Annotated in this window: 105 protein-coding genes, 1 tRNA gene, 1 pseudogene and 2 riboswitches (1 of these 109 running past the window's edge); of the genes and pseudogenes, 56 read left to right on the forward strand and 51 right to left on the reverse strand. The window is 67.2% G+C overall.

From position 1 onward, the window contains the following. From AC3ANP_RS14795 to AC3ANP_RS14820, 6 genes are all read right to left on the reverse strand, one after another. A protein-coding gene (locus tag AC3ANP_RS14795) for a hypothetical protein (RefSeq protein ID WP_488330900.1) crosses the window boundary here: on the reverse strand, positions 1–105 show its start. It extends 129 nt beyond the left edge of the window; only the first 105 of its 234 coding nucleotides appear in the window; it begins with the start codon at positions 103–105; its stop codon lies beyond the left edge, outside the window. After that, positions 102–1010 carry a methylenetetrahydrofolate reductase gene (locus tag AC3ANP_RS14800; RefSeq protein WP_488330901.1) on the reverse strand — a complete coding sequence of 303 codons (909 nt, stop codon included), beginning with the start codon at positions 1008–1010 and terminating at the stop codon, positions 102–104. Before AC3ANP_RS14800 ends, AC3ANP_RS14795 begins: the two co-directional genes overlap by 4 nt. A 141-nt stretch (positions 1011–1151) precedes the next feature. Beyond that, positions 1152–2075, reverse strand: coding sequence for a formyltetrahydrofolate deformylase (gene purU, locus AC3ANP_RS14805; RefSeq protein WP_488330902.1), 924 nt, complete (start codon positions 2073–2075; stop codon positions 1152–1154). Next, positions 2072–3541, reverse strand: a complete 1470-nt coding sequence (cycA, locus tag AC3ANP_RS14810) for a D-serine/D-alanine/glycine transporter (protein WP_488330903.1) — start codon at positions 3539–3541, stop codon at positions 2072–2074. The genes purU and cycA overlap by 4 nt, the downstream gene beginning before the upstream one ends. Positions 3542–3705: 164 nt before the next feature. Further along, positions 3706–3803, reverse strand: a riboswitch (glycine riboswitch). Positions 3804–4110: 307 nt separating this feature from the next. Next, positions 4111–5349 (reverse strand): IS110 family RNA-guided transposase, encoded by a 1239-nt coding sequence (locus AC3ANP_RS14815; protein ID WP_488330904.1) that lies wholly within the window; start codon positions 5347–5349, stop codon positions 4111–4113. Between the two features lie 289 nt (positions 5350–5638). Further along, entirely contained in the window at positions 5639–6388 is a 750-nt protein-coding gene (locus tag AC3ANP_RS14820; RefSeq protein WP_488333078.1) for a lipoate--protein ligase family protein, read from the reverse strand. A 16-nt stretch (positions 6389–6404) separates the two neighbouring features. On the opposite strand from AC3ANP_RS14820, the gene AC3ANP_RS14825 reads away from it, so the two are divergent. Then, positions 6405–6788 carry a DUF2177 family protein gene (locus AC3ANP_RS14825; RefSeq protein ID WP_488330905.1) on the forward strand — a complete coding sequence of 128 codons (384 nt, stop codon included), beginning with the start codon at positions 6405–6407 and terminating at the stop codon, positions 6786–6788. Between the two features lie 30 nt (positions 6789–6818). Here AC3ANP_RS14825 and AC3ANP_RS14830 read toward each other — a convergent pair whose 3' ends face one another. Then, positions 6819–7622 carry a thioesterase family protein gene (locus AC3ANP_RS14830; protein ID WP_488330906.1) on the reverse strand — a complete coding sequence of 268 codons (804 nt, stop codon included), beginning with the start codon at positions 7620–7622 and terminating at the stop codon, positions 6819–6821. A gap of 167 nt (positions 7623–7789) precedes the next feature. Between AC3ANP_RS14830 and AC3ANP_RS14835 the strand changes: the two genes are divergently transcribed. Next, positions 7790–8479, forward strand: coding sequence for an endonuclease/exonuclease/phosphatase family protein (locus AC3ANP_RS14835; protein WP_488333079.1), 690 nt, complete (start codon positions 7790–7792; stop codon positions 8477–8479). Here the strand turns inward: AC3ANP_RS14835 and AC3ANP_RS14840 are convergent. Beyond that, positions 8469–9143 carry a DUF1345 domain-containing protein gene (locus AC3ANP_RS14840; protein ID WP_488330907.1) on the reverse strand — a complete coding sequence of 225 codons (675 nt, stop codon included), beginning with the start codon at positions 9141–9143 and terminating at the stop codon, positions 8469–8471. The two genes, AC3ANP_RS14835 and AC3ANP_RS14840, sit on opposite strands and share 11 nt — an antisense overlap. A gap of 43 nt (positions 9144–9186) precedes the next feature. Beyond that, a complete protein-coding gene (locus AC3ANP_RS14845; RefSeq protein ID WP_488330908.1) occupies positions 9187–9534 on the reverse strand; it encodes a UBP-type zinc finger domain-containing protein in 348 nt (115 codons plus the stop codon). Positions 9535–9931: 397 nt separating this feature from the next. Between AC3ANP_RS14845 and AC3ANP_RS14850 the strand changes: the two genes are divergently transcribed. From AC3ANP_RS14850 to AC3ANP_RS14875, 6 genes are all read left to right on the forward strand, one after another. Continuing rightward, the gene (locus tag AC3ANP_RS14850; protein WP_488330909.1) at positions 9932–10342 is read left to right on the forward strand and encodes a hypothetical protein; all 411 of its coding nucleotides are present in this window, start codon (positions 9932–9934) and stop codon (positions 10340–10342) included. 169 nt (positions 10343–10511) lie between these two features. Then, positions 10512–11309 carry a phosphatase PAP2 family protein gene (locus AC3ANP_RS14855; RefSeq protein WP_488330910.1) on the forward strand — a complete coding sequence of 266 codons (798 nt, stop codon included), beginning with the start codon at positions 10512–10514 and terminating at the stop codon, positions 11307–11309. A 2-nt stretch (positions 11310–11311) separates the two neighbouring features. Then, positions 11312–12058: a VTT domain-containing protein gene (locus AC3ANP_RS14860; protein ID WP_488330911.1), complete on the forward strand. Its 747-nt coding sequence runs from the start codon at positions 11312–11314 to the stop codon at positions 12056–12058. A 5-nt stretch (positions 12059–12063) separates the two neighbouring features. Continuing rightward, a complete protein-coding gene (locus AC3ANP_RS14865) occupies positions 12064–12738 on the forward strand; it encodes a response regulator transcription factor (protein WP_488330912.1) in 675 nt (224 codons plus the stop codon). Between the two features lie 22 nt (positions 12739–12760). Continuing rightward, a complete protein-coding gene (locus tag AC3ANP_RS14870) occupies positions 12761–13759 on the forward strand; it encodes a sensor histidine kinase (RefSeq protein WP_488330913.1) in 999 nt (332 codons plus the stop codon). Between the two features lie 42 nt (positions 13760–13801). Beyond that, on the forward strand, positions 13802–14959 hold the full coding sequence (locus tag AC3ANP_RS14875) for a cation:proton antiporter (RefSeq protein ID WP_488333080.1): 1158 nt from the start codon (positions 13802–13804) through the stop codon (positions 14957–14959). 16 nt (positions 14960–14975) lie between these two features. Here the strand turns inward: AC3ANP_RS14875 and AC3ANP_RS14880 are convergent, their stop codons facing one another. Then, a complete protein-coding gene (locus AC3ANP_RS14880) occupies positions 14976–15332 on the reverse strand; it encodes a VOC family protein (RefSeq protein ID WP_488330914.1) in 357 nt (118 codons plus the stop codon). Positions 15333–15474: 142 nt separating this feature from the next. Between AC3ANP_RS14880 and map the strand changes: the two genes are divergently transcribed. From map to AC3ANP_RS14895, 3 genes are all read left to right on the forward strand, one after another. Beyond that, positions 15475–16251: a type I methionyl aminopeptidase gene (gene map / locus AC3ANP_RS14885; RefSeq protein ID WP_488330915.1), complete on the forward strand. Its 777-nt coding sequence runs from the start codon at positions 15475–15477 to the stop codon at positions 16249–16251. Positions 16252–16359: 108 nt separating this feature from the next. Further along, positions 16360–17838: a DUF5129 domain-containing protein gene (locus tag AC3ANP_RS14890; RefSeq protein ID WP_488330916.1), complete on the forward strand. Its 1479-nt coding sequence runs from the start codon at positions 16360–16362 to the stop codon at positions 17836–17838. A gap of 110 nt (positions 17839–17948) precedes the next feature. Further along, a complete protein-coding gene (locus tag AC3ANP_RS14895; RefSeq protein WP_488330917.1) occupies positions 17949–18545 on the forward strand; it encodes a dihydrofolate reductase family protein in 597 nt (198 codons plus the stop codon). A 55-nt stretch (positions 18546–18600) separates the two neighbouring features. Here the strand turns inward: AC3ANP_RS14895 and AC3ANP_RS14900 are convergent, their stop codons facing one another. Next, complete coding sequence (locus AC3ANP_RS14900) at positions 18601–19350, reverse strand: NlpC/P60 family protein (RefSeq protein WP_488330918.1); 750 nt, start codon at positions 19348–19350, stop codon at positions 18601–18603. Positions 19351–19354: 4 nt separating this feature from the next. Next, positions 19355–19553, reverse strand: a riboswitch (cyclic di-AMP (ydaO/yuaA leader). Positions 19554–19721: 168 nt separating this feature from the next. Here AC3ANP_RS14900 and AC3ANP_RS14905 point away from each other — a divergent pair. Next, on the forward strand, positions 19722–19976 hold the full coding sequence (locus AC3ANP_RS14905) for a hypothetical protein (protein ID WP_488330919.1): 255 nt from the start codon (positions 19722–19724) through the stop codon (positions 19974–19976). A 55-nt stretch (positions 19977–20031) separates the two neighbouring features. Here AC3ANP_RS14905 and AC3ANP_RS14910 read toward each other — a convergent pair whose 3' ends face one another. The 4 genes from AC3ANP_RS14910 to AC3ANP_RS14925 all read right to left on the reverse strand — a co-directional run bounded on the left by AC3ANP_RS14910 (position 20032) and on the right by AC3ANP_RS14925 (position 22864). Further along, the gene (locus tag AC3ANP_RS14910; RefSeq protein WP_488330920.1) at positions 20032–20502 is read right to left on the reverse strand and encodes a DNA alkylation repair protein; all 471 of its coding nucleotides are present in this window, start codon (positions 20500–20502) and stop codon (positions 20032–20034) included. 77 nt (positions 20503–20579) lie between these two features. Beyond that, positions 20580–21449, reverse strand: coding sequence for an anti-sigma factor (locus AC3ANP_RS14915; protein WP_488330921.1), 870 nt, complete (start codon positions 21447–21449; stop codon positions 20580–20582). Continuing rightward, positions 21436–22005, reverse strand: coding sequence for an RNA polymerase sigma factor (locus AC3ANP_RS14920; protein ID WP_488330922.1), 570 nt, complete (start codon positions 22003–22005; stop codon positions 21436–21438). Before AC3ANP_RS14920 ends, AC3ANP_RS14915 begins: the two co-directional genes overlap by 14 nt. Positions 22006–22165: 160 nt before the next feature. Continuing rightward, entirely contained in the window at positions 22166–22864 is a 699-nt protein-coding gene (locus AC3ANP_RS14925) for a DUF4397 domain-containing protein (RefSeq protein WP_488330923.1), read from the reverse strand. Positions 22865–23243: 379 nt separating this feature from the next. Between AC3ANP_RS14925 and AC3ANP_RS14930 the strand changes: the two genes are divergently transcribed. The 4 genes from AC3ANP_RS14930 to AC3ANP_RS14945 all read left to right on the forward strand — a co-directional run bounded on the left by AC3ANP_RS14930 (position 23244) and on the right by AC3ANP_RS14945 (position 28555). Next, complete coding sequence (locus AC3ANP_RS14930; RefSeq protein ID WP_488330924.1) at positions 23244–24266, forward strand: glycoside hydrolase family 16 protein; 1023 nt, start codon at positions 23244–23246, stop codon at positions 24264–24266. A 143-nt stretch (positions 24267–24409) separates the two neighbouring features. Next, the gene (locus tag AC3ANP_RS14935; protein WP_488330925.1) at positions 24410–25825 is read left to right on the forward strand and encodes a dihydrolipoyl dehydrogenase family protein; all 1416 of its coding nucleotides are present in this window, start codon (positions 24410–24412) and stop codon (positions 25823–25825) included. A 100-nt stretch (positions 25826–25925) separates the two neighbouring features. Next, a complete protein-coding gene (locus tag AC3ANP_RS14940) occupies positions 25926–27398 on the forward strand; it encodes a hypothetical protein (protein WP_488330926.1) in 1473 nt (490 codons plus the stop codon). Between the two features lie 128 nt (positions 27399–27526). After that, positions 27527–28555, forward strand: a complete 1029-nt coding sequence (locus AC3ANP_RS14945; protein ID WP_488330927.1) for a Gfo/Idh/MocA family protein — start codon at positions 27527–27529, stop codon at positions 28553–28555. Between the two features lie 21 nt (positions 28556–28576). Here the strand turns inward: AC3ANP_RS14945 and mscL are convergent, their stop codons facing one another. Further along, positions 28577–28981, reverse strand: coding sequence for a large conductance mechanosensitive channel protein MscL (mscL, locus tag AC3ANP_RS14950; RefSeq protein WP_488330928.1), 405 nt, complete (start codon positions 28979–28981; stop codon positions 28577–28579). A 153-nt stretch (positions 28982–29134) separates the two neighbouring features. Here mscL and AC3ANP_RS14955 point away from each other — a divergent pair, with 153 nt between their 5' ends. Next, positions 29135–30373 carry an amidohydrolase gene (locus AC3ANP_RS14955; protein ID WP_488330929.1) on the forward strand — a complete coding sequence of 413 codons (1239 nt, stop codon included), beginning with the start codon at positions 29135–29137 and terminating at the stop codon, positions 30371–30373. Beyond that, positions 30370–31878 (forward strand): MFS transporter, encoded by a 1509-nt coding sequence (locus AC3ANP_RS14960; protein WP_488330930.1) that lies wholly within the window; start codon positions 30370–30372, stop codon positions 31876–31878. The genes AC3ANP_RS14955 and AC3ANP_RS14960 overlap by 4 nt, the downstream gene beginning before the upstream one ends. A 64-nt stretch (positions 31879–31942) precedes the next feature. Here AC3ANP_RS14960 and AC3ANP_RS14965 read toward each other — a convergent pair whose 3' ends face one another. The 12 genes from AC3ANP_RS14965 to AC3ANP_RS15020 all read right to left on the reverse strand — a co-directional run bounded on the left by AC3ANP_RS14965 (position 31943) and on the right by AC3ANP_RS15020 (position 43679). Beyond that, positions 31943–32398, reverse strand: coding sequence for a MaoC family dehydratase (locus tag AC3ANP_RS14965; protein ID WP_488330931.1), 456 nt, complete (start codon positions 32396–32398; stop codon positions 31943–31945). A 12-nt stretch (positions 32399–32410) separates the two neighbouring features. Then, the gene (locus AC3ANP_RS14970) at positions 32411–33190 is read right to left on the reverse strand and encodes an SDR family NAD(P)-dependent oxidoreductase (RefSeq protein WP_488330932.1); all 780 of its coding nucleotides are present in this window, start codon (positions 33188–33190) and stop codon (positions 32411–32413) included. A gap of 35 nt (positions 33191–33225) precedes the next feature. Beyond that, on the reverse strand, positions 33226–34455 hold the full coding sequence (locus AC3ANP_RS14975; RefSeq protein ID WP_488330933.1) for an acyl-CoA dehydrogenase family protein: 1230 nt from the start codon (positions 34453–34455) through the stop codon (positions 33226–33228). Beyond that, the gene (locus AC3ANP_RS14980; protein ID WP_488330934.1) at positions 34442–35308 is read right to left on the reverse strand and encodes a 3-hydroxyacyl-CoA dehydrogenase family protein; all 867 of its coding nucleotides are present in this window, start codon (positions 35306–35308) and stop codon (positions 34442–34444) included. The genes AC3ANP_RS14975 and AC3ANP_RS14980 overlap by 14 nt, the downstream gene beginning before the upstream one ends. A gap of 11 nt (positions 35309–35319) precedes the next feature. Next, the gene (locus tag AC3ANP_RS14985) at positions 35320–36096 is read right to left on the reverse strand and encodes an enoyl-CoA hydratase/isomerase family protein (protein WP_488330935.1); all 777 of its coding nucleotides are present in this window, start codon (positions 36094–36096) and stop codon (positions 35320–35322) included. A 9-nt stretch (positions 36097–36105) separates the two neighbouring features. Continuing rightward, the gene (locus AC3ANP_RS14990; RefSeq protein WP_488330936.1) at positions 36106–37275 is read right to left on the reverse strand and encodes an acyl-CoA dehydrogenase family protein; all 1170 of its coding nucleotides are present in this window, start codon (positions 37273–37275) and stop codon (positions 36106–36108) included. Continuing rightward, the gene (locus AC3ANP_RS14995; protein ID WP_488330937.1) at positions 37272–38930 is read right to left on the reverse strand and encodes an AMP-binding protein; all 1659 of its coding nucleotides are present in this window, start codon (positions 38928–38930) and stop codon (positions 37272–37274) included. The genes AC3ANP_RS14990 and AC3ANP_RS14995 overlap by 4 nt, the downstream gene beginning before the upstream one ends. A gap of 96 nt (positions 38931–39026) precedes the next feature. Beyond that, on the reverse strand, positions 39027–39773 hold the full coding sequence (locus AC3ANP_RS15000) for an SDR family NAD(P)-dependent oxidoreductase (RefSeq protein ID WP_488330938.1): 747 nt from the start codon (positions 39771–39773) through the stop codon (positions 39027–39029). Positions 39774–39840: 67 nt separating this feature from the next. Continuing rightward, the gene (locus tag AC3ANP_RS15005; RefSeq protein WP_488330939.1) at positions 39841–40986 is read right to left on the reverse strand and encodes an acyl-CoA dehydrogenase family protein; all 1146 of its coding nucleotides are present in this window, start codon (positions 40984–40986) and stop codon (positions 39841–39843) included. Positions 40987–41022: 36 nt separating this feature from the next. Further along, positions 41023–41820 (reverse strand): enoyl-CoA hydratase-related protein, encoded by a 798-nt coding sequence (locus AC3ANP_RS15010; protein WP_488330940.1) that lies wholly within the window; start codon positions 41818–41820, stop codon positions 41023–41025. A 72-nt stretch (positions 41821–41892) separates the two neighbouring features. Beyond that, positions 41893–42567, reverse strand: a complete 675-nt coding sequence (locus AC3ANP_RS15015; protein ID WP_488330941.1) for a TetR/AcrR family transcriptional regulator — start codon at positions 42565–42567, stop codon at positions 41893–41895. A gap of 173 nt (positions 42568–42740) precedes the next feature. After that, positions 42741–43679 (reverse strand): 5'-3' exonuclease, encoded by a 939-nt coding sequence (locus tag AC3ANP_RS15020; RefSeq protein WP_488330942.1) that lies wholly within the window; start codon positions 43677–43679, stop codon positions 42741–42743. 57 nt (positions 43680–43736) lie between these two features. On the opposite strand from AC3ANP_RS15020, the gene AC3ANP_RS15025 reads away from it, so the two are divergent. The 7 genes from AC3ANP_RS15025 to AC3ANP_RS15055 all read left to right on the forward strand — a co-directional run bounded on the left by AC3ANP_RS15025 (position 43737) and on the right by AC3ANP_RS15055 (position 53435). Beyond that, positions 43737–44459: an AAA family ATPase gene (locus tag AC3ANP_RS15025; RefSeq protein WP_488330943.1), complete on the forward strand. Its 723-nt coding sequence runs from the start codon at positions 43737–43739 to the stop codon at positions 44457–44459. A gap of 114 nt (positions 44460–44573) precedes the next feature. Further along, positions 44574–46157, forward strand: a complete 1584-nt coding sequence (locus AC3ANP_RS15030; RefSeq protein WP_488330944.1) for an HNH endonuclease signature motif containing protein — start codon at positions 44574–44576, stop codon at positions 46155–46157. Positions 46158–46346: 189 nt separating this feature from the next. Further along, positions 46347–46991 (forward strand): DNA alkylation repair protein, encoded by a 645-nt coding sequence (locus AC3ANP_RS15035; protein ID WP_488333081.1) that lies wholly within the window; start codon positions 46347–46349, stop codon positions 46989–46991. A 304-nt stretch (positions 46992–47295) separates the two neighbouring features. Next, positions 47296–48075 (forward strand): SDR family NAD(P)-dependent oxidoreductase, encoded by a 780-nt coding sequence (locus tag AC3ANP_RS15040; protein WP_488330945.1) that lies wholly within the window; start codon positions 47296–47298, stop codon positions 48073–48075. A gap of 39 nt (positions 48076–48114) precedes the next feature. Then, positions 48115–50571, forward strand: a complete 2457-nt coding sequence (locus tag AC3ANP_RS15045; RefSeq protein ID WP_488330946.1) for an alpha/beta fold hydrolase — start codon at positions 48115–48117, stop codon at positions 50569–50571. 90 nt (positions 50572–50661) lie between these two features. Further along, a complete protein-coding gene (locus tag AC3ANP_RS15050) occupies positions 50662–52809 on the forward strand; it encodes a transglycosylase domain-containing protein (protein WP_488330947.1) in 2148 nt (715 codons plus the stop codon). Further along, positions 52806–53435 (forward strand): TMEM175 family protein, encoded by a 630-nt coding sequence (locus AC3ANP_RS15055; RefSeq protein ID WP_488330948.1) that lies wholly within the window; start codon positions 52806–52808, stop codon positions 53433–53435. Before AC3ANP_RS15050 ends, AC3ANP_RS15055 begins: the two co-directional genes overlap by 4 nt. Here the strand turns inward: AC3ANP_RS15055 and AC3ANP_RS15060 are convergent. The 3 genes from AC3ANP_RS15060 to AC3ANP_RS15070 form a co-directional block, all read right to left on the reverse strand. Then, on the reverse strand, positions 53409–54206 hold the full coding sequence (locus AC3ANP_RS15060) for a dioxygenase family protein (RefSeq protein ID WP_488330949.1): 798 nt from the start codon (positions 54204–54206) through the stop codon (positions 53409–53411). The genes AC3ANP_RS15055 and AC3ANP_RS15060 overlap by 27 nt on opposite strands. Positions 54207–54371: 165 nt before the next feature. Further along, positions 54372–55091 carry an SDR family NAD(P)-dependent oxidoreductase gene (locus AC3ANP_RS15065; RefSeq protein ID WP_488330950.1) on the reverse strand — a complete coding sequence of 240 codons (720 nt, stop codon included), beginning with the start codon at positions 55089–55091 and terminating at the stop codon, positions 54372–54374. Positions 55092–55230: 139 nt separating this feature from the next. Further along, the gene (locus AC3ANP_RS15070; RefSeq protein WP_488330951.1) at positions 55231–56442 is read right to left on the reverse strand and encodes an MFS transporter; all 1212 of its coding nucleotides are present in this window, start codon (positions 56440–56442) and stop codon (positions 55231–55233) included. Between the two features lie 145 nt (positions 56443–56587). Between AC3ANP_RS15070 and AC3ANP_RS15075 the strand changes: the two genes are divergently transcribed. Further along, positions 56588–57661: a DNA polymerase IV gene (locus AC3ANP_RS15075; protein ID WP_488330952.1), complete on the forward strand. Its 1074-nt coding sequence runs from the start codon at positions 56588–56590 to the stop codon at positions 57659–57661. A gap of 76 nt (positions 57662–57737) precedes the next feature. Further along, complete coding sequence (locus AC3ANP_RS15080; protein WP_488330953.1) at positions 57738–58142, forward strand: YybH family protein; 405 nt, start codon at positions 57738–57740, stop codon at positions 58140–58142. Between the two features lie 24 nt (positions 58143–58166). Here AC3ANP_RS15080 and AC3ANP_RS15085 read toward each other — a convergent pair whose 3' ends face one another. Next, positions 58167–58667, reverse strand: coding sequence for a MarR family winged helix-turn-helix transcriptional regulator (locus AC3ANP_RS15085; protein WP_488330954.1), 501 nt, complete (start codon positions 58665–58667; stop codon positions 58167–58169). An 83-nt stretch (positions 58668–58750) separates the two neighbouring features. On the opposite strand from AC3ANP_RS15085, the gene AC3ANP_RS15090 reads away from it, so the two are divergent. Together AC3ANP_RS15090 and AC3ANP_RS15095 are read left to right on the forward strand one after the other, a co-directional pair. Next, the gene (locus tag AC3ANP_RS15090) at positions 58751–59461 is read left to right on the forward strand and encodes a hypothetical protein (protein ID WP_488330955.1); all 711 of its coding nucleotides are present in this window, start codon (positions 58751–58753) and stop codon (positions 59459–59461) included. A gap of 329 nt (positions 59462–59790) precedes the next feature. Further along, positions 59791–60093, forward strand: coding sequence for a DUF4193 domain-containing protein (locus AC3ANP_RS15095; RefSeq protein ID WP_488330956.1), 303 nt, complete (start codon positions 59791–59793; stop codon positions 60091–60093). Positions 60094–60121: 28 nt separating this feature from the next. Here the strand turns inward: AC3ANP_RS15095 and AC3ANP_RS15100 are convergent, their stop codons facing one another. Continuing rightward, positions 60122–60589, reverse strand: coding sequence for a hypothetical protein (locus AC3ANP_RS15100; protein WP_488330957.1), 468 nt, complete (start codon positions 60587–60589; stop codon positions 60122–60124). Between the two features lie 196 nt (positions 60590–60785). Between AC3ANP_RS15100 and AC3ANP_RS15105 the strand changes: the two genes are divergently transcribed. Together AC3ANP_RS15105 and AC3ANP_RS15110 are read left to right on the forward strand one after the other, a co-directional pair. Next, on the forward strand, positions 60786–60917 hold the full coding sequence (locus tag AC3ANP_RS15105) for a hypothetical protein (RefSeq protein WP_488330958.1): 132 nt from the start codon (positions 60786–60788) through the stop codon (positions 60915–60917). Then, a complete protein-coding gene (locus AC3ANP_RS15110) occupies positions 60914–61153 on the forward strand; it encodes a hypothetical protein (RefSeq protein ID WP_488330959.1) in 240 nt (79 codons plus the stop codon). The genes AC3ANP_RS15105 and AC3ANP_RS15110 overlap by 4 nt, the downstream gene beginning before the upstream one ends. 42 nt (positions 61154–61195) lie before the next feature. Here AC3ANP_RS15110 and AC3ANP_RS15115 read toward each other — a convergent pair whose 3' ends face one another. Beyond that, positions 61196–62254: a sodium:calcium antiporter gene (locus tag AC3ANP_RS15115; RefSeq protein ID WP_488330960.1), complete on the reverse strand. Its 1059-nt coding sequence runs from the start codon at positions 62252–62254 to the stop codon at positions 61196–61198. 319 nt (positions 62255–62573) lie between these two features. Between AC3ANP_RS15115 and AC3ANP_RS15120 the strand changes: the two genes are divergently transcribed. Beyond that, positions 62574–63254: a DUF4386 domain-containing protein gene (locus AC3ANP_RS15120; protein ID WP_488330961.1), complete on the forward strand. Its 681-nt coding sequence runs from the start codon at positions 62574–62576 to the stop codon at positions 63252–63254. A gap of 2 nt (positions 63255–63256) precedes the next feature. On the opposite strand, the gene AC3ANP_RS15125 is transcribed toward AC3ANP_RS15120, so the two are convergent. Continuing rightward, positions 63257–64210 carry a GlxA family transcriptional regulator gene (locus AC3ANP_RS15125; protein ID WP_488330962.1) on the reverse strand — a complete coding sequence of 318 codons (954 nt, stop codon included), beginning with the start codon at positions 64208–64210 and terminating at the stop codon, positions 63257–63259. Positions 64211–64311: 101 nt separating this feature from the next. On the opposite strand from AC3ANP_RS15125, the gene AC3ANP_RS15130 reads away from it, so the two are divergent. The 4 genes from AC3ANP_RS15130 (at position 64312) to nrfD (ending at position 71192) form a co-directional block, all read left to right on the forward strand. After that, positions 64312–65643: an alpha/beta fold hydrolase gene (locus tag AC3ANP_RS15130; RefSeq protein WP_488330963.1), complete on the forward strand. Its 1332-nt coding sequence runs from the start codon at positions 64312–64314 to the stop codon at positions 65641–65643. 105 nt (positions 65644–65748) lie between these two features. Continuing rightward, entirely contained in the window at positions 65749–69093 is a 3345-nt protein-coding gene (gene fdh / locus AC3ANP_RS15135) for a formate dehydrogenase (protein ID WP_488330964.1), read from the forward strand. Next, a complete protein-coding gene (locus AC3ANP_RS15140) occupies positions 69094–70104 on the forward strand; it encodes a 4Fe-4S dicluster domain-containing protein (protein ID WP_488330965.1) in 1011 nt (336 codons plus the stop codon). Further along, complete coding sequence (gene nrfD, locus AC3ANP_RS15145; RefSeq protein ID WP_488330966.1) at positions 70101–71192, forward strand: NrfD/PsrC family molybdoenzyme membrane anchor subunit; 1092 nt, start codon at positions 70101–70103, stop codon at positions 71190–71192. Before AC3ANP_RS15140 ends, nrfD begins: the two co-directional genes overlap by 4 nt. Before the next feature lie 75 nt (positions 71193–71267). Here the strand turns inward: nrfD and selD are convergent, their stop codons facing one another. Then, positions 71268–72293, reverse strand: a complete 1026-nt coding sequence (gene selD / locus AC3ANP_RS15150; RefSeq protein ID WP_488330967.1) for a selenide, water dikinase SelD — start codon at positions 72291–72293, stop codon at positions 71268–71270. 44 nt (positions 72294–72337) lie between these two features. Between selD and AC3ANP_RS15155 the strand changes: the two genes are divergently transcribed. The 3 genes from AC3ANP_RS15155 (at position 72338) to selB (ending at position 75601) form a co-directional block, all read left to right on the forward strand. Continuing rightward, positions 72338–72432, forward strand: a tRNA-Sec gene (locus tag AC3ANP_RS15155). Between the two features lie 37 nt (positions 72433–72469). Beyond that, the gene (gene selA, locus AC3ANP_RS15160; RefSeq protein WP_488330968.1) at positions 72470–73801 is read left to right on the forward strand and encodes an L-seryl-tRNA(Sec) selenium transferase; all 1332 of its coding nucleotides are present in this window, start codon (positions 72470–72472) and stop codon (positions 73799–73801) included. 3 nt (positions 73802–73804) lie between these two features. Continuing rightward, complete coding sequence (selB, locus tag AC3ANP_RS15165) at positions 73805–75601, forward strand: selenocysteine-specific translation elongation factor (RefSeq protein ID WP_488330969.1); 1797 nt, start codon at positions 73805–73807, stop codon at positions 75599–75601. 2 nt (positions 75602–75603) lie between these two features. Here the strand turns inward: selB and AC3ANP_RS15170 are convergent, their stop codons facing one another. Beyond that, entirely contained in the window at positions 75604–76239 is a 636-nt protein-coding gene (locus tag AC3ANP_RS15170; RefSeq protein WP_488330970.1) for a hypothetical protein, read from the reverse strand. Positions 76240–76384: 145 nt separating this feature from the next. Here AC3ANP_RS15170 and AC3ANP_RS15175 point away from each other — a divergent pair, with 145 nt between their 5' ends. Both AC3ANP_RS15175 and dsdA read left to right on the forward strand, forming a co-directional pair. Continuing rightward, complete coding sequence (locus AC3ANP_RS15175; protein WP_488330971.1) at positions 76385–76960, forward strand: dihydrofolate reductase family protein; 576 nt, start codon at positions 76385–76387, stop codon at positions 76958–76960. Between the two features lie 81 nt (positions 76961–77041). After that, positions 77042–78397, forward strand: a complete 1356-nt coding sequence (gene dsdA, locus AC3ANP_RS15180; protein WP_488330972.1) for a D-serine ammonia-lyase — start codon at positions 77042–77044, stop codon at positions 78395–78397. Positions 78398–78431: 34 nt separating this feature from the next. Here the strand turns inward: dsdA and AC3ANP_RS15185 are convergent, their stop codons facing one another. Beyond that, a complete protein-coding gene (locus AC3ANP_RS15185; protein ID WP_488330973.1) occupies positions 78432–78848 on the reverse strand; it encodes a DUF302 domain-containing protein in 417 nt (138 codons plus the stop codon). 60 nt (positions 78849–78908) lie between these two features. Further along, positions 78909–79166 carry a metal-sensitive transcriptional regulator gene (locus AC3ANP_RS15190; RefSeq protein ID WP_488330974.1) on the reverse strand — a complete coding sequence of 86 codons (258 nt, stop codon included), beginning with the start codon at positions 79164–79166 and terminating at the stop codon, positions 78909–78911. Positions 79167–79292: 126 nt separating this feature from the next. Between AC3ANP_RS15190 and AC3ANP_RS15195 the strand changes: the two genes are divergently transcribed. The 6 genes from AC3ANP_RS15195 (at position 79293) to AC3ANP_RS15220 (ending at position 84114) form a co-directional block, all read left to right on the forward strand. Then, positions 79293–79910, forward strand: a complete 618-nt coding sequence (locus tag AC3ANP_RS15195; RefSeq protein ID WP_488330975.1) for a rhodanese-like domain-containing protein — start codon at positions 79293–79295, stop codon at positions 79908–79910. Further along, a complete protein-coding gene (locus AC3ANP_RS15200) occupies positions 79907–80665 on the forward strand; it encodes a sulfite exporter TauE/SafE family protein (RefSeq protein WP_488330976.1) in 759 nt (252 codons plus the stop codon). Before AC3ANP_RS15195 ends, AC3ANP_RS15200 begins: the two co-directional genes overlap by 4 nt. Positions 80666–80687: 22 nt before the next feature. Then, the gene (locus tag AC3ANP_RS15205) at positions 80688–81029 is read left to right on the forward strand and encodes a rhodanese-like domain-containing protein (RefSeq protein ID WP_488330977.1); all 342 of its coding nucleotides are present in this window, start codon (positions 80688–80690) and stop codon (positions 81027–81029) included. Positions 81030–81085: 56 nt separating this feature from the next. Beyond that, positions 81086–82486: an MBL fold metallo-hydrolase gene (locus tag AC3ANP_RS15210; protein WP_488330978.1), complete on the forward strand. Its 1401-nt coding sequence runs from the start codon at positions 81086–81088 to the stop codon at positions 82484–82486. Between the two features lie 198 nt (positions 82487–82684). After that, positions 82685–83554, forward strand: a complete 870-nt coding sequence (locus AC3ANP_RS15215; RefSeq protein ID WP_488330979.1) for a universal stress protein — start codon at positions 82685–82687, stop codon at positions 83552–83554. A gap of 113 nt (positions 83555–83667) precedes the next feature. Continuing rightward, entirely contained in the window at positions 83668–84114 is a 447-nt protein-coding gene (locus AC3ANP_RS15220; protein WP_488330980.1) for a universal stress protein, read from the forward strand. A 14-nt stretch (positions 84115–84128) separates the two neighbouring features. Here AC3ANP_RS15220 and ppsA read toward each other — a convergent pair whose 3' ends face one another. After that, entirely contained in the window at positions 84129–86510 is a 2382-nt protein-coding gene (gene ppsA, locus AC3ANP_RS15225; protein WP_488330981.1) for a phosphoenolpyruvate synthase, read from the reverse strand. A 173-nt stretch (positions 86511–86683) separates the two neighbouring features. Here ppsA and AC3ANP_RS15230 point away from each other — a divergent pair, with 173 nt between their 5' ends. From AC3ANP_RS15230 to AC3ANP_RS15240, 3 genes are all read left to right on the forward strand, one after another. Continuing rightward, on the forward strand, positions 86684–87154 hold the full coding sequence (locus AC3ANP_RS15230) for a pyridoxamine 5'-phosphate oxidase family protein (protein WP_488330982.1): 471 nt from the start codon (positions 86684–86686) through the stop codon (positions 87152–87154). Positions 87155–87247: 93 nt separating this feature from the next. Next, complete coding sequence (gene mgtA, locus AC3ANP_RS15235; RefSeq protein ID WP_488330983.1) at positions 87248–89881, forward strand: magnesium-translocating P-type ATPase; 2634 nt, start codon at positions 87248–87250, stop codon at positions 89879–89881. Between the two features lie 2 nt (positions 89882–89883). Next, positions 89884–92289, forward strand: coding sequence for an HAD-IC family P-type ATPase (locus AC3ANP_RS15240; protein WP_488330984.1), 2406 nt, complete (start codon positions 89884–89886; stop codon positions 92287–92289). On the opposite strand, the gene AC3ANP_RS15245 is transcribed toward AC3ANP_RS15240, so the two are convergent. The 4 genes from AC3ANP_RS15245 to AC3ANP_RS15260 form a co-directional block, all read right to left on the reverse strand. Then, positions 92286–92738 carry a universal stress protein gene (locus tag AC3ANP_RS15245; protein ID WP_488330985.1) on the reverse strand — a complete coding sequence of 151 codons (453 nt, stop codon included), beginning with the start codon at positions 92736–92738 and terminating at the stop codon, positions 92286–92288. The genes AC3ANP_RS15240 and AC3ANP_RS15245 overlap by 4 nt on opposite strands. 135 nt (positions 92739–92873) lie before the next feature. Beyond that, positions 92874–95453, reverse strand: coding sequence for a cation-translocating P-type ATPase (locus AC3ANP_RS15250; protein WP_488330986.1), 2580 nt, complete (start codon positions 95451–95453; stop codon positions 92874–92876). Next, a complete protein-coding gene (locus AC3ANP_RS15255; RefSeq protein ID WP_488330987.1) occupies positions 95450–97339 on the reverse strand; it encodes a heavy metal translocating P-type ATPase in 1890 nt (629 codons plus the stop codon). Before AC3ANP_RS15255 ends, AC3ANP_RS15250 begins: the two co-directional genes overlap by 4 nt. A gap of 81 nt (positions 97340–97420) precedes the next feature. After that, the gene (locus AC3ANP_RS15260; RefSeq protein ID WP_488330988.1) at positions 97421–100597 is read right to left on the reverse strand and encodes an HAD-IA family hydrolase; all 3177 of its coding nucleotides are present in this window, start codon (positions 100595–100597) and stop codon (positions 97421–97423) included. Between the two features lie 249 nt (positions 100598–100846). Between AC3ANP_RS15260 and AC3ANP_RS15265 the strand changes: the two genes are divergently transcribed. Next, positions 100847–101143 (forward strand): hypothetical protein, encoded by a 297-nt coding sequence (locus AC3ANP_RS15265; protein WP_488330989.1) that lies wholly within the window; start codon positions 100847–100849, stop codon positions 101141–101143. A gap of 132 nt (positions 101144–101275) precedes the next feature. Here AC3ANP_RS15265 and AC3ANP_RS15270 read toward each other — a convergent pair whose 3' ends face one another. The 3 genes from AC3ANP_RS15270 to AC3ANP_RS15280 form a co-directional block, all read right to left on the reverse strand. Next, the gene (locus AC3ANP_RS15270) at positions 101276–101857 is read right to left on the reverse strand and encodes a hypothetical protein (protein WP_488330990.1); all 582 of its coding nucleotides are present in this window, start codon (positions 101855–101857) and stop codon (positions 101276–101278) included. Between the two features lie 325 nt (positions 101858–102182). Next, positions 102183–103487 (reverse strand): hypothetical protein, encoded by a 1305-nt coding sequence (locus AC3ANP_RS15275; RefSeq protein WP_488330991.1) that lies wholly within the window; start codon positions 103485–103487, stop codon positions 102183–102185. Positions 103488–104069: 582 nt separating this feature from the next. Next, a complete protein-coding gene (locus AC3ANP_RS15280; RefSeq protein ID WP_488330992.1) occupies positions 104070–105266 on the reverse strand; it encodes a phosphotransferase in 1197 nt (398 codons plus the stop codon). A 223-nt stretch (positions 105267–105489) separates the two neighbouring features. On the opposite strand from AC3ANP_RS15280, the gene AC3ANP_RS15285 reads away from it, so the two are divergent. From AC3ANP_RS15285 to AC3ANP_RS15295, 3 genes are all read left to right on the forward strand, one after another. After that, on the forward strand, positions 105490–105825 hold the full coding sequence (locus AC3ANP_RS15285; protein ID WP_488330993.1) for a MarR family winged helix-turn-helix transcriptional regulator: 336 nt from the start codon (positions 105490–105492) through the stop codon (positions 105823–105825). A 68-nt stretch (positions 105826–105893) separates the two neighbouring features. Beyond that, a complete protein-coding gene (locus AC3ANP_RS15290; RefSeq protein ID WP_488330994.1) occupies positions 105894–106928 on the forward strand; it encodes an AAA family ATPase in 1035 nt (344 codons plus the stop codon). A gap of 558 nt (positions 106929–107486) precedes the next feature. Then, entirely contained in the window at positions 107487–108059 is a 573-nt protein-coding gene (locus AC3ANP_RS15295; RefSeq protein WP_488330995.1) for a hypothetical protein, read from the forward strand. 32 nt (positions 108060–108091) lie between these two features. Here AC3ANP_RS15295 and AC3ANP_RS15300 read toward each other — a convergent pair whose 3' ends face one another. From AC3ANP_RS15300 to AC3ANP_RS15315, 4 genes and pseudogenes are all read right to left on the reverse strand, one after another. Then, complete coding sequence (locus AC3ANP_RS15300; RefSeq protein WP_488330996.1) at positions 108092–108214, reverse strand: hypothetical protein; 123 nt, start codon at positions 108212–108214, stop codon at positions 108092–108094. A 53-nt stretch (positions 108215–108267) separates the two neighbouring features. Beyond that, a pseudogene (locus AC3ANP_RS15305) lies at positions 108268–108447 on the reverse strand (DUF898 family protein); the annotation flags it as partial. 136 nt (positions 108448–108583) lie between these two features. Continuing rightward, the gene (locus AC3ANP_RS15310) at positions 108584–109231 is read right to left on the reverse strand and encodes a DUF4352 domain-containing protein (RefSeq protein ID WP_488330997.1); all 648 of its coding nucleotides are present in this window, start codon (positions 109229–109231) and stop codon (positions 108584–108586) included. A 44-nt stretch (positions 109232–109275) separates the two neighbouring features. Then, on the reverse strand, positions 109276–109908 hold the full coding sequence (locus AC3ANP_RS15315) for an Rv1352/Rv1906c domain-containing protein (RefSeq protein ID WP_488330998.1): 633 nt from the start codon (positions 109906–109908) through the stop codon (positions 109276–109278). Between the two features lie 237 nt (positions 109909–110145). Between AC3ANP_RS15315 and AC3ANP_RS15320 the strand changes: the two genes are divergently transcribed. Together AC3ANP_RS15320 and AC3ANP_RS15325 are read left to right on the forward strand one after the other, a co-directional pair. Beyond that, positions 110146–112188: a hypothetical protein gene (locus tag AC3ANP_RS15320; protein WP_488330999.1), complete on the forward strand. Its 2043-nt coding sequence runs from the start codon at positions 110146–110148 to the stop codon at positions 112186–112188. After that, complete coding sequence (locus AC3ANP_RS15325; protein WP_488331000.1) at positions 112188–113831, forward strand: class I SAM-dependent DNA methyltransferase; 1644 nt, start codon at positions 112188–112190, stop codon at positions 113829–113831. The genes AC3ANP_RS15320 and AC3ANP_RS15325 overlap by 1 nt, the downstream gene beginning before the upstream one ends. The last annotated feature ends 292 nt before the right edge of the window (positions 113832–114123 follow it).

The raw sequence follows: 114123 nt of genomic DNA on the forward strand, positions 1-114123 counted from the left end.
GCCGCCCGCAGTAATCCGTACCGGCAGGCCGCGTGGAAACCGGGCCCAGGACGGCCGTCGCCCTGCGTGTTGGAACCCGGGGGCAAGGAGCTCGGTGGCCGTCATCGGCGCCCCGTCGCTGCTGCGGCGGGCGCCGCGGTACCGCCAGCGTAGTCGCCGGGGACGCGGGCCACCGAGTACGGCTCCAGGTTATTGAACGTGTACAGGTGAACCCCGGCCAGCCCCGGCTGGACGGCAGTCAACTCGGCCACCAGGCGCCGGGGCGAGTAGTTCCCTCCGTCGAGAAACCGCCGCGCGAGCGGTCCCCTGCGACTGACCAAGCGCAACGAGGGCCCGACGCCGATGCTGGTGGCCAGGGAGATGAGTTTGGCCCGTGGCACAGATCCGGCGACTCCGGCCCACACCGGCAAGGTGACGCCTTCACGGCGCAACAACTCGACGTACCAGCTGATCCGGGCGGACGAAAAGCACATTTGCGTGACGACGCTGGTGGCAAGGTGCTGTTTTTCCAGCAGCGCATCAAGCATCTGGAGCTGGCTCTGCTGCGGATGTTCTTCCGGATAGCCGGCGATGCCGACGACGGTCCGGCCCGCCGAGATCTGGGCGATGTCTTCGAGCATCGGGGCACTGGTCGTGTACGGGCCGTCGGTGCGCGCCATCTCACCCCCGACGGCGACAATTTCGGTGATCCCGGCGCTTTCGAAATCCTTGAGGATACCGGCGAGCTCCGCGCGGCTCTCAAGGCTTCGCGCGGCGAGGTGTGGAACCACGTCATATCCCAGCCCGCGAAGCTGGAGGGCCGTCCGCACCGTGGGACGGACGCCGTGGTGGGGCAGGCAGGTGACCGTCAGGGTCGAGCCCGGAGGAAGGCTGGCCTGGATCCGGGCGACGATGCCGTCGGCGGGTATGATTTCCAGCCGTGCTGGAAGCTCAGTCCCATGCCCGGCGTCGTGGGCTGAAGAAAGCGTGGGTGAGAGCCCGAAAATGGGCGCAGGAGATTGAACCGTCATAAGAAACTCCAAGAAGTGGGCGGCGCGAGGCGCCGGGCAGTCATACCTGGGCAGCGGCTTCGGGAAGCCGCCGCCGCCAGGTTCAGCATGCGAGGCCACCCGGCTGACCGGATGGCCTCGCGTGATCGAGCGGAAACCGTCTTAGCGAAGGATGACGGTCCTGTTGCCCGAAAGAATGATGCGTCCTTCGGCATGCCACCGGACGGCGTTCGTCAGCGCCTTGCATTCGGCGTCGCGGCCCACGGCTACCAGATCCGCCGGCGTGTAGGTGTGATCCACCTCGATCACCTGCTGGGCGATGATCGGCCCCTCGTCCAGTTCCGAGTTGACGTAGTGTGCGGTTGCTCCCACGGTCTTGACGCCCCGTTCATACGCCTGGTGGTACGGCTTGGCGCCCTTAAAGCTCGGCAGGAAGGAGTGGTGGATGTTGATGGCCTTGCCCGTGAGCCGGGCCGTGAGGTTGTCGCTGAGCACCTGCATGTAACGGGCCAGGACGACGAGCTCCACGTCGTACGAGTCGACCAGGTCCAGCAGCGTGGCCTCGGCCTCCGGCTTGGTTTCCCGGGTCACGGGAACATGGTGGAACGGTATCCCGTGCCAGGCGACGAGATCCTCGTGGTCCTGGTGGTTGGACACGACGGCGACGATCTCGACCGGCAGGTCACCGATACGTGCCCGGAAGAGCAGGTCGTTCAGGCAATGGCCGTACTTGGAGACCATGACAAGGATCCGCTGTTTCCTGCCGTGGCGTTCCAGGCGCCAGTTCATCTTCCACTCCGCCGCCACCGCAGCGAAGCCTCCCCTGAGGTCCTCGACGTCTGCCGGGCCTGAGGAGACGAAGTGTGCCCGCAGGAAGAAGTGTTCCACCTGCCGGTCACCGAACTGCTTGATATCAACGATGTTGCAGCCGTGCTCCAGCAGGAACTTTGAGACCGAGTTGATGATCCCGGGCGATTCGGCGCAGTCGAGCGTGAGGACGAACTCAGTGCCCGGCGCCTCCGGTCCTTCCGCGGCGGCGCCTGCCGCGGCGGAGCCAGCCGGCAGTGCGGCGGATCCGGCGGTCATTTGTTGGCCTCCGCCTGGAGGTCCGCAGCGATGTCCTGCTCGGACTGCAGGTCCGCCTGGAATGCCTGGTAGCGGGCCAGGTGGCTCGGCCGACGGCGCAGGACAGCCCACGCCACGCCGAGCACTACGAACCAAACCGGCGTCACCAGCAGCGCCTCCAGCGTGTCCGGCTGGGTAGTGAGCGCCCACAGCACGAAGGCGAAGAAAGCGAAGACCACCCAAACCATGGGCACGCCGCCGGGCATCTTGAACTTGGATGCCGCGTGCAGGTGGGGGCGGCGCCGGCGGAAGGCCAGGTAGCTGGCGAGAATGATCGACCAGACGAAGACGAAGCAGACCGCGGACACGGTGGTGACCATCTCGAAGGCCTTACCGATGTTGTCCCCGGCGTACATCAGGACGACGCCGGCGAGCAACAGTACGCAGGACAGGAACAGGGCGTTCTGGGGTACTTTGCGGCGGGACAGCGCGCCGAAACGGGCCGGTGCATCGCCTTCCTGGGCGAGTCCGTAAACCATGCGTGAGGTGGAGTAGATGCCGGAATTGGCGGATGACATCGCCGAGGTCAGGACCACCAGGTTGACCACCGTGGCTGCGGCGCCGAGGCCGGCCAGGGAGAACATGGCAATGAAGGGACTGTGGCCCGCGGCGAACTGGGTCCACGGGATGACGGACATCAGGATGATCAGTGCGCCGACGTAGAAAAGCAGAACCCGGATCGGGATGGAGTTAATGGCCTTGGGCAGGTTCTTTTCCGGGTCCTTGGCCTCGGCCGCCGTGGTGCCGACGAGTTCGATGCCGACGAATGCGAAGACGGCGATCTGGAAACCGGCTACGAAGCCCATGAATTCGTTCGGGAAGAAGCCGCCATGGCTCCAGAGGTTCGTGAAGGTGGCCGGTCCGGCGTCGGAGCTGAAACCGCTGAAGATCATGAACAGGCCCACCACGATCAGCGCCGCAATGGCGATGATCTTGATGAGGGCGAACCAGAACTCGGTCTCACCGAAGGCCTTCACGGTGGTCAGGTTCAGCAGCAGCAGGATGGCGATCGTCACCAGGCCCGGGATCCACAGCGGCACTCCCGGCCAGAGTTCCTTGGAGTACCCGGCAATGGCGATAACGTCAGCGATTCCGGTGATGACCCAGCAGAACCAATAGGTCCAGCCGGTGAAGAAGCCGGCCCACGGGCCGAGCAAATCGGCCGCGAAATCGCTGAAGGACTTGTAGTGCAGGTTGGACAGCAGCAGCTCGCCCATGGCCCGCATGACGAAGAAGAGCATGAAACCGATGATCATGTAGACGAAGATGACCGAGGGTCCCGCCGCCGAGATGGTCTTGCCGGAGCCCATAAACAGGCCGGTGCCAATGGCGCCGCCGATCGCAATCAGCTGGATGTGCCGGTTGCTGAGCTGGCGCTCAAGGTGGGGAGTTTCAACCTTGGCTGAAACTGGTGAATGAATCGTCATGAGGAACTCCATCGTTCAAGTGGCACCTCCGCGCCACGATGATCCGGGTTCCTCCCCGCTCTGTCTGGGACCTGAGAGTTTCCGCTGGTCCTGTCGCCAGGACCGGCTTGCACCTTCGGTGAGCCAGCGCGCCAGATGGCGCACTTGCTGCTTTCCAGAGTTGCCTATCCGCGGCGGTACGGGGGCCTGAGAGATTCCTGGGGAGGATTTGCTCCTACGGCGCCTGCTGAATGTACCGGCAGGACTCTCCCGCCGCAGATCATAAGCACTTTCATTTTGTTGTGATGCGGACGACGCAGTGGCTTGGAGGTCAACTCCGCTTAACCACGTACCAGGGCCCGCACGGCCGCCGGCGTCGACCCCGAAGGATCATCCGGCCGCTTCAGTGTGGGATAGCTCACGTAAAAAAGTCAAGCGCGGAGCTTTGTGTCGTCACGCACCGGCAGCCGCCTTGCCGAGCGTCGGAAGTGTGTGTAATCTGTGGCCCGCATCACTCCGATGGTGGTCTTTCTTGCGAGCTGGGCGGGAGTGTTGGGCCTGCGCCGGAGCTAATACGAAAGTAAGGGTTGTCAGGCTGCGGCGGCCGGGGTGATGGTGACGTCGAAGCCGAGGCTGTTGAGTTTCTTGATGGCGTTGTTTTTAGCTTTGATCGGGTCGAGGCGTGTGAAGTGGTCGGCGCCGGGGTCGGCGTAGCATTCGCCGTCGGCGAGTAGGTGCCACGCCGCTGTGAGAATGCAATGTTCCAGCGCAACGATGGCTTTCATCGGGCCTCGGCGGGCTGCGATGCGCCGGAATTTGGCGGCCAGGTAGGTGTCCTTGCTGCGGGAAGCGGACAGGGCCGCGGTGCCGAGGGCAGCTTTGAGGTATTTGTTGCCGGGCAGGATGTGTGCGGATTTGATCCGGCCGGCGGATTCGTTGGAGCCGGGACAGACGCCGGTCCAGGATGCGAGCCGGCCGGGGGTTTCGAAGCGGGACATGTCCGCGCCGGTTTCGGCGATGATCACGTCGGCGACTTTGAGGGAGACTCCGGGGATGGTGGCCAGGAATTCCCTGGCGGCACGAAAGGGTGTCATCGCCTCTTCGATCCGGCCGGTGAGTGCGTCGACGATGCGGGACTGGGCATCGATCTGGTCCAGATGCAGCCGGGCCATGAACGCGTGGTGGGCCTTGAACCGGCCGGTGAGTGCGTCGACGAGCTCGGGGATTCTTGAGCGCAGGGTGCCTTTAGCGAGGCCGGCGAGGACCTCCGGGTTGCGTTCGCCGTCGATGAGGGCTTCGAGCATCGCCCGGGACGACACGCCGGTGAGGTCCGAGACGACGGAGGAGAGCTTGATCCCGGAGCTCTCCAGGAACTTCTCCAGCCGCTGGATCTCACGGGTCCGGTCACGGATGGCAATGGCCCGGGCCCTGGTCAGGTCCCGCAGTTCACGGATCGGTTCGGGTGGGACGAACGAGGCCCGGAGCAGGCCATGGGCGCCGAGCTGGGCGAGCCAACCTGCGTCAGAGACATCGGTTTTTCGGCCCGGGATGTTCCTTGCGGCCTTGGCGTTGACCAGCATTACCGGCAGCGTTTCTTCGAGGAGATAGAAGAAGGGTTTCCAGTAATCGCTTGTGGCTTCCATGACGACCGTGGTGACGTGTTCGCGTTCCAGGAAGTCCCGCAGGGCAAGGATCTGGCCTGTGGTTGCGCCCCAGGTCGTGACCGTGGAGGTGTAGGTTCCGGCCCGTTGCCCGGGAAGCCGGAGACAGACCTTTGCGTCGCGTTTGGAAATGTCCATTCCCGCGGCCCGCTCGTGGACGATATCCATGACTGTTCCTCCTGACACCTTTGATCTCGTCATGTCGGCGTCTGCCGAGGGGAGGACAGGGAAAACAGAGGAATCTAACACTCGTGCTCCAAAGGCAACAATCCACGGTTCCCGTGGGAGCCCTCCGCGCCACGCTAGCCGACAGGCTCAACCACAGCACCACAGACCAACCGGCGTCCACCGCGGCAGACACCTCCATGATCTGCCCGAAACCTCATCCGCGGCCAGAGCCCGAGGCGAGGCAACCGCATACTTTCTCCCACCACGGCGCGACAGCGGCTCTGGACCGCTAGCCGGGCAGGGCGCCGAAGTCGCGGTAGTCCAGGGGTGCGTAACGTCCGTAGGCGGCCAGTACGGCTGCCTCGACGGCGGCGACGTCCAGGTGCGGGACAAGGTCGTTGACCGCCCCGGCCGTGCACGGGTCCCACTCCAGGCCCAGTGCCGCATAGCTGGCCTCGAGCACCTCCCTGATCGGGGTGGAGTTCTCCACGACGATCACCGAGCTGAAGAGCCAGCCGCCCGATACGACGCGTTGTGCGGTGCCGATAAGTTTGATTCGGCGCGACGGGTCCAGTGCGTCCCGGCCATGGACGCTGAACTCGCCCGGGCAGTATTCGCCCGGGATCTCCCCGACGGCGGCGTCCACCCCCGCGTCGCGGAGCGCCTGGGCCAGGAGCTCACCGAAAAAGGAAAACCGCCCCTTGGCGCCGGCGATCGCATCGGCGTCGGGCTCAAGGTGATCTATCACCAGCGTCCCCTCGTGGTACGCCGCAGCCCGGCCGCCGGCCTTGCGGACCAGGGGCTCGAATCCCAGCCTGCCGCACGCCGCGGCCGCCGTCTCGAAGCCGGGCAGGTGCGTGTCCCGCTGGCCGAAGGCCACCGTGGGCGCGGGGCGGTACAACCGGAGCAGCGGCCCCGAGGTTCCGGCCCGCACCCGTTGCAGCAGTTCGAGGGCCAGATCCAGGTCCTGCGCTGCGCCCAGGGAGCGCTCCTGCCGGTATACGGTCAGCGCCCTGGGTCCGGCAGCGGCCTGCTGCATGTTGTTATGCTCCCTTATGCTCATTCTGCAATTCCTGGTGGTCGCCGCCACGTTCGCGGCAGTCGACGCCGTCTGGCTCAAATCGATGAGCAGGTTCTACCGCCGGCATCTCGGCCATCTGCTGGCCGACAAGCCCCATCTAGGCTACGCCGTGGTGTTCTACGTGCTGTACATCGCCGGGATCGTGTTTTTTGCGCTCCGGCCCGCGCTCGACGGCGGCAGCTGGCTGGGCGCCCTCGGCTACGGTGCCGCGCTGGGCGCGTTCGCGTATGCCACCTACGACCTCACCAACGCGGCGACGCTGAAGAACTGGCCGCTGCCGATCGTCGTGGCGGACATCCTGTGGGGCGCCTTCCTGACCGGTGTCGCCACCCTGGTCGGCTGGTTCGTCTTCCACTGACCGGACCGGCCGGGGCGGCCAGCTTCCCGGTCAGCTTTTCCGCAGCGTCAGGATCTGTTCGGCGCGGCCGAACGGCCCCTGCAGGTCGTGCAGCACCGTGGAGGTCAGGCCGATGCCGTCGGTGCCGAAGGATACCTCGTTGTCCAGGCCCAGCCACTCGCCTTCGGGGCGGCGGTACATGTGGATCTGCAGGTCCAGGTTGGGGAAGGCGTAGCTGTCCTGGCCCGGCGGGACCCGGGCGGCGATCCCGTTGGCCGTATCCACCAGACCCACCAGCCGGGCCAGGTCGCCGCTGTCGGCCCGGTCCGTCAGCGGGTAGTCCGTGTGCAGCCAGACCGTCCCGGACCCGGCCCGGTGCCCCTCGGCAATCCGCATCGTCAACGAGGCGATGTACCCGCCCGGCCAGACCGTGGCCGCGTCGTACGGCTCGCAGTCCTCCGGTGCCGGGATCCGGGGGTCCTCAAAAGCGGCGATGGCGCTGGTGTCGGCGGTGATCATCCGCCAGGCCGTGGCGCGGATGGCCACCCGGCCGCCGGCGACGAGTTCGGCCTGCAGCAGTTCAATGGTCCGGCCGGGGCGCAGCGTGGTGGTGGTGACTTCGAAGTCGCCGCCCGGGATGAGGCCAAGGATCTCGTAACTGATCCGGGCCATCCGCATGTCATCGCGCGGCTCGTGCCGGGCGAGGCAGTCGGCCATGATCCCGGAGGCCGGGGCCATGTGCTGTTCGTGCGCATTCCAGGCTCCCTGGGCGTGCAGTGTGGAGCGGAAACGCCCCTCCCCCAGCGCCTGGTAGTAAAAATTGCCTTCGGCCAGCACCGGTAATTCAACAGTCAATGTCGACCCTTTCGCAGCACTCATCAGAGAATCCCCACCAGCCTATCCTTCCAGGCAGGCACTGACTGCGGCCGCGGCCGCGGCGCCGGGTTCCCATCAGTTCGGCAGGTCTGGGTAGACTCGGAAACAGGTTTACCCCGACTATGCAGCGAAGAGGTGCCCCCCTGATCCGAGTTATCAGCTACAACCTCCGCAAACACAAGGCCAGTGGTGAACTGGCCGCCCTGGCCAGTGACTACGGGATTGATGCCCTGTGCCTGCAGGAGTGCGACACGGAAGACCTGCCGGACAACATTGGCGAGCTTCAGCTTGCCGACGCTACGAAGGGCAACCGCCTGGGACTGGCCATCTATTACCGCGAGGACCGTTTCACCGCCGGCGAGACCAAGACGTTCGCGCTGAAGAAATCCCTGCACGACAGGGTCCTGGCACCAGCGCACGAGCGGCTGATCGGCACCCGGGTGGTGGACAAGGAGACTGATCTTGACCTGGTCATCGCCTCCTTTCACGCGGCGCCGCTGACCGCGTCGAACTCGCTGCGGCGGAACCAGATCCACGCGGCGCATGCGGAACTGCTCGGCATGGGCGGCGGTCCCACGACGCTCATGGTCGGCGACTTCAACTATCCGTTTTTCACGAAGTACCTGACCGAGCAGATGAAGGACGCCGGCTATGAGCTCTCGCTCAGCGACCGGCGTACGTACACCCGCTACAAGGTCTTCAAGGGCCACTTCGACTTTGCGACCTCGCAGGGGCTCATGATCGACAACGTCGAAACCCTGCCGCGGGGCGCCTCGGACCACCTGCCCATCCTGATTTCGGCGGAGTACGGACCTAGCTCTGCTGTCAGTGAATGAGGCCTGACACCAGGTTGATGGTGGTGGCCAGCACGATCGCTCCCAGCAGGTAGGACAGCAGCGCCTGGCGGAGCACGGTGGACCTGATGGCGTCGGTCTTCAGGTCGGTGTCTGAGACCTGGAACGTCATCCCCACCGTGAACGCCAGGTAGGCAAAGTCAACATAGCGCGGTTGCGTGTCCTCGTTGAAGTCGACCCCCGCCTGGTCCCGGTAGTAGATCGAGGCGTACCGCAGGGTGTACAGCGTGTGCACCAGGAACCAGGACAGCGCCACGCTGCCGAGGGCCATCCCGATGATCGCCGCCTTCGCGCCGCCCGCGGCGTTTGAGGCGTCCAGGAGAATCAAGGCGACGCCGGCGAAGCTGGCGACCGTTGCGGTCAGGACCAGGACGTCGGAGACGCCCCGGCCGGGATCTTCGCGCCGGGCGTGCGCCGACGTCGCCTCGGCCGACAAGCGTCCGATCACGGCCCAAACCCAGATCAGGTACGTCAATGACGCGGCCGCCCAGCCTACCGCCGGGGCATACGCCCAGGATTTCAGCGACCCTACCGCCACCGCCACCGCGACCCCGACGACGACCATCACCACCACGCGCAGCCGCGAATGATGGGCCCGGGAGTCGAAAGTTCGTACCTGGCGCGGGCCGGTGTCTGTTGTCCTCATGCACCGATCATTGCACTTCTGCCGCGCCCGTACGCGGTTCCGCTCAGCGCAGTTCCTGTTCCCAGTTCTCGGGAAGCCGGGACACCGGACCCGGGACGCCCTGGCCGAGGGGATGGTGGACCGGCGGTTCAAGGGCGGGTCCCTCGAAAAAAGCCGAGCTGCGGTAGTCGTAGAACCAGTCCTCGCCCGGTTCGAAGCTGCGGATCACCGGGTGGCCGGCGGACTGGGCGTGGGCCGTGGCGTGCTGGCCGGGTGAGTTGTCGCAGCAGCCGATGTGTCCGCACTGGGCACAGCGGCGAAGGTGTAGCCACCAGCCCCCGCCGGTTTGGCATTCCACGCAGCCCGCTCCGCTCGGCGGCACCGAAGGGTCGATTCCGGCTATCGCGTCCATGCTGGTCTCCTCGCTGCTGCCGGGAGGGACACCGGGGTTCCCTCCCCTGCCGGCCCACCCGTTACGCGGTCGTTCCCGTCCGTTCCAGCGTACTCGCACGCTCCCCCTGCCGCCCCGGCCGGCATAAAAGCGAGCCCCCGCTTGGGACTTTAGTCCCTATTCGGGACGCGTCCGGGGGCGTGGACTTTAATGGTCCTCCGGGCACCCCCATCCGGAGCATGCAGGTCCTGTAGACGCGGACCACGACGGCCGGCCAAGATCCCGGCGACGCCATTTCGGCAATCAAGAACATATCCCCGGCACCCAGCCATGTGGCAAGGCGGAAGACTCCGCGCAGCGTCATTGCCGCAGTCCGCGCGGGCAACGGTGGTATGACGCTTTTCAAAGGATCAGGTACATGAACAAGACCATTCACATCATCGCAACCGCAGCTGCTACGGCCGCCCTGGGACTCGGCGCCGCGGCCATGCCTGCGAGCGCTGCCACGGCCAGCTCCACGACGAGTTCGTGGGACCAGGCCACCTACCAGCACAAGCACCAGATGCGGGACACCAACCGGCACGACAGGAGCCATGGCTGGTTTGACAACGAAAGCCGCTGGCACGACAACTCCGATGGCTGGGGCTGGCGCGACGACAATGGCAATTGGCGCGACGACAACGACCACAATGGGTGGTGGACCGGCGACGACGGCTGCCGTCACGACCGGAACGGATTCTGGGACCATAACGGACACCGGCACGACAACAACAACCGGCACGACAACAGGAACGACAACCGGCACGACAACAGGGCGATCAGGTGGTAACGGGCCCTGACTGAGGACCTGAACCACTGCTCGAAAGGACGGCGGAAGGCGGCGCCTCCCGCCGTCCATCTGCCGTGGGCCGGGCGGCATCCGGGCCGCCGGCACCACGGCCGGAGCAGTTCTTAAGTGATTCTTAAGCCCGGCGCGGGAGACTGGACGAGACGCGCACATGCGCGCCGCTGCCACCAAGCCGGAGGAATCGATGACTGGACCCGCCCCTGCCGACCGCGCTGCGCCGTATTCCCTCGGCCGGCCACGCACCTGGGCAGCACCGCGCTTCTGGGCACTCCCCCAGGTGCGGCACTGGCTGCTGGTGGGCGTTCTGCTGTCCGTGGCCGTGATCGCGCTGGGCCTGGCCGTGCAGCTGGTCCCGGCCGAGACGACCGCGGAGCTGGGCGTGGACCAGGACCTCAGCCAACACCATGTCGCGGCCCTGAGCGCCGTTGCGATGGCGATCAACCTGGTTTTCGGCCCGGTCGCCGGACTGGCGCTGATCGGGGCCGCCGCCCTGTACATCTGGCTGGTGCGTCGCGATCTGGTCAAGGCCGTCGGCTTCGGCCTGGTGGCCTGCTCCGGCTGGGCCGCCAGCGAGGTCTTCAAACTCGTCATCGCCCGGCAACGGCCAAACCCCGCCATGCTTTTCGACCCGCTGGCGCCGGAGACAGGCTCCAACAGTTTTCCCAGCGGCCACGTGTGCTTCGCCGTAGCGCTGGCGTTCGCGCTCTATTTCCTGGCCCGCGGCACCCGTTGGGCCAAGCCCGTCGCTGTTGCAGGACCGCTGATGGCCCTCATCGTGGCCTGGTCGCGGATCTACATCGGGGTGCACTACCCCACCGACGTCGTGGCCTCCTTCCTGGCCGCGAGCGCGGCGGTCGTGCTGCTGGCCGGGCTGTGGAACCGCTTCGGCCCCCGCGTCGCGGCCCGCCTGACAGGGTCCCCGCTGCCCCATCCCGAACAAAGGACGTAAGCGTGTACAGCTTCGATCTCGCCGCACTGACTCCTACCCTGGCTGCCGCATCCGGAACTCCCTCGCTGTTGGACCCTGCCAGCCTGCTGGCAGGGCTGGGACCGGCCGCCCTCGGGATCATCGCGGTGATGGTGTTCATCGAATCCGGCGTGCTGTTCCCGTTCCTGCCCGGCGACTCGCTGCTCTTCACGGCGGGCCTGTTGCACCAGCAGCTGCAGCTGACTCTGCCCGTGCTGATCGGGGTCGTGACCGCAGCCGCAATCGCCGGCGACCAGGTTGGTTACCTGCTGGGCCGGACGTTTGGCCGGCGCTGGTTCAAAGACGATGCCCGGATTCTCAAGACTTCGCACCTGGCCGCCACGGAAGAGTTCTTCCGCCGCCATGGCGGTGCCGCCGTCGTGCTGGCCCGCTTCGTCCCCATCGTCAGGACCTACGCGCCGCTGACCGCCGGCATTGGCCGCTACTCCTATAGGGCATTTACCGTGTGGAACATCGTTGGTGCCCTGGCCTGGGCCACGTCCGTAACCCTGCTGGGCACCTGGCTGGGGCACTACGAGATCATCGCCAAGAACATTGACGTGATCGCTGCCATCATGGTCCTGGTGTCGGTCCTTCCGTGGGGCGTCCAGCTCCTGCGGCAACGACGCCGGAACGGCCGAAACGCGGGCATGTCCCCCGACGCTGCAGCGGAATCCGGCCGCGACACGGCCGACGACGGACTGTCCCGGGAAACGGCCGCGAAAGAATAGGCGGCATGACCGCCGCCGCGCTGCCGACCCTGCTCCTCGTTGAGGACGACCCCGTGCTGGGTCCGCTGATCGCCGAACTGCTCGAACCTGACTACCGGGTCCGGCTCGCCGTCAACGGCCAGGACGGCCTGCACCAGGGTCTGGCCGCTCCGTGGGACGTGATGGTCATCGACCGCGGACTGCCCGTCATGGACGGGATCACGCTGATTCGGGCCTTACGTTCCAAGGGCGTCTCCACCCCGATTCTGATCCTGACGGCACTGGGCGATCCCAGCGACAAAGTCAAGGGCCTGGACGCCGGCGCCAACGACTACGTGACCAAGCCGTTCGACGCCGGTGAACTGGCCGCGCGGCTTCGCGCCCTGACCCGCACATTCGAGCCGGCCCCAGCCATCCTGGCCGTCGGGGACTGGGATCTCGATCCCCTGTCCCGGTCGGTCCGGAACGCCTACGGCGGGCTCGTCTCGCTCACCGCCAAAGAGTGCGAGCTGCTCACCGCGCTCGCAGCCTCTCCGGACCGGGTCTTCACCCGTGACGAGCTGCTCGCCGGGCATTTCCACCCCACGGACCAACCGGGCGTGATTGACACCTATGTCCACCACCTGCGCCGGAAGATTTCCAGGTCGGTGATCCGCACCGTCCACGGTGTGGGCTATCAAATCGGCGAGCCGAGGGACTGATGTCCGGACGAAGGGAAGGCGAATGAGTAGGCAGGTGACGCCCGGCGGGGCCCCGGACCAGAGCATCCTGCGCAAAACCTCGCTCCAGGTGGCCCTGCGTATCAGCGCCGCCTGCGCCGTCATGGTGATCTGCCTCCTGACCGTCGGTGCCCTCTACCTCCTGAACAAGCTCGCCCACCCGGAGCTGCCGCCGACGGGCTCCGGAACCACCTATGCCTATCTGGATTCCCGGGACCTGCTGGAGGCCATGATCCTTGCCGGACTCGCAGGGATTGTCCTGGCCGGGCTGGTCGGGTGGCTCAGCGCCCGCAGCGCCATCCGTCCGCTGGGAGAGGCGCTGGAGCGGCAACGCCGCTTCGTCCAGGATGCCAGCCATGAGCTCCGGACGCCCCTGGCCATTTTGGACGCGCGGATCCAGCTCGCCCAGCGCGACGCGGAACCGGGAACGCCGCCGGCCCTGGCGCTGGCCCGGATCCGCGAGGATGCCTCGACGCTGACCGGCATCGTCAACGAGCTGCTGCTTGCGGCCACCGCGGTGGCTCCCGACCCCGCTGCGGCTCCGACGGAGCTGGCCGACGTCGCCGCTTCCGTCGCTGAAAGCCTGCAACAACTGGCGGCAACCAAGGACATCCGGCTCGTCTTCGATGCCCGGGCCAGGCCGCGGGCCCGGATCGAACCGGAAGCGTTGCGGCGCGCCATACTGGCGCTGGCGGACAATGCCCTGTCCCACACCCCGGCCGGCGGCACCGTCACCATCGCCGCCGCCGTGCAACAGGACCGGGCCATCATCAGCGTGGCGGACACCGGACCAGGGATCACCGGCGTGGACCTGGACCGGATCTTCGACCGCTTCGTCCGCACGGCCAGCCCGGACGGGGGGCGCGGGCAGCGGAGCTTCGGCATCGGCCTGTCACTGGTCCGGGAGATCGCCATGGCCGCCGGCGGCACGGTGGAAGTGGCCCGCACCGGCCCGACAGGCACCGTCATGAGAATTGCGCTCCCACAGGCCCACGGCGCGTGAGCTGGCGCTCCCGGGCGCGGCCGGGACTAGTCTCATTCCATGGTGAGCTTCTGGTCGCTGGCGCTGATCGCCGTCGTCGCCCTGGCCGGCCCGCTGCTCGCCCTGCCGGTCCGCTGGCGCCTCCCGGTGGTTCTGGGCGAATTGCTGGCCGGCATCGCGATCGGGCGGACCGGGTTGTCGCTGGTCGATGCAACGGACCCCACCTTCAGCATGCTGGCGAACGTCGGCTTCGCGCTGATGATGTTCGTGGCCGGCACGCACGTACCGGTCAGGGACCCGCGGACCCGGGCCGCCCTCGGCCCAGGGTCGGCCCGGGCGCTGATCGCGGTGGCCGCGGCAGGGATCATCGGGACGGGCCTGGGGCTGGCCTTCGGCACCGGGCACGCCCCGCTGTACGCGGTGCTGCTGGCCTCCTCCTCCGCCGCGCTGGTCCTCCCGATCATCGACTCGCTGCGCCTGCGCGGCCCGCAGGTAGTGGCCATGACAGCACAGGTAGCCGTCGCCGACGTCGCCTGCATCGTCGCCCTGCCGTTGGCGGTGGACCCGCCCAACGCCGGCCGGGCCGCCCTCGGGGCGCTCGCGGTGGGCGCCTGCGCCGTCGTGCTCTTCTTCGCCCTGCGCTCGCTGGAGCGCCGCGGCATCCGGCAGCGCATGCACCGGCTCTCAGAAGACCGCAAGTTTGCCTTGGAGCTGCGCATTCAACTGGCGCTGCTCTTCACCCTCGCCGGCGTCGCCGCGGCTGGCCACGTTTCGGTGATGCTGGCTGGGTTCTCCCTCGGGCTGGTGGTCGCCGCCGTCGGTGAACCAAGGCGGCTGGCACGCCAGCTTTTCGGCGTCAGCGACGGATTCCTCGGCCCGCTCTTCTTCGTGTGGCTGGGTGCTTCCCTGGACCTGCGCGAGCTCGCCGGCCAGCCGGGCATGATCGGCCTGGGCTTGTCGCTGGGCTTCGGGACCCTGCTGCTCCACGCTGCACTCAGGCTCTCCGGGCTGCCCGTGCCGCTCGGCGTACTCTCGGCGGCCCAGCTGGGGGTGCCGGTGGCGGCGGCCAGCATCGGCACCCAGCTTCAGGTGCTGCGGCCAGGCGAGGGTGCGGCCCTGCTGCTGGGCGCGCTGATCACCATTGCGGCGAGCGCACTGGCCGGCCGGCGGGCAGCGAAATCCTTTGGGCCGCCGCCGGAGGCCCGCGACGCCATACCGTGACTCGGCTGCAGTGAAGTCAGCTGAGGCAGAGACAGAACGGGTGGCCGGCGGGATCCAGGAAGACCCGGAACGTCGTTCCCGGCTGGTGTTCGTGCTTCGTGGCACCGAGCTCCAGCACCGCTGCCTCGGCAACGTCAAGATCGTCGACGACGACGTCGAGGTGCATCTGCTGGGGTTGGTCCTGGCCGGGCCATTGCGGGGGGACGAAGGATGCGACCCGCTGGAAAGCCAGTGAATCACCGTGTTCGGCGCGGACGGAACACCAGTCGTCGTCGAGCTCCACCTTCCACTCCAGCATTGCACCGTAGAACTCGGCAAGGGCCTTTGGATCAGGACAGTCAAGTACAACGACCGGGAAGCGCGCAATAGCCATGGCCAACACTCTAGGACCGTTTTCGGCGGACCGCACCCCCGTATCCCGGCATTCTCCCGGCCGTATGCCGGCCGGAGCAGCATCACCGCGCACCGGGATAATGGGACCGGGACGGATAGTTCATACCGAAGGAAGGCACCGCATGATCGAAATTCTGAACCCCGCCGAGCTGGACCGGGCCAGAGTGACAGGCGCCGTCGTCGCCAACATCCTCCAGATCCTGAAGAGCCGCACCCGCGTGGGGACCAACCTCCTGGACATCGACCGCTGGGCGAAGGCCCTCATTGTCGAGGCCGGCGCCGTCTCCTGTTACGTCGACTACGCGCCGCCCTTTGGCCGCGGCCCCTTCGGCCACTACATCTGCACCGGCGTCAACGATGCCGTGTTGCACGGCCTGCCCCGGGACTACGCGTTGGCCGACGGCGATCTGCTGACCCTCGACCTCGCCGTGCTCAAGGATGGACTCGCCTCTGACGCTGCCATCAGCTTCATCGTGGGCGACTCCATCCCGGCGGAGAGCGCCGCAATGATCAACGCAACCGAACGCGCCCTGGCCGCAGGGATTGCCGCCGCCGTGCCGGGCGGACGCCTCGGCGACATTTCCCACGCCATCGGTTCGGTCCTCAGCGAGGCCGGCTACCCGATCAACACCGATTTCGGAGGCCACGGCATCGGGTCGGCGATGCACCAGGACCCGCACGTGCCCAACACCGGACGGCCCGGCCGCGGATACACGCTCCGCCCCGGGCTGCTCCTTGCCCTCGAACCGTGGGTCATGGCCGACACCGCCGAACTCGTCACGGACGCGGACGGGTGGACACTGCGGAGCGCGACAGGCTGCCGCACCGCGCACAGTGAGCACACCATCGCCATCACCGACGAAGGCGCCGAGGTCCTGACGCTGCCTCGACAGCCCTAGTCGAGGCGAAGCCGGCGCGGCGGCAGCGGGACCGGCCCCGCCCTCCGTCGCCCGCGTGAAACCGCATCGCGCCGCCCGGTGGCCCCGGTCCTCGGCTACCCTCAGACCATGGGGAACTTCCGCACACGCATGGGCCGGCAAATCGCGGCCGCACTGTTGCTGCTGCCAGGGCTCATGGGCCTGTTGCCGGCCGCGGGCACGGCGGCGCTCGCCGTCCCGCCGGCCGACGTCGTGGTGGAGGACCGCGCGGGGGTACTGGACATCAACACGTTGCTGCCCGCGGTGCGGAAAATCGACTTTTACCAGTCCACGAAGGTGGCCGTCTATACCTACAACGGCAAAGCCGCCGACAACCTTAACGAGGAGGTCCTGCGCTTCGCCCGGGCGTCGCACCCGGACTGGATCAGCCCCGACGGGCAGAAATGGGCGGACGGCTTGTTCATCTTCGCGCTTGATCCAGTGGGTCGGCACGTCGGCACGTATATGGGCGAGGACCGGAAGGTGTCGCTCGAACAACGCGACGAGATCCAAAATGCCGCCAAGGACCTGCTGCGGGATGCCCAATGGACGGAGGGAACCATCGCCGGGATCCGGCGGGGAGCCGAACTGATCAACCAGCCCTGGTACCGCTCCACGGCCTTCCTCGTGACCGCTTGGAGCGCCGCCGGCGCGGTCGTGGCAGGCGCCGGCACCTGGCTGCTGGTGCGCTGGCGGACCCGCGCGGGCAGCCGCCGCGAAATCGCCCGCGGGGACGCCCACTATGCGAGCGTCAGCATGGACCTGGAGGTGACGGAACTGAACGCCAGCACCATTCCGGAGTCCTCCCGGTACGGGAGCACCGTGCTGGAGAAGTACCGCACCTTCCTCAGCCGCTACAGCGTCGCTACCGGGCTGTCGCACCGGGTGCACGCCCTGACGCCCGGCCAGCTGGGGCGCAGGGCGAACATGCTGCTGGCCCGCCAATATGCCGACGCGGCGGCCGAACTCGATGCGTTGGACGATGTGATCGCGGACACCAACGTCCTGCTTAGCCGGGGCTCCGCCTGGGCGACGGCGTGGGACCGGCAACTGGCCCCCTTTCGCGGCGACCTGGCCGGCATTGAAGGCATGCTCGCCAAGGGGCACGGCGAAGGCGATACGGCGACCGCCGCTGCCCTGCGCTCGTTCCGGGATGGAAGCCAGCGGGAGTTGGAACGCTGGACCGCCGAACTGGCCGATGGCAGCATCAGTGCCGATACGGCGCTGGACCGGTTGCGGGACGCCCGCACCGCACTGTCGGAACTACTTCAAAGTCACGCGGACACCGTGATCGCCGGCTATGCCAGGAACGACCACGAGGCCGAACTCATGCGCGCGGACATGACCGAGGCCCAAGCCGGAAACGGCCGGAAGCGCCGGCCCAGCTACGAGCCGAGCATCCTCGGCACCGTCTACCCGCCCTCCTATTTCTTCTCCGTGGCGACCTTCAACACCGGATTCAGCACCGGGCTCAGCAGTGTCAGCAGCGCCCGGGGCGGCGGCAGCAGCACGGGCTACGGCGGGAGCGGCGGCAGTTTTTCCGGGTCCGGAAGCTCGTCCAGCTTCTGATCCACGATCCGTCGACAACCGGCTCCCACGCACCTGACAGCAACCCGGCCACGGTGACGCCGCACCCTGTTGCCTCACGCACCCACCTGGCCGGAGCGTAGGCTCTGGCCATGCGCAAGATTATTGTCGCCCTCTCGGTCTCCCTCGACGGATTTGTCGAAGGACCGGACCGGGACATCGGCTGGCACATGGTCGATGAAGAACTCCATCGCCACTTCAACGAGCGCCTGAAGGGCATGGGCGCTTTCCTGGACGGCCGCGTCACCCATGAACTAATGGCCGGTTTCTGGCCGACGGCGGATCAGGATCCCGAGACCCCGCCCGTCATGGCCGAGTTCGCCAGGATCTGGCGGGAGATGCCCAAGATCGTCTACTCCAAAACCCTGCAGCGGGCGGACTGGAACACCACGGTCGTGCGCGACGTCGTCGCCCAGGAGGTACTGGACCTGAAGGCGCAACCGGGCGGCGACCTGGCCCTCGGCGGCGCCGGTCTGGCCGATAGCTTCCGCCGCCTCGGGCTCATCGACGAGTACTGGGTCTACGTTCACCCGGTGCTGATAGGCCGTGGCTCACCGCTGTTCAAACCGGCCGAGCACGGGAGCGCCCTCACGCTCCTCGAAACCCGGCGGTTCGGCAACGGCGTGGTGCTGTTGCGGTACGGCACCGGGGCCGCGGGCAGCGAAATGGCCGGTGGCCGGCCTCCCTGATGGGAAAACCGGCCACCGGCCACGACGCCGCCCGTTGGGGCTTCGGCGCCGTCGACTAGGACGCGCGCACGAAGGTGACGCCGCCGGTGGCGGTCAGCCAGGACAGCGGGTGCACCATCGTCTGGTTCGTACCGTTCATGCCACCGCTGATCACCTGTCCGTTGCCGGCATAGATGCCAACGTGGCCGCTCTGGACGACCATGTCGCCGGGCTGCGGATCACCCACGACCGTGCCGTGGTTCAGGAACTGCTGGGGGCCGAGGTCGCCCACCGGACGGCCGGCGGCGCCAAGCGCCTTCTCCACCATGGCGGTGCAGTCCTGGATGATGCCGATCTGGCTGTATGCCGCGGCGAGCATCGCCGCGTTGAGGCCGCCGGCGGCGGCCGGAGCCGGCGCCGGAGCGGCAGCTGCCTGCACGGTGATCTGGGGCGCCGCAGGTGCTGCGGCAACCGGCGCGGGCGCAACTGGCGCGGCAGCCGCCGCCGGGGCGGCAGCGGGCTCCTCGACCACAGGCGCGGCGGTGGTGGCTACGGCCGGTCGGTCAAAGCTGATCCGCACAGCGGAATCGGCCGTGACGGGCGCCGCTACCTTGCCCGCGACGTCGACGCTTGACGCCGGGGCGGCGTCGCGTTCGGCCGGTGCGGCAGCGGCGTTAGCCGCCATGCCGCTGGAAAGAACGAGTCCGGAGGCTGCAAAAATCACCGCGGCCTGCCGGCCGATGGTGCCTGACGTGATCGAAAATGCTGAAGACCGCGCGGCAGTGTCGTCGGAACGATGGCGCGCGGCAGTAGTGCTTGAGAACATGTTTGTAGCCTCTCCCAATGCCTACGAGGTGAGCTGTCGGATTCGGATGGGAGGCACCCGGCCGCGGGCCCGGCAAAAGCGGGCGCTGTGCGGCTTCACCCCAAGACCTGCCAGTAGTGCAGGTCACAAAGTGGTTTCCCCGTCTCTGCCAGAAAGGTTGCATTCGGATCCCGGGCCGCGGCAGAGTTAGGCAATCGGCGAGGGAGCGCCCGTATCGGATACAAACAGGCACCCGCTAACCGTAACGGACTCGAGACGCAATGTCACATTCAGGTAACGAAGGCGTGTCTGTGCGGACGGGACGGCTGGTCGGCCGTTAGCCCGGCGGCATAGGATCGGGCTGTTGAGAGCACGTCGAGCGAAGGCACGTTATGAACAGCCCCTGTGTCGCGATCTGCCAGCTGAGCGAGCAGCCGGAGGAAGACTTTGACGTCAACACCGAACTGCTGGTCCTGGAGGGCGACGAAATCCATGTCGCAACGTGGGATGCCGAGCCGCGGGACGGCGGTTTCGACCTCCATGTCTTAAATGACCGCGTGGATGCGCTCGGTTTTATGGTGCTGACGGACTGGCAATTCCTCGATGGCAAGGCTTACGCCGTGGTTGAGCGGCGGCCGCGAAACTAACGCGTTCCGGCGCGTTTTTTGGGCCTTGGAACCCCGGCGGCCCCGATCGCCTCGGTCACCAGGGCGGCCGAGTTCCGCAGCCGCGGGTCCGGATCGTGCAGCCACCGCGCCAGGACCGCCTCGGCACGGCTCCTGCGGGCGCCGTCCAGCCCCGCGATGAGCGGCCCGACGACGTCGACCGCCAGGGGATCCGCAAGTTCGCGGATCCGCGCCTCGCGGGGTAGCCCTCGATCCGGGTCAGGTCCGTGTTGTCCAACAGGAGCAGCCGGGACTGCAGGAGAACGACGGCGGCGAGCCGCCGTTCGAAGACGGGAACCGCCCAGAGTTCCGAGCTCAGCGCTGTCAGCTCGTCGTGGCCCAGGTTCCGGTAGCGGCGGAGCGCGTCCCGGACCGTGCCGCGGACGGCGCCAACGGAGGCGCCGTAGCACGTCAGGTCCGGACCGAAACGGGCCTGCGCTTCTTCGGCCCGCCGCCACGAGCTCTCCCGCTGCAGTCCCCCGTCAATGAAGTCGCCAGCATCGCTCATGGGTCCATCTTGTCGTGTCCGGGTCCGGGTCCGCGTCGTGGCGCCCTTCGCGCCCGGCGCCGTTACCCCCGGCGCCGTTACCCCCGGACGGTGAATTTGCCCCGCGCGATGCTGTCCGCCGAGTGGGCCGGATTCCCGTCATAGGGCTCGTTGGAGACGTCGAGCACCGGATAATCGGCGAGGTTGAGACCGCCGGGGATGACAAAGGCTGCCGTGCCCTGGCCGAGGACCCCCAGGCTGACCATCTTGGACAGGTCTGCGGACCCGACCCAGACCTCGCGGAAGCCCGTGAGCTTCTCCTGGGGAAGGTTGATGACCACCTGCCGGGTTCCGTCCGGGAGCTTTTCCACGAGGGCGGTCCCGCTGGCGGAGTGACCCGCCAGCGGGGCCAGTTCTGCCTCGCCGAGGACCGCCGCCGTGGGCGGCGGCGTCGTCGGTGCCGCCACCGGGGGCTCGGCGGGGCCGAGGAGGGTCAAGGCAGCCCAGGCCCCGGCGGCGCCCACGGCGATCCCCGCGGCCATGCCGAGGACCCACGGCCGCCGGCGCTGGCTGCGGCGGAGCCCGTGCCCGCCAGCCTGTCGGCTGTTGGGCTGCCTTGTGTTGGCCTTCCGGTTGGTGGCCTGGCGCGGCTGCCGGTCAGCGAGCCTCCCTGCGCCGGCCGTGCCGTCATCGGGGCGCCCCGGGATCACCGGTGGACCGCTGAGCGGATCGTCGGCCAGATCCGGGGAGAGCCCCAGGGCCTGGTGGATGGCGGCCCAGTTGTGGCTGCCGGGGGCTTCCAGCCGCACGTGCTCGGCGTTGATCGTCGCTGCGAACACGGTATCCCGCAGCGCGTCCAGCATCGCCCGGCACTCATCGCAGCTGTCCAGGTGGGCCAGCTCTTCGTCGCTGGCAGTCCGTTCGCCCAGCGCCAACAGACCGAAGAGATCATCGTCAAGATGATCCATGTTCCACCTCCAACCGGGACCGCAGCCGGGCGAGGCTACGACGGATGTGACTTTTGACCGTACCGAGCGGAAGGTTGAGCCGGGACGAAATCTGGTCATGCGTCAAGTCTTCGTAAAATGCCAGCCGCATGATGGCCGTCTGGGGGTTCCCCAGGCGCTCGAGCTCATCGTCCAGGGTCAGACGGTCCGCCAGCGAGTCGGCGGTCGGCTCTCCCGTTCCGCCTGCCGGGTCGTTGACCAAACGCAGGGCGGCCCGGTCAACGTCCCGCCGACGGGAATTGGCGGCCAAGGCATCCGTGATGGCATTCCGGGTGATCCCGATCAGCCAGGCGGGCAGCCGTGCGGCGTCCGGGCGGTAACTGGCTCGCGACTTCCAAGCGCGGATGAAAACCTCCTGGGTAACGTCGTCCGCAGCACTGTGCTCCCGCAACGCCCTCAGCGCCAGCGTATGGACAAGGGGCGCGAGTACCCGGTAGGCCTCGGCGAGCGCCCGCTCCTCGCCCGCGGCGAACGCCTGGTCAATGGCAACGTTCCATTCACGATCGGCAGCCTCCATCGGTGCTCCTTAGAGCGGTAACTGAGACCTGTGGGCGCCATTATTCCCCGGCACCGGCAGCCCTGCAATGGTGGCGAGGCCGGGGAACCGGCTGGCGGGGCCTTAATATCGCGGCCCCGCCAGCCGTTACGCTGCCACTTGGCGGCCGTCCCCGGGCCGCTCAATCGCCATGCCGTGCGAGCTTCACCACCTGCACCGCGACGCCGAGGTTGTGGTCGGCCAGGCTGCCCCAGGCGTAGACGATCGTGTTCTTTCCCGCGCTGACGGGCACATCCGCCGGACCGATCAGAGCGTCGGTGCTGCCCTCCGCCGCCACCGAGGCGGAGACGGTACCCGCCTTGAGGGTCAGCTGCTCCTCCCCGGGGTTCTCAAGTCCCGTGATGACGGCCTTTCCGCCGGCGAGGACGTCGACGGCGGGTGCCGCGGCAACGTGCCGCACCGTCAGCCGGCCCTCGCCGTCAGGGACAGCGGACGTGTCGTTCTTGAAGAGCGTGGCCGTGGGCTCACCGTCAGCACTCAGGTGCGCTACAGCTGTGTAGTCCCTGCCTGCTTTCAGGTCCACTTCCACGGGTCCGATCACGGCGTCGTCGGCGTTCTTGGCGTCAGCCCCGGTGATCGCGATCTCGTGCTCTCCGGCCTGGACGTCCAGGGGGCCGGCCAGGCTTCCAGGGGTGAAGTTGTCCAGCGTGAGTTTTCCGTCGACCCAGACGTCCACGGTGAGACCGGGGACGCCATGGAGGACGGAAAGCGTCGCGGTGTCGTGGCTGTGGCGATGCTCGCTTGCCTGCGCCGGGGCTGCAAAGGCAAGCCCGGCCAGCAGGGTTACCGCTCCGGCGGCTGCGGAAATTGATTTGTGCATCTCGAACTCCTCGTTGAGGCCCGGTTACGGGCGTTTTTGGCTTACATCCCTTATTACCGGCCGGGGGTGCTCTCCGGATGCAGCTACGGGGAAATGTTTCCCGTAACTGCCGTGGCCGGACCTGCCGGGCCTGCCGGGCCGGCCGTGATCGGACCGCCCGCCCGCGGTTTTGGTTTTTGCGAAGCAAGGTCACGATCGCGTAACGTAGGCGGCTGGCGCCGGCGGCCGGTCCGCGGTCGGGGCGGGATGCCCGCTTGGGCGCCGCGAGGCCCCACGTTGGCCGCCCCCGCCCGGCAGGCCCGAACGGAACATCACGGGTCCCGCTCCAGGGTCGATCGCGCGTCCGCTCGCACCAAGTCCATATCCCCGAAGGGGTCACTTGTTCAAGAAAATTGTCCTCACCTTCTGCCTCGGTGCCCTCTCGCTGACCGGATGCAGCGCCGCCTCCAGGGCGGGCACTCCCGGAGCCGCGGACGCAGGCGGCCCGACGTCGTCCTCCGCCAGCCCGGTACCGTCGCCCGCAACGTCCGCCCCCGCGGCCGCCGCCGCGGCCGCCGCCGCGGCCGCCGCCGCGGACAATCCGGGCACCGCAGCGGGCGGGACGGCACCGGCGACCGAACCAACCGCCGGAACGGTGGGCCCGCACCCCCCGGCCCCGGCACCACCGGCGGCAGGGACGCCCACGGCGTCGGCGCCAGCGGTGCCGCGTGTGGCCCCGTCCGCCCCCGCCGCCGCGGTCCCGGCCGGCGACGGTGTACAGGCCGCGGCCGCCCTGAGCTGGGGTGCGGTGCTGTCCGGTGACGAATTCACCTACTCCGGAGCGCCGGACGCCACCAAATGGAGCCTCTTCGACGGACCGGGCCGGGCCGGCAGAGGGTTTCGCAGCCCCCAGGCGTGGTCCGTAGCGAACGGTGTGGCCACGGTGATCGGGGATACGGCCGGCACCACCGGCGGCATGTCCGCCACCTTCGGCCAGCAGAAATACGGTCGCTGGGAGACCCGGATGAAAACGAACGCACGCGACTCCGAATACCGCCCGGTGATGATGCTCTGGCCGAGCAACAACACCTCACCGAACTGCGCCGAGGTCGATTTTGCCGAGGGCACCGCCGACACTGCCGCCTCGAAGTTTTCCCTGCGTTACGACTGTGGCGCAGCCGGAAATGTGACAACCACCGCGACTACCCCGATCGACACGACGCAGTGGCACAACTACGCGGTGGAGTGGACCCCGGCCGGGGTCAAGGGCTACATCGACGGGGTGGAAACCTTCAGCGACGCCGATCCGGCCCATCAGCCGGCCGTCAGCATGCACCAAACCCTGCAGCTCGACTGGTTCCCCGGCGCAAGGGACGCCGGCCCGTCCCGGATGGACATCGACTGGGTGCGCGTTTACCAATAGGGCGCCTGCGCAGCAACCGGGCAGTGGCCTTCGGCGTGCCGCTCGGTGCCCCTGCGGAGGCACCTGTCCGGGCACCCGTGACGAGGGCTAGACTCTGGGCGCAGGGGGTACCACCACCGCAAACAGAGGCAGGGGAACGTCCAATGGTCACCGAGAGCACGGAAATCGAGGACGTGGACCTGCTGGTGGTCGGCGGCGGGAAGGCCGGCAAAACCCTCGCCATGGACCTGGCGAAAGCCGGGAAAAGCGTCGCCATGATCGAGCGCGCCATGATCGGCGGCACCTGTATCAACGTGGCCTGCATCCCCACCAAGACGCTGATCAACAGCGGACGGGTGCTGAAGACCAGCCGGCGCGCCGCGGGCTTCGGTATTTCCGGCGTCGAACACCCGCAGATGGACCTCGGGCTGCTGCGCCACCGGAAGGAGGACGTGGTCCAGACCATGGTCCAGGGCCAACTCGCCTCCTTCACCGGCTCCGGCATGGACTTCATTCTCGGCGAGGCCGCCTTCATCGGTCCGCGCACCGTGACGGTGCGGCTCAACGCCGGCGGCAGCCGGGTCCTGCGCGGGGCCGACGTCGTCCTCAACCTCGGCACGGAACCGCTCCTGCCGCCGATCGACGGCCTCGCGGAATCCCGGGTGCAGACCAGCAACTCATTGCTGGAGCTGGACTCCTTGCCGGAGAGCATGATCATCCTCGGCGGCGGCTATGTGGGGTGCGAATTCGCGGACCTGCTGAACACCGTGGGGGTCCGGGTCACGATCGTCCAGGGCGGAAGCCAGCTGCTCGCGCGGGAAGACCGGGACATCGCGGACGCCGTAGCGCAGCGCTTTGTGGACGACGGAATCACCGTCCGTCTGGGGTCGCGGGCGGAGACCATCTTCCGCGGCGACGACGGGCTGGTCACGGTCACCCTCGCGTCCGGCGACGCCGTGACGGCCGCCGACCTTCTGGTGGCGGTCGGCCGCCGCCCGGTCACCGACGGCGTCAATCTCGAAGGCGCCGGCGTGCAGCTGGACGCGCGCGGCTTCATCCGGGTGGATGACCAGCTCCGAACCACCGCCGAGCGGGTCTGGGCCGCCGGCGACGTGGCCGGGACACCGCAGTTCACCCACGCCTCCTACGATGACTACCGGGTGCTGAAGACCAATCTGGCCGCCGCGGGCGGTGAGGGTGAACCGCGAAGCACTGCGGGGCGCCTCATCCCCTACTGTGTCTTCACCACTCCGGAACTGGGCCGGGTGGGCCTTACCGAACAGCAGGCCAGGGAAGCGGGCCACCACGTGCGGATTGCCCGGATGCCCGTCAGCGCCATCCCCCGCGCCCGCACTGTCGGGCATCTTGAGGGGTTCTGGAAAGCCGTGATTGACCGGGACACGGACAAGATCCTCGGCGCTGCGCTGCTGGGCACCGAGGCCAGCGAAGCGATCGCCGTGGTCCAAATGGCCATGCTGGCGGGATTGGACTACACGGCCGTCCGCGACGCCATCATTACCCACCCCACCATCGCCGAGGGCCTGACCCTGCTGTTCACCCCGGCGTTCCTCGCGGACTAAACCCTGGCGGCCCTGCCCCCGGGGCCAATTGCTCTGGTGCCGGCGGACCACGGCCCGAAGAATGGGCCCAGCACATCCATTGACGGCAGGGAGCCCAGTCGTGAGCGCAGGTGCTGCAGCAGCCTTAACCCCCAGCGGTCCGCGCCCGCGACGGAAGAGCTGGCGGGCTGCCTGCGCTGCCTTCCTGCTGGCCCTGTCCGCGTGCACCTCCGGAGCCCCCGCACCGTCGGCGGGCACCAGTGCACCCGGCAACGCCGGTGCCAGCTCCGGCGTTGCCGCCCAGACAGGCGAAATCGTGCTCTCCGACGAGCAGCTGATGGGCGTGATGAACCGCGCGATCAGCAACGCCGGACAGGCCAGCGGCAGGGTCGCGGACACCAGGGACCTCCGGACCCGCTTGGCGGCGCGCCCGGAAACCAGCGCGCCGGCAGCCGTGGAGCCGGCAGAATGCGGGGCGTTCCGGGCGCACACCGCGCCGATCGCCCCTGCCGACCTCCGCCTGCACTTTGCCGCGGGCGTGCTGTCACTGACCGGTGCCTGGTCCAGCGAGGCGGTGGCCTTCGTGCTGGCCAGAAGCGCTCCCCGGACTGAGATGATCGCTGCGGATTTCGCCTATTCGGAGGAGCAAACCGGCAGGTGCGCGACGTTCCTGCAGGCCGGCGTGCCCGACGCCGAACCCTCCACCGTCCGGGTCCTTCCGGTGTCCGAGGTGGGCGAGAAGGCGTACGCCACCCTGGTGGTTCCGCCGGGCACTGCAGGCACAGCCGCAGGCCAGGCCACCCTCTCGCTCCAGGTCCTGGTCCGCAACATCTCGTTTGGACTGGCCCGGCAAGCCGCGGGCACCGCGTCCGAGGACGAACTGCGGGCCGCCCTGCAGCCGCTTCTCCGGCTGGCGAAAGAGCTGGCCGCCGCCGCAGCAACCGTACTCCCGGCGGAGTCGACCCCGGGAGCCACGACGGCGGCCGCGTCCGCGGCGCCGACGGCAGGCACGCCGGGAACCGCCCCACTGCGGACTCCGCAACAACTGGCCGGGCTGTTGCAGGGCATTACCGGCCCCCGCGGCGAGGCGGCCCGGGTGCTGACGGCAGACTACCTTCCCACCGGGCTAGCACCGGAGCCATCGGCGGAGGCCTGCACGCTCGACGACTCGGCATACCTGGCCACGCTCGGCGGCGCCCCCAGAGTCGCCGCCGAGTTCTCCCGCACGTCGAATGATCCGGCGCGGATCGGGCTGCGGTTGATCGGCGTCGCGGGTTCGGCAGCCGGGTCCTTCGACGACCGTGCCGCGTCATTGGGCTCCTGCGGTCTGTTGCAGGAGAAGGTGCCAGGGGCCGGCGGCCGACTCCGGACCCCGGTCGTGCACCTTCAGGTCAACACCGGCGGGCAAGCCGGCTATGCTCTCGCGTACCTGCTGCCGGACGGGACCGAGGCCCGTCATGTCCTGGTCGGCGCCCGCAAGAACGGGCTCTGCGTGGAAGCCGAGACGACTGCGCCCTCGGAAAGCGGCGTCCAGCAGGCCGCTGATGGCCTGGCCGCCACGGTAAACAAGGTCCTGGCCAGGGTCGGCGGCTAAAGCAGCCCTGGGGCGTGGCCGCCCGCATGGATCCGGTGGGCGCCCGGGTGGGCTAGCATGCTCAGACGGTGGCTGCGCCCGACGCGGTGGCCGCACGCCCCTGCTTGCCGGACGCCCGAGGAGACCCTATGACCCAGATCCCCAGTCCCAGCGCGGCTCCCCGTCACGGCGGCCCCACCGGCGTCCGCTGGGGCATCCTGGGCACGGGGTTTATCGCCGGGCTGCAGACCTCCGACCTGCTGGAGCACGGCTTCACGGTTCAGGCCGTCGGGTCCCGCAACCCGGCCACCGCGCAGGCGTTCGCCGGCAAGTACCGCCTTCCGGCCGCCTACGGCAGCTACGAGGCCCTGGTGCACGACCCCGCGGTGGACGTCGTCTACATCTCCTCGCCCCACCCGTTCCATTACGAGCACGCGATGCTGGCCCTCAATGCCGGCAAGCACGCGCTGGTGGAAAAGCCGTTCGCCATGAACGCGCAGCAGGCCCGGGAAATGACGGACCTCGCCGCGTCGAAAGGGCTGGTAGTGCTTGAGGCGATGTGGACGCGATACCTGCCGCACATGGTGCGGATCCGCGAACTCCTCCAGGCCGGCGCCCTCGGTGAGGTCCGCACGGTGATCGCGGACCACAACCAGAACCTGCCCAAAGACCCGGCCCACCGGCTCAACGACCCGGCGCTGGGCGGCGGGGCCCTCCTGGGGATCTACCCGGTGTCCTTCGCCTTCGACGTGTTCGGGGCGCCCGCGAGGATCCAGGCGGCCGCCAGCAAGACGGCCAGTGGCGTCGACCGCCAAACAGCGGTGATCTTCGAATACACCGAAGGGCAGCAGGCCGTGCTGCACTGCGCACTCGATACCGCCGGGCCCAACCGGGCCGCGGTCATCGGGACGGGAGGCAGCATCGAAATTGATCCGGTCTGGTACACCCCCACGGCGTTCACCCGGTACGACGACGGCGGGAACGTCGTCGAGCGCTTCGACGAGCCGGTCACCGGGCGGGGCATGCAGTATCAGGCGTGGGAAGTCGAACGACTGATCTCGGCGGGCGCTACCGGCAACGATGTGCTGCCGCCGCAGGACAGCGTAGCGGTCATGGAAGCCGTCGACACGGTCCGCGCCCTGATTGGGCTCAATTACCCCAGCGACGTCCGGCGGTAGCGGACGGGGTTGCCGGTCCGGCTAGACCCGGTCCTGCCGCAGCGCATCCCGGATTTCGGTGAGCAGCGCGATCTGCGGGTCCTCGGCCGCTTCTTCCTTGACCTCCGGGTGGATGCCCAGACGGCGGTTGCGTCGTTCAATCATGTGGTTCATCGGCAGCACGACGACGAAGTAGATGGCGGCCGCTATGAGCAGGAAGTTCACGATCGCCGTCAGCAGCACACCGAACTTGATGTCATTTCCATTCAGGGTTACGACGGCGAAACGGTCGAAGTTGGGCGAACCAACCAGGGCCGCGATGAACGGCATGAGCACGTTCTGGACGAGAGCCGTGACGACAGCGCCGAACGCCGCGCCGATCACGACGGCGACGGCAAGGTCGACGACGTTGCCCTTCATGACGAAATTCTTGAATCCGGTCAACATAAAACTCAAGCTATCCCACAACCCCGCGCGCCGGGCGCAGCGCAACCGGAAATTCGTCTGCTGGTTTTCGGACCCGCACTCCGTTACCGGGTCTAGGCTGGGTTTTGCGGCCGCCTCCGGAGCGCGGGCACTACCGAGAGAGAGTGGGAGCAGATGAGCAATTCAGACACTGTCCTGTCGGGGCTGGACGCCGAACTTGACTGGGTCCGTGAGACGTATACCCGGCTGCACCGGCATCCCGAAGTGAGCATGCAGGAACACGAGACTTCGCAGTTCGTGGCGGATCAACTCACCTCCTTCGGCTACACCGTGACCCCGGTGGGGGGCACCGGCGTCGTGGGTGTGCTGGCGAACGGGACCGGCCGGACCGTCCTGGCCCGCGCCGACATGGATGCGCTGCCGGTGACCGAGGCCACGGGCCTGGACTACGCCTCCGAGGTGGACGGCGTCATGCACGCCTGCGGGCACGACGTCCACGTCAGCACGCTCCTGGGCGCCGCGAAGCTGATGGCTGCGGGACGCGACGCCTGGGCGGGCACCTATATCGCGCTGTTCCAGCCCGGCGAAGAGATCGGTGCGGGGTCCCAGGCCATGGTCGACGACGGCCTGGTCGGCAAAGTGCCCGCACCCGACGTCGCCCTAGCCCAGCACGTGATGTCCCTTCCGGCGGGACGGGTGTCGACGACGGCGGGACCCGTGCTTTCCGCCGGAGACTCGCTGAAGATCACCGTGCATGGCAAGGGGGCCCACGGGTCGATGCCGCACATGTCCGTGGACCCAGTGGTGCTGGCATCCTCGATTGTGCTGCAACTGCAGACCGTCGTCTCGCGTGAGACGAAACCCGGCGATTTTGCGGTGGTGACGGTCGGGGCGCTCAACGCCGGCACCAAGTCGAACATCATTCCGGACCGTGCCACCCTGCTGCTGAACATCCGCACCTACGACAACCAGGTCCGGTCCAGGGTGCTCGCAGCCATCGAACGGATTGTCAAGGGCGAGTGCGTCACCGCCGGATCGCCCAAGGATCCCGAATTCGAGTATTACGACCAGTTCCCGCTCACCAGCAACGACGCCGACACCACGGAGCAGGTGACCGCAGCGTTCAGGGCCCATTTCGGCGCGGACGCGGTGGACCACGCCGGCCGGCAGACCGCGTCCGAGGACTTCAGCCGGATTCCCGACGCCTTCGGGGTGCCCTACACCTTCTGGCTCCTGGGCGGCGTGGACCCGGCGGTGTACGAGGCCGCGGCGGCCAAGGGCACGGTGGCCCAGGACATCCCCGCGAACCACTCCCCCCATTTCGCGCCCGTGATCGACCCAACCCTGTCGATGGGAGTCCAGGCGCATGTCGTCGCGGCACTGACCTACCTGACCGAGAAGCCGCAGCCATGAGCGCGGCCCGGAATCCGGCCGCCGGTTCCCAGTGGAAACCCAACGATGCCTGGCTGACCGGCATCGTCCTGGCCGTCATCAATTTTTGGCTGTTCGCGCAAACACTGCTCAATGTCATCCCGGGCATCCAGGGCTCACTCGGCCTCGAGCGGACCGTGGGCAACCTCGCGGTGTCGATTACGTCCCTGTTCTCCGGGATTTTCATCGTCGTCGCGGGCGGCCTGGCCGACCGTCTCGGCCGGGTCAAAATCATGAACCTCGGCATCTACCTGAGCATCCTCGGCTCCCTCCTGATCGCGCTGACCCCGGAAAACACGGGCGGACTTACCGCCGCGGCGCTGCTCGGCGGGCGGGTGGTGCAGGGGCTCTCCGCGGCCTGCATCATGCCCTCCACCATGGCCCTCGTGAAAACCTATTACGAGGGCAAGGACCGGCAGCGCGCCCTGTCCTACTGGTCCATCGGGTCCTGGGGCGGCTCGGGCTTTTGCGCCCTCTTCGGCGGCCTGATGGCGACGTCGTTCCTCGGCTGGCGGTCCATCTTCTGGATCTCGATTGTGCTCTCCGTGGTGGCGCTGTTCCTGCTCCGTGGAACACCGGAATCCCGGTCCGCGGCGCGGTCCGGCGGCGCGTTCGACTGGGGCGGCATGATCAGCCTGATCGTGGCGCTGGTGGCCGTCAACGTCTACATCTCCCAGGGTCCGCTGATCGGCTGGCTCAGCCTCGGCGGAATCGCGCTGGTGGTCATCACGATCGTGGCTGCGCTGGTGTTCTTCGGCATCGAGACGAGCAGGATCAACCCGGTACTGAACCTCAAGTTGTTCGCGAACGCGACCTTTGCGGGCGCCACCTTGTCGAACTTCCTGCTCAATGGTGCGGCCGGGACGCTGATTGTCTCCCTCGGCCTGGTCCAGGTCGCCGCCGGCTTGAGCTCACTGCAGTCCGGTTTGCTTACCCTCGGCTACCTCGTCGCGATTCTGGCCACCATCCGCGTCGGCGAAAAACTGCTCCAGCGTTTCGGGCCGAAGCGGCCGATGATCTGGGGCAGTGCTATTGCCGGCGCGGGGATCCTGATGACCTCGATGACGTTCACCCTGATCGGGCAGTACATCGTCCTTGCGGTGATTGGCTTCACCCTTTTCGGTATCGGGCTTGGCTTCTACGCGACCCCGTCCACCGACGCGGCGCTGTCGAATGTTCCCGACGACGAAGCCGGCGCCGCGGCCGGGATCTACAAGATGGCGTCCTCCCTCGGGAACGCCATCGGTGTCGCGATCTCGGCGGCGCTCTACGTGGCGGCCCAGTCGATGGACCCGGCGACCATCCGGTCCTGGGGGCTCTTCATCGGCAACCAGGAGAACGTGGGACTGCGGTTCGGCGGCGCCGTCGGGATCCTCTTCAACCTGCTCATGGTGGTGGTCGCGATCATCGCGATCATGGTTACCGTGCCCAACGAACGCCCGGCCGCCCGGCCCGAAGTCCCGGCGACGCCGGCACTCGGGAGCTGACGGGAAAGACAGTCCGGAGTACCGAGACGTCCCAGGGGTATCAGGCAGCCAACGGCCCGGCGGCCTAGGCGCTGCCCGCCCCGGGGACCAGAGCCGCTGACCGCACCCACTTGACCACGTGTTGCCCCGCCGCCACGACGTCGCCGCGGACACGCGCCTCGACCCGGGCGGTCGCGCGCAGCGTCGCCGGCTCGTAGCTCTCGAAGGCGTACGTCAGGGACAGCGTCTGCCCCGGATACACCGGCCGCACAAAGCGGAGGCGGTCATAGCCGAGTGCAACCGGCGTCAGCCCTTCGGGGCGGGCGTCCTCCAGCGCCCTGGCCGCCACGGCGGACATGAATCCGACGATGAGCGCGCCGTGGACGTGCCGCGTCCCGTACGCGGAGCGCTGCATGTATTCCTCGTCGGTGTGGTTACTCGCGAAGTCGCCCGTGATGCCGGCGAAGAGCACCATGTCGGTTTCCGTCACCGTCTTGCGGAAAACCGTGATCTTGCTCAGGTCGAAGGGTGCGTTGTCCATGGTCGTCGGTCCTTACATGGTGAGTCCGCCGGAGACCGACAGGACCTGCCCGGTGGTGAAGCCGGCGTCGATGGATGCCAGGTAGGCGACGGCGGCAGCGATCTCCCGGGGCCGCGCGGCCCGTCCCTTGGGGATCGCCTTGAAGGTTCCGGTCATGACCTTGCCGGTGAGGCCGTCATCGGAAAGCATGCCGGCCAGCAGCGGGGTGTCGGTAGGGCCGGGAGAGACGACGTTGATGGTGACATCCTGCCGGGCCGTTTCCCGCGCCACGGACTTTGCCAGCCCGTACAGCCCGGCCCGGGCCGCCGAAGACATGGCATCGCCCAGCGTCCCGGCCTTGCCGCTGTCCGAACCGATGAGCACGATCCGGCCGAATCCGGCCTCGAGCATCCCGGGCAGCACCGCGCGCACCAGCAGTGCCGGGCCGAGGAGTTCGGTCCGGACAATGTCCTGCATGGTCCGGGGATCCGTGTCGGCCAGCAGCTGCAGCGCATGGCGGTGCCCGGCGGTGACCACCAGGGTGTCGATGCCGCCCAATGCCCGGTCCGCGCTCCCCCCGGGCCCGGCCAGCGCGGCGACCGCGTCGGGGTCGCCCACGTCCAGTTGCGCCTGCCCCGCCGAGCAGCCCCGCGGCAACCTGGCGGCCAGCGCGTCGCTGCCTTCGGCGTTTCCGTAGTAAGTGCCGAAAAGACGGGCGCCGCGGCCGGCCAAGAGGTCCGCGACGGCGCCGCCGATCCCGCCGGTGCCGACCAGCAGCACGCGCCGCCCGGCGAAGTCGTTATCCTCCGTCATGCCACCCTGCTGCATGCCGTGAGCCGCCCCGGCGCTCACGCGAAGGCCGAGATTCCGGTGGCGGCGCGGCCGATGAGGAGGGATTGGATGGAGTCGGTGCCTTCGTAGGTGTGGACGACTTCCATGTCCGTGAGGTGCCGGGCGACGTGGAAGTCGAGGAGGAGTCCGTTGCCGCCGAGGATGTCCCGGGCTTCGGAGCAGATCCAGCGGGCCTTCTGGGCGGTGTGCATTTTCGCGATCGAGGCCATGGTCCCGGTCCAGGTGCCGGCTTCCTGCAGGGCGGCCATGCGGTGGCAGATGAGTTGGATGGCGGTGAGTTCGGCGAGCATGTTCGCGAGTTTGTTCTGCACGAGCTGGTAGCTGGCGATGGGTTTGCCGAACTGGGTCCGGACCTTGGCGTAGGTCAGGGCGGCTTCGTACGCGGCGAGGGCGTGGCCGAGGCTTTCCCAGGACGCGCCGCCGCGGGTGGAGGCGAGCACCCGGGAGGCGTCCTTGAAGGATTCGGCGCCCGGGAGCCGGTTCTGCTCCGGGATCCGCAGGCCGGTGAGTTCGATATCGGGTTGCAGGATGGCGCGTTTGCCGATTTTGCCGGTGATCAGCTCGGTCCGGTATCCGGCGGGGTGGGTGCCGTCGTCGTCCTTTTCCATTACGAAGGCTTTGACGTTGCCGTCGGCTTCGTCCCGGGCCCAGATGATCACGACGTCGGCGAAGCTGGCGTTGCCGATCCAGCGTTTGCGGCCGGTGAGGACCCAGTGGTCACCGTTCCGGCGGGCGCTGGTTTCGAGGTGGGCAGAGTCGGAGCCGTGTTCGGGTTCGGTGAGCGCGAACGCCCCGATCAGGTCCAGGGCGGCCATCTGCGGCAGCCACCGCTGTTTCTGTTCCTCACTGCCGAGCATGCTGATCGTGCCCATGGCCAGGTTGGACTGGACACCGATGAAGGTGCTCATCGAACCGTCGCCGCGGGACATTTCCATCGTGGCCAGGCCCGCGGCGAGCCGGCTCATGCCGGGGCAGCCGTAGCCCTCGATGGTGGAACCGATGATGTTCAGTTTGGCCAGGGCGGGCAGGAGTTCGTGGGGGAATTCGGCGCGCTCCCAGTAGCCGTTGATGACCGGCAGGACGTGGTCGTTGACGAAGCCGCGGACCATGTCCCGGACGGCCCGTTCGTCGTCGGTCAGCCCGTCCAGGAGGAGGTAGTAGTCGGTGTCGAGGGCGCCGGTCAGTCCCTTGGCCAGGGCCGCGGTGTAGTCCTCACTGGGGGTCATAGCTGTACCAGCCCTTTCCGGTTTTCCGGCCGTAGTGGCCCTGGTCGTAGAGTTCCGTCAGTGCCGGGTGGGGCAGGTTCGCGGGGTCTCCGGTTTCCTCGTAGGTCGCCTGCCGGATCAGGTAGCTGACGTCCAGGCCCACGAGGTCCATGAGTTCAAAGGGTCCCATCGGGTGGCCGAGCGCGGTTTTCGCTGCGGTGTCGATGTCCGGCACGCTGGCGATGCCGTCGGCGTAGAGCCGCAGTGCCTCATCCCGGATGGCGCCCATGAGCCGGTTCGCGACGAACCCGGGGATCTCACGGTTGATCAGCACCGGCGCTTTCCCGAGCGAGCGGGCCAGGTCCATGGTGGTGTCCACGGTGGCCTGGGAGGTGGTGTCGTGGCGGACCACTTCGACGCATTTCATCACCAGGGCGGGGTTGAAGAAGTGCATGTTGCAGACCTGCTCCGGCCGGCCCGAGTCCTCCGCAACCTTGGAGGAGCCCAGGGTGGAGGAGTTCGTCGCCAGGATGGCGTGCGCCGGGGCGGCCTGGCCCAGCGCGGCGAAGATCTTGCGTTTGGTCTCGAGTTTCTCGGTGGCCGCCTCGATCACGAAGTCCGCGTCCGCCGCGGCGTCCTCCAGCGAGGTGGTGAATGTGAGCCTGGCCAGCGCCGCGTCGGCGTCGTCCCGGCTCCGCCGGCCTTTCGCGACGCTGCTGTCCATCCGCTCGGTGAGCTGGCGCCGGGCGGCGGCGAGCATGTCCGCGGAGATGTCCTGGACGGTGACCCGGTAGCCGGCCAGGCCGGCGACCATGCCGATCTGCGAGCCCATGGCCCCGGCGCCGACCACCAGAATCTTGTTGATCTGCCTCATGTCCTTCGTCCTTATCTGCCGGTGAATTCGGCCGGGCGTTTGTCGATGAAGGCGCGGGCGCCTTCGCGTTTGTCCGCGGTGGAGTAGAGCAGTGACTGGGCCAGGCGTTCGAGCAGCAGCCCGGTCCGCAGATCCGTTTCGGCGCCGTTTTTGATCACGAGCTTGCCGAGCCGGACGGCGAGCGGGCCCTTGGCGAGGATCTGCTCCGCGGTGGCCCGGGCCGTGGTCAGCAGGTCCGCGGCCGGGACCACCTCGGTGACCAGGCCGATCCGCAGCGCCTCGTCCGCTCCGAAGAGCCGGCCGGTAAGGATCAGCTCGACGGCGCGTCCCTTGCCTACCAGCCGGGTGAGCCGCTGGGTGCCGCCGGCGCCCGGGAGAACACCCAGGGTGGTCTCCGGCAGCCCGAAACGGGCACCGTCCGCGGCGATCCGGATGTCACAGGCCATCGCCAGTTCGTTCCCGCCGCCCAGCGCGAACCCGTTGACCGCCGCGATCGTGGGTTTCGGATAGTCCTCGATGTAGTCATAAAGCCGCTGCATGTCCGCGACCAGCCCGTCCAGGAAGGTGTAGTCCACCAGCTGCGTGATGTCCGCCCCGGCGATGAACGCCTTGTCCCCGGCGCCGGTGAAGACCACCGCGCCGACGTCGTCCCGGTCCGCGAAGTCCTCCAGCGCGGCCCGGATCTCGCGCAGCACGGTCCGGCTCAGCGCGTTGCGGACCTCGGGGCGGTTGATGGTGATGGTGCCGAGCCGGTCGGCGACCTCGGCCAGAATCGTTTCGTAAGCCACCCTGTCCCCCTACCGGAACGCCGGCTGGCCGGTGATGTGCTGACCCAGGATCAGGGTGTGCACCTCGTCCGTGCCCTCATAGGTCCGCACCGATTCCAAATTGTTCGCGTGCCGCAGCGGCGAATAATCCAGCGTGATGCCGTTGCCGCCCAGGATGGTCCGGGCCTCCCGGCAGATCGCGATCGCCTCCCGGCAGTTGTTCAGCTTCCCGACCGAAATCTGCACCGGCTCCAGCGCGCCGGCGTCCTTGAGCCGGCCGGTGTGGATCGCCAGCAGCGTGCCCTTTTGGATCTCCAGCAGCATGTTCACCAGCTTCTCCTGGGTCAACTGGTACCCGGCCAGGGGCTTGTCGAACTGCACCCGCTCCAGCGAGTACTTCAACGCCTCCTCGTAACTGTCCCGCGCGGCGCCCATCGCACCCCAGATAATCCCGTAGCGGGCCTCGTTCAAGCAGGAAAACGGGCCGCGCAGCCCCTTGGCGCCCGGCAGCATCGCCGAATCCGGCAACCGGACATCGACCAGCTCAATGTCACACTGGATCGAGGCGCGCATCGAAAGTTTCGGCTCGATCGGCGTCGCCGTGAACCCCTTGGTCCCGGTAGGAACCAGGAACCCCCGGATGCCGTCCTCCGTTGCCGCCCAGATCACCGCGATCTGCGCGACCGAGGCCAGCCCGATCCAGCGCTTGGCTCCGTTCAGGACCCACCCGTCCCCGTCCCGGACCGCCGTCGTCGCCATCGACGACGGGTCGGAACCGGCCGTGGGCTCCGTCAGCCCGAAACAGCCGATGATCTCCCCCCGTGCCATTCCCGGCAAGTATGTGGACTTCTGCGCCTCGGATCCCCACTTATGGATCGCGCTCATCGCCAGGGAGCCCTGCACGGAGACGAATGTGCGCAGCCCGGAGTCCCCTGCCTCGAGCTCCATCGCGGCGATGCCGTATTCCACCGCGGACCGGCCCGGGCAGCCATAGCCTTTGAGGTGCATTCCGAGCAGGCCCAGCTGACCCATTTCGCGGGCGATCTCTACCGGGAAATGCGCGTCCTCGTACCACTTCTTGATGTTCGGCTTGATCCGTTCCTGGACAAAGCCGCGGACTGTATCCCGGAGCCGAAGCTCCTCCGCGCTGAACAGCCCGTCCAAAGCCAGCACATCCGAATTGGCCAGAATGCTTGTCATGATGCTGCTCCTGCCGGTTGGGTCACCGAAAATTTTTGGCGTAGTTGGTATTTCTGGATTTTCCCGCTGGGGGTCCGCGGCAGGTCCTGAAGGACTTCCACCTGCTCGGGCCAGTACGGTTTGGCTACACCCTTGGCGGCTAGGAACTCCTGCACCTCGGTCAGGGTCAGCCCGCTCTCGCCAGCTTTCAGGACGACGGCGGCGAGGGCCGTCTCCTGGAGCCTCGGGTGCGGGATGGAGACCAGCACCACCACGTCGATCTTCGGGTGTTCATAGAGCACGTTCTCCACATACGCCACCGGGATGTTTTCGCCGCCCCGGATGATGACGTCCTTCGTCCGGCCGGCAATGCGGAGGTAGCCGTCAGCGTCGACGGTGGCGAGGTCGCCGGTGTCGAACCAGTCGCCGTCGAACTCCGCCCGGGTTTTTTCGAGCTGCCCGGCGTAGCCCTGGAACACGAAGGGGCCCTTGGCCTGGAGCTTTCCTTCCGTTCCCGGAGCGGCCTCGGTGCCGTCAAAGTCGAGGATGCGCACGCTCATGCCGGCCAACGGACGCCCGTCGGTGCTGACGATCTTCTCAAAGGGATCAGCCGGATTTCCCATGGTCACCAGGCAGCACTCGGTGGATCCCCAGCCGCCGAAGACGTTCAGTTGGGGCAGCCGTTCCTTCGCTTTGGCCACCATGGCCCTGGGAATGGGGGCGCCCATGCAGCAGAAGTGCTTCAGGGAACCAGTGTCGTGCTCATCGAGGTTGCTTGCCTGGAGCAGGTCGTGGAGGAACGGCGTCGCACCGGAGGTGTGTTGGATGCCGTGCTGCTCCACCAGACGCACGAATTCCTCGGCGTTCCAGACATCCTGGAAGACTCCCGTCGCGCCCAATTGCAGCGGCAGGGATACGCCGTAAAGGTAGCCGGTCAGATGGGCAAATGTGGATGCCATGTGGATCACCGCTTTGTTGTCCATCCCCAGTTTGTCGGGCCAGGGAAGGCTTCCGGCCACCAAGGTATTGTGCGTGTGCATGACCCCCTTAGGCTCACCGGTGGTTCCGGAGGTGAAGATCATGACGGACAGGCTGTTGGGGTCTGGACGCAGCCCCGCAAGTTCCGCCGGATCCCGGCGTTCCTCCCAGGGCGTGCCGATGAACTCTTCCCAGGACGTAAACCCTTCGCCGTTGGACCCGGTGTCGCCCAGGACCACCACCCGTTCGAGGGCCGGAAGTTCGGCCCGCAGCCGTTTCGCCATGTCCGGGTAGTTGAAATTGCGGAAAGTTTGCGGGATGAACAGAACCTTTGAGGCGGCGCGCTGCATCATGAAACCCACTTCGCGGTCGCGGTAGATCGCGATCAGCGGGTTGGTGACGGCGCCGATCCGGATGGCCGCGAGGTGGATGACGATCCATTCGCGCCAGTTCGGAAGCTGCACGGACACCACGTCCCCGGGGGCGACGCCGAGTTCCAGCAGCCCCAGGGCGCAGCGGTCCACGAGCAGCTTGAGTTCGGCGTACGTGCAGCTCCCGTGGGAATCCACGCTGGAAATCTTGTCCGGGGTGGCCGCGACGGCCTCATCGAGGTAGTCGGTAAGGGTCTTGTTCCGCCAGAAACCCTGACCGGTGTACCGGTCGATCTGGTCCTGGCTGAGCAGCGTGTCAAAGGTCATGGCAGGGTGTAGTCCTTAATCCTCGTCGTTGAGTCGGGTTGCCTGGCACAGCGGTCTAAAAGACAGTGATCTAAGAAGGTGTCTAAAAGCGGGGATCTAGCTCATCGTCAGGCCGCCGCTGACGGACAGGGTCTGGCCGGTGATGTAGGCGGCTTCGTCGGAAGCGAAGAAGGCCACGGCGTTCGCCAGGTCTTCGGGCTGGGCCAGCCGCCGCATGGGAATGGCCTTTTCCAGCGCTTCGCGGAGCTTGGGATTTTCCTCGCTGATGCCGGCGAACAGCGGGGTATCCGCCGGGCCCGGGCAGACGCAGTTGACGCTGACCTTGTTGCGGGCCATTTCCCTCGCCGCGGTCTTGGTGAAGGCGATGATTCCCCCCTTGGCTGCGGAGTAGACCGCTTCCCCGGACGAACCGACCCGGCCGGCGTCGGACCCGATGTTGATCACGGCGCCGGAGCCCTGTTCAGCCATCACGGCCAGGACCGCCTGGCTGCAATGCAGCGTGCCGTAGAGGTTGATGGCGATGACCCGGTCCCAGTCAGGAACCTTGCTGGTCAGGAACGGCTCCACCTTGTCCCAGCCGGCGTTGTTGACCAGCACGTCGATCCGGCCGAATTCCTGCCTGACCGTGGCGACCATGGCATCGACGGAGTCGCGCGAGGTGACATCCGTGAGCAGCCCCAGCGAGTTATTGCCCAGCGAGGCCGCCGTTTCCTTGGCGGCCACCTCATTGATGTCGCTGACCACGACGGTGGCTCCCTCGGCAGCGAGTTTGACGGCGATGGCGCGGCCGATCCCGCTGCCCGCGCCGGTGACAATTGCAATCTTGTTCTCAAGCTTTCCCACGGTGTGCTCCTCGGATGGAAGTTTGTGCTGTTTCAGTGCGGTTCGGATCGACGGGCCGACCTTTTGCCTATGGGGCGAATTCGCGGCCGATGGCCTGCCGGGCAATGATCATTTTCATGATCTGCGCCGTACCGTCACCGATCTGCAGGCCCAGCACATCGCGCAGGCGCTGTTCGATGGGACGGTCAGTCTTGTAGCCGAACTGGCCGTGCAGCAGCAGGCAGTCCTTGACGATGTCGAAGGAGACTTTGGGCGCCCACCACTTGCACATCGCAGCCTGCGAGGTGTGCGGAAGTCCCTGGTCCTTGAGCCAGAGCGTCTGGTAGCACAGCAGCTGCGCGGCGGCAATCATGGTCTCGGCCTCGGCCAGCGGGAACGAGACGCCCTGAAACTTGCTCAGCGGCTGGTCAAACGCCTCACGGTGGCTGACATACTCCCAGGTCTCGTCCACGGTGACCTTGGCGACCGCCAGGCACTGCAGGCCGATCAGGGCCCGGCTGAAATCGAAGCCCTGCATCACCTGGGTGAAGCCCTTGCCTTCGTCGCCGAGCAGGTGGTCCGCCGGGATCCATGTGTTGTCGAAGTGGACTGCCCCTCGTCCCACCGCCACCGTTCCCATGTCCGAGAATCGCTCCCGGCTCACGCCGTCGGCGTCCATCGGGGCCAGGAAGGCGCTGATCCCGCGGCCGCGGGGCGTGTCCGGGTCCGTTTTGGCGAAAACGACGACGGCGTCCGCTGACTGGTTGAAGGACATGGACTTGACCCCGTTCAGGACCCAGCCGCCGTCGCGCCGTTCGGCCTTCAGCCGCGGCATGCCGGCGTCGGAGCCGGCTTCCGGTTCGGAGAGTCCGATGCCCACGATGGACTCGCCGCTGCAGATCCGCGGGACCCATTCCCGGGCGACGGACGGTTGGGCGTTCTGGGCGAGGATCTGGCCAACCAGGGATCCCACCACCTGAACGTAGGAGACATTGAAGTCGCCGCGGGCGATCTGTTCCAGGATCAGGCCGGAGGTGAGCCGGTCAAGACCGCGTCCGCCGAGTTCCACCGGCAGTTCGGGGGCGATGAGGCCCAGATCGCCCATTTCGCGCCGCAACTCGGGCTTGACGTGGCCGTCCTGCTCGCGCTGCTGGTAGCCCGGCGCAATCTTGTCAGCGTAATTTTTGGCTTCTTGCTGGTACTCGAGCTGCTGTGCGGTCAATGCAAAATCCATGGTGACTTCCTTGTCAGCGGGTGGATACAGGGGTGGTCAGTGCGCGAGGACGTGGCGGTTGAACTCCGGCTTGCGCTTCTCGGCGAAGGCGGCGGCGCCCTCCTGGCCTTCGGGTGAGGCGGTGAACAAGTCGAGGGCGGACATCGCCATGTTGCTCAGCCCGGCCTGGTGGTCGGTGTCTGCGTTGAAGGACTGCTTGAGGAAGCGGATGGCGGTGGGGCTCTTTTCGGCAATTTCGGCGGCCCAGGCCTTGGCCTCGTCGAGGAGTTGGGCGGCGGGGACCACGGCGTTGACCAGGCCCCAGCGTTCGGCCGTGGCGGCGTCGTACTGGCGGCACAGATACCAGATTTCGCGGGCCCGCTTCTCGCCGACCACGCGTGCCAGGTAGGCCGAGCCGAAGCCGGCGTCGAACGAGCCCACCTTGGGGCCGGCCTGCCCGAACGTGGCGTTTTCTGCGGCGATGGACAGGTCACAGAGCACATGGAGGACATGCCCTCCGCCGATGGCCACGCCGTTAACCGCGGCAATGACCGGCTTCGGAATATCGCGGATGAGCTTGTGCAGGTAGCCGATTTCAAACATTCCCGACTCGGTGGGGCCGTAGTCGCCCGTTTCGGCGCGCTGCTTCACGTCCCCACCGGTGCAGAACGCTTTCTCCCCCGCACCGGTCAGGATCACGGCCTGCACCGAGCGGTCGGCCCAGGCTGAGCGGAAAGCTTTAATCAGTTCCTCCACGGTTTGTCCGCGGAAGGCGTTGTAGCGGTGCGGTCGATTAATGGTGATGATTGCGGTTGCCTGGTCGACTTCGTAGGTGATGTCTTCAAAAGTGGTCATGTCGGAACCTTCCGGAGCGTCTAGCGGATGGACGAGGAATGGGCGGCCAACGATCGGCCGGGGCGGGCCCGCTCAGTCAAGATCGAGCAGGTGCGCGTACCGGGTCCGGTATTCGGGGGCGATGACTGCGCCGAGGGCCACTGCGGTTTGCTTCCGGACGTAGCTGGCGAAATCCAGCGAGCGTTCGAAGTACCAGTGTTTGAGCGCCCAGGCGTGGGCCAGAAGCAGCAGGTTGTATGCGAAAAGTTCCACGTCAACGGGGACGAAGCGGCCTGCGTCGATGGCTGCCTGTACGGTGTCCCGTAATGGTTGTGAGGTGGACAGTTCGAGGTCTTTGATCCGGGTCCTGCCGTCGTCGCCCAGCGTTTTAGACTCCCGGTAAGACAGGACGGCGGCGTGCCGGTGCTCGTCGATGACTTCACAGAACGCGGCGAATGCGGCGGCGACGCGTTCCACCGGATCGTCACCGGCGGCCTCGACGGCGGCGGGCGCCCTGGTGCCGAACGCGTCCAGCACTTCGACAATGACGGCCAGCAGCAGATCCTGTTTGTTGCCGAAGTACCGGTAGATCAGCCCGACGCTGACCGAGGCCTCATCAGCCAGCGCCTGCATGGAGACGGCGTGCGATCCGTCCCGCTCCATCAGTCGAGCGGCGGCGCTGAGCAACTGCCGGGTGCGGAGGTTGGTTCTCACCTCGCGCGCCGCCGCCCCGGGATCGCCGGCGGCTGCGGAAATGGGGGTCACCATGGTGAAAGTCCTTCGTTGAACAGTGATTCACATAAAATGAACATTGATTCATTTCTGATGAGGCTACATTCACTTCCGCTGCCAGGTCAATGGTTTCCCGCAGATCGCTCGACGACGCCGGTGAGCTCGGGGCGGCCGCTCCGGTCCGTGTGCCCCTCTTCAGCCCGACTGCCCTACCGGCGCAGGTCCAGGGCCTCCAGGAGCCGCCTGGCCGAGCCGCCCAGGTTCCACTCGGCGGCGAGTCGTTCCAGGTCCTGCCGAGCGGTGCCGGCGACAGGGCGCAGTAGGGCGCCCGCTTCGGCGAGCGTTGGCAGGTCCAAGTCACGCACCACCTGTACGACAGCGGGCGCCACCGACAGATACTGGGCGGAAGCGGCAAGCTTGGCCCGGAGCGAGGCTGCCATGCCGCTGCCGGCATCCGCTGCCGCTCCGAGCAGGCCGTCCAGTGTGCCGTACTCGGCCAGCAACGACGCCGCCGTCTTATCGCCGATGCCGGGGACCCCCGGCAGTCCGTCCGAAGGGTCGCCGCGGAGCGTCGCGAAATCGGCGTACTGGCAGGGCCGCACCCGGTATTTGCCGAGGACGACGTCGTCCGTCACGACCTCGAGGTTCCGCATGCCGCGCGCGGTGTAGATCACCCGCACGTTGCGGGCGTCGTCGACGAGCTGGAACAGGTCCCGGTCACCGGTCACCACGTCGACCGGAGTCGCGGCCTGGCTGGCGTAGCTGCCGGCGACGTCGTCCGCCTCGTGTTGCGCTACCCCGACGACGGCGATGCCGGCGGCCTCGAGCACCTGCCGGATCAGCGGGATCTGCGCTGTCAGCGTGTCCGGCACCACCTCGACGTCGGGGGCCCCCTCAACTGCCGCCGCGACCCGGTGCGCCTTGTAGCCGGGAAGTCGGTCGACGCGCCACTGCGGCCGCCAGTCGTCGTCCCAGCAGGCAACCAGATGCGTCGGCTCGTAGTCGGTGGTGAGCCGCGCGATCATGTCCAGCAATCCACGAACGGCGTTCACCGGTGTGCCGTCGGCACGGCGGATCGTGTCCGGCATCCCGTAAAAGGCGCGGAAATAGAGGGAGGCGGTATCCAGCAGCATCAGACGCGGAGTCATAGCCGATCCTTGCACGGCGCGGGCGCCCGCAGCGAGGGGCTCCTGCAAGAATGGGGCATGCCCGCGCACCACGTTCCGATCAGACGGCTGGCCGAAGACCCGGCCCACGTCCTCGACCGCGGGCAGTGGCCGGCGGTCCTGCCTCCGGTCGCGCAGGTCCTGAATCAGGGGCTCGACCTGACCGCAGCCACGATTTTCGTCGGCGAGAATGGGTCGGGCAAGTCCACCCTGGTGGAAGCCATCGCACTTGCCTACGGGCTGTCTCCCGAAGGCGGCTCTACAGGGGCCCGCCACAGCACGAGGTCCACCGAGTCCAGGCTTGCCGGTCACCTCCAGCTGGTCCGCAACGCCGGTGCCACTCGACGCGGCTACTTCCTGCGCGCGGAAACCATGCACGGCTTCTTCACCTATCTTGAGAACAACCCGAGCACGGTGGGTCCCGACATCTCGTTCCATGACATGTCCCACGGCGAGTCGTTCCTGGAACTGGCGGTCGACCGTTTCCGGGGACGCGGGCTGTGGGTGCTCGATGAACCGGAGTCGGCGCTTTCCTTCGCGGGATGCCTGAGCCTGCTCACGGTGTTGAAGGATCTCCTTGCCGAAGGCTCCTCGCAGGTCATCATGTCCACGCACTCGCCCGTTCTGGCAGCTCTTCCAGGCGCGCAGATTCTCGAGGTCGGCCCGTGGGGGCTGCGGCAGCAGGAATGGGCAGAGCTGGATCTGGTTTCCAACTGGCGATCATTTCTGGACTCGCCCGAGAGATACTTGCGACACCTTTAGAGAACGTGCGGCCGGCGTACCCCGTCCTGCACGGGACCAGACTGCCGCGATCCACCGGCCGGCGGCGCCGTGCGGGCAAACGTGAATGTCTGGGGTCGCTTCTAGGCTCGAAACATGAAGAGCAGGGTTGCTTGGAATGCTGAAACCGGGGAGGCGGTGGCGGCCGTCGCCGCGTCCGCCGCTGCGCTTGCGGCCTTGATCGACGTCGGCGCCGACCCTGGGTCCGACCCGTTGCATGCCGTGGCGGATGCCTGCTTGGACGGTCTGACCGAGGTGGCCCGTGCGGAGTCCCGGTTGGCTGCGCTGAAGGTCAGACTGGCTGCCGAGTACATGCGGGCGGCCGAGTCGCTGGCGCCCCCGGTGGCCAGCGCGGTGGATCGGAGCGTGCGGGCGATGGCTATGGTCTCCGAGGTCGCCTGTGTCCTGACGGTCAGCGAACGGGCCGCGTCGGCGCTGCTTGCCGAGTCTCAGGCGTTGACCTGCGGGTTGCCGCTCACCCTGGCGGCGCTGCAGGCCGGGACGGTGTCCTGGCAGCACGCCCGGATCATGGTCGATGAAACCTCCGGCCTGGACCCGGCCGGGGCGGCCGGGTTGGAGGCGCATTTCCTGGACCCGGACGCGCCGGACCCGGCGCGCGGCTGCCCGGCCGGGGAGCTGGTGCCGGGCCGGTTCCGGGCCAAGGCGCGGACCTGGCGGGAGCGCCACCACCCGGTCAGCATCGAGGCCCGCCACACCAAGTGCACTGCGGACCGGCGGGTTGAGTATTTCCCCGACCGGGACGGGATGGCGTGGCTCTCCGCCTACCTGCCCGCTGATACCGCCGCGGGGATCTGGGACCGGACCACCGCCGCGGCCCGTGCTTTGCAGGCACCGGGCGAGGCACGGACCCTGTCCCAGCTCCGCGCCGACGTCGCCGCCACCTGGCTCCTCACCCCCGGCCAGACCGAAAACACCGGACAGGCCGGTGGCTTGTCAGGGGATGTGCCGTCGCCGCGGGCGCAGGTCCTGATCACCGTCCCGGCCCTGTCCCTCCTCGGCGCCACCGAGGAGCCGGCCATGCTGGACGGGTACGGCCCGATCCCGCCGTCGATGGCCCGGGCCCTGGTCTCGGACGGCACCGACTCGTTCTACCGGGTCCTGACCGACCCCCGGGACGGGGCGCCGCTGGAAATCGGGCGGACCAGCTACCGTGTCCCGAAGCCGCTGCGGCAGTGGCTGCGGCTCCGGGACGGCAAATGCTCGTTCCCGGGCTGCAACAACGCCTCCCTGGATAACGACGCGGACCACCTGCTGGCCTGGGCCGACGGCGGCACCACCGGGATCAGCAACCTCGGCCAGCCCTGCCGCAAGCACCACCGGCTCAAACACAGCTCCGCCTGGGCACCCACCGCAGCGACCAAAGACCACCCGCCCGGATGGACCTCCCCGACGGGCCGGCACTACCCCAGCGAACACCAGGACTGGGAACCAGCACACCTGCCGGACGCATTTACGAACCCGGACGACGGTGCCGACGAGGGGCTGCCCCCAGATCCCGGACGCGATCCCGACGAGGAACTGCCCCAGGACCTGTCCACGGGATATGAGCCACCGCCGCCTGACTCCGAGCCGTATAAGCGGCCGGAACCTCAAGTACCGACAGGTCCGTTCCCGGATTGGTCCCTGCGCGACGTACCGGACCTGCCGCTCCCCGCGTAGCCAGCACGGATACCCCAGCCTGGCTGCTCGACCCACCACGTGCATACGGCGCTGCGTCGCGTGGCTCTGAAGAGCCGCGGAGGGATCGTCCTCCCGGCTAGGCTGGGTCAGAGCGACCAACGGGAGGCAAACGTGGCTGAAGCGGCATCGGCACGAACAGTACAGGCTGGCACGACGGTGGCCGAGGTGATGGCGGAACTAGCCACGCTTGAGGATCCCAAGGCACGCGCGGTGAACGAAAAACACGGCGACGACCACGGCGTGAACCTCGGCAAACTACGCGCGCTGGCGAAACGGCTCAAGACCCAGCACGATCTGGCCCAGGAATTATGGGCTACCGGCGACACCGCGGCGAGGCTCCTCGCGGTCCTGGTGTGCCGGCCGAAAGCGTTCACGGCTGACCAACTCGACGCCATGCTGCGCCAGGCCCGCGTCCCGAAGGTTCACGACTGGCTGGTGAACTACGTCGTCAAGAAGAGCCCGCATGCCGAGGACCTGCGCCGGAGCTGGTTCGCCGATCCGGACCCTGTGGTGGCCAGCGCCGGCTGGGCCCTGACGACGGACCGCGTTGTGAAGGCGCCCGAGGGCCTGGACCTGCCTGGGCTGCTCGACCTCATCGAGGCGACTATGAAGGATGCCCCGGACCGCCTGCAATGGGCGATGAACCACTGCCTGGCCCAGATCGGCATCGAGCACCCGGGCCTCCGTGCCCGGGCCATCGACATCGGCGAGCGCCTGCAGGTGCTCCGGGACTACCCGACGCCGCCCAACTGCACGTCTCCGTTCGCGCCGGTCTGGATCGCCGAAATGGTGCGCCGGAACGAGGCGACCTAAGCCGCACCTGCCGCGGCAAGGTTCCGGCCGGCCCCGGCCGACTCTTCCCCCCGCGCAGCCGGCTCGCTAGGCTTCGAGAAGCGCTTCAAGAAAGCGCTTCAAGAAACAAGGAAGGGATGCCCTTGCAGGATTCCCGGCCCGATTCCCACCAGGATTGCCACCCCGATTCCCAGCCCGACAGCGTGGCCCGCTCCTCTATCGGCGCGCTCCGGCGGCTGCTTCCTGCCGGCGCTGTCCGACCGCCGCTGGAAGGGTACGGCCCGCCGCTGGAAGGGTACGGACCGCCGCTGGAAGGGAACGGCCCGTGGCCCGCGTCTTTGTGACCGGCTCCAGCACCGGGTTGGGCTTCGGCGCCGCACGTGCCCTCCTCGCTGAAGGGCACGACGTCGTCCTGCACGCCCGCACACCCGCACGTGCCCGCGACCTCGGCCGCGACCTTGGCCCGTGGGCCGCCCGCGCGGGCGGCGTCGTGATCGGCGACCTGAGCGACGCCGCGGAAGTCCGCTCCGTGGCCGAACAGGTGAACGGTCTGGGACGCATGGACGCCGTCATCCACAACGCCGGTACCTACCTGGAACCCTCGCGGTCCAGCACCCCCGACGGCCACGCTCGCACGCTGGCGGTGAACACCCTGGCCCCGTACCTGCTCACCGCCCTCCTTGACAGGCCGGACCGCCTGGTCTTCCTCAGCAGCGGGCTGCACCGCACCGCCGGCACCGCGTTGGAGGACATCGATTGGCTGGAGCGTCGCTGGGACGCGGGCCAGGCCTACGCCGAAAGCAAGCTCTTCGTGACAGCGTTGGCGCTCGCGGCGGCACGGCGATGGCCGGCGGTGTTGAGCAACGCCGTCGATCCGGGATGGGTCCCCACCCGGATGGGCGGCCCCGGGGCACCGGACGACCTGGAACAGGGCCACCTCACCCAAAGCTGGCTGGCCGCCGGCGACGATCCCGCCGCCCGCGTCAGCGGCGGATACTGGCACCACCGCCAGCGCCGCGTGCCCGCACCTGCCGCCTCCGACCCGGACTTCCAGGACCGGCTGCTGGCCACCCTCGGCGGGCTGACCGGCGTGCACCTGTCCTGACCGGCTGGCATTCGCCCGCGATGCCGCTAGCGTGGATGCATGAGTGAACACGTCGATGTGTTGATCGTCGGAGCAGGGCTCAGCGGCGTCGGATTTGCCAGCAGGCTGAAGCGCCAGCTCCCGGACGCAACGTTCATCCTGCTGGAGTCGCGGGCCACGGTGGGGGGCACCTGGGATCTCTTCAGATACCCCGGCGTCCGCTCCGACAGCGACATGTACACCCTCGGTTACTCCTTCCGGCCGTGGGCGGGCGCCAAGGCCATCGCCGACGGTGACTCGATCCGGCACTACATCGAGTCCACCGTTGCGGAGGAAGGCCTCGAACCCCGGATCCGTTTCCGGCACCGGGTGGTGTCGGCGGCGTGGTCAAGCGAAAGCGCACTGTGGACGGTCTCGGCCGTCCGCACGTCCGGCGCCGGACCCCGCCCGGAGCGGCCGGCGTCGTCCGCCGAACCGGTCACCTTCACCTGTTCATTCCTGTCTGTCTGCTCCGGCTACTACCGCTACGACGAAGGATTCACCCCGTCCATCGAGGGCGCGGAGGCCTTCAAGGGCCCGATCGTCCACCCGCAGCACTGGCCCGCCGGGCTGGATTACGAGCAGAAGCAGGTAGTGGTCATCGGCAGCGGTGCCACCGCGGTAACCCTGGTCCCGGCGATGGCGCAGACCGCCGCCCGGGTCACCATGCTGCAGCGCTCCCCCACCTACATGGCCCCCATCCCCACCCGGGACCACCTGGCCGACCGGCTCCGCGGCAAGGTCCCGGCACAGCTTGCCTACGACATCGTGCGTGCCAAGAACATCCTCTTCTCGATCTTTATCTACCAGCTCAGCCGACGGCGGCCGGAGACGATGAAGGCCATCCTTCGGAGATCCGCCGTCGCCCGACTGCCGGCGGGGTACGCGGTGGACACGCACCTCGCGCCGTCCTACGACCCGTGGGATCAGCGGCTCTGCGCCATCCCCAACGGCGACCTCTACGCTGCCATCAGCGCCGGCACCGCGGCAATCGTGACGGACACCATCTCCCGGATCACACCGGACGGGATAGAGCTGGCCTCCGGCGGGTCGCTGCCGGCCGACGTTATCGTCACCGCGACAGGGCTGAACCTGCTGGTGCTGGGCGGGATCGGGCTGATGGTGGACGGCGCACCGGTGGATGTCGGAAAAACGCTGACCTACAAAGGCATGATGCTCGACGGCGTGCCCAACTTCGTCTTCACGGTCGGCTACACCAATGCGTCCTGGACCCTCAAGGCGGACCTGGTGGCGGCTTACGCCTGCCGGCTGCTGAAGCGCCTCCGCCGCCGGGGCTTCCACTGGGTGACGCCGACGGCGGCGGCCGCCGTCGCGGCCGGGGCCGCGGCCGGGGAGCTGGCGCCCCTGATCAACCTGAAAGCGGGGTACATCCTCCGTGACGCCGACCGCCTGCCGCGGCAGGGCGGGGCCTCGCCGTGGCGGCTGCATCAGAACTACCTCCGCGACTTGGCCTTGCTCAGGGCCGGGCGGCTGACGGGCCAGGTGCGCTTCGGCCGGCGCGGCTACCGCGTTCCGCGGGCCCACGGGGCGCAGTACACCGCAACAGCGGCCGAGCCGACGCGGACGGCGCAGTCCACTGGCCCGGATCCGCTCGCGCTGGCCGGAGCAAGCTACCTCGACGCGGCGGGGACGCGCTGGCGCTATCGCAGGACCGGCAGCGGTGACCCGGTCCTGCTCCTGCACGGCATCGGACAGAGCCTGGATGACTGGACCGAACAACACGAGCGGCTCTCGGCCCGCCACACCGTCTACAGCGTGGACCTGCCCGGTTTCGCGTACTCGGAGCGGTTGCCGGGCCAGGCCACCCTCGCGAAGCTTGCCGCAGCACTCCCGGCGTTCCTGGACACGGTGGGGGTGGGCGGTGCGCTGCCGGTGATCGGCAACTCCCTCGGCGGCGCGGTGGCCATGAAGTTGGCGGCCGACCATCCCGGCCGCGTCTGCGCCCTCGTCCTGGTCAACAGCGCCGGATTCGGCAAGGAGGTGGCCCTGGTGCTGCGTCTGCTCGCGGTGCCGCCCCTCGCTGCCGTGCTGACGAGGCCGGCCCGGAGTGCGTCCCGCAGGGCGGTCCGGTCACTCTTTTTCGACAACACGCTGGCGACGGAGGCACGCATCGACCACGCCTACACTCTCTCGCAGCGGGCCACGCACCGGCAGACCCTCCTCGACGTCGCCCGTGATCTCGGCACCCTGTCCGGTGTCCGGGCCGAGTGGCGGCACGAACTCGTCGGGTCCCTGGCGCAATCGGGCTGTCCGACCCTGGTGGCTTGGGGCGACCACGACCATATTCTCCCGTTCCGGCACCTCGGCGCGGCGGCTGCGGCGCTGCCCGAAGCCGAATCGCATGTCTTCCGCAGGACCGGGCACATGCCGCAGATCGAGCGCCCCGATGAGTTCGCTGCCGTGCTGGAGGACTTCCTCTCCCGGCACCTTTCCGGCCGGCGCGCGGCGGGCCCCTAGCCTGCCCGCGACAGCGTTCCGCATCTGGCCGACCGGGGCCCCTGGGCGTATTCTGGGGCTCAGCTTTTTAGCGGGATGGCGGGGCAAGAAATGGCGCCGAAGAAGCGAATCGGATCGCGGGTGGCAGCGGGCCTTTGGAGGGTCATCGGACTCGTTACGGTGAGCGCGGTCTGCGGGGTGCTGGCGGCCAGCCTCGCGGTCCCCGGTGTCGCCACAGCCGGTCTCGCGGTCAGCCGGTCGATCACGTTCTTCAACAGCCTCCCCGGCGACCTGAAAGTCGATCCGCCGTCGCAGTCAACCAAAGTGCTCACTTCCGACGGGAAAACGATCGCCACGTTCTTCGCGGAGAACCGCGTCAAGGTGGGGCTCGACCAAATGTCGCCCTACATCAAGGACGCCATTGTCGCCATCGAGGACAGCCGCTTTTACCAGCACGCCGGCGTCGACCCGGAGGGGGTTCTCCGGGCACTCACGTCCAACCTGTCCGGCGGTGGCAGGCAGGGAGCCTCCACGCTGACCCAGCAGTACGTCACGAACGTCCTCAACGAAAACCTGCTCTCCGGCGACCGGCCCGGAGAGGTGGTCCTGAGCGGGCAGAAATCCATTGGGGACAAGGTCCGCGAGATGAAGCTCGCCATCGAACTGGAAAAGAAGTACACCAAGGACCAGATCCTCGAGGGCTACCTCAACATCGTGTTTTTCAATCGGGACGCATACGGCATCGAGGCCGCCGCCCGGCATTTCTTCAGTACCAGCGCCAAGGACCTTACGCTGCCGCAGGCCGCGCTGCTCGCGGGCCTGGTGAACAGTCCCAGCTACTACGATCCTGCCACCAACCCCGAACATTCCCTCGCCCGCCGCAACCAGGTCCTGGACAAACTGCTGAGCGGGGGCAAGATCAAGCGGGCTGAGCACGACGCCGCCGTCGCCACCGGTGTGGAACTGAAGATCGCTCCAGCCAAGCAGGGCTGTGCCGCCGCCGATACGGCGCCGTACTTCTGCGACTACATCGCCCACCTCATCCTCAACAACCCCGCCTACGGCGCCGATCCCACCGCGCGCGAGAAGGTCCTGTACCGTGGCGGCCTGACCATCACCACCACGCTGGACAGCAGGCTGCAGGGAGCCGCGCAGGCGCAGGTGGATGCAACGGCGGGTGCCAACCCGGACAAATGGGGCGCCTCGCTGGTTTCCATCCAGCCGGGCACGGGCAAGATCCTCGCCATGGCTCAAAATACCGTGTTCCTGCCGGCGCCCGGAAAGTTCGATACCCAGCTGAACTTCAACGTCGATGCCAAAGACGCCAACGGCAACGACCTGAACGGCGCCGGCGGCTTCCAGCCCGGCTCCACCATGAAGCCCTTCACCTTTGCGGAGTGGCTGAACGAGGGCAAGTCCATGGTGGCCGAGGTCGACGCCGCGCGGCGGACCTACCCGCTGGACTTCCCCTGGAAGTCCAGCTGCGGGAAGGTGCTGGGGGCCTATGACACCGCCCAGGCGTCCCTCGGCGCCGCCGATGACCTGCAGAACAATGACGAAGGCTACTACCGCAAAATGCCGGTGAACTACGGGCTCTACAACTCGATCAATACGGCCACCTTCGCCGAGGCGTCGCAACTGGACTTCTGCGGCATCCAGAAAGTGGTGGACGCCGTGGGACTGCACAGCGGCGTCGACAACGCCCCGGTCAATATGCACCAGCTCGGCAACCTGCTGGGTGCCATCGGTGTCGCGCCGCTGCACCTGGCCAACGCCTTCGCCACGTTCGCCGACGACGGCACCTACTGCGCGCCGATCGCGATCGCCGCCGTGACCGACGGGGCAGGACGGCAGCTCCCCGCACAGGCCAGCAGCTGCCATCCCGCGATCAAGCCCGAGGTGGCGCGGGGCGTGAACTCGGTGCTTCAGGACGTGCTGAAGAAAGGGTCCGGCATCTACATCGAACCCAAGGTCCAGGACCGCTTCCCGACGGCGGCCAAGACCGGCACGTCCAACACCAACGGCGCCACCTGGGTGGTCGGCTATACCTCAGGCCTGGCCACCGCCTCGTTTTTCGGCGACACGTTGGCCGGCCAGAAGCGGGCAGGCCAGAACATCACCGTCAACGGCAAGTTCTACAAGGCCATTGACGGTTATATGCTCGCAGGCCCGCAGTGGGCCAACTACATGGAGCAGGTGGCCGGACTCTACCCGGCAGGACCGTTCCCCGCTCCGCCCGAGTCCATGACCAAGCCGTGAAAAAAGATCGCCTGGAGGCCTTCAGCGATGGAGTTCTGGCCATCATCATCACGATCATGGTGCTGGAGCTACGGGCACCAGCCGAACCGACGTGGTCAGGCCTGGCTACCGTCCTGCCCACGTTCCTGAGCTACCTGCTCAGTTTCGTCTACGTCGGCATCTACTGGAACAACCACCACCACATGATCCAACTGGCCGGCAACGTCAACGGCGCGGTCCTGTGGGCGAACCTGCACCTGCTCTTCTGGCTGTCCCTGTTCCCGTTCACCACGCGCTGGATGGACGACTCAGAATTCGTCGAGGTGCCGGTGCTGGTTTACGGGATCAACCTGCTCTGCGCAGCCATCGCGTACTTCATCCTGCAGCAGCGGCTGATCCGGATCCAGGGCCGCGACGGCGCGCTTGCCCGCGCCCTCGGCCGCGACTGGAAGGGCAAGCTCTCCCCCGTCATCTACCTCGCGGGACTTCTCATCGCCGCCGTCCAGCCGCTTGCCGGGCTCGCGGTATTCACCGTGGTGGCCCTGATCTGGCTGGTGCCGGACCGGCGGGTGGAGCACTTTGTCACCCGGGCCGGGCAGGAGGACGGCGGCGGGCGGAGCCTAGGTCAGCGTCCAGGAGCGCTTTGACAGGCCGAACCAAAACCCTTCGATGGCGGTTTTGGCCTGCAGGTCCCCGGAGCCGTACGCGGCGCCGAGGGCCACGTAAAGCGGTGCCCAGTGTTCGCTGCGGGGGTGGGCCTCACGGGCGGCGGGCGCCTTGTGCAGGAAGTCCAGGATGGAATCGACGTCGCCGCGTTCCATGGCTTCCTCGGCCCAGTGATCGAACTCCCGGGAGACCGACGGCGGGGCGCTGTCCGGGCCGCCGGCGGGATTGAACCAGCGCAGGTTGTGCGTGGTGAACCCGGAGCCGACAATCAGCGTGCCACGGTCGCGCAACGGTGCCAGCGACTGGCCCAGGTCAAACAGGCCCTGCGGGTCCAGGGTGGGCATGGACATTTGCACCACCGGCACGTCCGCGTCCGGAAACATCTCCTTGAGCGGAACGTAGGCGCCGTGGTCCAGGCCGCGGGACTCGTCCCGCTCCACATGATGGCCGTGGCCGGCCACCAGCTTCTCCACTTCGGCAGCAAGGACCGGCGCCTGGGGCGCATCGTAGGTGACGTCGTAGTACTTCTGGGGGAAGCCGCCGAAGTCATAGACCAGCCCGGGGTTGCGGCCGGTGGCGCTGAGCGTGACCGGGGCATTTTCCCAGTGCGCGGACACCATCAGGATGTCCTTGGGCTTGTCGAACGTGCCGGACCAGTCGTTGAGTTCGCGGGTCCAGGTCGCGTCGTCCGCCAGCGGCGGCGCACCATGGCTGAGGAAGAGTACCGGCGGGCGGTCGAGTGTCTGTGTCATGGCTTCATCCTAGCCGGTTTTACTTGAACATTCAAGCTTCTGCGGCGCTGAGTCCGTCCACCACGGGCGGAGCCTGTCCACGCCGCGCGGAGGCCGCCCGGGCAAACAGCAAGGGCGCACCCCCTCGAAGATGAGGGGGTGCGCCCGGCGGGTGCTGACGGTGCGCTAAACAGCCGTGTATCCGCCGTCGATCGGAATGGTCGTGCCGGTGATGAACTTCGCCTTGTCGCTCGCGAGGAAGGTGATCAGGTCTGCGACTTCCTGAGCCTCGCCCACGCGGCCGGCCGGGTGCAGGTTCGCATACTGCTCGAGGGTCGGTTCGTCGATCAGCGGGGTCCGGATGACGCCCGGGGCCACCGCGTTCACGCGGATGCCCTCCTTGGCGTACATCGTCCCGGCAGCGCGGGTCATGTTCACGACGCCGCCCTTCGAGGCCGAGTAGGCGATGTTATTGGAGACGGCCACCAGGCCGAACATCGAAGCGAGGTTGACGACGACGCCGCCGTTACCCTGCTTGAGGAGCTGCTCGATGACGTACTTGTTGGTGTAGAACACGCCGGAGTAGTCGATGCCGTTGGTGCGCTCCCAGTTGTCGACCGTCGAGGTCACGACGTCGCCCTCGCCGCCGACGCCGGCCGACGCCACGGCAATATCGAGCTTGCCAAATTCCTGGACGGTCTTCGCGACAGCGGCCTGAACGCTCTCGGCCTTTGAGACATCGCCCTGGACGAACTTCGCGCCGATCTCGTCGGCGACTTCCTGCGACTTGGGGTTGTAGTCGAAGATCATGACCTTCGCGCCTTCGGCAAGGAACGTCTTTGCGGTCGCGAGACCGAGCCCCGATCCGCCGCCGGTAATGAATGCGACCTTGTTCTCGAGTTGCATGAGTCAGTCCAATCTCTAAGCGATGTCGCGGTCACTGTCGAGCCGACGTTCCCGCGGTACGCGTTTATATGCGTATGCATCTATCTTGCCATGAATACTTGAAAAGTCAATAAACCCTCCTGCAGCGGTGCGGCGGAACTCAGGCTGAACCGCTGCCGCTGATCACCCGGTCGCGCCCGGCCAGCGCGCCCGTCACCGCGAGCACCGCCATGACCCCGGCGGTGACCAGGAGCGGCAGCGTCCAGTCTCCACTCGCATCGCGAAGGCCACCGAACATCACCGGCCCCACGGCAGCGAGACCGTAACCGACAGCTTGCGCCATCCCGGACAAGGCCGCGGCTTGCGGGTGACTCACCGTCCGGAGGCTGAAGAAAGACAGAGCGATAACAATGAGGGCTCCACAGCCGATCGCCCCTAGAACCACCCACAGCAGGATCAGGTCCGGCGCCAGTGCCAGGCCCGCAAACGTCACGAAGGCGAGCGCACCGCTCACAAACGAAACCAGCCTCTGGTCCGGCCCGCGGTGCAGCATTCCCCCGGTGGCAAGGCTGGCGAAAACGCTGATGAGCAGGAAGAGGGACAGGTGGATGCCCGCGGTGGTGGCGGGGACGCCGCGGCTTTGCTCGATGGTCGGCAGCCATGCCATCAGGACGTAAAACGCGATCGACTGCAGCCCCATGAAGAGCGTCACCTGCCAGCCCAGGGCCGAGGCCCAGGGCGACCGGTAGGCAACCACCGGCGTCGCGGCGTGCGTACTGCCTGCCTTGTGCCGGCGCAGCCAGGGCAGCAGCACCGCCATGGCGATCAAGGCCAGGCCCACCCAGATTCCGAGGGCCAGCCGCCATCCCGCCGGTGAGGTTTGGGCCACCGGAACGACGACGGCGGCCCCCGCCGCTGCGAAGGCCGCCTGCACAGCGGTGTAGCTTCCGGTGACCTGGCTGACGCGGAGCGGAAAGTCCCGCTTCACCAGGGAAGGCACCAGGACGTTAAGGAACGCGATAGCGAGGCCGATCAGCGCGGTGCCGGCCCAGATCACTCCGGCCAGTGGCAGGGAGCGGAGCACGATACCGGTGGCGAGGATCAACAGGGACAGCCACAGGGCCCGGTCCAGGCCGAGCCGGGCCGCGAAGGCGGGAGCGACGGGTGAGAAGACCGCGAAGGCAATGAGCGGCAGTCCGGTGAGGAACCCCGCTGCGGCGCTGGAGAGGCCCAGGTCACTGCTGATGTTGCCAAGTACCGGGCCGACGCTGACGAAGGAGACCCGAAGGTTGACTGCAATCAGCAGCAGACCGATAAAGGCCAGGCCGAACCTGGCTGTGCGGTCCGGTGCGGTCCGGGCAATAGCGGGCATCGTGATCCTCGTCCGTGCTTGGGGGTGCGCTGGCCGCGCCCTTTGGTCTGCCTCCATAGTGCAACGCGCGTGGCCATCTTGAAGATTCACAGGAGAACTGCCATGTTCTGGTGAGGTCCACCGTGGTTTAGGGCACACTGGTGCCGTGAGCGTAATCCCGTGGGTGCTGCACGTCGACCTTGACCAGTTCATCGCTGCCGTCGAAGTGCTGCGGCGGCCGGAGCTTGCGGGCAAACCGATCATTGTCGGCGGCCGCGGCGACCCTACGGAGCGGGCCGTGGTGTCCACCGCGTCCTACGAAGCCCGGGCCTTCGGTGTCGGTTCCGGCATGCCACTGCGCGTCGCGGCCCGCAAAGTCCCCGACGCTGTCATCCTGCCGGTCGATCAGGAAGCGTATCTCGAAGCGTCGGAGGCCGTGATGGCCACCCTGCGCGCTCAGCCGGGAGCCACCGTGCAGGTACTGGGCTGGGATGAAGCCTTCGTGGGGACGGAGACCGACGACCCGGAGGCCTACGCCCGGCAGCTTCAGGCGGCCGTCCTGGAGCGCAGCCGGCTGCACTGCAGCGTCGGCATTGGTGACACCCTGGTCCGGGCCAAGGTTGCCACCGGCTTCGGCAAACCGGCTGGCGTCTTCCGGCTCACGGCCGGGAACTGGCTCGAGGTCATGGGCGGCCGGCCCACCAAGGAGCTCTGGGGCGTCGGAACGAGGGTCTCGGCGCGGCTGGCCAAACTCGGCATCACCACCGTCGCCGAGCTCGCGGCCGCCGACCCCGCGGATTTGGTTCCGGAGTTCGGTCCGCGGATGGGTCCGTGGTACGCCGAGCTCGGCCGCGGGGACGGCAGCAGCGTCGTGGACGACACACCCTGGGTCGCCCGCGGGCATAGCCGGGAGACCACGTTCCAGCATGACCTGACCGAACCGGACCAGGTGGAGGAGGCTGTCCGGGAACTGACCGCGCGGGTGCTGGCGGACGTCGCGGCGGAAGGCCGTCCCGTGATCGGGCTGACCCTCAAAATCCGGTACGCGCCGTTCCTGACGAAGACGCTGGCGAGAAAAATTCCGCAGACGGCCGACCCGAACCACGTTCTGGCCGAAGTCCTGAACCTCGCGTCCGGAATCGAGGCCGGCCGTCCGATCCGGCTGCTGGGCCTACGGGCTGAAATGCCCATGCCCGAGGAGGCCCGGAAAGGCCACACGCCCACGCGGGGAGGCTGGTGACGACGACGCCGGATGACCCGTTGGGCCCTGAACGCCAGGCATATACGCACTGGCGGTCCGGGAGGATACTGGGCAGATGAGCGACCATGACGATTTCGCAGTCTGGGTGAAGTCCGAGCTTTACGAAGCAGAATTCGCCCTGCACAACGGCGACCCCGCGCCGCGCCGCCGGATCTGGTCCCGCAACGACCCGGTCAGCGTCCTCGGAGCCTGGCGGGATGCCCACGGACAGCAGGAGCTGGATGACCTTTTTGCCGCCCTCGGGAAGAGCTTTTCCGACTGCGTCTCTTATGCCTTCGATCTCCAGGTGGCTGAGGTGAAGGGGGACCTAGCCTACACGGCCGGACTGGAACACATCTCAACCTCGGTGGACGGCGAGCCGCGTAGCTTTACCCTCCGGGCGACCCAGATCTACCGGCGTGAAGAGGGCACCTGGAAAGTGGTCCACCGCCACGCCGACACCCTGAGTTCCGGTGCCTGACTCCGGTATCAGCGAAGCGCTTGCCTAATTCCCGCCTTCGCGCGGGGCGCTGCGGTCTTCGCCACCGGTGTCCCGGTGCAGGTCCGGGTCCAGGGCATTGGCGCCCGCAAGCTGCGTCAGCAGACGAACCAACTGCGCGGATTGCTCCTCGGTCAAGGGGGCCAGAAGTTCCACCTCGTTCGCTTCCGCAATGTCGCGAAGGCGCAGCAGCAGCCGCTCCCCCGGGCCGGTCAAGCGAAGCTCGTAGATCCTGCGGTCGCCACTGCTGCGCTCGCGTGCCACGAGGCCGCGGGCCTCCAGCGCGTCAAGCAGCGAGACCACACGGCTGGGCACGGCGCCCAGCCGCTCCGCAAGCGCTCGCTGGCTCAGCCCCGGGTTCTGGCCAACCAGCCGGAGAACACCCGCTTCACTTGGCGTGAGCCCGATTTCCCGCGTCCGCTCCGCAAAACGGGATGACGCCAGGGCCCCGAGCTGGGAAAGCAGGAAGGCCGTGCGTCTGGGTCTGGCTCCGGCGGTTGGGTCCATGGTTACAGGCTACATCCTTGACAGAATCATTCAGCAGGCGAATCATTTTTTATATGATCAAATCTGTGGAGGAGGGGCTGGTCATGACTAACGTTTCTATTCCCCGCAGCGGCCATCAGGCGCGATCAGGTGGTCCCCACCCGGGGATCCTGGCCGTCGTGAGCCTCGGGCTTACCGCCGCCGCCCTGCTCGCAACCTCCGCCCTGACTGGCGGCCAGGCCTATGTATCGCCGTTCTCCGGCGCGGCCGCGGTGGCCGCGTATTTCCGGGACCACCCGGACGCTGTCCGACTGGGCAGCATGCTCCAGTTTGGCTCTGCTGTCCCGCTGGGCATCTACGCGGCGACCGTGTACGCCCGGTTGCTCCGCCTCGGAGTCCGCGTCCCGGGACCGGGCATCGGTTTCTTCGGCGGCATCACGGCCGCGGGGTTCCTGATGCTGTCGGCACTCGTGGGTTGGGTGTTGAGCCGTCCTGAGATCAGCGCCGACACTCCGCTCATCCATGCCCTGTCGTTTTTGGGCTTCCTCGGCGGTGTCGGCTACGTGGTTGGCCTGGGGCTGCTCGTCGCCGCGATTGCCGTACCGTCCCTCATCCTCGGTTTCGTGCCGCGCTGGCTTGCCTGGCTCGGCCTCGGCATCGCCGCGCTGTCCGAACTGAGCTTCCTTTCGATGACCATCGAACCGCTCCAGTACCTCCTCCCCGTTGGGCGCTTTGGTGGGATTCTCTGGCTCATCGCAGTGGGCTTCCTTCTGCCCCGGAACAGGGCTGCTGCGAACGTCGCGACAACGGGCTGACCGGCGCACAGCGGTGCCGGAACGCCGGCGACGGCGGCCGGCTCGCCGGCACGCCGATGCAGCCCCTTGACGTGAAGACTGCGGGTGCGAAACCGCTCAGCGTCCTGACCGCGCAAGGCTGAGCGACGACAGGTCACCGTCCGGAGAAATATCTGGCACGGGAAGGCGTTAAGGTAGACAGTTGAACCTGCAGGCGGTGGCGGGGCTCGTTGTCAAGGACGCGCCCGGCCACGCCTGGACCGTACCGCATCCCCTCGGGCACAAAACGGCCCTCCCGCGCGTTCTACTGGGGGTCTGATGCGAAACCTAAAGAAAAGAGCAACAACACCGTGGCAACCGATTATGACGAAGTACGGCCCGACGTCGCGGAATCCCGCAACGCTTCCCTTGAAGCACTGAAGTCCGCGAACAGCCCGGACGCGCGCAGCGTCGTCCTCGAGCTCGACGAAACCGACACCGTCGACGGCGTTGAACTGCCCGGCGCCGACCTCTCCGGCGAAGAACTGATCATCCAGGTGATCCCGCAGGCAGCTGACGAATTCACCTGTTCGTCCTGCTTCCTGGTCCGGCACCGTTCCCAGCTCGCCCGCGAGAAAAACGGCCAGTCCTACTGCATCGAATGCGAAGGCTGAGCCGCCGACCGTAGGTGGGACCCGTGCCCTAATCTGGCAGCATGGAAGGGACGTCCTTACGGACTGCCCAGCGGCCGATCGCTGCCGCCGCGCCGACGGTAGCCCATGGGACCAGCAGCAATGGCTGCCAGCCCAGACCGAGGACGCTTCCCAGCAGCCAGAACGCCAGGGTCGGTACCGCGAAGAAGGCCACGATGTGGATCTTTTGATTCCTGACTCGGCGGAGTAGGTAGGCCAGCACCCAGGCCAGTGGCGCCGCGAACACCAGGGAAACTCCGAAGCCGTAGAAGACAACCATGCCCAAGAGGCCCCACACGTGGCCGGCGTCGGTACCGTCCCTCGCGGCGGCCACGCCATAGCCTGCTGCCACCACGACCAGCAGCAGGCCAACCCAGAGGGACGTAGCGATTAACCAGCCCTTGATGAACGCGTAAGCGTCCAGGACCACCCGGTGTGGTCGACCTGCCTGCGGCCGTGCCGCGTCCCCCAGTGCCATGGGCCCCAGCCTACCGATGCCGAAACCATTTCCTCGGCAGAGCTGCTCGGCCGGGGCGGACGTCGAGCCGGAGCACGCATTGAATTACCGCAATGTAATGCAGGACACAAAACACTTGGTTGCCGCCAGACGGCAGCGGTAACCTGCTGGTGGGTCATGACGCTGGCCCGTCCGGGTCGCATAGAGGAATGTGCCTATGGCCACCAAACCAGCCTTCACCGCCACCACCGGCATGGATGCCTCCACCGTGACGGTGCTCCCGCCCGGGCGCCGTCCCGGACGCCACGGCCGCCGCCCGGCACCGGCAGGTCCGAGGCAGGACGCATGAGCGCCCACGACGGCCGGAAGCAGCCGGGCAGGCGGTTATTCAGCCGGTTCAAACGCTGGCCACTGGTCCCGGACCGCGACCTGTATCAACTGCGCCAAGCGGTGCTCGACGCGCAGCGGGCCGCGGGCGAAGGGCCGGAAGCGGACCTGCTTGCCCTCGTGGAAGACGAAATCTGCCGCCGGGTGCTGAGCCGGGAGGCCGGCCGCGGCGCCGACGTCGGACCTGAGCCGGAGTAACTGCAGCACGGGTCCGTCCGCCCGGGCAACCCCGGACTGACGTCAGCCGGAGGCCACCGCGAACAGCCCGACGACGCCGACCAGGTACAGGATGAGGACGATCAGGGAATCGATGCCCATCCCCAGCACCTTCTTCTTTGGCCGGAACAGGATCCCCAGCAGGTAAGTCAGGGTAAGCAGGATTCCCAGTGCCGTGAGATAGATGTCGGTCGCCTGGGCTTGGGGCAGCACCGGTTTGCCGGAGATCAGTACGGCGACGAGGAACAGTACGGGCAGGAACGCGTTGCCGCCGAAGATATCGCTGAAGGCGAGCTTGTCGTCGCCCTGCTTGACCGAAGCAAGTCCGGTGGAGATCTCCGGCAGGGACGTGGCCAGGGCCAGGAAAGTGGCGCCGAAGATGACACCGGAAAGCCCGACCTGACCGGCAATGGCTTCGCCGCTGCGTTCCAGCACGACGCCGGCGCCCAGCGTTGCGAGCGCAGCAACACTAAAAATGAGGACAGATTTGCCGGTGCTCACATGGCTGCGACCATCGACGGCGGTCTTTTTCGAGTGTCCCTTGGGCTTGGTCTGCGCACCGGGAGCCGCGCCTTGCTCGTGCCAGGGAAGCGACTTCTGGGACCTCCGGACCAGCAGCAGCCCAACGATCCAGATGACGGCGATCAGGACGGCCGCCGGCGTTAGGCGCCACACAATGAGATTCGCCGGCATCTGGCTGCCGGCGATCACCACTCCGAGAACGCCGATCACCGTCGCGGCTTCGATGACCAGGGAGAGCGACGCCGCCCTGAAGGTAAGCGGCCCCTCACCTTTTCCGAACACATCCAGAATCACCAGCACCACCGTCTGGACGGCGATCCCGCCGAGGATGTTTCCGACCGCGACCCCGATGTTGTTCGAGGCTGCGGCACTGACCGTGATCGCGATTTCGGGCAGGTTGGTGGCGATGGCGAGCAGGATCAGGCCGCCCAGGGCGGAGCCCAGATGCAGCCGGTCGTCCAGGACATCGGTTTGCTTCGACAATTGGATCCCCGCGACCCAGATGACGCCGGCGGCGGCAGCAAAAATCATCATGAGGACCACCAACGGTAGCGATTCCATCCGAGTGCCTTCCCGAGGGGTGGCGGCCGCCCGCCACGTCCATTGCAAGCCTGACACTAAGCGTAGGTAATAATCCCAGTCCAGGACCGCCGGCGTCGATCTTCCTATTGCCGGTTTTCAGTGGTGCAGGTACGGTCAGGGCGAGAGGTGACGGGCCAGCTGGGCCGGGGCGGCGTGTGCGGCGCCGCGGGCAACTCAACGAGCAGGCTCCACGTCACCGTCCTGCAATCCATCGGAGCCCTAGGAGCCCTGTATGACCGCTGCGCACCACGCCCCTGCTGCTACCCCTGTCCGGGGACAAAAGGGGGCCCGTCAACGCATGGACCCGCTGAGACGGACCTCCCTCGCCGCCGGGATCCTGTACCTGCTGACCTTCGTCTCGATCCCCACCCTCGCACTGTACAAGCCCGTGAAGGACGACGTCGGATCCTTCATCCAGGGCACGGGAGGCAGCAGCGGCATCCTGTGGGCTGGCCTCTCCGAGGTGGTCGTCGGGCTTGCCGGTATCGGCACCGCCGTCGTGCTCTACCCTGTCGCCAGGCGGGTCAGCCAGACTGCAGCCCTGGGCTTCGTGACCGCCCGGGTCGTGGAGGGAAGCCTCATCATCGTTGGCGTGACCAGCATGCTGACCATCCTGACCTTGCGCACCGAGGCGGCCGGCCTCACGGGTACGGAGGCCATGTCCTTCGTCACGGCAGGCCATGGCCTCGTCGCGCAGTACAACTGGACATTCCTGCTCTCGCAGAGCCTGCTGCCGGTCTTCAACGACCTGCTCCTGGGCTACGTGCTTTACCGTGCCCGCCTCGTGCCCCGGGTCCTGCCCCTCGCCGCATTCATCGGAGCGCCGCTTCTTCTCGCCTCCGACGTCGCGGTCTACTTCGGCGCCTACTCCAACGTCTCCCCGATTGCCGCCCTCGCCGCCCTGCCGGTCGCGCTTTTCGAGCTCTCCCTCGGCATCTGGCTGATCGTCAAGGGACTCAAGCCGACCCCCGCGTACTGAGCCTATGCCGGGGCAGCCTTCCGGTTCCTGCCCTGGTAAAGGCGGCGGTAGTCCGAGGGGGTCGTGGCGAGTTTGCGGGCGAAGTGGAGCCTGAAGTTGGCCGTCGTTCCCAGCCCGGTCCGGGCCGCCACGGCGTGCACGGTCAGGTCGGTGGTTTCCAGGAGCCGGCAGGCTTCGGCGATGCGCTGCTCGTTCAGCCACCGCAGAGGGGTCATTCCTGCTTCCGCGGTGAATTTCCGCGCAAAGCTCCGGGCGGTCCAGCCAGCGTGCTGCGCCATATCCTCGATCGTCAGCGCTTCGGCCAGGTGCTGCCGTGTCCAGGCGCACGTCTCGGCAAAGAGTGCCAGGGGTGCGGCTACGGCGCGCTCCATGAATTGGACCTGCCCACCTTCCCGATGCGGGGCCACCACCATGCGGCGGGCGATGCTGTTCGCGGCTTCGGTCCCATAATCCTTCCGAACCAAGTGAAGACAGAGATCAATACCTGCCGCCACGCCTGCGCTCGTACTCACGCTTCCTTGATCGATGTACAGGACGTCCGCATCGACGGCGACGCGCGGGTAGAGGGTTTGCAGCCGCGCCGCATTCTTCCAGTGGGTGGTCGCCCGCTTGCCGTCCAGGATTCCCGAGGCGGCAAGAGCGAACGCTCCGGTGCAGACCGAAACCACGCGGGACCCGTTTTCAACGGCCTGACGCAGGGCCTCGCAAACCGCGGCCGGCGGATCATCGAGGGGTTCATAACCGGGAACCACCACCGTGTCGGCAGCGAGCAGGGCGTCCAGCCCGTCCTGAACCTGGATCGAGTACCCGGAAGTTGTCCGGACCAGGCCAGGCCGCCCTGTGCAAACCCGAAAGGAGTATCGCCCGCGCTCATCCTCGTGGCCGAACACCTGGGCCGGAATGGCCAAGTCAAAAGCCACCACATCCGGCAACGCTAGGGCAACAACTCGGTGCATGTGGCCACTGTACCCACCCCGGCCCCGATTGGGCAGGATCCTTTCCCTGGCGGGCATTTTCACCATGCATCTTGACGGGCCGTGAATGACAGCATGAAGGCATGCCAACACTTCCGATCACCTTTCCCGCCAGGGCCGCCGCTTCGAACCGGCGCCGGCCGCACGGTCCGGGCCCCGCACGGACGGGACGCCTCGGCTTAATTGTGGCTGGTTCCCTGGCCACCGGGGCGCTGGCTGCCGCGCTGCTTGCCGTCGCTCCGTTCGTGCCGGCAACGGAGAACGGCGTGGCCGCGGCCATCTTGCTCGGATGGGCGCTGGGCTGGTCCATGGTGGCTGTGCTGTCGTTTCGGTTCACCGACCGGCCGCAGGCCTGGGCTGCCGCTCCGGCGCTCTTTCTGGGCCTGGCGGGCTTCCTGACACTGACGCTCAGCCCCGCGGCGCAGGAAGGACTCGCCTGGGTGTGGCCGCCGGCCCTGCTCACGACGGCGGCCTGGACGTTCGTCCGCGCCAGCCGGCAGCTCCAGGGCTGGTCGTCCCGGGTGCTGGTTTTTCCCGTCATCGCGGTGCTGGCGTTGGCTGCAGCAGGCGGCGGCTACGAAACCCTGCAGCAGTCGGCGCGTGCGGCGGCCGCTCCAGCGCAGGGCCAGCTGCTCGACGTCGGCGGCCACCGGCTGTACCTGAATTGCACCGGCGCAGGCGGTCCAACGGTCGTGCTCGAACCAGGCGCCGGCGGAACGTCCGCCGACCTGGACCTGATACGGGCCGCCGTCGCCCGGGACACGCGGGTCTGCGTCTATGACCGGGCAGGACGCGGCTGGAGCGACCCCACGGGCGGGCCGCAGGATGCCACGCGGATCGCAAGCGATCTCCACACCCTGCTGGACCGGGCGAACGTTCCGAGTCCATACGTACTTGCCGGCCACTCGTTCGGCGGCCTCTACGCACTCACCTTCGCTGCCCGCTATCCCCAGGAAGTCGCGGGGCTGGTATTGATCGACTCGACGTCACCGGCCTGGGACGCGGCCGCCGGGCGCCCCACCGGCACCGACGCCGCGACGGCGGACCGGATCTCCGCGCTGGTTGCAGGTGCTTCGAGGCTGGGTCTGGGCCGGCTGCTGGGCGTAACACCTGCTCATCTCCGGAGCACGGCGGATGAGTACCTGCAGGCCGGATCCTCGGCGCAACAGGCAGCCGCCCTGACGAACTTCGCCGGCAGGCCACTGGCCGTGATGACGGCGGGCAGCGGGAGCCGGCCAGGCTGGGCGGCATCCCAGGATGCCCTTGCCGGGCTCTCGACCAACAGCCTGCACCGGGTCATCGCCGGCGCCACCCATGCCTCTTTCATCACCGACCCGAAGGACGCGGCCGCCGCCGCTCAGGGCATCCTCGACGTCGTTTCCGCACTGCGGACGGCACGGCCGCTCCTGCCTTAGGCAACCCGCCGTCCGCCCAAGGCCGCCGCGCGGAAGAGACCTGCGGTACCGAAAATATCACCACCCTCTCTGTCGTTTGCGCCCTTGGTTGGGTACGCTCCTTTCATGGCACGGCGCAGTTTTCTTCAGTGGCCGGTTGTCCGTCAGGTCAGTACGGGCGACCTGCTCGGCCGCGGCCCGGCGGTGACATCCCCGCAGACGAGGGCAATGACCCCGCGGACGGCCACCGCCGACCGCGTGGTGCAGAGCGTGTGCCCGTACTGCGCCGTGGGGTGCGGCCAACGGGTCTACGTCAAGGACGAAAAGGTCATCCAGATCGAAGGTGATCCGGATTCGCCCATTTCCCGGGGCCGGCTGTGTCCCAAAGGCTCTGCCAGCGAGCAGCTGGTCAACTCCCCCGGCCGGCAGACCCGGGTCCTCTACCGCGCGCCGCGCTCCCGCGAGTGGCAGCACCTGGACCTCGACACTGCCATTGACATGGTGGCGGACCGCTTCATCGAATCCCGGCGCAGGACCTGGCAGCAGGAAGACGCGGACGGCCGGCTGCTGCGCCGCACGATGGGTATCGCCTCCCTCGGCGGGGCAACGCTGGATAACGAAGAGAACTACCTGATCAAGAAGCTCTTCACCGCTGCCGGCGCAGTGCAGATCGAAAACCAGGCCCGGATTTGACACTCCTCCACGGTTCCCAGTTTGGGAGCCTCGTTTGGACGCGGTGGTGCAACGCAATCACTGCAGGACATGGCCAACGCCGACTGCATCGTCATCCAGGGTTCCAACATGGCCGAATGCCATCCGGTGGGATATCAGTGGGTTGCTGAGGCCAAGGCCCGGGGGGCGAAGGTCATCCACGTGGACCCCAGGTTCACGCGCACCTCGGCTGTCGCGGACAAGCACATTCCCATCCGTGCCGGTTCTGACGTAGTCCTGCTGGGCGCACTGATCAACTACGTCATCACGAACGATCTGTGGTTCAAGGAGTATGTGAGCGCGTACACCAACGCGGCGACGCTGGTACACGAGGATTTCCGTGATGCCGAGGACCTCGGTGGACTGTTTTCCGGTTTCGATCCGGAAAAGCGGGCGTACGACACGTCATCCTGGGGGTACGCGGAGCGGGAGGACAGCAGGATTGATGAACCGGGCCCCGGCACCGAACACGGCGCCGAGGCATCCGGCCGCGCAGCCGGCGACACCTTCGGCAGCGGCGGCCCGCCCCTGGAGCATGCCGAAGTGCAACGTGACGACACCCTGCAGGACCCCAGGACCGTCTTCCAGATCGTCAAACGGCACTACGCCCGGTACACCCCCGAAATGGTCCGGGACATGTGCGGCATTGACCTCGCCGATTTCGACTTTCTGGCCCGGACGATCACGGCAAACTCGGGACGCGACCGGACCACCTGCTTTGCCTACGCCGTGGGCTGGACCCAGCACTCGCTGGGAGTGCAGTTCATCCGGGCCGCCGCCGTCCTGCAGCTGCTGCTGGGGAACGTGGGACGCCCCGGCGGCGGAATCATGGCCCTTCGCGGCCATGCCAGCATCCAGGGTTCCACCGACATCCCCACGTTATTCAACCTGCTGCCCGGTTACCTGCCGATGCCCAGCGCCGGCCGCCATGACACCCTGGGCGACTATCTCGCAGCCGTCGGGTCGAAACAGCAAAAGGGCTTCTGGGCCGACGCCGACGCCTACACCATCAGCCTGCTGAAAGCCTGGTGGGGCGACGCCGCGACTGCTGACAACGACTGGGCCTACGATTACCTGCCGCGGCTGACCGGCGCGCACGGGACCTACGAGACCACCATGAGCATGCTGGCGGACGAAGTGGAAGGCTACTTCCTCCTCGGGCAAAACCCTGCAGTGGGTTCAGCCCACGGCCGGCTGCAGCGCCTGGGCATGTCGCACCTGAAGTGGCTGGTGGTGCGCGACTTGAACCTCATCGAGTCGGCGACCTGGTGGAAGGACAGCCCGGAGATCGAATCGGGGGAACTGCGCACGGAGGACATCGAAACCGAAGTCTTCTTCATGCCGGCAGCAACCCACGTCGAAAAAGCCGGCTCCTTCACCCAGACCCAGCGGCTGCTGCAGTGGCGGCACCAGGCAGTGGCACCGCCGGGCGAGTGCCAAAGCGAGCTGCAGTTCTTCTTCGAGCTGGGCCAGCGGATCCGGGCGAAACTCGCCGAATCCGCGGACGAACGCGACCGTCCGCTGCTCGACCTGACCTGGGACTATCCCACGGACGACCACGGCGATCCGGATGGCGAGACGGTGCTTGCCGAGATCAACGGCCGCCACCTGGCCGGCCCGGACGCCGGCAAGCCCCTCTCCGCCTACACCGAACTCCGCGCCGACGGTTCGACGTCGGCCGGTTGCTGGATCTATACCGGTGTCTACGCCGACGGCATCAACCACGCCGCCAACCGTAAGCCGGGCCAGGAACAGGGACCGGCGGCTTCGGAATGGGGCTGGGCGTGGCCGGCGAACCGCCGGATCCTCTACAACCGGGCCTCGGCCGACCCTGCCGGTAAGCCGTGGAGCGAGCGGAAGAAATACATCTGGTGGGACCAGGAACAGGGCAAATGGGTCGGCGACGACGTGCCCGACTTCCCGGTCGACCGGGCGCCGGGCAGCCGGCCCGATCCCGCGCTCGGCGGCCCGGCCGCCCTCAGCGGAGATGATCCCTTCATCATGCAGGCCGACGGCAAAGGCTGGCTGTTCGCGCCAAAGGGCGTCCTGGACGGGCCCCTTCCCACCCACTACGAGGCCCAGGAATCACCGGTGGCCAACGCGCTGTATCCGCAACAGCAGAACCCGGCGCGGCTGGTGTTCCCCCGCAAGGACAACCTCAGCGCAGCAAGCGCCGGCAGCAGTGGCGCAGACGTCTATCCGTTCGTCTTCACGACCTACCGGCTGACCGAGCATCACACCGCCGGCGGGATGAGCCGGTGGCTGCCGTACTTGTCGGAGCTGCAACCCGAAATGTTCTGCGAGGTCTCGCCTGGACTGGCCGCCGAGCGGGGGCTGGAGCCCTACGGGTGGGCCACCATTGTCTCGCCCCGCTCCGCCATCGAGGCGAAGGTGCTGGTCACCGACCGGATGCGGCCCCTGGCCGTCGGCGGCCACACCGTGCACCAGATCGGGCTGCCCTACCACTGGGGGGTCGGCACCAATGCCGTCGTCACCGGTGACGCAGCCAACGACCTCCTCGGCGTGACGCTGGATCCCAACGTCCAGATCCAGGAGTCCAAGGTCGCCTCCTGCGACATCCGTCCGGGCCGCCGGCCGCGCGGGGAGGCACTGCTTGCCTTGGTTGCTGAATACCAGGCGCGCGCCGGGCTGACCATCGAAACCGGAAACCGCGCCGTGACGGATCCGGCATCCGCTGCCCCTTCCGCCGCCGCCCCGACCGGTGGCGCCGCGGATACCGACCCGACGTTGGAGGACTAGATGGGCCAATTCTCCGGACCGACCGATCCCACTGCCGATGCCCACTGGGAGCACAACCATCCGCGCAAGGGGTTCTTCACGGACACCTCGATCTGCATCGGCTGCAAGGCCTGTGAAGTTGCCTGCAAGGAGTGGAACCGCATCCCGCAGGACGGCAACCTGGAACTGCTCGGGTCCTCCTACGACAACACCGGAGCGCTGGGGGCCAGCACCTGGCGGCATGTCGCCTTCATCGAGCAGGGCCAGGAACGCATCACCGAGGCAAAGAAATCAGGCCGTGCCCTGGTCAGCCTCGGCATGCCGCGGATCGGTCCTCCCGTTGCAGCAGCGCCGGCCGTGACGGACCTGGCCACCGCGGACACCACGCCGCCGGACACGGCGGATTTCCGGTGGCTGATGTCCTCCGACGTCTGCAAGCACTGCACGCATGCCGGGTGCCTCGACGTCTGCCCCACCGGCGCACTGTTCCGCACCGAGTTCGGCACCGTGGTGGTCCAGGACGACGTCTGCAACGGCTGCGGGACCTGCGTGGCGGGCTGTCCCTTCGGCGTCATCGAACGCCGCTCCGACGGCACCGTCAAGGTTGCGGCCAGCAGGGAGGAACAGCACGCCGAACATCCGTCCGACCCGAACGCGGGCATCGCCCAGAAGTGCACCCTGTGCTACGACCGGCTCGTCGCCGACGAGACGCCCGCCTGCGCCAAGGCCTGCCCGACCACGTCCATCAAGTTCGGCAACCACGACGACATGGTGGAGACGGCGAAGGAGCGGGTCGCGGCCCTTCATGCGCAAGGCATGACCGAAGCCAGGCTGTACGGGGCGAACGAGAACGACGGCGTCGGCGGGACCGGATCGGTCTTCCTGCTGCTCGACGAACCCGAGGTCTACGGACTGCCGCCGGACCCCCGGGTGCCCACGGCCGACCTGCCGACGATGTACCGGCGTGCCGGCCTCGCCGTCGCCGGGATGGCTGCGGCAGCTGCGCTGGCTTTCCTGGGAGGGCGTGCGTGACCCTCTCAGAGTTCGACAGCTTCCGCCCTGCAGAGCCCTCCCGCCGCCGCCGGCAGGACGGCAAACCCGGCACCGGCCGCCGTCGGGACAGTGGCGACGGTTCCCGGGAAATGCCCATGGTTCCGGAGCCGGAATTCAACTCGTACTACGGCCGCCCGGTGGTCAAGCCGGCGCCGTGGGGCAATGACGTGGCCCTGTACCTGTTCCTCGGCGGTGTGGCCGGCGGTTCAGCCCTGCTCGGACTCGGCGCGCAGCTGACCGGCCGGCCGACGTTGTGCCGCAACACCCGGCTCAGCGCCCTCGCGGCGGTCAGCGTCGGTGCCGCTGCCCTGGCGAAGGACCTCGGCAGGCCGGAACGCTTCCTGCATATGCTCCGGACCTTCAAGGTGACGTCTCCCATGAGTGTGGGCTCATGGATCCTCAGCGCCTTCAGCGCCGGCACGGCTGTGGCCGCCGCGGCCGAAATCGACCGGCTAAGCGGAGCACGGCTTCCGCTGGGTCCGTTGCGGAAGGTGCTGCACGTGCTCGAGGGGCCGGCCGGTTTTGAGGCCGCCGTGTTCGCCGGACCGCTGGCGGCCTATACGGCGGTCCTGCTCGGGGACACCGCCACCCCGACGTGGAACGCTGCCCACGAGGAATTGCCGTTCGTCTTTGTGAGTTCGGCGGCGCTCGCGTCCGCCGGGCTCGCCATGGCCACCACCCCGGTGCGGGAGACGGGTCCGGCCCGGAAACTCGCCCTGCTCGGCGTCCTGGGTGACGTGGTTGCCATGGAGGTGCTGGAACGCCGGATGGACCCGGTAACAGCAGAGCCGCTGCACCAGGGCAAGGCCGGCGCCATGCTGCGGTGGAGCAAGCGGCTGGCGCTCGCCGGCGGCCTGGGAACGCTGCTGGGGGGCGGTAACCGGGTGGCCGCCGCGGCCTCGGGACTCGCGTTGCTGGCCGCCTCGGCCCTGACCCGTTTTGGCGTGTTCGAGGCCGGCCTCGCCTCCGCCAGGGATCCGCGCTACACGATCGAACCGCAGAAGAACCGCCTCGCCGCCCGCCGCGCCGCAGGCATCGCCGGCGATTCGATCACGACCGCCGGCTGAGGCCGCCGGCTGTGGCGGGTCTCGGGTTCAGGGGGTCCCGGGTTCAGCGGGTCCCGGGTTCAGCGGGTCCCGGGTTCAGCGGATCTCGATGCCCTGGCCCGCGGTGGTATGCCCGATGACGGGGTACCCGGGCACCTCCCCCACGACGAGCAGGCCGCCGGAGGTCTGTGCATCGGCCAGCAGAAGCAGCTCGTCCTCGGTAACGCCGGCAGCGGAGCGCAGATGCGGCCGCACCCAGTCAAGGTTGCGCCGCGTCCCGCCGGAGACATAGCCGTCCCGCAGCGCTTCCAGGGCCCCGCCGAGCAGCGGTACCGCCTTCCGGTCGATCACGGCCCCCACTCCGGAGGCGCGGACCATCTTGTACAGATGGCCCAGCAGGCCGAAGCCGGTCACGTCCGTGGCCGCACGCAGACCGGCCGCCACCGCCGCGTCGGCTGCGTCGCGGTTGAGTGCCGCCATCGTCTCCACCGCCTCGGCGAACACCTCACCGGTCTGCTTGTGCCGGTTGTTGAGCAGCCCGACGCCGATCGGTTTGGTAAGGGTGAGCGGCAGCCCGGGCGCGGCGGCGTCGTTGCGCAGCAGGCGGTCGGGGTGGGCGACGCCGGTGACCGCCATGCCGTACTTCGGCTCCGGATCGTCAATGGAGTGTCCGCCGAGCACCGGGCAGCCGGCCTCGGACGCCACACTCAGGCCGCCGCGCAGGACTTCAGTCATCAGTTCCATCGGCAGGACACCACGGGGCCAGCCGACGAGGTTGATGGCCGTGACCGGCCGGCCGCCCATGGCGTAAATGTCGGACAGGGCGTTGGCGGCGGCTATGCGGCCCCAATCAAAGGGGTCGTCGACAACGGGGGTGAAGAAGTCTGCGGTGGTGAGGACCGCCAGATCGTCGCGCACCAGAACTGCCGCCGCGTCGTCACCGCTGTCCAGGCCGACCAGCACCTCCGCGCCCTGTTCCCCGATGAGGCCACGGACCGCGTCTTCGAGCTCGCCGGGGGGAATTTTGCAGGCACAGCCGCCGCCGTGGGCATAGCCGGTGAGCCGCAGGGGGCCGGTGACCCCGTCATCGAGTTGCCGGACTGACGTCTGAACCTCGTTCATCCGCTTAGCGTACCTCTCAAGGCAACCCTGCTATATTGATGCGCGGTGGCGTCCGGGTCCTGGTGGGCCCCCCGGTCTTCAAAACCGGTGAGGCTGAGTATCTCGGCCTGGCGGGTTCGATTCCCGTCCGCCTCCGCCAACCACCGGCATCCAAGGCCGCGGAAGGGAGAGGGACTGTGGACCTGGTCGATCCCCGCCGCCTGATTCCGCGCACCGACGATCTGCTCGCCTTGCCGGCCGTCCGGCGGGCCGGCGACCGTTTGAGTGCACGGGTCATCCGTGAACTGGTCCGGGACACCCAGGAGCAGGCCCGCCGCGGGGACATCGCTCCGGGCCAGGTGGAACCTGCCCTGCTGGCCGCTGTCGCCGCCCGCGCAGCGACCACCCTGCGCCCGGTGCTCAATGCCACCGGTGTGGTGGTCCACACCAACCTCGGCCGGGCCCCGCTTTCTGCGGCCGCTGTTGAAGCCCTGGTCGCGGCCAGCGGCTACGTCGACGTCGAGCTTGACCTGGCCACCGGCAGCCGCGGCGGACGCGGCGCCGGTGCCCGGGCCGCACTGCTCGCCGCCTGTCCCGCCGCCGAGGACGCCCTGGTGGTTAACAACGGGGCCGCGGCGCTGGTGCTGGCCACGACGGCCCTGGCGGCCGGCCGCGAGGTGGTGGTGAGCCGCGGGGAACTGGTCGAGATCGGTGCAGGTTTCCGGCTGACCGACCTGATCGAGTCGACGGGCGCGAGGCTGCGCGAGGTGGGCACGACCAACCGGACCCACCTGCCGGACTACTCCGGCGCCCTGGGACCGGACACCGGCTGCGTCCTCAAAGTCCATCCGAGCAACTTCCGGGTCGACGGATTTACCGCCGCCGTTCCGCTGGAGCAGCTGAGCCCGCTGACTGCGGACCATGGGGTCCCGCTCATGGCCGACCTCGGCAGTGGGCTGCTGGCGCCCGACCCGGCCCTGCCGCACGAACCGGACGCCGCCTCGGCACTGGCGAGCGGGGCCGACGTCGTCATCGCCAGCGGCGACAAACTGCTGGGCGGCCCCCAGGCGGGCTTGCTGCTGGGCCGCAAGGAGATCATCGCCCGGTTGGCCCGGCACCCGCTCGCCCGGGCGGTCCGGGCCGACAAACTTGCCCTCGCCGCCCTGGAGGCGACTGTCGCGGGCGGACCGCCGCCGGTGGTCCAGGCCCTGCATGCCGAAGCCGGGCCATTGCGGCAGCGCACCGACAAACTCGCCCAGGCCCTGGGCGTCCCGGTCGTGGCCCATGACGGCCGCGTCGGCGGCGGCGGCGCCCCCGGCGTTCCGTTGCCGGGATGGGCGCTCCGGCTCCCCGAGGGACTCGCCGTCCATTTGCGGACCGGCGATCCGGCCGTGCTGCCGCGCGTCCACGAGGGCTCCTGCCTGATCGATCTGCGCTGCGTTCCCGCCGGGGATGACGAGCGGATTCTCGAGGCGGTGCGCCAGGCGCAGGCAGCCCTCGCGGCGGCAGATGGCGGCGGGGCGGGCTGAGCCGTGCACGTCATTGCCACCGCCGGGCACGTCGATTCGGGCAAGAGCACCCTGGTCCGCGCCCTCACCGGCATGGAGCCGGACCGGTGGGAGGAGGAACGGCGCCGCGGGTTGACCATTGACCTGGGCTACGCCTGGACTACCTTGCCGTCCGGCCGGGAGATCGCCTTCGTTGACGTTCCGGGCCACGAACGGTTTCTGGGCAACATGCTTGCCGGCATCGGTCCGGCGCCGGTGGTCTGCTTCGTCGTCGCTGCGGACGAGGGCTGGCAGGCACAGTCGGCGGATCACCGGGATGCCGTCGCCGCGCTCGGGATTGAACACGGCGTGGTGGTGCTCAGCCGTGCGGACCGGGCCTCCCGGCAGCAGGCCGCAGACGCGCTCTCGCAGGCACGCCGGGAGCTGGCCGGCACGGGTCTGCAGGATGCGCCCGCCGTCACCGTCTCGGCCATCGACGGGACCGGCCTGGCGGACCTGCGTACCGCGCTCGACGGCGTCCTCGGCCAGGTGCCGGCCCCCGCCTCCGGGGGAAGGGTCCGGCTGTGGGTGGACCGTTCGTTCAGCATTACCGGCGCCGGAACGGTGGTGACCGGCACGCTGGCAGCAGGAACCCTTGCCAGGGGTGACCGGCTGCAGCTGCTCGGCCACGAGGGTTCGCGGTCCGTGGTGGTCCGTGGCCTGCAAAGCCGCGATACTTCGTACGATTCCGTGGGGCCGGTCAGCCGGGTGGCGCTGAACCTGCGGGATGTTGCCGCTGCGGACATCCGCCGGGGCGATGCGCTGCTGACTCCGGACGCGTGGCCCACCACCGGCGTCGTGGGCATCCAGCGCACCACCGGTGCAGCCTTGACGGACGTGCCGGAGCAGCTCATGGTCCATGTGGGTACCGCGGCAGCGCCGGCCCGGTTGCGTCCGTTCGGGGCCGACCACGCCCGGCTGGTCTTCGACCGGCCGCTGCCGCTCGTGCTCGGGGACCGGCTGGTGCTGCGCCACCCCGGCAGCCGCCTGGTGCTGGGCGGGGCACGCATTCTCGATGCTGATCCGCCGGCGTTGCGGCGGCGCGGCGACGGCGCGCACTGGGCAGAGCGCCTGGCCGGCACCGGCCCGGCCGGTGACGTCCTGGCCGAAATAGCGGCCCGCGGGGCGGTGCAGGCAGAACACCTCCACCGGCTGGGGCTGCTGTCCGGACCCGCCGTGGACGCGCCGGCGGGCGTCCGGGTCGTCGGTCCCTGGTGGGTGCATGCTCCCGCCTTCGAGGCATGGCAGCATCGGCTGCGCGCTGCCGTGGCGGAACTGCAGGAGCGGGACCCGCTGGCCGCCGGGCTGTCCATGGGCGCGGCGCGGGACCTGCTGGCACTGTCCGACGAGCGGCTCCTGGAACCTGTCGTCCGCGAAGCAGGCCTGGAGCAGGAAGGCGGCCACATCCGGCTGCCCGGCAGCAGTGACAATCTGGGCCCGGCGGAGCCGGCGGTCGCTGAGCTGGAGCGCAGGCTGACCACGGCTCCGTTTCAGGCCCCGGAAGCCGACGACCTGGCCGCGATGGGCCTGGGCGCCCGGGAGCTGGCCGCCGCCGAACGCACGGGGCGCCTGCTGCGGCTGCGCGACGGGGTGGTGCTGCTGCCGACGGCGCCAGCCCTTGCCATGCGCACCCTCGCCGGACTGGAGCAGCCCTTCACCACCAGTCAGGCCCGGCAGGCACTGGAGACAACACGCCGGGTTGCGGTTCCGTTGCTTGAATACCTGGACTCACGCGGCTGGACCCGGCGCCTGGATGCCGGTCACCGGACCGTGGTGCGCTGAGATCAGTCGCCGCCGGGCGGGGAAATCCAGTAGTTCTGCACCCTTGCGGCCGCCGTCCTCAGCTGGTCCGCGGCGAGCACAACGGATTCTTCCTCCATGCCCAGGTCCTGCCATTGCGCCACCAGGCGCGTGTCACCGTCGATGGGCAGGGGCCAAAGCCAGAACTTAATGGACGAGAACAGCTCGTCCTCGTTGCCCGACCCGCCTCCGCCGCCCGCCATCATCAATACCGGTCCCGTCATTGGTCCCGTGTGGTCAAACATCCCTGGCTGCAACTGAGCAGTCGTGGCCTTCCGCCCATCGGGAAAGGCCACACCGAAACGAAGGGTGCTTCCGCTGTCACCGTCTGAATCCAGCCCGTAACGGCCACGGTTGAAGCACTGGCCCGTTAGCCTGCTCCATTCGGCGTCTGATTCGTTCATCCGGCGGACAGACCAGACGATCTCTATCAAGCAACCGGTGGAAAAGACTTCGACGCTTTTTGCAGCCATCACCATCCGTGCCGAACGGTGAAAGAACTGCCCCAACGAGACAACGGCCGGGAGTTCATCGGCCGGTGGCCCTGCCCAGACGGGCGGCACGTGCTTCGGCTGGCGTGGCCTCTCCGGCCGGGCGGGAAGATCATCAAAGAAGGACATGTCAACATCCTTGCACCCGGGTCAAGAGCTGCTGTCGGAAAAAGCAGCCAAAGGCTAGTGGCATCCGGACCACGGGGAGTTACGGTGGCTCCAGGATGGCCGGAAGGCAATGACGCCCTTGGCCCCGAGACGGAAGGCTGGCGCCGTGCGAAAACTGATCTACGCCATGAACCTGACGGTGGACGGCTACATCGCCGCGGCCGGTGACGACATCGGCTGGAGCGATCCGAGCGCCGAACTGTTCCAGTGGTGGCTCGACCAGGAGCGGGCCAACAGCCTGTCGCTGTACGGCCGCAAACTGTGGGAGGCCATGAGCTCCTACTGGCCGACCGGCGACGAGCAGCCCGGCGCAACTCCGGCAGAAAATGAATTCGCACGGAACTGGCGGGACACCCCGAAGGTGGTGTTCTCCTCGACGATCCCCGATCTCGCCACGAGCGAGAACTGGAACACCCGCCTGGTCACCGGCGACGCCATCGCCGAGATCACCCGGCTCAAGGACGGCGACGGCGGCCCGATGACCGTCGGCGGCGCCACGTTGGCCCGGGCGGCCATGCGGGCAGGGCTGATCGACGAATACGTACTCGCCACGCATCCGGTCCTGGTGGGTGGCGGCACTCCGTACTTCACCGCGCTGGACAGCTGGGTGAACCTGAACCTGGTGGAGACGCGGACGCTTTCCGGCGGCGTGGTCGTGACCAGATTCGAGACGAGGCGCTGAGCGCGGGCGCTGACTCGCCGGCCTCGGCTTCGTCCCCTAGATTGGTCTTTAGCCAGCAAGCACCGACCGGGAGCCGCCACGATGACCCAGATTCCCGAACTCGAGCAGTTGTTCTCCGATCCGCTGGTTGCCGCACTGGCCCGATCGGAGGAAACGGCGTGGTTCAGCCCTGGCCCCACAGCCAGCCAGGATGCCATAGCGCAGTCCGGGATCGACCCCGCCATCACCGAGGATGCCCGCGCGCGCTTCCGCCGCTTTGCCCCGTGGTTCGTCGAGCGCTTCCCCGACACCCGCCGCACGCACGGGATCCTGGAATCCCCGCTGGTGGGCATTCCTCACCTGCAAAGGGAACTCGGTTCACGGTTCGGGTACGAGCTTCCCGGCAAACTCTGGCTCAAACGCGACGACGCCCTGCCGGTCAGCGGGTCGATCAAGGCACGCGGCGGCATCCACGAAGTTCTGCAGGTCGCCGAACGCCTCGCCGTTCAAGCGGGCCTCATGGCGGAGGCCGACGACGCCCGCGCGTTGATGACCCCTCAAGCGCAGGACTTGCTTTCGCGGCACGGAATTTCCGTCGGCTCCACCGGCAATCTGGGCCTGTCCATCGGCATTGTCGCCTCGGAACTCGGTTTCAGAACCACCGTGCATATGTCCCGGGATGCGCGGGCCTGGAAAAAGGAGCTGCTGCGCGCCCGCGGCGTGGACGTTGTTGAGCACGCGGGCAACTTTTCCGATGCCGTGGCGGCCGGGCGCCGGACTGCCGAGGACGACCCCAGCGTCTGGTTCGTCGACGATGAAGCCTCGCTGAGCCTGTTCGCCGGCTATTCCGCGGCCGGCAGACGGCTTGCCGGGCAACTGGCGGCCTTGGAGGTCAGCGTGGATGAGCGCCACCCACTCCTGGTGCACCTGCCCTGCGGCGTCGGTGGCGCCCCCGGGGGTGTCACCTTTGGCCTGAAGCAGGAGTTCGGGGACGCGGTCCACTGCATTTTTGCCGAACCCGTCGCCTCCCCCTGCATGTCGCTGGGTGTGCGCACCGGACTGCATGACGGGATTTCCGTGACCGACATCGGGTTGGACGGGCTCACGGCGGCGGACGGGCTGGCCGTACGCCGCCCCTCGCGCCTGGTCGGGGAGCGCCTGCAGCACATGATCGACGGCTACGTGACGGTCTCCGACGAACGTATGAAGGCGTGCCAGGGCCTGCTGCATGACACCGAGGGGATCGACGTCGAGCCGTCGGCCGCCGCCGGTTTCGCCGGACCCTGGCGGGTGCTCGCCGATGCTGCCTACCGTACCGCGTTCGGTCTCGATGACGCCGCACTCGCTAACGCCACCCACATCGTCTGGGCTACCGGCGGGTCCATGGTTCCGGCCCAGGAAATGGCCGGCTACGTCGCCGAAGGCCAGCGCCTGGCCAAGGAGATTCCCTGGGGCTAGGTCCGGGCTTGTCGGAGTTCGTGACGGACGTCCATCACTTACTGTCCCCGCCCAGGCTGGCGAGGGCCTTCCGAAGGCGCGTGCCGGCGTCGTCCGCTACTTCCTTGACCGAAGGGGCGCTGCTGAGCTGCACCATGGTCTGCGGATCGATGGCTTCCACAGTGGTTGTGGCCGCCGAACTGTGCCGTCGCACCACAACGTTGCAGGGCAGCAGGGCGCCGATTTCGGGCTCGGCGGCCAGGGCTCGGCTGGCAAGGACCGGGTTGCAGGCACCGAGGATGATGTAATCCCCGACGGCGTTCGCCGCCTCAGTGCCCAGCTTCGCCTCGAAGGTGGACCGGACATCGATTTCCGTCAGGATCCCGAACCCCTGCGCAGCAAGGGCTTCGCGCGTCCGTTCCACGGCTTCGGTCCAGGGAAGGGCTACCGTCGTGGCCAGGGTGTAGGTCATGTTGCTCCTTAGAATTCCCGGGGTGCTCCCTTGTTCCGGTGGGCTGCACGTACCCGATAGTCAGGCGAGGGAGAGGAAGAGCTTCTCCAGGTCTTTCCGGTCCATGGTTTCGTCCTTTTGGATAATGCACTGCTCAAGTCCGGTGGCGATGATGGCAAAGCCGGCGCGGTCAAGGGCCTTCGATACGGCCGCAAGCTGAGTGACGATGTCCTTGCAGTCCCGGCCTTCCTCGAGCATCCGGGTGACGGCGGCGAGCTGGCCCTGCGCGCGCTTCAGGCGGTTGATCACGGGCGTGAGTTCGGTCGGGTTTAGTTCCATAGGTGGCGTCTCCAGTGATCGGTTGCTTGCCCTCAACTATATACCCCCACGGGTGTTTTGCGTACCCCCCGGGGTATCTGCAATACTCGGAGGGGTATCCACCCGCCCCGTTTCGAGAGGCCACTTATGACATCCCCCATCAAAGCAACAACCGTTGCCGCACTCGCCCCCGGCACCCTGCAGTCCTGGATCAAAGAGCACCAGGACCTCGTGGTGATCGACGTGCGCTCCGCCGCTGAATTCGAATCCCTGCACATCCGCGGCTCCTACAACGTGCCGCTGCCGCTGCTGTCCGAGCACACCGGCGAACTCGCCGCCCGGCTGGGCTCGCGCGTGGTCCTCGTCTGCCAGTCCGGCGTCCGCGCCGAGCAGGCCCGCCAGCGCATGGCCACCGTTGGCCTGGACACCGCCTACGTACTCACGGGCGGGGTGCCCGGCTTTGCTGCCGCCGGCGGCGACGTGGTCCAGGGCAAGGACCGCTGGGACCTGGAACGCCAGGTGCGCTTGGCCGCCGGCTCCCTGGTCATGCTGGGCCTGGTGGGAGGGAAGTTCGTCTCCCCCAAGGTCCGCATGCTGGCCGGAGCCATCGGCACCGGGCTGACCTTCTCGGCCGCCACCAACACCTGCGCCATGGGCAAGGCCCTCTCGGCCATGCCGTGGAACAAAGCCGCCAAGGAACCCACCCGCGAAAGTGCCATCCGGCAGCTTCCCGTGCAGACCGCTGAAGAGGGCGCAGCGGCATGATTGCGGCCCTGGGTCTGGGGCTCGTCGTCGGCGTCGTCCTGGGCGTGGTGGGCGGCGGCGGGTCCATCATCGCCGTCCCGGCCCTGGTGTACGGCGTGGGCATGAGCCCCGCCCAGGCCATCCCCACCTCGCTGCTGGTGGTGGGCCTCTCCTCGCTGGCGGCCTTGTTGCCCCGGGTCCGGGAGGGCCTGAACTGGCCCGTGATCGCCCTCGTGGGGGGCGCCGGCATCCCGTCGGCGTGGGCCGGCGCGGCCGTGGGCAAGCTGCTGGATCCGAACATCCTGATGCTGGCCTTCGCCGTGATCATGGTGGCCGCGGGCATCCGGATGCTCAGCAAGCCCCGCGAAAGCGAGGGCTCCTGCAGCACCGGGCCGCACCGGGCCTTCCGCACCTGCGCCCCCAAAGCCATCGGTGTTGGCCTGCTCGTCGGGTTCCTCACCGGACTCCTGGGCGTGGGCGGCGGCTTCCTCATCACCCCCGCGCTGACCATCTTCCTCGGCCTGCGCATGAAGCAGGCCGTCGGAACATCCCTGGCGATCATCGTCATCAACTCCGCTGCCGGGTTCAGCGCCCACGCCGCCGGCTACACCATCGACTGGGCCACCACCCTGGCATTCGCCATCCCCGCCATCGTGGGATCCGTGGTTGCCGCCCGGCTGGCCCGCCACCTGCACGACAAACACATCCGCATCTCGTTCGCGGTACTCATCTTCGCCGTCGCGGCGTGGGTCACCGCCGGCACGGTCACCGCCTGACCCCCAGCAACAGGAGAACACCATGGGACTGATCGATTCGCTCAAGAAGGCCTTCAGCAAGCCCTACAAGACCATCTCCATAGCGCAGGCCAAGGACCTCCTGGGGTCCGGGGCCACGCTCATCGACGTCAGGTCAGCCCAAGAATGGCGGACCGGCCGGGCGCCGCAGGCCAAGCATGTCCCCCTTGACCGGCTGCAGGGCAGCACCGCCGGCATCCAGAAGACCCGCCCCGTGGTCGCCATCTGCGCCTCTGGCGTGCGCTCGGCAGCTGCGGCCAGGCTCCTCGCCGCCAAGGGCTACGACGCCTATTCCGTGCGCGGCGGCATGGCCGCCTGGCGCCAGGCCGGCGAACCCGTCCGCTGACCACACCCACCACCTCAACCCCTGCCATTTCCCCCTTTCCTCAAGGAGAACAGCACATGCTTATCGAGCGCATTTACGACGAAGACCTGGCCCAGGCAAGCTACCTGATCGGCTGCCAGGCCAAGGGCGAAGCAATCGTGGTGGACGGCCGCCGCGACATTGCGGTGTACCAGGCCCTGGCCGAAAAGAACGGCATGAAGATCGTGGCCGTCACAGAGACCCACATCCACGCCGCCTACCTCTCCGGCACCCGCGAACTCGCAGCCGCCACCGGCGCCAAAATTTACGTCTCCGGCGAAGGCGGCCCGGACTGGCAGTACGAGTTCGACGGCGATCGGCTCTACGACGGTGACACCATCGCCCTGGGCAACATCAGCATCAAGGCGGTCCACACTCCGGGGCACACCCCGGAGCACCTGTCCTTCCTGGTCACGGATGGCGCCTTCAGCGATCAGCCCGGCTACCTGCTTTCCGGCGACTTCGTGTTCTCCGGGGACCTTGGCCGGCCCGACTTGCTGGACGAGGCGGCCGGCGGGATCGACACCCGCTTCGACGGCGCCAGGCAGCTCTTCGCCAGCCTGCGGGACAAGTTCCTCACCCTGCCGGACTACGTCCAGGTTCACCCCGCCCACGGCGCCGGCAGCGCCTGCGGCAAGGCCCTCGGTGCCATCCCGTCCTCTACCGTGGGGTACGAGCGGCTTTACGCCTGGTGGGGGCCCTATCTGGCCACCAACGACGAGCAGGGCTTCATCAACGAGCTCCTCGACGGCCAGCCCGACGCCCACGCCTACTTCGGCCGGATGAAGCGCGAAAACCGTGTCGGCCCGGCCGTCATGGGCGAACGCGCCCCCTTGACGGAGCTCTCGACCGGCGTCGTTGCCGCCGGCCTTGCCGCGGGCACCCTAACCTTCATCGACACCCGTTCCGTCGGGGAAGTCCACCGGGGCAGCGTGGCCCGGTCCCTGAACGTTCCGGCCGGCAGGTCTGTGGCCAGCTACGGCGCCTGGGTGGTGAACCCTGAGACGGACAAGAACCCGCTGGTGCTGCTGGCCCAGGACCAGGAGCAGGCGCAGGACATGTGGGACCATTTGGTCCGGGTGGGCATCGACAACGTGGCCGGCTACCTCACCGGTATCGAGGGACTGCCGGCTTTCACCCCGAAGCTGATCCAGCCCGGGGAACTCGACGGTTTCGACGCCGCCATGGTGCTGGATGTGCGCAACAGGACCGAGCATCAGGCCGGGCATGTCCCGGGCTCCTACCAGCTCAGCGGCGGGCGCGTGATGTGGCACCTGGATGAGCTGCCCGCCGACGGTACCATCGTGTCCTACTGCCAGTCAGGGGTACGGAACTCCGTCGCGGCCAGCGCCCTGCGCCGTGCCGGGTACGACGTCGTCGAACTCGACGGCAGCTACGCCGCCTGGAACGCCTGGCGGAGCACGGTCCCCGCAGCCTGACCAAGGCCAGCCGCCCCGGGTCGCTGGCGATCTGGGCCGCCGGTTGACCAGCATTGAGGGGCTTAAGGCCTTCACAACGAAGGCGCTCCGAGAGCACACTTTAGGCGTCGGCAGCCTGCCACTGAAGCTGACGCCGCCGGACACCCTGGCCGGATTGCGCCGCTGAAGAGCACATAGTCAAGAAGATCGGGATCCGAAATGACCAAGCCAATTGTTGTGGGTATCAATGGTTCGGCCGGCAGCGAAGCCGCCCTGAGCTGGGCGCTGCAGCGCGCATCCCGGCACAGGCTGCCGGTGCTCGCTCTCTATGCCCTGGAAGACAACTGGGTATCCCCGGACTTCCAGTACCAGGACCTCTTCCGTGCAGCGGGTATGAACCTGCTCCAGGAGGCGCAGGAAGCAGCCCGAACCCAGGCCCCCGACGTCGTGGTCGAGGTACGGCTCCACCACGGCAGCGCAGGCGCGACCTTAAGGGAAGCGTCGAAGGAAGCTTCCCTCGTTGTGGTCGGGGCGCATGACCCGCACTGGCTGGATGGCGGGCCGCTGGCAGACCGCGCCTTGCAGATCGTCTCCGCCTCGGACAGCCCGGCCGCCGTCGTCCCACCCACGCCGGGCACGGACCGTCACGGGGTCGTGGTCGGGGTGGACGGGTCGGAGGAGTCGTTGCAGGCTGTTTCCTTCGCCGCCGCCGAGGCTGACAGTGCAGGTGACGAGCTGACGGTGGTCCTTGCCGTGCGCAAACCTGCTAGTTGGCTTGGGGACAGGCTCCCCGGCGGGCTGGCGGAGAGCGTCACCGACGAGGACCGGGTGGTCCTGGCCGAATCGGTGGCGGGCCTGGGCGACAGGTACCCGGATCTGAAGATCCGGCAGCGGCTCGAAACCGAAACCGAACCTGCCAAGGCATTGGTCACCGTCGCACGGGAGGCCCGGCTGCTGGTGCTCGGCAGCCGGGGGCGCGGTGGATTTTCCCGGCTGGTCCTGGGCTCCACCGCCCACGCCGTCTTGCTGAACGTCCCCTGCCCCACGATCGTCACCCGGCTGCACAGGGTCGAACACGACAAGAGCTGAGAACCTGGCACCGAGCTTCTGGAAAACGTGCACGGTCACGGTGTCCTTCGCCCCTTGACCCAGATGCGTGCGGGGGTCAGGGTGATTCCATGGACGCTAAAGGACGCGTTGTCGTGGGTATCGACGGTTCTGAGTACTCTTCGGCAGCCTTGCAGCTTGCGCGGCGCTTCGCCTCGGTGCTGGACGCTCCGATCGAAGTCATCAGTTGCGTTGGCCTCTCGGACTTTTATCTTCCGGCCCATCTCCCGCCGGGCAACCCGGAATTGTCGAACCAGCTGGAAGAGACCGCCACGCGCCTCATGGATCAGGCTATCGAAAGAGCCTACGGGCAGGACCGTCCACAGAACCTGTGGACGGCGGTGAAATTCGGGTCACCGGCGAAGGTCCTCGTCGAGGAGAGCAGGGGTGCCCAGCTTCTCGTGGTGGGTCGCCGGGGTCACGGCGGTCTAGTCGGCCAGCTGATCGGCTCCGTGAGCAGCGCCTGTGTCGCACACGCTCATTGCCCTGTCCTGGTGGTGGGGCAGGAACCCAAGGACGCGCAGGAGCAGGCAAGGGCGTAAGCGGGTACCCGGGGTTAGGTCGACGCTTCTGCGTCTGCCACCCGTTGGACCGTGTTCAGAAAGCTGTCCGGGTTGAGTGAAAGCGAATCAATACGTTCCCGGACGAGGAAAGCGGCGAAGTCGGGATGGTCGCTGGGTCCCTGGCCGCAGATGCCGATTTTGATTCCCGCTACGTGCGCCTGACGGATGACCTCGCTGATCATCGAGGTGACCGCCTCGTTCCGTTCATCGAACAGCCCGGCCAGGTCCTCCGCGTCCCGATCGACGCCGAGGACCAGCTGGGTCAGGTCATTGGAGCCGATAGAGAACCCGTCGAACCGCCGCGCGAATTTCTCCGCCAGGATGACGTTGGACGGTATCTCGCACATCATGTAGACCTGCAACCCGTTTTCACCCCGGACCAGGCCGTTCGCGGCCAACGCCTCCAGAACAAGGTCAGCTTCCGCCAGCGTCCGGCAAAACGGCACCATAACGATCACGTTGCCGAAGCCAATAATCTCCCGCACACGCTTTAGTGCCTTGCATTCCAAGGCAAATCCCTCTTTGTAGCGGTCGTGGTAGTAGCGGGAGGCGCCCCTGAGACCGAGCATCGGGTTTTCTTCAGGCCGTTCAAAGTAGGCCCCGCCGAGCAGGTGCGCGTATTCGTTGGACTTGAAATCACTCAAACGCACAATCACGGGATGTGGATGGTACGGGGCCGCTATCTTGGCGATTCCCAAGGCGAGGGTTTCGACAAAGTAGTCCTCTGGCCGGGGATGCCCGTGGGTGATCTCCTGGATCTGCCGTCTGGTCTCGGCGTCTGCCACCCGCTCCGGGTGCACCAGGGCCATGGGGTGGATCCTGATCAGATTGGCAATAATGAATTCCAGCCGTGCCAGGCCTACACCGTCCGCGGGCAGCCGCCACCACCGGAAAGCCGCGGCCGGACTGGCAACATTGACCATGATTGAGGTGCGGGTCCGGGGCAGCCTGCCCAGGTCAACGTCGGTCGCGTCAAAGGCCAGGGCCCCCTCGTAGACCCTGCCTTCATCGCCCTCGGCGCAGGAAAGGGTCACCGTCTGGCCGTCCGTGAGGACCGCAGTGGCCCTGCCGGTGCCGACGATCGCCGGTACTCCCAGTTCCCTGCTCACGATCGCGGCATGGCTGGTGGCTCCGCCATGGTCGGTGATGATTCCTGCCGCCCGCTTCATCACCGGCACCCAGTCCGGATCAGTCATTTCCGTGACGAGGATGGCGCCGTCTCGGAATGTCCGGATGTCTGCCGCGTCCTTGACCACACAGACTTCACCCCGCGCGATGGAATCGCCGACGGCAGACCCTGTCACCAGTACCCTGCCGTCCTGCAGAAGACGATGGACGGTAAAGAGGGTACTGCTCTTTTGTGATTGAACGGTCTCGGGGCGGGCCTGGACCATGAATATTTCGCCGGTCAGGCCGTCCTTCGCCCATTCCATGTCCATCGGACACCCATAGTGCTCTTCGACGACCACGGCCCAGCGGGCAAGCTGGAGGATCTCCGAATTCTGTAGCACGAACGACTGCCTTTCCTCCCCGCTGGTCTCGACCGTTCGGGTACGGGCGGTACCGCCTCGGCTGTACACCATCTTTTCGGCCTTGGCGCCGAGGATCTTTTCTATGATCGGCTCATATGGCGGTGCGGCCAGGAGAGGCTTGAAAACCAGGTACTTGTCCGGGTCCACGCTCCCCTGGACAACTGTTTCGCCCAGACCCCATGCCGCGCTGATGACGGCGGCCCGGGGAAATCCCGAATCAGTGTCGATGGAGAACATCACCCCTGAGGCGCCGACGTCGGAGCGCACCATGAACTGCACACCGATGGACAACGCCACGTTCAAGTGGTCAAAATTCTTCATTTCGCGGTAACTGATCGCCCGGTCGGTGAACAATGAAGCGAAACAGCGTCGACAGGCATCGAGGAGTTCCGACTCCCCCACCACGTTCAGAAAGGTCTCCTGCTGACCGGCGAAGCTGGCGTCAGGAAGATCCTCGGCAGTAGCGCTGCTTCTCACAGCCACCGGCGGTTCGTCCACCCCGACGCGTTCCGCCAGCAAGCGATAGTTCGTTTTGATCAGCCCAGCAGTTTCTTCGGGAAACGTGCCGCCCAGAACGAGCTTCCTGAGTTCTTCGCCGGTCTTACGGAGCGACACCTCACCAGCACGATACTGCCCGATCCGTTCCCGAAGGGCCTGCTCTATGCGGTTAGCGTCCACGAACGCCCGATACGCCGCAGCCGTGGTCGCAAACCCTTCCGGGACCCGAACCCCGCTGGCCCGCAGAGAGCGTGTCATCTCCCCCAGCGAGGCGTTCTTCCCGCCAACCTCCCGGACGTCTTCCATTCCGACGTCCTGGAACCAAACCACCTGGCGTTCAGCCATCGCGTCTCCAACCCGACTGGGTTCCCGGGCTGCCCTGCATCGCCCGTCCTTCGTTTTGTGCACCAGTATGATCACTTTCAGCGCTCGGCGCCATACATCGGCTGGCCGCCGTGAACATCCATTAGGCCCTTGTGCCCTGCCTCGTATCAGGACTCAGTCATAGCATCGTCAGCATGACGAGCAAAGACATCATTCCGCCAGCGGAGGTCCTGGAGCCAAAGGAATGCTGGAACCTCCTTGGCGAATCAACTGTGGGCCGTCTGGCAGTCATTGTGGAAGACCACCCGGACGTTTTTCCCGTGAACTACAGGGTGGACAACGGCACTCTGGTCTTCCGCACAGGACCGGGCACCAAACAGCAGGCGCTTGACGCCGGCACGCCTGTGGCTTTGGAGGCTGACAGGGTGAGTGCCGAGTTCGGTATGGCGTGGAGCGTTGTGGTCAAAGGACGGGCCGAGAGGACCACGTCCACCGACCAGGTCACCGACGATGTCCGCCGCGCCCTGTTTCCGTGGCAGGGAATCGGGAAGGACAGCCTGATCAGAATTGTGCCCGACTCGATCACAGGGCGCCGTTTCACCCTCACCCCATCCACCTGGCCAACCTCGCTCGACGATGAAACCCGGGCAGGAGTCGAAGAATAGCCTGATGTCTCCCTTCGTGCTCAGCAGCTGAACTCTTTGCCAGTCCTCCGCCGTAGTCTTAGTGCTAACTTCAGCGTGCGGGAGGAGTTCGGCGTGGGAGAGCTGAACGGACAGGAGTCCATCGCTGATTTCGCGCGTCAGACGGCGGACCAGGTCCTGACGCTGCTCGGTTCTGACCGGTCCGGACTGACCAGCGCCGAAGCCGCCCGCCGACTTGCTGTCGTGGGCCCGAACGCGGTCCGGACCCACAAGGCAAATGGATGGGCGGTCCTGGGCCGGCAGCTGCGGAGCCCCATTCTGATTCTTCTGCTCTGCACCGCCGGGTTGTCCCTGGTTTTGGGGGACACCACGAACTCGATCGTGATCGGCGTGATCCTGTTTGCCAGTATCGGGCTGGGCTTTACCAATGAATTCCGGGCCGAACAGGCAGCCGAAGCGCTGCACACCCGAGTAACGCACCGGGCGGTGGTCCTCCGGGATGGAGGCCCCCGGGAGGTCGACGTCACCGAACTCGTGCCGGGCGACATTGTCCAGCTGGGCTTGGGAGCTGTCATCCCCGCGGACCTCCGGCTGCTCACTGTTGAGGACCTGTTGTGTGACGAAAGTATTCTGACCGGGGAGTCTCAGCCCGTGCGCAAGGACCCCGCTCCCGTGCCGACGGCTGCTGCGCTGGCCGATCTGACCTGCTGCAGCTTCATGGGCACCGTGGTCCACTCGGGCAGCTGCACCGCCGTCGTGATCGCCACCGGTGGGAAGGCAGAGTTCGGCCGCATCGCACTCGGGCTCGGAGAACGCCAGCCGCAGACCGAGTTCCAGCTCGGGCTTAAGCGATTCTCCTACCTGCTGCTCCAGGTCGCATTGGGCCTCACCTCACTGATTTTCGTCGCGAATCTGTTGTTGCAACGTCCCTTGATCGAGTCATTGTTGTTTTCGCTGGCGATCGCCGTCGGTATCACCCCCCAACTGCTCCCCGCGGTGGTCAGCACCAGCCTGGCAACGGGCACCCGGCAGCTGGCGCGGCGCAAGGTGCTGGTCAAGCGCCTGGTTTGCATCGAGGATCTGGGTGATTTGGATGTTCTGGTCACCGACAAGACCGGCACGCTCACCGAAGGGCACATCAGCTTCACCTGTGCCATACCGACCGGCCCCGGCACCTCCGCCGAAGAACTTGTCCGCCTGGGTTTGCTTGCCACAGAAGCGGACTATAGCCAGGCAAAAAGGTCGACCGCTGGCCAGAATCCCCTGGACGCCGCGCTCTGGGACTCCGAGCAGGCCAAGACCTTCGAACCAGCCGATTATTCCCGGCTCGACACGATTCCCTTCGATCACCAGCGCCGCAGGACCACCGTGCTGGTCCGCGAAGGCAGCGGCCCCGCCCGCATGATCAGCAAAGGCTCCCCGGAGGACCTTCTGCAGCTATGCCCCGGCACTACCGCCCAAACCCGGGCGCTGCTGGATGAACAGTTCGACGCCGGTGCCCGCGTCGTCGCGGTAGCCACCCGTTCGGTGCCGGGCCGGACGGCGATTGAACCGGACGACGAAACAGAACTCACCCTGTCCGGGTTCCTGATTTTTCTGGACGAGCCCAAGACCGACGCCAGGGAATCCCTGGCTCGTCTGGCTTCTCTGGGGATCACGGTTAAGGTCGCCACGGGTGACAACCCCCGCGTCGCCGAGAAGGTCTGCGCCGACCTGGGGCTGGTCTCCGGGGGCACGTTAACCGGGGCGCAGATGGAGAGCCTGACCGATGCGGAGCTTCGCGCTACCGCTCGGAACGCGACCATCTTTGCCCGGGTTTCCCCGGAACAAAAAGCCCGGCTGATCCGACTCCTTCGGGAGGATGGCAGGGCCCTCGGTTTCCTCGGCGACGGCGTCAATGACGCTCTTGCCCTGCACCATGCCGACATCGGCATCTCGGTGGACAGCGCCACGGACGTTGCCAAGGATGCGGCCGACGTCGTGCTGCTGGAAAAGGACCTGGGGGTGTTGGCTGTCGGCGTCATGGAAGGGCGCCGGATTTTTGCCAACACGATGAAGTACGTCCTGATGGGAACGTCCAGCAACTTCGGCAACATGTTCAGTGCCGCGGTGGCCTCCGTGGTGTTGAGCTTCCTGCCCATGCTGCCCGGGCAGATCCTGCTGAACAACCTCCTCTATGACACCGGACAGCTTGCCATCCCCGGCGACCACGTCGACAAGGAACAACTGCTCGCTCCGTCGCACTGGAACGTCTCCTTCATCCGCCGCTTTATGTTCCTCTTCGGCCCCATCAGCTCCCTTTTTGACCTGACGCTGTTCGCCTTGATGATTCAGGTCTTCCACGCGGCCCCCGGAGAGTTCCGTGCCGGCTGGTTTATCGAGTCCATCGCAACCCAGACCTTGATCATTTTCGCCATCCGAACCAGGAGGGTCCCGTTCGTGCGCAGTCGGCCTTCGGCAGGGCTGCTTGCGGCATCCCTGGGAGTGGTGGCCGCGGGTGTCTACCTCCCGCTGTCCCCGCTGGCGGGGGTGCTGGGCTTTGACCCGCTGCCGGTGCCCTTCTTCCTGGCCCTGGTGGCCATGGTCGTGCTGTATCTGGTGATGGTCGAGTTCGCCAAGCAGTGGTTTTTCTCCCGCCCTGGCCGGCAGCCAGATGCTTGGCTGCCGGCCAGGGTGCAACGCAGGAGCCCGGCCCACCGGGTGCACCGACGCGCTGCCCGTTTCAGCAGTCCGGCCGCGGTCCGCTGACGATGGGCCGGCAGCGGACATCGGACGTCTCAGCCCCGTCCGGGCTGTCCAGCACCGAGGTCAAGACCCGCGTCGAATCCGGTCTGGACAACAGGCTGGCGGGGGGCTCCAGCCGCAGCTTGTGGCAGATTGTCCGCGGCAACGTTCTCACCACCTTCAATGCCATTGTGGCCGGCAGTTTCGTGCTGCTGCTTCTGCTCGGCCAGTGGCGGGACGCGCTCTTCGGATTCGCGGCAGTCGGCAACGCGGTCATCGGGGTGGTGCAGGAGTACCGGGCCAAAAGGTCGCTGGACCGGCTGGCTGTCCTCAACGCCCCGGAGGCGAGGGTGCTCCGGGATGGGTCCGTCCGGGAGGTAGCCATACACGACGTCGTCCGTGATGACCTCCTCGTGCTCGGCGCCGGGGACCAGATAGCGGCGGACGCCGTCGTGCTCCATGGCGACGGCCTTCAAATTGATGAGTCCCTGCTCACCGGTGAGTCCGAACCGATAGACAAGGGCCCGGGCGCGGAAGCGCTGTCCGGTTCCTTCGTCGTTGCCGGGCGTGGGACGGCCCGGGTGATACGGGTGGGTGCAGACTCCTTCGCGAGCCGCCTCACGGCCGAGGCCAAACGGTTTTCGCTGGTAAATTCCGAGATCCGCACCAGCCTCAACAGGGTCATGAGATGGATCTCCTGGCTGCTTCTGCCCGTGATGGCCCTCGTAATCAACGGCCAGATGCAGGCCAGCGGCGGCTGGGAACAAGCGATCACCACGGGGAGCTGGAGAACCGCGTCCGTCGGCGCGGTCGCCAGTATCGTCGCCATGGTCCCGCTCGGGCTGGTGCTGCTGACCAGCGTCGCCTTCGCGGTCGGCGGCTTGCGGCTGGCCCGCGACAAGGTGCTCATCCAGGAGCTGGCGGCCGTCGAGGTCCTCGCCCGCGTCGATATCCTGTGCTTGGACAAGACCGGAACGCTCACCGAGGGCAGGACCGCCTTCGACGCCGTCCATCGTGCCGGGGAGACGCCGGCCCCGGGCTGGGAGGAGGCCTTGGGCTGGTTCGGTGCCGACCCGAACGCCAATGCAACGGCCCGCTGCCTGGCCGAGGCCTTTCCCTACCAGGGCGGCCATCGTCCGGTCGCTGAGGTCGGGTTTTCCTCGACCCGGAAGTGGAGCGCCATCAGCTTCAGCGAAGACCACGGCCCCGCGGGGACCTGGGTGTTCGGTGCCCCGGAGCTGGTTTTGCCAGCCGGCTCCCCGGGCACGGCCCCGGCCCTGGCCACGGCGGCGACCTTGGCCTCCGGCGGATTGCGGACCCTGGTCCTGGCGCACGCGCCCGGCACGCTCCCGGTCCAGAACCCGCAGGAGGGGCGGTTGCCGGCCGGCATCGTGCCGGCCGTCCTGCTCACTTTCCGTGAAAGGGTTCGCCCGGATGCGGCCCGTACCTTGGCGTATTTCCAGGAGCAGGGGGTCATGCTGCGGATCATCTCCGGTGATGACCCGCGCACGGTCGCCGCCGTCGCCCGCGCGGTGGGACTGGACGCCCCCGCCGGCTACGACGCCCGGGAGCTTCCCCAGGATCCTGACCTTCTGGCGGAGGTCATGGCGAAACATGTCGCTTTCGGCCGGGTCACCCCGGGGCAGAAGAAGGACATGGTTCTGGCGCTGCGACGGTCCGGACACACGGTCGCCATGACCGGTGACGGGGTCAATGATGCGCTGGCTCTGAAGGAGGCGGACATCGGCATTGCCATGGACTCTGCCGCGCCGGCCACCAAGGCCGTGTCCCGGCTCGTGCTCCTCGATGGCCGCTTTGACCGGCTGCCCGGGGTCGTCGCCGAAGGCCGGCGGGTGATGGCGAACATTGAACGGGTCTCCATTCTGTTCTTAACCAAGACCACGTATGCCATCGCGCTATCCGTCATCTTCGGGGCGTTGCTGTGGGCCTTCCCGTTCCTTCCGCGCCAACTCTCCGCTTCCGACGGCCTCACCATCGGCATCCCGGCCTTTTTCCTCGCCCTGATGCCCAACACCCGCCGCTACTCCCCCGGCTTCCTAAAACGAGCCCTGACAGTCGCTATTCCGGCTGGCCTCATCGTCACAACAGCCGTGGTTGTCCTCAATGCCTACTCCTCCGTCAGCGGAGGCTCTACCGACGCCGGCAGAACGGCATCCCTGATCGCGCTCTCACTCGTGGCCCTGTGGATTTTGGCGGCGGTGTGCCGGCCATTGAACCTGCAGCGGACAGCCATCATCGCCGCCATGTATGCCGGCCTCGCCGGCCTGCTGGCCGTCCCTGCCCTTCGAGAGTTTTTCGGCCTGGTCTGGCCCGCCCCTGCGCTCCTGGCCGTGACACTGGGAGTCTCGCTGGGCGGGATCCTCGGAGTGGAGATCCTGGCCCGGGCGCATGGACGGCGGTACTCCCGTTAGCCTTTGCGGCCCCCCGGCGGGGCGTGGACCACCAGCACCGGGCAATGCGCGTGGGCGACGCAGCCTGAGCTCACAGAACCGAGCAAAAGGCCGCCGAACCCACCTTGGCCACGGCGTCCCACAACGAGCAGGTCGGCATCCTTGCTCGCATTCACGAGTTCTTCCCGGGCGGACCCCTGGAGAAGGCGAATCCGGACGTTCCCGGGCGTATCACGCCCGAAAGCCGCTGCGACTGTTTCCTCCAGCAGCTGCCGCGCAGCCTGCTCGAATCCCTTGATGCCCATCATCTCGTGACCCACATACATCTGCGGGTAATCCCAGCACCCGGTAGCCTCGATGTCCGCCTTCAGCGGCGCCGCCAGGCGCTGGGCTTGGCGCAGCGCCTCGACAGAAGCTTCGGACCCGTCCACGCCGACGACGATCCTGGCTGCGCGATTTTCGGTTGTCATGACCGTTCTCCAGTCCGTCCTTGAGAGCACGTCCTCAGAGCGTGGCCACCCTGCCGCTCCTTCGAGTAGGGCCAAATGGCACCGCTGACACGTGAATCCCCGGGGGCTGTCGCAGGGAGCAGGTCCAGGACGCCCTCAACCACCCCTGGGCGCGGAGTGCTTCAGCACCTTGTACAGGTAGTCAGCGGCGAAAAGGGCCGGCATCGCCAAGAACGCGGCCAGCAGTCCGGCCGGAGGCGGCGGGGCCTGTCCGAGCATCGCAGCCACCGGCTCCGCCAGCAGAAACACCGGCAGGGCAGCCAGTTCCGCCCCGACGGCCCAGAGCAGCAGCGGATTGGTGTTCCAGCCCAGTCTCCAGGGCGGGACCGATTCGCTGCGGCATGCGAAGGCATTCGCCAACTGCGCCAGCACGACCGACGCGAAGGCCGTCCCGGACGCCCCCGCGAGAATGTCGGCTGCAGGGAACGGCCCGCCCGGCCGCCAACCGGCCAACCACAGCACCAGCGTGAAGGCCGCCATTTCGCAGAGCGCCTCGGCGGGTCCCAAGACTCCGAACACCCGTTGCATCAGCGCCGCGTCCATAAGGTGCCGCCGCTCCGGAGGACGTTGCAGGACACGTCTTCCTGGTCTTTCACTTCCCAGTGCCAGCGCGGGGAGCAGGTCCGTGCCGATGTCCAGGAACAGGATCTGCAGCACCCCCAGGGCCAGCGGGAAACTCCCCCCGGATAGCGCCCAGACGACGAAGGGCGTCAGCTCCGCGACGTTGTCGGTCAGGTGGTACGTGAGGAAACGGCGGATGTTCGCATACGTAGCCCGGCCCTGCTCGACCGCAACTATGATCGTGGCGAAATCATCATCCAGCAGGACCAGATCTGCCGCTTCGCGGGCCACGTCGGTGCCACTGGCGCCCATCGCGATGCCGATGTCGGCCTCCTGCAGTGCCGGACCGTCGTTAACCCCGTCACCGGTCATGGCCAGCACGTGGCCGCGCATTTGGAGCGCTCGGGCTACCCGGAGCTTCTGCTCAGGCGCTACCCGGCTGACAACCGTGCCGTCGCGGTCCAGCAGTGCACCGAGTACGTGGTCGTCCACCGGTAGATCACGCCCTTCGAGGACCCGGCTGCCGGGCTGCAGCAAACCGATCTCGCGGGCTACAGCGGCGGCGGTGGAGGGGTGGTCACCGGTCAGCATGGCAACTTTGATACCCGCTGCCCGTGCGGTCTGCAGAGCCTCGGCAACCGCGGGCCGGGGCGGATCGTGCAGTCCCGCTAGCCCCAAGAGGGTCAAATGCGTCTCAAGCGCGTCCGGTTTCGCCGGCCATTGGGCCGGACGCACCGGGCCAGTGAGCCGTCGCTCGGCCACCGCGAGGACCCGCAGCCCCCGGGACGCCATGTCTTCCACTGCCCGGGCCGCGGCGGGTGCGGCGGCGGCATCGCAGAGCGGCAATACGCTCTCAGGGGCGCCCTTGAGCAGCAAATCGGATCCGACGATGACCGATTCCCGCCGCCGCACCGGGTCGAAGCCCCAGCGAATCTCCGGCTCCGCAGGCGGCGGGTCTCCCGGCCCGGCCAGCCGGTAAACCAAAGCGTCCAGGGCTGCCTCCATCGGGTCCCCCTCGGCGATCCAATGCCCGCCGCGCAGCACAATGCGGCCGCGGGATGCTGCGCGGGCCGCACGTGCCAGCCGCAAGGCCCCGCTCAACGCCGCCTCGGGACCGGAAACTACGGCTGAGGGATCGTAGCCGGCTCCCTTCAAGGAAACGGTGCCCTGGGGTGTCCAAACTTCCACGGCGCTCATGCGGTTTTGAGTAAGCGTTCCTGTTTTATCGGTGCAGATGAACGTGGTGGAGCCCAGGGTTTCGACCGCCTGAAGATGCCGCACCAGGGCGTTCCGCCCTGCCATGCGCTGAGCGCCCATCGCCAGCGAGAGGGTCACGGTTGGCAGCAGGCCTTCTGGGATCAGGGCCACGGCTACACCTATGGCGAACAGGAAGGCATCGCGCCAGGACGTCCCGGCCAGCAGGGACACCGCAAAAAACGTTCCGCCCAGGCTCAGTGCAATAGTGGAGATTATTCGTACTATCCGGCGCAATTCACTGTTGAGGGGGCTTTGCGGCGGCCGGACGGTTGTAGTCAATGATGCGATGCCAGCCAACCTTGTCCCGGCCCCGGTGGCGGCCACCACGGCTTCGGCCGCCCCGTTGACCAGGAATGTGCCGCCGAAGCCACTGTCGTCGCGGATTTTTTCCACCGGTTCGCTCTCGCCCGAGAGCATGGACTCATCCACCGTGCAGTTGTCCGCCTGGATAAACTGGACATCAGCCGGAATCCTGTCCCCGGCCGCGAGCACCACGACGTCGCCGCGGACAAGTTCGGCGGCTTCTACCCGGTTCAGCCTGCCGTCCCGCCGGACGATCACGCGCGAGGGCAGCAGGTCCTGGAGCCTGGCGGCGGCACGTTCGGCCCGTTCTTCCTGCACATGGGAGAATACGCCGTTGACCAGGACAACGATCAGGACCGCTACACCAAGCTGGGGCATGCCGGCGATGAATGCCAGGGCCGCTGCGACCCACAGCATCAGTGCGAAGAAATGGGTGAACTCGGCCGCGAACCGCCGCCAGCGGGGTACCGGGTGGACATGCGGCAACGCATTCGGTCCGTCCCGTGCCAGCAGTTGGCGGGCTTCGGCGGTGCTCAGCCCGAGAACGACGGTCACCGATGCACCTCGTCCGCCGGCACCGCCCGTCCCGGCGCCAGCTGGCTGACAGGGCCGGTCCGCTGCCCGGGTCTCAGCGCCCTCAGGGCGTTGAGAATCGTGGCCAGGTCCACCAGTTCCTGGGAGAGCGCGCCCGCGACCGCCGGAACATAGCCGAAGGCGGCAACAATCATCAGCCCGGTGCTCAACATGATGCCAATCCAGATGCTCTGCAGGGCGACTTTCACGCTGCGCTGTCCGATCTCAACTGCCCGGGCCACCCTGGACAGATCATCGAGCATGATCACCACGTCAGCGGACTCGCTGGCTGCGGTGGAGCCTTTGGCTCCCATCGCCACCCCTACATCCGCGGCCGCCAGCACCGGCGCATCGTTGACGCCGTCGCCGATCATCATGGCGGGCCGGGACGGCAGTGACTCCACCGCCTTCACCTTGTCTGCGGGCAGGCACTCGGCCTGGATCCGGGTGATACCTAGTTCGGCGGCGATGTGTTCGGCCGTCTCCTGGGCATCGCCTGTCAGCATGAGGGTTTCCCGGACTCCCAGCCGGCGCAGCTCTTCCAACGTCTGCGCCGCGTTCGGTCGTACGGCGTCGCTCATGACCAGCATGCCGGCGAAGACGCCGTCGACGCCGATGTAGACGGCCATCTGCCCACTGGTCAGCTGCCCCTTCTCAACCCCAGCGGCGTTCTCAGCGACGAAGCCGCATTTGCCAACCACGACGGTGAATGTGCCGAAGTCCGCCAACACCCCGTGGGTGGCATATTCGGTCGCGTCCTTGGCGGCCAGCAGCGGCAGTCCGCGGCTTCCGGCAGCTTCCATTACCGAACCCGCCAGGACATGGGAAGAGTATTGCTCTGCAGAGGCCGCCAGCTGCAGCAGCTCATCCGCAGTCAGGCGCCGGCCGCGGCTGGAGGCGCGGACCTCGACCAGGACCGGACGTCCGCCGGTCAATGTGCCGGTCTTGTCGAACGCCGCCGACCGGACCCTGCTCAGCTTTTCGAGCGTGCCGCCGTTCTTGACGATAATCCCGGCCTTGGAGGCCCTGCCCATGCCGGCAACGAATGCCACCGGCGCAGCGATGAGCAGCGGGCAGGGGGTCGCCACCACCAGGACTTCGGCAACCCGTCTCGGGTCGCCACTAACCAGCCAGGCTGCCCCGGCGAGGACAAAAGCGAAAAGGGTAAACGGAACTGCATAACGGTCCGCCAGCCGGACCACCGGGGCGCGGCTGGCCGCGGCTTCCTGCACGAGCGCAACGATCCGGCTGTACTGCGAATCAGCCACCGCCGCAGTCGCTTCCACCCGTACGGCGGATGGCCCGTTGACCGAACCACTCATCACCTGGTCTCCGGACCTCTTTTCCACCGGCAGGCTCTCCCCGGTCAGGGCGGCCTCGTCGAAGGACCCCGCCCCGGAGACCAGCAGCCCGTCCACCGGCACCACCTCTGCGGGCCTGACCAGGAGAATGTCGCCGGGGCGTACCATTTCGACGCTGATGTCTTCGGCAGGGAGGCCCGTTCTTTCCCGGTGGGCGATCTGCGGCGCGCGCTCGAGCAGGGCACTCAGCTCCCGGCGCGCCCGTCCTTGCGCAAAATCCTCCAGAGCGCGGCCGCCGGAAAGCATGAGCACAACAATCAGGGAGGCGATGTATTCGCCCACGGCAACGGTGCTGGCCACCGCAGCCACCGCCAGTAAATCAATTCCCAGATGACCGCGGATGAGCGCCCGGACCATGTCTGCGGAGAGCAGGACGGTGATGAGGAGCGCATAGACGCTGGCAGTCCACTGTGCAGCCACCGGTTCACGTGCCAAGAGCAGACCGGCAACTACCAGACCGCAGAGGACCGTGGCAGCGACCAATGGATACCGCCGGGCAAAGCCCATCAGCTGCCGCCCCCCGCAGTCGGCAGGAGCGACAGGGTTGCGTCGGTCCCGTTCACACCACTAATTCTGCCTCACCCCTCCTCACGTCGCCGTTGCCTCCGTGCCATCTGCCTGCAGCGCAAACTTTCGCGTCTCCCCTGCGTCCAGGTGGACCTGCTCGGAACCGACCCGCACGCAGACGGCGGATGCGTCTCCCGGCGCCGCGGAAAGCGTCAGCGTGGCGTGATCCAGGCTGACGTCGAGCAACTGGTCCCGGTAGCGGACCCGGAAGGACACCGTACTTATCCCGGCGGGCATCTTCGGGGCAAACAGGAGGGAATCCTTGGTGATCCGCAGGCCGGCGAAGCTGCGCTGGACCACATCGATCGTTCCTGCCATGGCGCCAAGGTGGATACCGGTGTGGGTGGTGCCCCCCTGGGTGTCGTCCAGGTCGGCGGTGAGCGCTTCCCGGAACGTGTTCCAGGCCCGGTCAGGATCCGTCGCGGCCAGCACCGAGGCGTGGGCCACGCGGCTCAGGGTGGAGCCGTGCGCCGTGCGGGCCAGGTAGTACTCCACCGTCGCCGCCAGCCGGTCCGCGTTTACCGGGTAACCCAAGCGGCCCAGGAAGAGAATCAGCTCCTTCTCACCCAGGACATACAGCAGCATCAACACGTCGGCCTGCTTGGCCAGACGGTACCGGTTGGTGCTGTCTCCTTCGGCTTCCAGAATCAGGTCGAGGCGTTCAATGTTCTTGTATTTGTTCCGGTAGTGCTCCCAATCAAGTTCCTGCAGCTGGTCGTAGCCGTCGAACTGGCTGATGATGCCTTCGCCGAAAAACGGTACAAACATCCGTTTGCTTACGTGCAGCCACGCTTCCATTTCGGCTGGGGTTATGGTCAGGCGTCCGCGGAGATCCTCCAGGTCGTGGCCGTGGAGCACCGCCATGATCTCGTGGGCCTGCTGGCAGACCCACGCAGCCATGACGTTCGTGTAGGCGTTGTCATTCAAGCCACCGCCGGGATTGTCCGGGTAGCCGGTGTGGTATTCGTCCGGGCCCATGACTCCGCGCAGATGGAAGCGGTCCGTTTCTTCGTCGTGTTCGGCCATGGAGACGACCAGCCGCGCCACTTCCACTACGAGTTCGGCGCCGTGATGCAGGAGCCAGCCCCGGTCCTGGGTGGCGAGGAAATACTGCCATGCGTTGAAGGCCACGGCCAGGCCGGCATGCCTCTGCAGATGCGAGTAGTCGGCCACCCAGCGGCCGGACCTCCGGTTGAAAAGCCAACGGGGTGTCTCTTCCCTGCCGTCGCTGCCGCTCTGCCACGGGAACAGTGCTCCCCGGAGCCCGGCCGCGGCAGCCGCTTCCCGGGCCGCCGGGAGCCTGCGCCAGCGGTAGTCAATCACAGAACGCGCAACGAACGGCATCCGGGTGGTAAGAAGGGGCAGGACGAAGAGTTCATCCCAGAAGATATGGCCGCGGTAGCCCTCTCCGTGCAACCCGCGGGCCGGCACCCCGGTATCCAGCTCGGCGGTGTGCGGGCTGAGGGTCTGCAGCACGTGGAAGACGTGCAGATTCAGGATCAGCTGGACCTGCGGGCTCCCCTCGATCGTGACGACGAACAAGTGCAGGAGCCTTGCCCAGGCGTTCTCGTGCCCAGCGAGCATGGCGTCAAAGCCCCGCTCGCCTGCCTGGACTACCGCCGATCGCGCACCTGCCACCGGTGAAGAGACCGCCCGGTCGCGGGAGGTGACGATGGCAACCATCTTCGTCACCACCAGCGGCACGGCGTCATTGAGCGGGACATCGAAGGCGCGGTAATGCATTCCCGCTTCCTCACCGGGCGCGCCGCTTCCTTCGAACCCGGATACCCGGGTCTGGAGCGCGGTCGCAATCCTGATGTGGCTCTGGATCGTCTCGACTTCTACCGCCGGGACCGGCTCTGACGGCCCGGATGCCTCCAGGAAGGCCAGATGGTGGTGGGACAGCAGCGCATCCTCCGGCACATTTTCGTTCGTCACCCCGGTGTCCACGCCGCTGTGGACCCTGACCGGAGCGCTCCACCCCTTGGCGGTGAGGGTCGTCTCCAAGGCCATCAGATGCGGCTGGGCCATCGATACGAACCGGCGCTGAACCACCTCCAGCCGCCGCCCGTCGTCGGTCTCCAGCACGACTTCCCGGTGCAGCGTGGCCCGGCGAAGGTCAAGCACGCGCCGCTCACGGCGGATCCGCAGCCCGCCCCTCGACCACCAGTCCACCCCGTCCAGTCGGATGTCCAGCACCAGCCAGTTGGGGGCGTTGACCATGTGCTCGTCTTCGACCGTCTGGTCCTGGACCTTGCTGACCAGCCTGTTGTAGACACCGGCGAGGTACGTGCCCGGATACCGGACCTCGCTCATTCTGCCCTCCGGGGCTGCCCCCCGGACGGCAAGGTACCCGTTGCCCAACGTCGTCAGGGCCTCCCGGTGCCCTTCGTGGGCCGGATCGTAGCCCTCGTAAACAAGGCGCCACGGGTCGGTGAGGACACGTCCCAGATCCAGCTCGCTGACGTCGTTCAGCACGACGTCGGCGCCGGCCGCCTCCAACTCCGCCCTCCGGGCGCCTGTCCTGTCGATGCCGACGACGAGCCCGAATCCGCCCCGGCGTGCCGCTTCGACGCCCGGGACGGCGTCTTCGATCACCACGGCGCGAGCAGGCGGGATCCCCAAGCGGTGCACAACTTCAAGGAATAGCGCAGGATCCGGCTTGCCTGGGAGCCCCAGCTCCCGGGCAATCGCACCATCCATGACCAGGTCAAAAGCATGGGACAGACCGGCGGCCGACAGCACAGCGGACGCGTTACGGCTTGACGTTGCCAGGGCCACCGGAACCCGACCCGAGCGCAGCCGTTCCAACAGCGCGACCGTTCCCGGGAAGGCCGCCACACCCTCACGTCCCAGCCGCTCCTTGAAAAGCCGGTCCTTCCGCTTAGCCAGGCCGCGGATCGACCATTTGCTGCTCGGGTCCGTGTCCCCGACCGGCAGCTCAATGCCACGGGAACCGAGGAAAGCCCGCACACCGTCTTCCCGGGGCCTTCCGTCCACGTACGTTCGGTAGTCACTGCTGCTGAAGGGCTCGCTTCGCGCCGTCGGCGGGACCCGGCTGTCTTTCAACACCTCGGTGAAGAGGTCCCTCCAGGCGGCCTCATGCACCGCGGCGGTGTCCGTGACCACACCATCCAGATCGAAGATCACCACATCAAAAGGCGACAACGCGGCAGCTGCTGTGGGTGACTGCGTCATAACTCCATCCCTACCAGCGATCAGCAGGAGCGGCCAGTGGCTTCGTCCCCGGGGCATTGAGGTGGATGCACGACGGCGACGGGCGGTCGCCGATCGTTCCTCAGCCCGGGGTCCAATGCGGCAGAAGATTAAGGGGTGCTGCGTATGTCCGACCTGTTGACGGATCTGGGGAGCCAAGCGTAGACCGGGGCGTATCCATCCATCCGCAGGCCGCGCTTCGCGAGCCTGCCCGACCGCAGGGAGCATGTCATGGCCGTGGCAGTCATCTTAGAGTTCAACGGAACGAATCTCGAGCAGTACGACGAGGTCAACAGGCTGATGGGGCTCACTCCGGGCGGGCCCGGGCCTACCGGGTCCATTTCCCATTGGGCCACAATGACGGACAAGGGTCTGCAAGTCACTGATGTCTGGGAGAGCCGCGAGCAGTTCGATGCCTTTGCTAAGGAAAAGATCATGCCCCTGAGCGTGAAGGCCGGTTTCGCGGGGCCTCCCGAGATGACCTTCTTCGACGTGCACAACTACTACACTCCCGGGAAAGGCGCCTGAAGCCGGCAGGGCCAGCGTTACCGCCCCAAGGGAGTCAGCGGTGTCGAAGTGAGGTGCCGGAACGGGCGTCCCTTCCCGGGGCCGGGTACACAAAAGGGAGGGCCCCCAAGGCCCTCCCCCTAGTGTCAGCTGTTAGCGGTCGGACCGATCCGATCCTTCGCCGCGGCCCTCGTGGTGGCCCTTGTCGTGGCCCTCGTCGTGGCCATTGTCGTGGCGCTCGCCGCGACCCTCGTGTCGGCCCTCGTGGTGGCCTTCGTCGTCTGAGGCCCGTGCGGCATGGCTTTCACTCTCAACCTTGGCGTCTTCGGAAGCCTCCTTGTCCGCGAATGCGGCAGCCGCGGCGGGCTGGCTGGGCGCAGGCGTTGCCGCCGGGGCGGGGGCCGGTGCTGCGGGGGCCGGCTTGGCCTCCTCCGCTGCCTCGTCGCCGTCGTCGGCCTTCTCATCCTCCGCTGTCAGGGGCTCCGGAGCGGCAGGCGCCGGGGCTGATTCGGCCGGCACCGCCGGCGCCGGGGCGGCGGGAGCAGGTGCAGCCGTGGTCGGCGCTGCCGACGGTGATTCGGAAGGGGCCGGGGCCGCAACGGCAGGCGGGGTGCTGGTGTCGACCGTGGTGATGTTGCTGAACGCTGCCACTGCACCGCCGCCGAAGGCGACGGCACCCGCGGTCACCGAGGTGATAAGAATCTTGCTTGCTGCAAGGCTGGTCAGAATAGGCATGGAGACCTCCGGAATTTCTCGTCTTGATTGCTCATTGGATAGTTCATCGGATCGGGCCGCGGCTGCCTCACCGCGTGTTCCAACTGCGAACGCCCACAACCACGGTAGGCATACCGGTCCATAGGTTTCAGCCCTCTTGCGGTGATACTGCGGCTTTGTTCATCCGCCGTTTACCGCGGCCAGAACATCTCGGGGAGCGCGTATTCTCAACATTTCTTCGCCCAAATCCCGCAAGCCGACTTCGAGGACGTGCTGCAGGGCCTGGTGGCCGGAGCCTGCGTTATATTGGGTCGGCCGCAGCAAGTTCACGACACCGGGCGTTGCGTTACGGTTGGCCGGATTGTCCGATCTGCTTCCCGTACTGGGCAATCGTCTCCGCCAGACCTGTGTACCGATGTTCGAAGATAGCCGCCATCTTCTCGTTCATGGGCGGCGGATCCCCGCGGTGCAGTAGGGGCAGGAGGTCTATCACTTGCTGCAGCCCCTTCTGGGTGAGATCTGACCACCCCTTCGAGCAGGAATCCCGGGCGGTGTAGTACTCCGCTGGAAGCAAGGTCGTCTGGCCTTCGAAACCCACCGCAATTGTGCGAGATGTTGCGGTGATTGCCGGGTTGAACCCGTCCGACTTCTCGACATTCGAATAGGTGACAGTGACGTCGAAGTTCCCGTCATCCGGATCGTTCGCGATGGTCAGAGTGTCCGGTCCTGCCGTGTACTTCAGCGTGACAGTGCGTGAACCGTCGGGGATACCGGAGACGGCAGGGTAGCTGGTTGTCACCGTGGGTTTCACTGCCCCGGACCCATTCAGCACCGGGATGCCTTGGATTCTCCAGGAGCCAGCCGGGTCGGCGTACCCCGACGATGTGCCGTGGACAGTCTGTGCCAGATGATGCTTCTCAATCCTGTATGGGTAGCTGGCCACCCACCTGGGTGCAACCCCGCAGAATTCGTCCTTGGTGAGGACCCCTTCCGCGCCGCCGGTGACGCTGTCCCGGATTTCAGGTTCGGAGACGCGTGAGCGGTGGACGCGCGTCGGAATGACGCAGGCACCGGCGGCGTTGGACCAGTACGCCGAGACTGCGGTCCCGTCGAGTCGGCCGACCTGAGAACACACGTCGCCAATTTCTCCTCCGCCGCCGCCGGGGTCCGGGTTTTGGCGCCACCCCGATTTAACGTCCGGGTCTGTCATTGCCTCGACGAGTTCGTGGGAGAAGACAGACGTCGCCATGTCCAGGGCCGATATGCCACCGGACGCCTGGGTACACACCCAGGCGTAACGTACCGGGTCATCGTCCACGTCGAGGAGGTCGTAATCCTGCCACTGAAAGGAACTGTGCGCCCCTGAAACCACCCCGCCGGCTGCCGGAGGAGGCGCGACTGAGGAGGCCAGGAAGACCACGTTCAGTTGCTGCCAGTTCGCGTCGGGCTCGGAAAGGTGATGGTCGTCGATCAAACCGTTGAGAAGCCCTATCACCCCCTTGTTGATGAGAGCCATGGTGGCCGCTGGCGAGGGTTCTGAGTCGAGGACGAACATCGGGCCCTGGACAGTCGGCGTTCCGGTAAGTCCGTATTGGGTCAGCGAACTCAGGTATGGACCGTTGATGATCACATTGATGGCGTTCAAGATCATGTTGGCGTCCAACGGTGGCGAAGCAGATCCCCACTCGGCACCCCAGAAAATCGGCTTTATCGAAGGTGTCGAAAGGAGAGGGCCCCCCTTGTTGACGAAGGAAATGGGTGCAGAAGGAGATGCGTATGTGAATGCTCCAAGTGCTCCTCCGCTCCTGGTGTCGAGGACACTCCCCGCTGTCACGATGCGCGAGCTGAGCTCGCTTTCGACGCGCAAACGCCGGGGGGAACCCGTCGCACTCGTCTCCTGGTTTGAAATGGACATGGTGGTCACGTTCCTTGGTCGAGGGATGTCGCGGCTATCCTGCAACCCGCAGAAGTTCCGCGCAGTGAACTGCGGCCGCTGTGAAGGTGGGCGGCGGTCAGGGTGAGATGCTGCGGCTGGATTGGATCCTGCGGCTGGATGACGAGGCCGATGCTGCATTTGAGGTGCGGGGCCAGGCGGAGCAGGGCGATGCGTTTCATGTGGGTCTTCGTTTCATTGCGAGCCGAGTCGTGCGAGTTACGGGCCGGGCCCTGACAGCGGCCACAGGGACGGGCCGCTCACAATGTTGTGGCGGGCGCCGGAGCGCCGGCTGGGACGTCAGTCGGTGGAGGCAAGCAGGTCCAGCACGAAGCGGGCCATCTCCATGCGTCCGGCCACGAGGGCGCGCAGATCCTCCGAGTCAGGTTCCGCCAGGCGCTGGCTGGGAATCGCCTGCAGCCCGGCGAAGATGGCCATGGAGGCCGCGTGGCCCCGACGCACGATTGACTCCGCGATGTCCGGACGGCCATCGGCCAGGCCTTCGCAGTAGGCCTGGAGGCACAGGGGTTCCAGCCGGTAGAGTTCGTTGCCTGCCATGGCGCCCAGGTAGACCCAGCCGGCCAGCAGCTGGCCCAGATCGAACCCGGCGCAGACACCTCCATAGAGCCCCCAGTCAATGACCACGAAGCTGGTCGATCCGCCCGGGCCACCTCCGTTGCCTTCGATCAGGAGGTTCTGCGGGCTCGCGTCGCCGTGCGCCGGGAACGCCGGAAGGGAAAGGATCTCTTCGAGCAGTTCAGGGGCCCGGTCGGTGAGGGCGCGAAGTCCGGCGATCAGGTGCGGATCCGCGGCCTCGTCCACAGCCGGAACCTTCCACAGGTCCTGGCCGCGGATGCCCGGTATGAAGACCAAGGCGCCAACACTGTTCAGATAGAACCTCAGCCGTTCCGCGTCCCTTGCCTCGGAGATACCGGGGCCCAGGTCCCGAACCGCGCTGCTTCCGGCAAGTCTGCCGAGCAGCGTCGCGGCGTCCCGGAACCGGTCGTCGGTCCACTCAGCTTCGGGCCACTCGGGGATGTCCTCCATCCAGATTGCGGTGCGCTGCTCATCCAGTTCGTCAATGAGGTAGATGTTGGGAAGTCGGCCGCCTGCGGGCATAGCCTCCGCCAGTTCAGAGGCATAGACCTCTGCTTCGGTGCGCCACGGATACCGCCGCACCAGTTCGTCCCGGAAGCTCGGCGGAACCTGCCCGATGCCGCTCCACAACAGCGGGGACTGCACCAGCTTCACGACACTGCTGAATCCTGCGACCCGCGCCGGGCCACCGGCGCCGTCTCGGGTCCGAGCGGTGCCTTCGACGCGCCAGAGGCCGCCGGTGGTCATGTTGAACATCGGAGAGTTGATCGCCGTGGCGCTGGCTGACTGCAACTCCGCCAACGGATCCTGCAGTGCGGCGGCTGCGATGGCCGCCAGCTCACCGGCAGGCACCGACGCGGTACCCAAGATGTTCAGGTTTTCGAGCATGGCAGCCATCATGGCGCGCCCCTTCGAAGGTTGGAAGTACCGCCGGCCAACCACAAGCGGTAAACCAGCTTTACTAAAGCAATGGTAAAGTCACTTTATGATCGAAGTCAATGAGGGTGCGGCAACTGAACCCATGCCGCACATTGCCGACCTCCTGGCCGGCGCCTTCGGCAGTTTGAGGTCGGCCATCAAGCCCAGGTCGCTCCCGGGCCTTAGGCCTTCCCACTATCGCGTGATGTCGTTGATCCCCCCCGAAGGACTGCGCCTCACCGAGTTGGCCGAGCGCGCCGCCATCACCAAAGCCGGCATTGGCCAATTCATGAATTACCTTCAACGCGAGGGCTACGTAAGCCTCGCCGCCGACCCGGCGGACAAACGTGCCAAGGTTGTGACACTGACGCCCACCGGGAGCGCCGCCGTCGGGTTGTCCTTGCAGATCATCGCGGACACCGAAGCACGCTGGTCCGAAGCCCTGGGCGCCGAGCGCTACCGCGAGCTGCGCCGCGCCCTGTTCGACATTGCCTCGCTTCCTAGGGAGAACGAAAAACCAGAGGCCTCGGTTGCCGACTAGAGGATATGAAGTGTGGTGGGGCGACAGCCCCCGAAGTGTTGGCGGGAATCGAGTACTACAGTGGATGCATGGCTGCCAGCCGCAATCCGCTCGACGACCTGCGCGAACTCATCGGACATCTGACCGATCAGCTCAAGCTGCCCGGTTCGGAGCGCGTCGACGACCTGGTCGGCGATCTCATCGGTGCCAGGCCCGGGCCGGGCCGGCCGCTGTCCGAGGTGCAGGCCGAGCTCGACGCGCTGGTCGGACTGGAGACTGTGAAGGAACAGGTACGGGGCCTCGTCGCACTGCTCCAGGTCCAGGCCCGCCGTAAGGCGCACGGTCTGCCGGAGGTGGCCACATCACAGCACCTGGTGTTCCTCGGAAACCCGGGCACGGGCAAGACCACCGTGGCGCGGCTCCTGGCCGAGATGTACCGCGCCGTCGGACTGCTGCAAAAAGGCCACCTGGTCGAGGTCGACCGTTCGGGCCTGGTGGGGCAATACGTTGGCGCGACCGCCATCAAGACGGACCGGGTGATCAGGCGTGCGCTGGACGGCGTCCTGTTCATCGACGAGGCCTACGCGCTGGCCCCGGAGGACGGCCGGATGGACTTCGGCCCCGAGGCGATCGAGGTCCTGCTCAAGCGGATGGAGGACCACCGGCACCGCCTGGTCGTGATCGTGGCCGGGTACCCGCGGCTGATGGAGTCCTTCTTGCTCTCGAACCCCGGACTGCGCTCCCGGTTCGCCCGCGAGATCACGTTCCCGGACTACTCCGTCGACGCACTCCAGACGATCTTCCACCAGATGCTGGCCCAGCACGAGTACACGCTGGAGCCAGGTGCCAACCAAATGCTGCGCCGCATCCTGGCCGGGCTCCACGCGGGTGAGGACTCCGGCAACGCACGGTTCGCCCGCACGTTGTTTGAGCAGGCGCTCAACCGCCAGGCGCTGCGGCTGTCGCTCGACGAGGAACAAAGTCTCGACGCACTCGACCGTGAGGCCGTCATGACGCTCACCGCGGACGACATCGTCGAGGCCGCGCTGGCCCTGGGCGAGGAGCCAGAGCCGGAACCGATGCCGGAACCGGAGCCCTCACGCTGGCGGCGCTGGCTCGCCTGACCAGGTGATGTGGGGTCACAACCTGGCAGCTCAGGGGTACAAACCTTCGTGCCCACCTCGAAGATCGCGTTGGCCAGGTCCATTTCGCCGGCCCCGGTGGCCGCCAGCCGGCCACTGGCCGGACACGCCGCGCGGCTTCTCGTTAACGCAATTGCCGATGATGAGGAGCCCGACTGGGTCGGCCGTTCTTCGTGGACGCTGTGGTGTGGCACCGCCTCGCCGCCCGGGTTGAAAAGTTCCAGGCCTCCGCGGCGTCTGTGGAGCTGGCGTGCGCGCTCGATCCACGTTGGCGGTCAGCTGCCGATCGCTCACCGTCCCATGAACGGCAGATTTTGCTCACAGGTCTCTGGGCGAGTCCGGCGATCGGGCCTTTCCTCCCGGGGTCTTCGGACCATTGACGCCGACGGACCGGGCGCGGAAAATGCCATTCACGGACGGATATGAATATCCGACTGTCGTCCGGATCAGGCCATTTGGTCATACGGGTAGAAGCCATTGACGGCGGGCTGGGCGCCGCGACAAGTCATGTTCGCGAAACGCTCTGAGGAGGCAGCAGCCATGGCCATCGCATGGATCCAACAGTTTTACAACGACACCACCCTTACCTTCTGGTTCCGTTCAGTCGATGCGATACACAACGGCCAGGTCGGGAACACGCTTCTCGACGACGGAAGGTGGCACGATTTCCCAGGCCCGCACCAATACCCCGCTAACTGGTGCGGGATACCGTGGGTCGATAGAGGGCAGCACTACAAAGACCTCAGCAGCAGTCCGGACACGCATATCCTCCGCTTCTGGTCCGATGCACCTTCGATTTACTTCGTCGATGGGAACAGCGGCCTGCAAGTCGCGGAGATCGTCATGACAGACTTTGGCGGAACCAACGACGTCGACCTCGATCTTTCAATCACGGCGGCCGGCATTTACTTCGAGATTCTGACCGTCGTCGGTCCCACCACGCTTTACGTCTACGACTCGAGCGGTCAGGGCAGGGAAGTTGACCGTGACGGCCTTGCTAACGTACTGGGGAACGTTGCCGGAGGCACGGTCCACTTAGTCGGTCACGAACATCGGAGGCACCACCACGCTGAGGCTGGCGAAGGGGCGGCAACCCCGGCCCGGGAAACCTAAGCGCCCAAGAGCAGCGGTCCGGGGCAGATTGCTTATGCGTAGACGGTCTTTTCGACCTTCCACTGCATCAGTCGAGGGTAGACCCAGAAGGTGTAGATGCCGACGGTGATGATGCACAACAGCAGCCATTTGATCCAGAGGCCGAAGATGCCCATCCCGTCCCCACGAACAGAAGCTGCCGGCCGTGGAGGTAAGTGTTCTTAGCGCGCCACCGTTCAACTAGGACGACGGCGAACGGGTAGCAGATGCCCAGAGTGCAGACGGTGATCAGGACGCCCAGGATCTGGGTGCCAAACCATGAGGCAGCGCCACCGCGGAACTGGTAGATCTGGACGCCGGGTGCAGCGCCGATGCCCGCCGTCGCCATAACGCCCCGGTCGGCGGGCATCTGCCCGTACTGCAAAGCTTGTTTGTCGTTGATGCTCAAGGAATCCCCCAATGGAACAATGCAAAAAGTGAACAGTTGAACTGTAAAAGCTGACGGAGAGCGCTGCGGCGTGAACACGCCAACCCGCTGCCGCTACTTAGGGAATCTGGATCCGGGCGCCTTCCTGCATCAACGGGGTGGAGATCATTACGGTCGAAGCACCGGGGGCGATGTCGAAAGCGATGAACCCGCGACTCTTGTCCCCCGGCAGCACGTCGCCGGAGCCCAGCTGGTTGTCCGCAAAGAGATTCAGGTCGGCCTTGCGCCCGTTTGCGTCCTTGGCCGAGAAGTAGAACGGGTTGGAGCTGGTCTTACCCGTCTCCGTTTCCCACAGCACGTCCAGGAGCAGGTAGCTTCCGGCCTTTGGCGCAGTGGCGAAGGCCGTAGTGGTGACAGCGTCCGTTCGCACGGCAGAGACGATCGTGATTTTCGCGACGTTGCCGTTGCCCATCTTGACGCTAAAGGGAACGCCGACGGCGGGGGCAGCCGGAGCCGCGGGCGGTGCGGCCGGCGCGGCGGCCGGCACTGCCGCTGCCGATGTTGCAGGAGGAGCGACCGCGGCGGCCGACGGCGGGCTGGCGGGAGCGGCGTCGCTCGCTTGTTTGGAGCCGCCGGAGCACGACCCCAGGGCGATGCACAGGGCCAGGACACCGGCAGGGATGAGGAACCGCTTCTTCTTGAAGAACGGACGTGGCTGGACGGAGACAGTCTTGGCTTCGGGCGCCTGAGGGTACTGCTGGCTCATGAGTTGATGCCTTTCTTGGGTGAGTGAATGTTGCCGTGCGCTTGTTACTGCTTTTCCCATTTGCCGCACCGACTGGACTTGAAGTCCTGTCCGCCGGACAGCGCCACAGCGGGCCTGCCGCCGCCGGGAAGGTCATTCTCGATGATGTTGCTGCCGTTGCTGCCGGTGGCGTAGATGCCCCAGTAGCAGGAGGAGCCGACGTCGGCTGCCGCCCGGTAGGTGCCGGGTTCGATGTCCTTGCCAACCGTCCAAGTGCCGTCACTGATCGTGTGTGCTGCCTTGGTCTTCTCGGCGCCGGTCATGGCCTCCTCGCGCTTCTTGACCGCGGCTTCGGCCGTCTTGGTGGCCGCCTCGGCCGCGCTGACGGCGGATTCGCGGGCGGCCACCTTGGACTCACGCGCCGCCATGCCGTTCTCCAAGGCGCTGTACTTCGTCTTTAGCCCGGAATAATCGGACTTCGCCGAGTCGCGCTGGGACTCCACGGACGCCTTCTCCCCCGCCAACGCCGCATACGCCTCGCTGGCCTTCGGGTCGGGCAGGCTCGAACCAAAAACGGTAGCTCCAGCCAGCAGCGCGACGGCGGCTACCGCCAGCAGGACTCGCTTTCCTCCCCGGCGCGGAGGCCGTTCTGCCGCGGGTGCCTCGACGCCGGCAGCGCTGGTATCGGTGTTCAACATGTTTCGTCCTCTACGAGTGGATGGGCTGAGCGGCGACGGGATACCGGTCCCCCAATGCGTGGTTCCCCGCCGCCGCCGCAGCTCCGCGGGTTTCCGCCGTAGCTGCAGAACCGAAGCTAGGCGCCAAGTCGCTCTTCAACGTGTACGAACGGTGATAACCCCCGTTATCAGCACATCACGAGCCGGACCCGATGCAGCGGCTAGGCTGAACTCTGTACCGGCGCAATTGGGGGAACGATGGAAGCAACAAACGCAGCACTGCGCCTGACCATGTCCGACGTAGCCAGCCTGGCCCGGGTGCAGCGGCCCGTCGTCTCCATGTGGCGCAAGCGCAGCGCCGGGTCGGCGCACCCATTTCCGGCGCCGGCAGCCCTGGAGGGCGGCCGCGAACTCTTCGACGCCGACCAAGTTGGCGCCTGGCTCGACGTGACCGGACGCGGCAACAACAGAGAGGCCCGGGATGACGCCGCCGCCTTTGCCGCCCCCGCAGCACAGAACCAGCGGCAGGCCTTCAACGCCTTGACGTCGCTCCTGACGTTGAAAGTACTGACTGGCCGGCAACTGGCCGGCCTCGGCTTCGACCAGCTGCTGGACCTTGCCGATGAATACGACCCGGATGACCGATTGCTCTACTCGGAGCTGGAGGCCCTCGGCGACGAGTTGCCGGCGCTGGCCAGCCATGCGGACCGGCTGGCTGACAGCGCGTACAGCCCTGCCGCAGGTTTCGAGCTGCTCCTGGCCGACCGTTTCCGGACCGGCCTGCGTGAGCACACGGACACCGCCCTGGCAGCTCCGGCGCTGTCGTTGGTTGCCGCTGCCGCCAGGGCGCTGGCCGCAACTTTGGATGGCCGTCCGGTCTTTGTCGATCCGACACCCGGCGGCGGGGATCTCCTGGTCGCCATCCTCGAACAATTTACCGATGCTTCCGCAGTGTCCGTCCTGATCACGGACGACGACGGCGCGCCCGCCCGCTTGCTGCGGCGGCGGCTCGCCGTGCACGGCGTGGACGCGGGGTCCATCAGCACCAACCGCGCGGACGGCCTCGCCGTCTCAGGTCCCGCCGTTCACGTGGCGCAATACCCCTCCCCCGGAAACCCCGAGGCAACAGCCGAGGACATCCTGTCGGGCATCGAAAACGTGGTGCTCCAAATGGACGACGCCCAGCGCGCGGTGATCATCGCGCCCGCCCGGCTGCTGTCCGATCCGTTGTCCGGAACACCTGGTGCCCTGCGGGCTGATTTGCTGCGCTCGGGCCGGGTCCGTGCCGTCGTCGTTCTGCCGCAGGGCCTGATCAAGGCGAAACCCCGCGAGCTGCAGGCCCTCTGGATCCTCGGACCGTCCTTCGCCGAGGTCCCCATCGTGGACCGCTGGACCATGGTGGCGGATCTGAGCACCTGGCAGCTGACGCGGAGCGTCAGCCAGGACCTGGTCAGCGACGTCGTCGCCTCGATGGGCAACCGTTGGACCCTCCGCGCGCATTCCTTCCGCTTCGCACGGCTTGTTCCCACCCGCGTTCTGCTGGCCGGCAAGGGATCTCTCGTGGCGGCAGCCGCCCCGACAACGTCGCGCGCCAGGGCCGGTGCGGAAACGGCTCTCAGGGTCGATGAGTTGCTAGTTACCGGGGAGGCCGGGCCCGCCGGAGCCGGGCTGGCGGTGCAAACGGTGGCATTCCCAGCGCCCGCTGGCGCCGTCAAGGTAGAGGAGCTCATCCGCGCAGGCAACCTGCGGTACATCCAAGGCAACCGGGTGTCGGAGGCTGCCGTGACCGAGCCGGAGGGCACCAGGCTCCTTGGCGTCGAGGATCTCCTGGACCCGTACGCCGCGCCGCGCTATCTCGGTCTCCTCGAGTTTGCCGCGAACAACCCTTCAGGTCGGCTCACCGAACCGGGCGACGTCGTCTTCTGTACCAGCCCCCGCCCCGCGGCGCAGGTGGACCGCGACGGCGGTTCCGCCGTCGTCTTCCCGGCCCGTGTGCTGCGGATCGACGCCGGTGACCCCGGCGGGCTGCTGTCCGACGTCGTCGCCGCGGACATCAACGCGCTCCCCGCGGCGGACAAGGCCTGGCGCCAGTGGCGGCTGCGCCGGGTCTCGGACGCCCAGCGCACGCAGCTCGCCGCGACGCTCGCCCGGCTGCAACACGGGCAGGAGATGACCCGCGAACGCCTCAAACGCCTCGAGGAACTGGCTACCCTGATTACGGACGGCGTAGCGGGCGGAAGCCTCACCCTGACAGACCCCAGCACTAAGCTCGCCGAACCACAGACCGAAGGAACTCAGTAATGCCCCCGAAGACGAAGACGAAGGCCACGGCCAACGCCGCCCCGTCCACCATGAAGGAACTCAAGGACACCCTCTGGAAGGCCGCGGACAAGCTGCGCGGTTCCATGGATGCCTCGCAGTACAAGGACGTGATCCTGGGCCTGGTGTTCCTGAAGTACGTCTCGGACGCGTTCGAAGAACGCCGCCAGCAGATCCAGGCCGAGCTGGAGGCCGACGGGCTCAATGAAGAGCAGATCGCCCAGCTGATCGACGACGTGGACGAGTACACCGGCCGCGGCGTGTTCTGGGTCTCGGAGCGGGCCCGCTGGGGCTACCTCGCCGAGAACGCCAAGGGCCTGCCGGCGATGGACGGCGCCGCACCCAAGCAGATCGGCCAGCTCATCGATGAAGCCATGGACCTCATCATGGCGGACAACAAGTCCCTGGCCGCCACGCTCCCCCGCATCTACAACCGCGACAACGTGGACCAGCGCCGCCTCGGCGAACTGCTGGACCTGTTCAACTCGGCACGGTTCACCGGCCAGGGCGCCAGCAAGGCCCGCGACCTGCTCGGCGAGGTCTACGAGTACTTCCTGGAGAAGTTCGCCAAGGCAGAGGGCAAGCGCGGCGGCGAGTTCTACACCCCCGCCGGCGTAGTCCGCGTCCTGGTGGAGGTTCTGGAACCCCACCGAGGCCGCGTCTACGACCCCTGCTGCGGCTCCGGCGGCATGTTCGTCCAGGCCGAGAAGTTCCTCGCGGCCCACAACATGGAGGGCTCGGACATCTCCGTCTACGGCCAGGAACTCAACGAGCGCACCTGGCGGATGGCCAAGATGAACCTCGCCATCCACGGCCTCAACGCCAACCTCGCCTCCCGTTGGGGCGACACCTTCGCCCGCGACCAGCACCCGGAGCTGAGCGGGGCGAACGGCGCGGACTTCATCATGGCCAACCCGCCGTTCAACATCAAGGACTGGGCCCGCTCCGAATCCGACCCCCGCTGGAAGTACGGCGTCCCCCCGGCCGGCAACGCCAACTACGCCTGGATCCAGCACATCATCTCCAAGCTGGCTCCCGGCGGCAGCGCCGGCGTGGTCATGGCCAACGGCTCCATGTCCTCCAACTCCGGCGGCGAGGGCGAGATCCGCGCCCAGCTGGTGGAGGCGGACCTCGTCTCCTGCATGGTCGCCCTGCCCACCCAGCTGTTCCGGAGCACCGGCATCCCGGTCTGCACCTGGTTCTTCGCCAAGGATAAGACCGCCGGTAAGAACGGCTCCGTGGACCGCACCGGGCAGGTGCTCTTCATCGACGCTCGCAACCTCGGCCACATGGTGGACCGCGCGGAGCGTGCGCTCTCCGATGAGGACATCGCCAAGATCGCCAACACCTACCACGCCTGGCGCGGTACCGCGTCGGCGGTGGAGGCAGGGCTGACGTACGACGACGAAGCCGGCTTCTGCTATTCGGCCAGCCTCGCGGAGGTCAAGGCTGCCGACTATGCCCTGACCCCTGGCCGGTATGTCGGGGCGGCGGATGTGGAAGACGACGGCGAGCCGATCGAGGACAAGATCGCCCGACTGTCGAAGGAATTATTTGCGCAGTTCGAGGAGTCCGAGCGGTTAGCTCAGGTTGTACGCGAGCAGTTGGGGCGGGTCGATGTCTAACGCACATTCACGTCCCTTGTCTAGATACATAAGGGTCAAACACGGCTTTGCCTTTTCGGGTGCAGATTTCAGCGATGACCCGTCGTTGCCAACGCTGGTAACTCCGGGGAATTTCGCCATTGGAGGCGGATTCCAGACGACGAGGACCAAGACATACGCAGGAGAGTACCCGGCCGAATACAAGCTCTCCACCGGCGACCTGATCATCAGCATGACGGACCTTAGTAAAGAGGGGGACACGCTAGGCCTTCCCGCGTTGGTCCCTGAGGGTGACTATCTCCACAATCAGCGA

This window comes from Arthrobacter sp. JB02-1C, from assembly GCF_057748045.1.

Coding starts and splice junctions, on each gene's coding strand:
- AC3ANP_RS14800 (WP_488330901.1), bottom strand. CDS start 1,010: ATGACGGTTCAATCTCCTGCGCCCATTTTCGGGCTCTCACCCACGCTT.
- purU (WP_488330902.1), bottom strand. CDS start 2,075: ATGACCGCCGGATCCGCCGCACTGCCGGCTGGCTCCGCCGCGGCAGGC.
- cycA (WP_488330903.1), bottom strand. CDS start 3,541: ATGACGATTCATTCACCAGTTTCAGCCAAGGTTGAAACTCCCCACCTT.
- AC3ANP_RS14815 (WP_488330904.1), bottom strand. CDS start 5,349: ATGGATATCGTCCACGAGCGGGCCGCGGGAATGGACATTTCCAAACGC.
- AC3ANP_RS14820 (WP_488333078.1), bottom strand. CDS start 6,388: ATGCAGCAGGCCGCTGCCGGACCCAGGGCGCTGACCGTATACCGGCAG.
- AC3ANP_RS14825 (WP_488330905.1), top strand. CDS start 6,405: ATGCTCATTCTGCAATTCCTGGTGGTCGCCGCCACGTTCGCGGCAGTC.
- AC3ANP_RS14840 (WP_488330907.1), bottom strand. CDS start 9,143: ATGAGGACAACAGACACCGGCCCGCGCCAGGTACGAACTTTCGACTCC.
- AC3ANP_RS14845 (WP_488330908.1), bottom strand. CDS start 9,534: ATGGACGCGATAGCCGGAATCGACCCTTCGGTGCCGCCGAGCGGAGCG.
- AC3ANP_RS14850 (WP_488330909.1), top strand. CDS start 9,932: ATGAACAAGACCATTCACATCATCGCAACCGCAGCTGCTACGGCCGCC.
- AC3ANP_RS14855 (WP_488330910.1), top strand. CDS start 10,512: ATGCGCGCCGCTGCCACCAAGCCGGAGGAATCGATGACTGGACCCGCC.
- AC3ANP_RS14865 (WP_488330912.1), top strand. CDS start 12,064: ATGACCGCCGCCGCGCTGCCGACCCTGCTCCTCGTTGAGGACGACCCC.
- AC3ANP_RS14870 (WP_488330913.1), top strand. CDS start 12,761: ATGAGTAGGCAGGTGACGCCCGGCGGGGCCCCGGACCAGAGCATCCTG.
- AC3ANP_RS14880 (WP_488330914.1), bottom strand. CDS start 15,332: ATGGCTATTGCGCGCTTCCCGGTCGTTGTACTTGACTGTCCTGATCCA.
- map (WP_488330915.1), top strand. CDS start 15,475: ATGATCGAAATTCTGAACCCCGCCGAGCTGGACCGGGCCAGAGTGACA.
- AC3ANP_RS14890 (WP_488330916.1), top strand. CDS start 16,360: ATGGGGAACTTCCGCACACGCATGGGCCGGCAAATCGCGGCCGCACTG.
- AC3ANP_RS14895 (WP_488330917.1), top strand. CDS start 17,949: ATGCGCAAGATTATTGTCGCCCTCTCGGTCTCCCTCGACGGATTTGTC.
- AC3ANP_RS14900 (WP_488330918.1), bottom strand. CDS start 19,350: ATGTTCTCAAGCACTACTGCCGCGCGCCATCGTTCCGACGACACTGCC.
- AC3ANP_RS14905 (WP_488330919.1), top strand. CDS start 19,722: ATGAACAGCCCCTGTGTCGCGATCTGCCAGCTGAGCGAGCAGCCGGAG.
- AC3ANP_RS14910 (WP_488330920.1), bottom strand. CDS start 20,502: ATGAGCGATGCTGGCGACTTCATTGACGGGGGACTGCAGCGGGAGAGC.
- AC3ANP_RS14915 (WP_488330921.1), bottom strand. CDS start 21,449: ATGGATCATCTTGACGATGATCTCTTCGGTCTGTTGGCGCTGGGCGAA.
- AC3ANP_RS14920 (WP_488330922.1), bottom strand. CDS start 22,005: ATGGAGGCTGCCGATCGTGAATGGAACGTTGCCATTGACCAGGCGTTC.
- AC3ANP_RS14925 (WP_488330923.1), bottom strand. CDS start 22,864: ATGCACAAATCAATTTCCGCAGCCGCCGGAGCGGTAACCCTGCTGGCC.
- AC3ANP_RS14935 (WP_488330925.1), top strand. CDS start 24,410: ATGGTCACCGAGAGCACGGAAATCGAGGACGTGGACCTGCTGGTGGTC.
- AC3ANP_RS14945 (WP_488330927.1), top strand. CDS start 27,527: ATGACCCAGATCCCCAGTCCCAGCGCGGCTCCCCGTCACGGCGGCCCC.
- mscL (WP_488330928.1), bottom strand. CDS start 28,981: ATGTTGACCGGATTCAAGAATTTCGTCATGAAGGGCAACGTCGTCGAC.
- AC3ANP_RS14955 (WP_488330929.1), top strand. CDS start 29,135: ATGAGCAATTCAGACACTGTCCTGTCGGGGCTGGACGCCGAACTTGAC.
- AC3ANP_RS14960 (WP_488330930.1), top strand. CDS start 30,370: ATGAGCGCGGCCCGGAATCCGGCCGCCGGTTCCCAGTGGAAACCCAAC.
- AC3ANP_RS14965 (WP_488330931.1), bottom strand. CDS start 32,398: ATGGACAACGCACCCTTCGACCTGAGCAAGATCACGGTTTTCCGCAAG.
- AC3ANP_RS14970 (WP_488330932.1), bottom strand. CDS start 33,190: ATGACGGAGGATAACGACTTCGCCGGGCGGCGCGTGCTGCTGGTCGGC.
- AC3ANP_RS14975 (WP_488330933.1), bottom strand. CDS start 34,455: ATGACCCCCAGTGAGGACTACACCGCGGCCCTGGCCAAGGGACTGACC.
- AC3ANP_RS14980 (WP_488330934.1), bottom strand. CDS start 35,308: ATGAGGCAGATCAACAAGATTCTGGTGGTCGGCGCCGGGGCCATGGGC.
- AC3ANP_RS14990 (WP_488330936.1), bottom strand. CDS start 37,275: ATGACAAGCATTCTGGCCAATTCGGATGTGCTGGCTTTGGACGGGCTG.
- AC3ANP_RS14995 (WP_488330937.1), bottom strand. CDS start 38,930: ATGACCTTTGACACGCTGCTCAGCCAGGACCAGATCGACCGGTACACC.
- AC3ANP_RS15005 (WP_488330939.1), bottom strand. CDS start 40,986: ATGGATTTTGCATTGACCGCACAGCAGCTCGAGTACCAGCAAGAAGCC.
- AC3ANP_RS15010 (WP_488330940.1), bottom strand. CDS start 41,820: ATGACCACTTTTGAAGACATCACCTACGAAGTCGACCAGGCAACCGCA.
- AC3ANP_RS15015 (WP_488330941.1), bottom strand. CDS start 42,567: ATGGTGACCCCCATTTCCGCAGCCGCCGGCGATCCCGGGGCGGCGGCG.
- AC3ANP_RS15020 (WP_488330942.1), bottom strand. CDS start 43,679: ATGACTCCGCGTCTGATGCTGCTGGATACCGCCTCCCTCTATTTCCGC.
- AC3ANP_RS15025 (WP_488330943.1), top strand. CDS start 43,737: ATGCCCGCGCACCACGTTCCGATCAGACGGCTGGCCGAAGACCCGGCC.
- AC3ANP_RS15030 (WP_488330944.1), top strand. CDS start 44,574: ATGAAGAGCAGGGTTGCTTGGAATGCTGAAACCGGGGAGGCGGTGGCG.
- AC3ANP_RS15035 (WP_488333081.1), top strand. CDS start 46,347: ATGGCGGAACTAGCCACGCTTGAGGATCCCAAGGCACGCGCGGTGAAC.
- AC3ANP_RS15045 (WP_488330946.1), top strand. CDS start 48,115: ATGAGTGAACACGTCGATGTGTTGATCGTCGGAGCAGGGCTCAGCGGC.
- AC3ANP_RS15050 (WP_488330947.1), top strand. CDS start 50,662: ATGGCGCCGAAGAAGCGAATCGGATCGCGGGTGGCAGCGGGCCTTTGG.
- AC3ANP_RS15060 (WP_488330949.1), bottom strand. CDS start 54,206: ATGACACAGACACTCGACCGCCCGCCGGTACTCTTCCTCAGCCATGGT.
- AC3ANP_RS15065 (WP_488330950.1), bottom strand. CDS start 55,091: ATGCAACTCGAGAACAAGGTCGCATTCATTACCGGCGGCGGATCGGGG.
- AC3ANP_RS15070 (WP_488330951.1), bottom strand. CDS start 56,442: ATGCCCGCTATTGCCCGGACCGCACCGGACCGCACAGCCAGGTTCGGC.
- AC3ANP_RS15080 (WP_488330953.1), top strand. CDS start 57,738: ATGAGCGACCATGACGATTTCGCAGTCTGGGTGAAGTCCGAGCTTTAC.
- AC3ANP_RS15085 (WP_488330954.1), bottom strand. CDS start 58,667: ATGGACCCAACCGCCGGAGCCAGACCCAGACGCACGGCCTTCCTGCTT.
- AC3ANP_RS15090 (WP_488330955.1), top strand. CDS start 58,751: ATGACTAACGTTTCTATTCCCCGCAGCGGCCATCAGGCGCGATCAGGT.
- AC3ANP_RS15100 (WP_488330957.1), bottom strand. CDS start 60,589: ATGGCACTGGGGGACGCGGCACGGCCGCAGGCAGGTCGACCACACCGG.
- AC3ANP_RS15105 (WP_488330958.1), top strand. CDS start 60,786: ATGGCCACCAAACCAGCCTTCACCGCCACCACCGGCATGGATGCCTCC.
- AC3ANP_RS15110 (WP_488330959.1), top strand. CDS start 60,914: ATGAGCGCCCACGACGGCCGGAAGCAGCCGGGCAGGCGGTTATTCAGC.
- AC3ANP_RS15115 (WP_488330960.1), bottom strand. CDS start 62,254: ATGGAATCGCTACCGTTGGTGGTCCTCATGATGATTTTTGCTGCCGCC.
- AC3ANP_RS15120 (WP_488330961.1), top strand. CDS start 62,574: ATGGACCCGCTGAGACGGACCTCCCTCGCCGCCGGGATCCTGTACCTG.
- AC3ANP_RS15125 (WP_488330962.1), bottom strand. CDS start 64,210: ATGCACCGAGTTGTTGCCCTAGCGTTGCCGGATGTGGTGGCTTTTGAC.
- AC3ANP_RS15130 (WP_488330963.1), top strand. CDS start 64,312: ATGCCAACACTTCCGATCACCTTTCCCGCCAGGGCCGCCGCTTCGAAC.
- AC3ANP_RS15140 (WP_488330965.1), top strand. CDS start 69,094: ATGGGCCAATTCTCCGGACCGACCGATCCCACTGCCGATGCCCACTGG.
- selD (WP_488330967.1), bottom strand. CDS start 72,293: ATGAACGAGGTTCAGACGTCAGTCCGGCAACTCGATGACGGGGTCACC.
- AC3ANP_RS15170 (WP_488330970.1), bottom strand. CDS start 76,239: ATGTCCTTCTTTGATGATCTTCCCGCCCGGCCGGAGAGGCCACGCCAG.
- dsdA (WP_488330972.1), top strand. CDS start 77,042: ATGACCCAGATTCCCGAACTCGAGCAGTTGTTCTCCGATCCGCTGGTT.
- AC3ANP_RS15185 (WP_488330973.1), bottom strand. CDS start 78,848: ATGACCTACACCCTGGCCACGACGGTAGCCCTTCCCTGGACCGAAGCC.
- AC3ANP_RS15190 (WP_488330974.1), bottom strand. CDS start 79,166: ATGGAACTAAACCCGACCGAACTCACGCCCGTGATCAACCGCCTGAAG.
- AC3ANP_RS15195 (WP_488330975.1), top strand. CDS start 79,293: ATGACATCCCCCATCAAAGCAACAACCGTTGCCGCACTCGCCCCCGGC.
- AC3ANP_RS15200 (WP_488330976.1), top strand. CDS start 79,907: ATGATTGCGGCCCTGGGTCTGGGGCTCGTCGTCGGCGTCGTCCTGGGC.
- AC3ANP_RS15205 (WP_488330977.1), top strand. CDS start 80,688: ATGGGACTGATCGATTCGCTCAAGAAGGCCTTCAGCAAGCCCTACAAG.
- AC3ANP_RS15210 (WP_488330978.1), top strand. CDS start 81,086: ATGCTTATCGAGCGCATTTACGACGAAGACCTGGCCCAGGCAAGCTAC.
- AC3ANP_RS15215 (WP_488330979.1), top strand. CDS start 82,685: ATGACCAAGCCAATTGTTGTGGGTATCAATGGTTCGGCCGGCAGCGAA.
- ppsA (WP_488330981.1), bottom strand. CDS start 86,510: ATGGCTGAACGCCAGGTGGTTTGGTTCCAGGACGTCGGAATGGAAGAC.
- AC3ANP_RS15230 (WP_488330982.1), top strand. CDS start 86,684: ATGACGAGCAAAGACATCATTCCGCCAGCGGAGGTCCTGGAGCCAAAG.
- AC3ANP_RS15240 (WP_488330984.1), top strand. CDS start 89,884: ATGGGCCGGCAGCGGACATCGGACGTCTCAGCCCCGTCCGGGCTGTCC.
- AC3ANP_RS15245 (WP_488330985.1), bottom strand. CDS start 92,738: ATGACAACCGAAAATCGCGCAGCCAGGATCGTCGTCGGCGTGGACGGG.
- AC3ANP_RS15255 (WP_488330987.1), bottom strand. CDS start 97,339: ATGGGCTTTGCCCGGCGGTATCCATTGGTCGCTGCCACGGTCCTCTGC.
- AC3ANP_RS15260 (WP_488330988.1), bottom strand. CDS start 100,597: ATGACGCAGTCACCCACAGCAGCTGCCGCGTTGTCGCCTTTTGATGTG.
- AC3ANP_RS15265 (WP_488330989.1), top strand. CDS start 100,847: ATGGCCGTGGCAGTCATCTTAGAGTTCAACGGAACGAATCTCGAGCAG.
- AC3ANP_RS15270 (WP_488330990.1), bottom strand. CDS start 101,857: ATGCCTATTCTGACCAGCCTTGCAGCAAGCAAGATTCTTATCACCTCG.
- AC3ANP_RS15275 (WP_488330991.1), bottom strand. CDS start 103,487: ATGATCTTGAACGCCATCAATGTGATCATCAACGGTCCATACCTGAGT.
- AC3ANP_RS15280 (WP_488330992.1), bottom strand. CDS start 105,266: ATGATGGCTGCCATGCTCGAAAACCTGAACATCTTGGGTACCGCGTCG.
- AC3ANP_RS15285 (WP_488330993.1), top strand. CDS start 105,490: ATGTCGTTGATCCCCCCCGAAGGACTGCGCCTCACCGAGTTGGCCGAG.
- AC3ANP_RS15290 (WP_488330994.1), top strand. CDS start 105,894: ATGGCTGCCAGCCGCAATCCGCTCGACGACCTGCGCGAACTCATCGGA.
- AC3ANP_RS15295 (WP_488330995.1), top strand. CDS start 107,487: ATGGCCATCGCATGGATCCAACAGTTTTACAACGACACCACCCTTACC.
- AC3ANP_RS15300 (WP_488330996.1), bottom strand. CDS start 108,214: ATGGGCATCTTCGGCCTCTGGATCAAATGGCTGCTGTTGTGCATCATC.
- AC3ANP_RS15310 (WP_488330997.1), bottom strand. CDS start 109,231: ATGAGCCAGCAGTACCCTCAGGCGCCCGAAGCCAAGACTGTCTCCGTC.
- AC3ANP_RS15315 (WP_488330998.1), bottom strand. CDS start 109,908: ATGTTGAACACCGATACCAGCGCTGCCGGCGTCGAGGCACCCGCGGCA.
- AC3ANP_RS15320 (WP_488330999.1), top strand. CDS start 110,146: ATGGAAGCAACAAACGCAGCACTGCGCCTGACCATGTCCGACGTAGCC.
- AC3ANP_RS15325 (WP_488331000.1), top strand. CDS start 112,188: ATGCCCCCGAAGACGAAGACGAAGGCCACGGCCAACGCCGCCCCGTCC.